A 113,595-nucleotide genomic window follows, 5' to 3' on the forward strand; every position below is an offset into this window, starting at 1 on the left:
GCTGATTGCGCTGTTCGTGGGCATCGACCAGGCGCTGACGGACACCGAGTCCTTCCAGGCCATCAAATACCTGCTGACGATCGCCTCCGGCCTCGGTGCGGGCCTCGTCTGGAGCGGCGTCTGGGCCTTGATCAACCGGCTGTTCGCCGGCCATGCCCGGCTGGGGCGGCACCTGTTCATTCTCGGTGCAGGCCTGATCGCCATCGGCGCATGGAAGACCATGTCGTCCGTGCTGGCCTTTGCCTGGTCGGCCGAGGCGTTTACCCGCTATGGCCGGCATGCCATCATCCTGATCGCCTGCGGCATGGTGTACTTCCACCTGCGCACGATCCGGCCGCACTATTCGCCGCGCCGGCTGGTGACGGCCTGCGCGCTGCTGCTGGGCGCCGGCTCCGGGCTGGTCCTGATGAGCAACCTGCAGAACAACGGCCATCCGGCCGACGAGCCGTACATGTCGGTGCTGCTGCCGCCGGAGATCCGCCAGAGCCCCGAACACAGCGTGGACGACTTCTTCGGCGACGCCGCGCGGCTGCGCGGCGCGGCCGACCGCGATCGCCGCGAGGCGATTCCCGAGGACGGCGACGACGACGAAACGGACGGTGGTGACGGCAGCTGACCTGTACAATGGCCGGATGAAGATGGATTTACCGGACATACTCGCGGCACTGCGCGAAGCCACCACCAGCCGTCATGCGGAGCTTGACGAGGGCATGCCGCTTGCCCAGGAGGGGCCCACGCTGGACCATTATCGTGCCCACCTCACCCTGTTGCGCCACTGGCTGGCGCCCATCGAGGCCTGGCAGGCGCGCTTCACCGACGGCCCGCAAAACCCTGCCACCCTGCCCCCTTTCCCGCATCTCCCGCTGCTCGACGCGGATCTGGGCGATCCGGCACTCCCTGGCACTTCCATTGCCCTGCCCCCGGCGCCGGCCTGGTTTGCCGATGGCGGCGCAGCCTACCGCTGGGGTGTCTCCTACGTCCTCGAAGGGTCGCGCCTGGGCGGGACGGTCCTGTATCGCCGTCTGGCCGACCGGCTCGCGCCGCACCCGCTGCGCTACCTGCACGGCGGTGGCGTGCCGCCCGGCCCGCGCTGGCAGCAATTCCTGCGCGTGCTGCGCGAGCACGTGCACACGCCCGCTGCGATCAGCGCCGCGTGCACCGGCGCCTGCGACGCATTCGACAGCCTGATCGCGCTGCGACGCGAGTACGCGGCCGCGCCTGCCGCAAGGGTGGCGCCATGATGCCCCCGGCACCGAACGGCGCGATCGGCCTGGACAACTGCGCCAACGAACCGATCCACATCCCCGGCCTGATCCAGCCGCACGGCGCCCTGCTCGCGTTCAATCGGCAGGGCGCGCTGCGTGCGTGGAGCGACAACGCCGGCGCCATGCTGGGCTTTAAGCCCGTGCTGGACATGCCGGTCGACGCCCTGCCGCTGGCCCCTGACGTGCTCCAGCAGCTGCGCGAGTGCATCGACAGCAGTGCCAGCGAGGGCTGCACGCCCACTGCCATCGAAACGACGGTAGGTACCCAGACCTTCGACTGCATCGTCCACAGCGACGCCCAGCGCGTGCTGGCCGAATTCGAGCTGCGCGACGTGGGCAGCGAGCGTGTTGCCGCGTTCGCGCTGAAGGCGCACGCGGCCATCGAGCGCCTGCGCCGGCAGAAGGCGATCGTCCCTCTGCTGCAGCTGGCGGTGGAACAGGTGCGCGCCATCACGGGGTTCGACCGCGTGATGGCCTACCGCTTCCGCCATGACGACAGCGGCGACGTCGTCGGCGAAGCGCGTGCGGAAACGCTCAAGCCGCTGCTCGGCATGCGCTACCCCGCCGGCGACATCCCGGCCCAGGCACGCCGCCTGTACACGATCAACACACTGCGCCTGATCGCCGATATCGGCTACAGCCCGGTGCCGGTCACGGTGGCGCCCGGCGACGCGCCGCTGGACATGAGCCACGCCGTGCTGCGCAGCGTGTCGCCGATCCACGTCGAGTACCTGCGCAATATGGGCGTGGCGGCATCGATGAGCGTCTCGATCGTCGTCAACGGCCGTTTATGGGGACTGCTGGCGTGCCACCACAACACGCCGCTGCGCGTGCCGTATGCCGTGCGCATGGCGTGCGACGTGCTGGCGCAGGTGCTGGCGGCCACCGTGCAAAGCATCGATGCGCGCGAGCGCGCCACGATGGTGGAACAGGCCGCGGACGTGCGCACGCACCTGATCGAAACGCTGCTGCACGAAGACGATGTGCTGTCGGCACTGAATCGACACGCCGCAGGTCTGGCGGTGACGCTGGACGCGCACGCGCTGGTGTTTGCGCAACAGGGCAAGCTGTGCACGCATGGCGACATCGGACATGACCTGGCAGCTGCCATCGTCGCCTCCCTGCCGGCCGACGGCGAGGAAGTCCTGCTTCGCTGCTGCCGGGCGGAATGGCCCGCCGCCACCGGTGCCGCCATCGGCCCATGGGTCGGCGTGCTGGGACTGCATTTCGATCCCGCCACGTCCGGCTGGCTGCTTGCGCTGCGGCGGGAGCAGATCGAAACGATCCGCTGGGCCGGCAAGCCGGAAAAGATGACGGTCACGGGGCCGCTGGGCCACCGCCTGACGCCGCGCGGCTCGTTCGACGAGTGGGTCGACACGGTGCACGACAAGGCCGAACCATGGGACGCCAACCGCATGCTGGTGGCCGAACAGCTGCTGGCCGAGATGCACCGGGCCAGCATGGCGCGGCACGCCGAGACCGAACGCGCGCGCATGCAGCTGCTGGCGATGCTGGGCCACGACCTGCGCGATCCGCTGCAGTCGATCACGATGGCGGCAACGGTCCTGCAGCATGGCGCCCAACCGCAGCAGCTGGGCCAGCGCATCGAACGTTCCAGCGGCCGCATGCATCGCCTCATCAGCCAGGTGCTGGACATGAGCCGCCTCGACAGCGGCCTCGGACTGTCGCTGCGCAAGGAAGACACCGACATCAGCCGGCTGGTCGAGGATCTCGTGGACGAAACCCGGATGGCACATCCGGGCACGACGTTCGAGACGACGATCGCACCGGGCGTGCACGCGCAGGTCGATGCGGACCGGCTGGCGCAGGTCGTCAGCAACCTGCTGAGCAATGCGCGCCACCATGCCCACGGCGGCCACGCCATCGGCGTGGCCCTGGCACAGGACGACGGTATCGTGCGCATCGAAGTTCGCAACGAAGGCGCTCCGATCCCGCCCGAGCTGGAAGCGCAGCTGTTCAACCCCTTCAAGCGGATGGCGCTCCAGAACCAGGCCAACCGGACCGGCATGGGCCTGGGCCTGTACATCGCCGACAGCGTCATGCGCGGCCACGACGGCAGCATCGTCTACCGCTACGAGGCGCCGTACGTCGTGTTTACCGCCAGCTTCCCGGTTGGCGGCAGCATCGGGTGACGACGCCGGGCAGCGTCACCATCCGCACGCTGCAGGCCGACGACGCCGCCGCGCTGCTTGCCTTTGAAATCGCCAACCGTGCGTGGTTCGAACAGCATATCGAACCGCGCGACCGCGCCGGCCGCCGTATCGAGCTCCGTCATCTGCTGGTGCTGCCGCCGCGCGGCATAACGTAACGGGTAACGGCCTGCCTGCGCAGGTGGCACCCGCATCAAAGCCGCATCAATACGGCGCACCCTTCAGCTCCACCGTATTGCCCTCGGGGTCCGCGATGTAGATCGACGGCCCCTCGCCCTCGGCACCATAACGCGACTCGGCCGGTCCGCTCGGCACGTCGAAGCGGTCCAGGTGCGCGCGAATCGCCGCCTCGTCGAACGGCTCGACCCGGAAGCAGAAATGATCGACGTTGCGCCCCTCTTTGCCGGGCGCCGCGCCGCCCAGGCGGCCCAGCTTTCCGTCGACGGGAACGAGGTCCACCATGGCGCTGCCGGCGCGCAGCTGCACCAGGCCGATCGCGTCCTGCCGGCGCTCCACGGTACAGCCCAGCACCTCCGTGTAGAAACGGACCATGCGCTCGAGCTCCACGACGCGCAGGACGATATGGTCGATTTCGCGGATACGGATCATGCTCTCCCTTTCAGCAATGTCCGGGATTGTCCCGGAGGACTCAGATTCGGCCGCGCCGGAACTCCGCCAGAAACTTGCGCGCCTGCGCGTCGCTCAGCACAACGACCGGGTCGCCGTGGTACACGTACAGGAACGGCGTCCCGCCGAGCCGGTCCGTCAGCTTGGCATGCACGAGAAAGCGGGTGCCGACGGGATGGTCCGCCACCATGACGCGCGGTCCCTGCACCCGCAGCCACACATGGTAGGCCTGGCCGGCCAAGGGGCGCAGCCGTACGACACCGCCGTCGTCGAACGACTCGATCGCCACTTCGCGGTAGGCCGACAGGTCGCGTGCCATCGTCAGGCGGCGCGCAGCACGAGCAACGCCACGGCTTCGGCGTTGATGCCCTCTTCGCGCCCCAGGTAGCCCATCTTTTCGTTGGTCTTGGCCTTGACGTTGACCTGGTTCGGCGTCACGCCCAGGTCGGCGGCGATGTTCTCGACCATCGTGGCGATGTGCGGCGCCATCTTCGGGCGCTGGGCGATGATCGTCGCGTCCACGTTGCCGATGTCGTAGCCCGTCTCGCGCACGCGCCGCACGGCTTCGCGTAGCAGCACGCGCGAATCGGCGCCGGCGAATTCGACGGCCGTGTCGGGGAAATGCCTGCCGATGTCGCCCAGCGCGGCCGCGCCCAGGATGGCGTCCGTCACGGCATGCAGCAGCGCGTCCGCATCGGAATGGCCCAGCAGACCCTTGTCGTGGGCAATCTCGACACCGCCCAGTATCAGTTTGCGGCCTTCGACGAGGCGGTGGCTGTCATAGCCTTGTCCGATGCGATATGGCAGGTGCGGGAAGGATGAGGTAGTCATTGTGAATCCTGTTTCAGGTACATTTCAGCGATGCCGATGTCGACCGGCAGCGTCACTTTCAGGTTGCGTGGATGGCCTTCGACCAGCCGTGGCGACAGCCCCAGCATCTCGACGGCGGAAGCATCGTCCGTGATCGCCTCCGGGTCCGGCGCCGATTCCAGCGCCCGCAGCAGCAGCTCGTACGGGAACATCTGCGGCGTCTGTGCCAGCCACAGCCCGTCGCGCGGCGTGGTTTCGACCTTGCCGGCACGCGTGCTCTTGACGGTATCGACGACGCGCAATGCCAGCAGGCCGCCGGCGGGGTCGAGGCCCGCCTCGGCGATCAGCTTGTCGATCAACCCCGGCGTCAGGCCGGGACGGGCGGCGTCGTGCACCAGCACACGGTCGCCAGCGGCGGCATCGATGGCGCGCAGGCCGTTGCGGATCGACTCCATGCGGGTGGCGCCGCCGCGGCGCAGCACCGTCACCCGCTGCCCGCAGTCGGCAACGACGTCGTCGATGTAGCCGTCGCTGGCGCTGACGACAACGTAGATGTGGTGGATCGCCTCGCTGTCGAGGAACGCCTGCAGCGTGTGGCGCAGCATGGGCCTGCCCGCCAGCGGCAGGTATTGTTTCGGGCCGGCGGCGGCCATGCGCGCGCCGACGCCCGCGGCGGGGATCAGCGCCAGGTAGCGCGGTGCTTCAGTCATCTCATTGCTCTTGTTCTTACCAGTATTCGTTGAATCTCGCCGCCGCAGACCTTGCCCAGGCGCGCATACTCGGCCGGCGAATCGATCTGCGCCTGCACCGCTTCCACCTTCGCCATCTCGGCCTTGATGTAGGGCAGCCAGCCGCTGTCGATCTCGAACGCCAGCGCGGAACGCGCCGTGCCGGCGGGCGCGTACAAGGGTTTACCCTCGAAGCGCTTCGCCAGCGCGGCGCCGACCGTGCGCTCGACCTTCGGCAGGTGGGCCATGTACGCTTCCATATGCCGCATCTCGTGCGCCAGGATCTCCTTGTAGCCGCACGTTCCCACGGGGAACTCGCTGCCCACGTAGATTTTCACGGGCACGTACGTCAGCTGCACGGAGATCTGCGGCGCCACGCACTCGTAACCGCTGGCCGGGTCCTGCAGCATGGGGCCGGCCAGGCCGATCTGCACGCGCGATTCCGTGCGCGTCAGTCCCAGCACGAACTGGTTGCGCGTGGCGACGCCCTTCATCGCCGTCAGCATCTTGTATGACAGCGTGGTATTGATCGTGTAGCCGTTCTGCTTGGCCGACAGCACGGAAACCGTCTTGCTGATCGAATCCTCGCAGCGGATCTGGAACGGCGTACGCGCCGGAGCGGCAGCAGCGGCAGCGCCGCACGCTGCCAATGCCAACGCCAGCGCGAGCCGCCGCCCGTTCATGTCAGTCCAGCTTCCAGTCGTTCGAGCGCAGCTTGTCGAGCCAGAACGTGCCGATAATCGTCTTGACGTCCGTGATCTTGCCGGTGCGGACCCATTCCAGCATCTCGTCCAGCGTGGCCGTGAAGCATTCGACGAATTCGCCGGCATCGAGCTGCGCTTCGCCCGCCGTGAGACCCCTGGCGAGGTACAGTTCCAGATGCTCGTCCGAATAAGCGATGGCGTTGTGGATCGTCGTCAGGAAGTGCCACTCGCGCGCCGTGTAGCCCGTTTCCTCCACCAGCTCGCGCTTGGCGCATGCCAGGTAGTCCTCGCCCGGATCGATTTTACCGGCCGGGAATTCGATGAAGACCTGGTCGTTCGGGTAGCGGAACTGGCGTTCCAGCAGGATGCGTCCGTCGTCCAGCACGGGCAGGATCGCCACGGCGCCGGAATGGCGGATGTATTCGCGGTGGGTGATGCTGCCGTCGGGCAGCGTGACACGGTCCTTGTGGACCTTCAGGAAGCCGCCATCGTAGGCCAGGCTGCCGTCCACTTTCGTTTCCTTCAGATGCGCATCGCTCATGCACGCTCCAGTCAAAAAACGCCAGTGTAGCAGTGTGGCGAAATTGTTGTCCCCCAAATAAAAAACCCGGCAGGGCCGGGTTTCCTTTTGAAAGCTCAGTGCCGCTTGCGCAGATAGCGCACGACGAAGCCGGGGAAGCCAAGGACGAGGAACAGGCAGGCGGAGATGGCGTAGAACTCCCACGTTTGCGGGAAGACGGTGCCGATGCGCCCTTCGAGAGCGCGGCCGATGAACCCGACGATAAAGAACAGCACCACGAGTTCACCGAGACGCACCAGGAAAGGCTTGTGCCCTGCCCCTTGAAGGGGACCAGGGCAAACACCTTGTCATTGAAGAACGGCAGGTTGGCGCCGACGAATGCCAGCAGGATCACCAACCATGCCGCCGCGCCGACATCCATCAATCAGGACGCCAGCGTCTTGCTCATTGCGTGCAGGCACGCGTCCAGCAGCGGGCCCGGCACGACACCCAGCACCAGGACCAGCAGCGCGTTCAGTCCGAGGACGATGTTCTTGTCCGTGGCGACCTTGATCGGCGCCGTGTCGACCGGCTCGTCGAACCACATCGTCTTGACGACGCGCAGGTAGTAGAACGCGGCCACCAGCGACGCCATGACGGCGAAGATCGTGAGCCACAGCTGGCCCGTGTGCAGCACGGTCTGCAGCACCGCCAGCTTGGCGGCGAAGCCCATCATCGGCGGCACGCCGGCCAGCGAGAACATCAGCAGGGTCATGACGAGCGCGAACCATGGCGAACGCTTCGACAGGCCGCGGAAGTCGGACAGTTCCTCCGCTTCGTGACCGGAACGGGCCAGCACCATGATCAGGCCGAACGTACCCAGCGTGGTCAGCACGTACGTGATCGAGTAGTACATCGCGGCGCTGTACGCCGGCGCGGCATTGGCCGTGTCCGGAAGGATCTTGCCGTCCGCCTGCTCGACGCCCGTGACGCCGGCCATCATGGCCAGCGCGACGAAGCCGATCTGCGCGATCGTCGAATAGGCCAGCATCCGCTTCAGGTTCGTCTGCGCGATGGCCGTCAGGTTACCGATGGCCAGCGACAGCACGGCCAGGACCATCATCATCTGCTGCCAGTCGAATGCCATGGGCAGCAGGCCTTCCACCAGCAGGCGGATGCAGATCGCGAACGTGGCCAGTTTCGGCGCGGCGCCCAGCAGCAGCGTGACGCCGGTTGGCGAGCCCTGGTAGACGTCCGGTACCCACATATGGAACGGCACGGCGCCCAGCTTGAAGCCCAGGCCGGCGACAAGGAACACGAGGCCGAACACCAGGATGGTCGGGGTGACCGTACCGCTGGAGACTTTCTGCGCCAGGGTCGACAGGTCCAGCGTGCCGGTCGCGCCATACAGCATCGACATGCCATACAGCAGGAAGCCGGACGCCAGCGCGCCCAGCACGAAGTACTTCATCGCCGCTTCGGTGGAGATCGGGTGATCGCGACGCAGCGCCACCAGGGCGTACGTTGCCAGCGACATCAGCTCCAGGCCCAGGTAGATGGACAGGAAGTTGTTCGCCGAGATCATGACCATCTGGCCCAGCATCGAGAACAGGGCCAGCACGTAGAACTCGCCGCCCAGCGAGCCGCCCAGCATGCCGCGGTCATGGGTGTACTGGCGCGAGTAGACGAACGTCACACCCACGGTCAGGTAGGTGAACAGCTTGAGCAGGTTGCCCATCGGGTCGGACACGACCATGTTGTAGAACGAGTACGTCGTCGTGCCGGCATTGAAGTCGACAAACGTGAAGTACGCGCAGCCCACCAGTGCGAACAGCGACAGCGCATACGTGATGCCCCGCTTCGCCTCCGACAGGAACATGTCGATCAGCAGGATCGCCGAGGTGGCGACCACCAGGAAGATCTCTGCGTAGATCGGGATCAGGTTTGAGTTATTCATGAAACTTCGGTCCTATCTCAATCAGTGTGCAATCAGTGGTGCGACTGCCAGCTTGCTCTGCGCCGCATGCTTGAGCAGGTCGGCCACGGAGGTCTGCATCGTGTCGGTGAACGGCGCCGGATACAGGCCCATGGCCAGCACCGCGATCGCCAGGACACCCAGCATGAAGAACTCGCGGCCGTTGATGTCCGTCAGTTCGGCCACGTGGTGGTTGGCCACCTTGCCGAAGATGACGCGCTTGGCCATCCACAGCGAGTAGGCGGCGCCAAGGATCAGTGCCGTCGCGGCCAGGATGCCCGTCACGAAGTTGAACTGCACGGCGCCCAGGATGACCATGAATTCGCCCACGAAGCCGGAGGTGGCCGGCAGGCCGCAGTTGGCCATCGAGAACAGGATGAAGAACGCTGCGAAGCGCGGCATCTTGTTCACTACTCCGCCGTAGTCGGCGATCTGGCGCGAGTGGGCGCGGTCATACAGCACGCCGATGCACAGGAACATGGCGCCCGACACGAAGCCGTGCGAGATCATCTGCATGATGGCACCCTGCGTGCCCATGTCGTTGAACATGAAGAAGCCCAGCGTGACGAAGCCCATGTGGGCGATCGACGAGTACGCGACCAGTTTCTTCATGTCCTTCTGGACCATGGCGACCAGGCCGACGTAAATCACGGCGATCAAGGACAGCACGATGACGACAGGCGCCAGGTAGTGCGACGCGTCCGGCACGATCGGGATCGAAAAACGCAGGAAACCGTAGGCGCCCAGCTTCAGCATGATCGCGGCCAGCACGGCGGAACCGCCCGTTGGCGCTTCCACGTGGACGTCCGGCAGCCACGTGTGGACCGGGAACATCGGCACCTTGACGGCGAACGCCATGAAGAATGCGACGAAGATGGCGATCTGCTCCGGCATCGACAACGCCAGCTGATGCCATGCCAGGATGTCCCAGCTGCCCGACTTGTTGTACAGGTAGATCACCGCCACCAGGGTCAGCAGCGAGCCGAAGAAGGTGTACAGGAAGAACTTGAACGCCGCGTAGACGCGGTTGGCACCGCCCCAGACGCCGATGATGATGTACATCGGGATCAGCGTCGCTTCGAAGAAGAAGTAGAACAGCAGGCCGTCCATCGCCGTGAACACGCCGATCATCAGGCCGGACAGGATCAGGAACGCGCCCATGTACTGGGCCACGCGGTCCTGGATCACTTCCCAGGCGGAGATCACGACGATGATCGTGATGAACGCGGTCAGCGGCACGAACCACAGCGACAGGCCGTCGATGGCCAGCGAGTAGAAGATGTTGAAGCGCTCGATCCACGCCGCTTTTTCAACGAACTGCATGCCATGGGCTGCGTTGTCGAACTGCGTAAACAGCGGGATCGTCGGCAGCAGCGACACGATGGAACCGATCAGGGCAAGCACGCGCACCAGGCCGGCGCGCGAGTCCCGGCCGATGGCCAGGATGACGAGGCCGAACAGTACCGGCAACCAGATCGACAGGCTAAGGTAAGGAATTTGTGACTGCATCTTTTATCTCTTTTGCGTGTCGGTGTTAAGCGTGCCAGAACGGCAGGAAATACACCAGGAAGCCCAGGATGCCGATGATCATGACGAACGCGTAGTGGTAGATGTAGCCGGTCTGGCCCAGGCGCGCCAGCTGCGCAATCCAGCCCACCACTTTCGCACTGCCGTTGACCAGCAGACCGTCGATGATCGCACGGTCGCCGACTCGCCACAGCCCTTCGCCCAGCACGCGCGCGCCCTTGGCGAACACGGCCTGGTTGAACGCATCCATGTAGTACTTGTTGTCCAGCAGCGTGTGCAGGAACTTGAACTTGCTGTAGAACCATGCCGGTACGCGCGGATTGATCATGTAGCAGTAGTACGCCGCCACGACACCGGCCAGGGCCAGCCAGAACGGTGCCGTCATCAGGCCGTGGATCGCCATGGCCAGCGGGCCGTGGAATTCCTCGTTCAGCTCGTGCATCGCCGGGTGGTTCTGGCCGACGAAGATGACGTTGTCGAAGAACGAACCGTGCAGCATCGGGCCGATGGCCAGGAAGCCGATGATCACCGAAGGAATCGCCAGCATCACCAGCGGGAACCAGACGACGAACGGCGACTCGTGCGGTTTCTCGCCCGGTGCCAGGCCGTGGTGGCCGTGGTCATCGTCTTCCTCTTCGTGATGCGCATCCGAATCGTGCAGCGCATGCGGGTCGCCATGGGCAGCCTTGGCGACGGCATGGTCGTCGTGATGATCGTGACCGTGCGCGTGGGCCTGGCCGAAGCGCTCCTTGCCGTGGAAGACGAGGAAGTACATGCGGAACGAGTAGAACGCCGTGACGAACACGCCGGCCAGCACCGCGAAGTTGGCGAAGCCGGCACCCGGGATATGGGTGGCGTGCACCGCCTCGATGATCGAGTCCTTCGAGTAGAAGCCGGAGAACAGCGGCGTGCCGATCAGGGCCAGGGAGCCCAGCAGCGACGTGATCCACGTGATCGGCATGTACTTGCGCAGGCCACCCATGTTGCGGATGTCCTGGTCGTGGTGCATGCCGATGATGACGGAGCCGGCGCCGAGGAACAGCAGCGCCTTGAAGAACGCGTGCGTCATCAGGTGGAACACGGCGACCGAGTAGGCCGACGCGCCCAGCGCGACGGTCATGTAGCCCAGCTGCGACAGCGTGGAGTACGCGACGACGCGCTTGATGTCGTTCTGGATGATGCCCAGGAAGCCCATGAACAGCGCGGTGATCGAGCCGATGACCAGCACGAACGACAGCGCCACGTCCGACAGCTCGAACAGCGGCGACATGCGCGACACCATGAAGATGCCGGCGGTAACCATCGTCGCCGCGTGGATCAGTGCGGAGATCGGGGTCGGGCCTTCCATCGAGTCAGGCAGCCAGACGTGCAGGGGGAACTGGGCCGACTTGCCCATTGCGCCGATGAACAGGCAGATGCAGGCCACGGTGATGACCATCCAGTCGGTGCCCGGCAAGGTCGCCGTCGTCAGCAGTTCCTTCTTCTGGAACACGGCCTGGTAGTCCATCGAGCCCGTGTAGGCCAGGATCAGGCCAATACCGAGGATGAAACCGAAGTCGCCCACGCGGTTGACGAGGAACGCCTTCATGTTGGCGAAGATCGCCGTCGGACGCTTGTACCAGAAGCCGATCAGCAGATACGAGACGAGGCCCACCGCTTCCCAGCCGAAGAACAGCTGCAGGAAGTTATTGGACATCACCAGCATCAGCATCGAGAAGGTGAACAGCGAAATATACGAGAAGAAGCGGTTGTAACCTTCGTCTTCAGCCATATATCCGATGGTGTAGATGTGCACCATCAGCGACACGAACGTGACGACGCACATCATCATCGCCGTCAGCGAGTCGATCTGGAAGCCGACCACGAGGTCGACGCCGGCGACCGTCATCCAGCGGTAGACCGTGCCGTTGAAGGTTGCCCCGTCCATCACCTGCAACAGGGTCTGGAAGGAGAGCAGGAAGGCGATCAGTACGCCCAGGATGGTCGCGACCGTCGATACCTTGCGGCCGGCCACGTTACCGAAGAACTTCGTGCCCAGCAGGCCCGCGATGGCGGAACCCGCCAGCGGCGCCAGCGGAACGGCAAGAAGAAGGTTAGGGTTAAGCCCCGTCATGATGAACCTTGTCTGTTTATTATTCGAGGGTTAATAACTAGCCTTTGAGGCTGTCCAGGTCTTCGACGTTGATGGTGTCCAGGTTACGGAACATCACCACCAGGATCGCCAGGCCGATTGCCGATTCGGCAGCCGCGACGGTCAGGATGAAGAAGACGAAGATCTGCCCGGCCGCATCGCCCAGATAATGGGAAAACGCGATGAAGTTCATGTTCACTGCCAGCAGCATCAGTTCGATGGCCATCAGCAGCACGATGACGTTCTTGCGGTTCAGGAAAATCCCCACGATCGAGATCGCGAACAGGATCGCGCCCAGGACCAGGTAGTGTGCCAGCGACAGGGTCATGGTGCCTCCTTGGTAGCTTCAGTCGCCGCGACGTGCTTGACGGCGTCCATCTTGACGATCTTCAGGCGGTCGTTGCGCTTGACGCGCACGGCCTCGCCCGGATCGAAGAACTTGATGTCCTTGCGCTTGCGCAGCGTCAGCGCGACCGCGGCAACGATGGCCAGCAGCAGGATGACGGCGGCGATTTCAAACGCATAGATGTACTGGGTGTAAATCAGTTTGCCCAGTTCCTTCGTGTTGCCGATGGTGCCTGCCGCGGCCGGAGCCTGCGGACCGGCCACGCCGTAGACGCGCCACAGCACGGAAGCCATCTCCAGCACGATGATGCCGCCTACAACGGAAGCGACGGGCAGGTAATTCCAGAACCCTTCGCGCAGGCGCGTGTTGTCGATGTCGATCATCATGACGACGAACAGGAACAGCACCATCACGGCACCCACGTACACCAGCACGAGGACGATCGCCAGGAACTCGGCTTTGAGCAGCATCCAGATGCCGCCCGCCTGGAAGAACGCCAGCACCAGGAACAGTGCCGCCGTGACGGGGTTGCGCGCCGTGATGACGCGCGCCGCGGCCACGACCATGATGGTCGCGAACACGTAGAACAATACGGTTATGAAGTCCATAAACTAATCCTGATCAGTATTGGTGGCGATCAGCGGTACGCCGCGTCCGCCGCACGGGCGGCGGCAATGTCCGCTTCGTAGCGGTCGCCGACGGCCAGCAGCATCTCTTTGGTGTAGTACAGATCGCCGCGCTTCTCGCCGTGGTATTCCAGCACGTGGGTTTCCACGATCGAGTCGACGGGGCAGGATTCCTCGCAGAAGCCGCAGAAGATGCACTTGGTCAGGTCGATGTCGTAACGCGTCGTGCGGCGGGTGCCGTCGTCGCGCTGCTCCGATTCGATCGTGATGGCCATTGCCGGGCACACCGCTTCGCACAGCTTGCAGGCGATGCAGCGTTCTTCACCGTTCGGGTAGCGGCGCAGCGCGTGCAGGCCGCGGAAGCGCGGCGACATCGGCGTCTTCTCTTCCGGGTACTGCACGGTGATCTTGCGGGAGAACATGTACTTCCCCGTCAGCGCCATGCCCTTGATCAGTTCGGACAGCAGCAGGCTGCCGAAAAAGTCTTTTACTCGTTCCATTTTGCGCTTCCCTTACTTCCAAATATTCCAGGACGTCTGCATCCAGCAGGCCACCAGCACCAGCCAGAACAGGGTCAGCGGAATGAATACCTTCCAGCCCAGACGCATGATCTGGTCGTAACGGTAACGCGGGAAGGTACCACGCACCCAGATGAACACCGAGACCAGCAGGAACGTCTTCAGGAACAACCAGAAGAAGCCGCCGAATCCGCCCCAGAATTCCAGGAACTTGAACGGGGCCTGCCAGCCGCCCAGGAACATGATCGAAGCCAGCGCGCCGATCAGGATGAGGTTGGCGTATTCGGCCAGCATGAACATCGCGTACGACATGCCCGAATATTCGACCATGTGGCCGGCCACGATTTCCGACTCGCCCTCGACCACGTCGAACGGGTGACGGTTGCTTTCGGCCAGGCCGCAGGTCAGGTAGACCACGAACAGCGGCAGCAGCGGCAGCCAGTTCCAGGACAGGAACGTCAGGCCCATGTCGGCGAACTGGCCGCGGCCCTGGCCGTTGACGATGTCGATGAAGTTCAGCGAACCGGACACCATCAGCACGACGACCAGCGCGAAGCCCATCGGGATTTCGTACGAGATCATCTGGGCCGACGCACGCATCGCGCCCATGAACGAGTACTTCGAGTTGGACGACCAGCCGGCGATGATGATGCCGTAGACTTCCATCGACGTGATCGCCAGCAGCAGCAGCAGGCCCGCGTTGACGTTGGCCAGCACGGCTTCCGGACCGAACGGCACGACCGACCAGGCCGCCAGCGCCGGCATGATCGTCATGATCGGGCCGATCACGAACAGGCCGCGCACGGCCTTGGTCGGGATGACGATTTCCTTGAACAGCAGTTTCAGGGCATCGGCGATCGGCTGCAGCAGACCCATCGGACCCACGCGGTTCGGGCCGATACGGATCTGGATCCAGCCGATCAGCTTGCGTTCCCACAGCGTGGCGTAGGCAACCATGCCCATCAGCGGCAGCAGCACGCACAGCAGCTTGATCATCGTCCAGGCGAATGGCCAGACGGGACCCAGCAGCTCGGCGCCGCTGGTGTTGATGGTGTTGACGAATTCCAGCGCCATTATTTGGCCTCCCCTGCTTTAGCGACCGAGATGGGGCCGAACATGTCGCCCAACGTGGCCGTCGACACGTGCGCCGCCGGCACGCGCACGACGTTGGCCGGCAGCGACGGATCGATGCGGGCGGCCAGGATCGCCGAACCGGCGCCTTGCAGCACCTGCACCATGTCGTCGTTCTTTACGCCGATCTGTTCGGCCAGGGCCTTCGAGATGTGCGCTTTGGGCGGTGCCGCATCGGGCGTGGCCTGCAGCGGCGCCGAACGGCGCGCCAGCGCGTCCGAGAAGTAGATCGGCACGTCGGCGATGCGCTCGAGCTTGTCGCCGGCGCCGAACGAGGCAGCGGTCAAGGCCGCTTTCGTCGTGTTGGACAGCTTGTCCGACACGTCGGCCACGCCCTTGCCCAGCACTTCGTCGCGGATCGATTCCGAGGTTTCGTAGTCGAAGCCCGGCAGGCCGAGGATGTTGCCCAGCACGCGCAGCACCTTCCAGGCCGGACGCGCGTCGCCCAGCGGCTTGACGGTACCGTTGAAGCTCTGCACGCGGCCTTCGCAGTTGACGAAGGTGCCGGACGTTTCGGCGAACGGTGCGATCGGCAGCAGCACGTCGGCGTAATCCGCGCCGTGCTTGAAGGCGGACATGACAACCACCATCTCGGCGCCGTTCAGCGCGGCCACGGCCTGGGCCGGGTTGACGGCGTCCAGTTCCGGTTCCGCATTCAGCAGCACGTAGGCTTTCTTTGGCACGGAGAACGCCGGGGCAGCCTTGGCAGCGGTAGCGCCGACCAGGTAGCCGCCAACCGTGTTGGCCGCTTCCGTCAGCACGCCCAGCTTGGCGCCGGTCGCGTTGGCGATCCACTGCGCGGCGGCGTGGATCTGCGACGCTTGCGGGTGATGCACGGCGGCGTTGCCCAGGAAGACGGCTTTCTGTTCGCCAGCGATCAGCGAGGCGGCAACGGCCTTGGCGGCGTCGTTCGCTTCAATGGCTTCGAAGCCGGCAGGTGCGCCCTCGCCTTTCGCTTGCGCGACGGCGGAAACAATACCGGACAGCGCTGCCAGCCAGTCGGACGGCGCGGCGACGATGTTCGTGCCGACCTTGATCAGGCTGTCGTCACCGGAAGCGCCGATCAGGGAAATCCTTGCACCGTTCTTGGCGGCGGCGCGCAGGCGCGTGGCCAGCAGCGGGTGATCCTTGCGCAGGAACGAGCCGATGACCAGCGCGCCCTGCAGGTTCGACACGTCGGCAATCGGCATGCCCAGCCATGGCGTGACTTCGCCGTCCAGCGCGAAGTCGCTCTGGCGCAGGCGGAAGTCGACGTTCTCGAAGCCGACACCGGACGCCAGCTTTTTGAGCAGCGCCAGTTCCTCGACGGTCGAGTGCGCGGTCGCGTAAGCGGCGATCGCGTCGGCACCGTGTTCGTGCTTGATGTTCTTCAGGCCGTGCGCCACGTACTCCAGCGCCGTCTGCCAATCGACTTCCTTCCACTGGCCGCCTTGCTTGAGCATCGGCTGCGTCAGGCGCTCGGTGGAGTCCAGCGCTTCGTACGAGAAGCGGTCCTTGTCGGAAATCCAGCACTCGTTGATCGCTTCGTTTTCCAGCGGCAGCACGCGCTTGACCTTGCCCTGCTTGACCTGAACGATCAGGTTGGCACCGAGGCCGTCGTGCGGCGACACCGATTTGCGGCGCGACAGTTCCCACGTGCGGGCGCTGTAGCGGAACGGCTTCGACGTCAGCGCGCCCACCGGGCACAGGTCGATCATATTGCCCGACATCTCCGAGCTGACCGCTTCGCCGACAAACGTCGTGATTTCCGAGTGCTCGCCACGACCCAGCATGCCCAGTTCCATGACGCCGGCCACTTCCTGGCCAAAGCGTACGCAACGGGTGCACTGGATGCAGCGGCTCATCTCCTTCATGTTGATGAGGGGACCGGCATCCTTCGGCACGACCACGCGCTTGTCTTCTTCGTAGCGCGAGTTGTTGCTGCCGTAGCCGACCGCCAGATCCTGCAGCTGGCATTCGCCGCCCTGATCGCAGATCGGGCAGTCCAGCGGGTGGTTAATCAAGAGGAACTCCATGACGCTTTTCTGCGCCTGGACGGCCTTCTCGCTGTGCGAGCGCACGATCATGCCGGCGGAGACCGGCGTGGCGCAGGCTGGCAACGGCTTTGGCGCCTTTTCCACTTCGACCAGGCACATCCGGCAGTTCGCCGCGATCGACAATTTCTTGTGATAGCAGAAGTGCGGGATGTACGTGCCCAGTTTGTTGGCAGCGTCCATCACCATGGAACCCGGTGGGACTTCTACCTTCTTGCCGTCAATTTCGATTTCAACCATGATGATCACTTAGAAAGCCGAGACAGGCACCAGGCAGTGCTTGTGCTCGACGTGATATTCGAATTCTTCGCGGAATTGCTTGATGAACGCCCGCACCGGCATCGCCGCCGCATCGCCCAGCGCGCAGATCGTGCGGCCCTGGATGTTGTCGGCAATCGAGTTCAGCATGTCCAGGTCGCTCTGGCGGCCCTGGCCGTTCTCGATGCGGTGGATCATGCGGTACATCCAGCCCGTGCCTTCACGGCATGGCGTGCACTGGCCACACGATTCTTCGAAGTAGAAGTAGGACAGGCGTTCCAGCGCCTTGACCATGCAGCGCGTCTCGTCCATGACGATGACGGCGCCCGAACCCAGCATCGAACCCGCTTTCGCGATCGAATCGTAGTCCAGGTCGGTTTGCATCATGATCTCGCCGCGGATCACCGGTGCGGACGAACCGCCGGGAATGACCGCCTTGATCTTTTTGCCGCCACGCATGCCGCCGGCCAGTTCCATCAGCTTGGCAAACGGCGTACCCAGCGGCACCTCGTAATTGCCCGGACGCTCGACGTCGCCGGAGATCGAGAAGATCTTCGTGCCGCCGTTGTTCGGCTTGCCCAGCGCCAGGTAGTTCTCGGCGCCCAGGTTCAGGATGAACGGCACGGCCGCGAACGTTTCCGTGTTGTTGATCGTCGTCGGCTTGCCGTACAGGCCGAACGAGGCCGGGAATGGCGGCTTGAAGCGCGGCTGGCCTTTTTTACCTTCCAGCGATTCCAGCAGTGCCGTTTCCTCGCCGCAGATGTACGCGCCATAACCGTGGTGCGCGTGCAGCTGGAAGCTGAAATCGGAACCGAGGATGCGGTCACCGAGGTAGCCGGCGGCGCGCGCCTGCTCCAGCGCTTCCTCGAAGCGCAGGTAGTCCTCGAAGATCTCGCCGTGGATGTAGTTGTAGCCCACGGTGATCCCCATCGCATAAGCGCCGATGGCCATGCCTTCGATCAGTGCATGGGGGTTGTAGCGGATGATGTCGCGGTCCTTGAACGTGCCCGGCTCGCCTTCGTCCGTGTTGCAGACGAGGTATTTCTGGCCCGGGAACTGGCGTGGCATGAAGCTCCACTTCAGGCCCGTGGGGAAACCGGCGCCGCCGCGGCCGCGCAGGCCCGACGTCTTCAGGTCGGCGATGATGGTTTCCGGCGCGATCTTGCCTTCCAGGATGCGGCGCAGCGCGGAATAACCGCCGCGCTTGACGTACTCTTCCAGGTGCCAGTTGTCGCCGGTCAGATCCTTCAGGATCAGCGGGTTGATGTGACGGTCGTGCAGCGAGGTCATTTCTTCAGTTCCTCCACGAGGGCGTCGATCTTTTCCATGCTCATGAACGAGCACATGCGGTGGTTATTCACCAGCATCACGGGTGCGTCGCCGCAGGCGCCCATGCACTCGCCCTCTTGCAGCGTGAATGCGCCGTCCGCGGTGGTGCCGCGGTAGTCGATGCCCAGCTTCTGCTTCAGGTGCTCGCCGGCCTTGACGCCGCCCGACAGGGCGCACGGCAGGTTGGTGCACACGGTGATCTTGTGCTTGCCGACCGGCTTCAGGTTGTACATGTTGTAGAAGGTCGCGACTTCCTGCACAGCAATGGCCGGCATGCCGATGTAGTCGGCGATTTCCTTCATCGTTTCTGGCGACAGCCAGCCCAGTTCTACCTGGGCGTGAGCCAGCGAGGCCATGACGGCCGACTGGCGCTGGTCGGCCGGGTACTTGGCCAACTCGCGGTCGATTTTTTTATAGCACTGCTCGGATAACATAATTCTTTCCGCCCTCTTAACGGTCGATACTGCCGAACACAATGTCTTGCGTCCCGATGATGGTGACCGCGTCGGCGATCATGTGGCCGCGCGCCATTTCATCCAGGCTCTGCAGGTGAGCATAGTCCGGGGCACGAATCTTCATCCGGTACGGTTTGTTGGCACCGTCCGACACCAGGTAGATGCCGAACTCGCCTTTCGGGTGTTCGACGGCGGCATACGCCTCGCCTGGTGGCACGTGGAAGCCCTCCTGGAACAGCTTGAAGTGGTGAATCAGCGATTCCATGTTCGACTTCATGTCGACGCGCGACGGCGGGGCGATCTTGCGGTTGTCCGTGATGACCGGGCCCGGGTTGTTGCGCAGCCACTCGACGCACTGCTTGATGATGCGGTTCGACTGGCGCAGTTCTTCCACGCGCACCAGGTAGCGGTCGTAGCAGTCGCCGTTGGTACCGATCGGAATATCGAAGTCCATCAGGTCGTACACTTCGTACGGCTGCTTCTTGCGCAGGTCCCACTGTATGCCCGAACCGCGCAGCATGGCGCCCGTGAAGCCCATCGCCAGCGCGTCTTCCGGCGACACGACGCCGATGCCGACCGTACGCTGTTTCCAGATGCGGTTGTCCGTCAGCAGCGTTTCGTATTCGTCGACGTACGTCGGGAAACGGGCCGTGAACGCTTCGATGAAGTCCAGCAGCGAACCCTGGCGGTGTTCGTTCAGCTTGTCGATTTCCTTCTTGCCGCGGATCGACGATGGGCGGTGCTGCGGCATCGCGTCCGGCAGGTCGCGGTAGACGCCGCCCGGGCGGTAGTAGGCCGCGTGCATGCGCGCGCCCGACACGGCTTCGTAGCAGTCGAACAGGTCTTCGCGGTCACGGAAGCAGTACAGGAACGGACCCATCGCACCGACGTCGAGCGCGTGCGCGCCCAGCCACATCAGGTGGTTCAGGATACGGGTGATCTCGTCGAACATCACGCGGATGTACTGCGCGCGCAGCGGCACTTCCAGGCCCAGCAGGCGCTCGATGGCCAGCACGTAGCCGTGCTCGTTGCACATCATCGACACGTAGTCGAGACGATCCATGTACGGCACGGACTGCAGGTAGGTCTTCTGCTCGGCCAGCTTCTCGGTGGCGCGGTGCAGCAGGCCGATGTGCGGGTCGGCGCGCTGGATGACTTCGCCGTCCAGCTCCAGCACCAGGCGCAGCACGCCGTGCGCTGCCGGGTGCTGCGGACCAAAGTTCAGGGTGTAATTCTTAATATCAGCCATTATTTCATCCCGTATTTTTCTTCACGGATCACGCGCGGCACGTTTTCGCGCGGCTCGATCGTCACCGGCTGGTACATCACGCGCTTCTGCTCCGCGTCGTAACGCATTTCCGTGTAGCCGGACACGGGGAAGTCCTTGCGGAACGGATGGCCGATGAAGCCGTAGTCGGTCAGGATGCGACGCAGGTCGCTGTGACCTTCGAACAGGATGCCGTACAGGTCGAACGCTTCGCGCTCGTACCAGTTGGCCGAACGCCAGATATCGGTCACGGTCGGGATCAGCGGCAGTTCGTCGTCCGGGCAGAACACGCGCACGCGCACGCGCCAGTTGTTCTTCACGGACAGCAAATGCGAAACGGCCGCATAGCGCGGCCCTTCCCACGTGCCTTCCCCGTAGGTCGAGTAATCGACGCCGCACAGGTCGAGCAGCTGCTCGAAGCCCAGCGCGGGATTGTCGCGCAACGTCTGCATGACGTCGTGATAGTCGCCAGCCTTGACGACGAGAGTGATTTCACCCAGCGCGGCCGTGACGGCAACGCGTTCCCCCAGGGCGCTGGCCAGCGCGCCCTGCAATGCTTCCAGATGTGTAGTCATATTTTTGCGCGCCCCGTTTAACGTGCGATCGTATTGGTGCGCCTGATCTTGTTTTGCAGCTGCAGGATGCCGTACAACAGAGCCTCGGCGGTCGGAGGACAGCCCGGCACGTAGATATCGACGGCACGATGCGATCGCAACCGCGCACCACCGAATACGAGTAGTGATAGTAACCGCCGCCGTTGGCGCAGGTGCCCATGGAGATGACCCAGCGCGGCTCGGACATCTGGTCATAGACCTTGCGCAGTGCCGGCGCCATCTTGTTGCACAGCGTGCCGGCCACGATCATCACGTCGGACTGACGTGGCGACGGGCGGAACACGACGCCGAAGCGGTCCATGTCGTAACGGGCCGCGCCCACGTGCATCATTTCGACCGCACAGCAGGCCAGACCGAACGTCATCGGGAACATCGACCCGGTACGCGCCCAGTTGATCAGCTTGTCGGCCGAGGTGGTGATGAAACCTTCGTTTAATACGCCTTCAATAGCCATGGCTTATTCCCAATCAAGGGCACCTTTCTTCCAGATATACCAAAAACCGACAACGAATTCGGCGATGAAGATCATCATCGTAACGAAGCCCTGCCAGCCCAGTTCGCGCATGGAGACGCCCCACGGGAAGAAGAATGCAGTTTCCAGGTCGAACAAAATAAACAGGATTGCGACGAGGTAGTAACGCACGTCGAATTTCATGCGGGCGTCTTCGAAGGCTTCGAAGCCGCACTCGTAGGGGGACAGTTTCGCCGCGTCGGGCTTGTGCGGACCAAGCAGACGGCCAAGCACCTGGGGAACTACGCCGACACCGATGCCGACAAGGAGGAACAGAAGTACGGGGAAGTAATTTTCGAGGTTCACGGTAGGATCACAGCTGTTGTTGAACGATCGGTCAGGAGAGTGCTGCACCGGCAGGCACAGCCAACGCTCGACCCCAATCAAACGCTGAGACCAGGATCAAACGACACATCCTCGTAAAAAAAACCAGCTTAGGCATGAGGGCAACTCAGGCGCCTTGTGCTGGCTTCTCAAATTCATTGGTGCCGACGACGAGACTCGAACTCGTACAGCTTGCGCCACTACCCCTCAAGATAGCGTGTCTACCAATTTCACCACGTCGGCATTAAGGCCGCTATTCTACTCTTCTTTACGCACTTTGTTAATGAAGTTTGTGCCAAATCAAAGCGAAAAAGCGGAATAAATCGAAGAACTCTTAGTTTTACTTCGGAACAGTGTTCGATGGCGCGCTGTTGGACGGCGCAGGCGCAGGCGCAGGCGTCGTCACGGCAGGTGCCGGCGCGGCCGGAGCCTGGGCGGCAGGCGCCGCTGGCGCCGTCGTTGCAGGTGCGACCGGTGCGTTCGCGGCAGGGATCGCGGCCGAGCCGGTCACGGGTGCCGTGATGTTCGACAGCACGCTCGTGCCGCCGGACGTGCGCTGCGTTGCCAGTGCGGACAGGCCCAGCGTGGCGGCGAAGAAGATCGCCGCGGCCACGGCCGTCGACTTCGACATGAAGTTCGACGAGCCCGTCGCACCGAACAGGGAGCCGGACGCGCCGGAGCCGAAGGCGGCGCCCATGTCGGCACCCTTGCCGTGTTGCAGCAGCACGAGGGCAATGATTGCCAGCGCGGAGACGACCTGTACTACGACGACCAGATTGAACAAGGTGTTCATGCTATTCCAATTCTCAATATTGCTAGTTAAAAGTACCGCTTGGTAAAAAATCTCAGCCGGCCGCGTGCACGATCGCGAGGAAATCCGCCACCTTCAGTGCCGCGCCACCGATCAAACCGCCATCGATGTCGCACTGCGCCAGCAAATCCTTCGCATTCTCCGGCTTCATGCTGCCGCCGTAAAGGATCTGCATGTTCGCCGCCGCCTGCGGATTGCGCTCGGCCACCTGCTTGCGCAGCATGGCATGCACTTCCTGCGCCATGGCCGGCGTGGCCGTCTTGCCTGTGCCGATGGCCCAGACAGGTTCGTACGCCAGCAGGATCTTCTCGACAGCGGACGCTTCCAGCACATCGAGCACGGCCTGCAGTTGCGCGCATACGACAATATTGGTGCGCCCCGCTTCGCGCTGCGCCAGCGTTTCGCCAACGCAGACGACCGGCGTCAGGCCGGCGTTCAGCGCCGCCAGCACTTTTTGCGCGACGACTTCGTTGTTTTCCTGATGGTACGCGCGACGCTCGGAATGGCCGCACAGCACATAGCGGCAGCCGAATTCGTGCAGCATCGATGCCGCCACTTCACCCGTGTAGGCGCCGGCGGCATAGGCGGAAACATCCTGCGCACCCCATGCGACAGGCGTGCCTGTCAGCTCGGACTGGCATTGTGCCAGATAAGGCGCTGGCGCGCAGACGCCGCAATCGGTATTCCGGGCGGCGAAGCCTGCCACGATCCCGCGTAATAATACCGAATTCGCGGCAAGGCTGCCGTTCATTTTCCAGTTGCCGATGACCAGTTTGCGTCGCATAGGGGAGTGATTATTCCGGGCGGGTTGATAAACAATAAACCCGCAATTGTAGCGTGGTCATCAAAGGCGGGTCAAACCTGCACACCACCCAAGCCCGACGCAACGGGCACAGACACCTTTCCGCGGGTCTCGCGACCTGCGGAAAGGTGTCTCATATTGGCGATCTCCTCGACGTTAACCCCGCTCCGCGCCAGCCTTGAACCGAACTCACGGCTTGATCACCTGCAGCATGATCTTGCCGACGTGCGTGGAAGACTCCATCAGCGCGTGCGCGTCGGCCGCCTGCTCCAGCGGGAAGCTTTCGTAGATGACGGGCTTGATGCGCCCGTCCTCGAACAGCGGCCAGACTTTCTCGCGCAGCTGCCGCGCAATCGCGCCCTTGAACGCAACCGAGCGCGGTCGCAGTGTGGAGCCGGTGATGGTCAGCCGGCGCCGCAGCACCTGTCCCATGTCCAGCGTGCCCCTGGAGCCGCCCAGCAGTGCGATGATGGCGATACGGCCGTCGTCGGCCAGGCAGTTGATCTCGCGTTCCAGGTAGTCGCCGCCGACCATGTCCAGGATGACGTCGACACCGTTGTCGCCCGTCAGCTGCTTGACGACGGCGGCGAAGTCCTCGTGGCGATAGTTAATGCCGCGCTCGGCGCCCAGCTGCTCGCAGGCACGCGCCTTGTCTTCGCTGCCGGCGGTCGCAAACACGCGATTGCCCAATGCACTGGCCAGCTGGATGGCGGTCACGCCGATGCCGGACGTGCCGCCCTGCACCAGCAGCGATTCGCCGGCGCCCAGCCGGGCCCGGTCGAACACATTGCTCCAGACCGTAAAGTAGTTTTCCGGCAGCGAAGCGGCCTCCAGCGGCGACAGCCCGTGCGGCACCGGCAGGCACTGCTCCACGGGCGCCGTCACCACCTCGGCATAGCCGCCGCCCTGCACCAGCGCGCAGACCATGTCGCCGACCTTGAAGCCGGAGTTGGCCACGTCGCCGTCGATGATTTCGCCCGCTACTTCGAGCCCCGGCAGGTCCGACGCCCCCGGCGGCGGCGCATAGTTACCCTGGCGCTGGAACACGTCCGGCCGGTTGATGCCGGCCGCGTGCACCCGGATGCGCACCTCCCCGGCCTTTGCTTCCGGCATGGGCCGCTGGCACAGCTGCAAAACCTCGGGTCCGCCCGGCTTGGTGATCTCGATCGCGCGCATGGTTGTCCTTTCGTCAAAGGACTGATTCTAGCGCAGGGCGGTGGTTGCGGCAGGAGCGCACGCCAGCCGCGCGACCTCTTCGCCCGTCATTGTCGGGGCATTCCGCCGTTGCTGTCGTCGCCCTACCCTTTCGAGAAGACTCTGGTACTGGCGACCAGCGTAGCGCCGCAACTAGTCTTGTGTCCTTCATAGGCGACCGAAATACCATCAATAACGTGGTGCGGGTCGCCTTCGGCAACCGTGCAATTGTCATGGCCCTTCACCGGGCAACTGCACACATCGCCAACCCGGGCGACGGCGATACCGTCGACCGTAAAATGGGTCGCAGTCACCTTGACCACCTTGCCGCCGTGAGACGTACGGTCGCCAAGCCGGATGACGTTGGCCATGATCAGTTCTCCCGCTCGGGCGACTTCGTTGCCGCTGCGTTTGTCGCCGCCGCCTTGTCGTCATAGGCTACCAGCTTCCACACCGTCGCCGCGCTGAACGCGGGACGTTCGCCCCGGATTTTCTGCCACCAACTCTGCGGACCCGCCATGACCAACGGCGGCAACGTCTGGCCGGCCTTGAACTTCTCGCGACGGCCGCCCTGCGGCAGCCCCGTTTCGGTCGGTTCCCACCAGCCATCCTGCGGACACCGCTTGCCCGTCGCGGCAACCGCACCCAGAGGTTCGCGTGGCGTGGGGCTTCCGGCTGCGGTCGTGCCCGGCGCAGTGGTCGGGCGAACGCGGATGCTGCTGGTGATTCTGTCCCATACCGCGACCGCTTCGTCGTCGGTCAGGCTGGGTTTCACGGCGCCGGCGGCGTTGTCGGCGACGCCGGTTTGCATCTTGATATCGGCATAGGGTTTGTAGACATCCTTGAGTACTCCCTTCACATCCATGACGAAATCGTGAATGCCGTGTACGCCTGGCTGGTCCGGCGAACGCGACAAGGCTTCCCATCCATTCGACCACTCGTGGATCTGACGCGGACCTCTACGAAAATATTTTGTCTTCAACAAAGGATGATTTGAGCTCTCCGCCGTATGCTCTTTCTCCAGCTTCTCAAGCTGCCACTCGAGGGTGTCGCTCTCGGCGTTGTATGGATTCGGTGGCGCAATGTAGATCGACAGATGGGTGTCTGGAAATTCTTTCAGGCGGAAGCCGATGCGAACATGTTCGATCGGGGGTTCTGCATCGGCGACAGCCTTATCTCGTAGGAACGAATACTCGAGGCAGTTGCCTGGCTCCATAGGTATCTCATGCTCCTCTCTCGAGCGCAGGCGCTGAGTGATGCTCTTTATTTCCGCAACAGTCTCCGCCAGATCGTCCCGAAGCGGCCGAGCCGAGACTACTAAGCCGTCCTCTCCCCAACGATAGTAGCCTTTGATCTGCAATCCGTTAAGTGCATCAAATGATTCCAGGCCGGTGATGATCCTTCCCGGAGGCTGTATGGAGTCTTCCTCCGTGATGAACATAGAAATATTATCGTGATACAAGGCTTCAGTAGCCTTTAGTTCCTTAGAAAATTCCATCGCTTCCACCATCACTGCATTCGCCCCTCCTTGGTAAAAATCAATACCAAGCACCATGGAGGCGTGCCCCCAGGCAACGATAGCGGATTCGGGAACGTCAACCATAAAACGGCCAAAACAAACCGTTTTGGTTTTTTCAAAGGCGGTCTGCAGACGGGGCGTGAGGGCGGTCATATTTGGGGCTCCATACTGTGGCGAGCGGTAGTTGCAGGCGGTAAGGCTCACGCATGAAATGGCGAGAAAACCAAAGCTAACTGATCGAATCAAATTCATGTTTATCTTCCTTTACACACACCCACTTCGCCTGCTGGGCAATGCGAACGATACAATATAGCGTTGAAGCAATCACGTGCCTGTCCTTGCAACTGGACTGATGCTCATAGCCGGTTTGACGGAATACTCCCTTGAACTTGCCGCTTAGCAGCTGATAATCAGCCGATTTGGCGGGTACGGTCTGATCGCCAGGCGCGTCTGGCGGCAGCAACGTGGCATAGATCGACGCCGGCCGCCCAAAATTGAAGCGCTTCGAAAAAGGCGTATTGGGCTTATCCTTTTCCCACCTCGCCACTTCGAGTTTGCCCTGCTTGGTGTCGTGCACGATGGGCCAGTCCCGCCAGCCGGTCGTATCGGCGCAGTATTCGCTGATTTCCCAGACCACTTCGCCGAAGCTCTGCCGTCCGGCATCCGCGCCATAATGCGCGTAACTGGTGGCGTGGAAAGTGCTGGATATCTTTCGGTGAAATCCTCGAGCAAGATCCAGATAGTCGAATGTTCTTTTCAGCGTTCCGCCGCCTTCCCTCGGATCTAGCCCGCCCGGATTAATCCACTCCGGCCGCAGCAGCGAGTACCATTTGCCTTGTGTCTTATAAATTTCACTGTACGGATCGCCCTGCTTCGGCCACGAGTCGAGTTCCACCCCCATGTGCTGCACCCGCAGCCAGCCGTTTCCGTAAGCTTCACTGGGCAACAGTTCCAGCCCGCCGCGCGAATTCGCCAGTACCGCCGTCACCTCGTCACCGTGATTGCCCGCCACCTTCGCACCAATACTTCCCTGTGGGCTACTCACAAGGCCAGGATCTTCGAACCCGGCCCTGATCCGCTTATAGGCAGCCGGTGCACCGATTGCCGGCATCACGCCATGCACCATCCCGGCGACGCTATCCTGCAACTTGCCAATTCCTGGGTGCACCAGGGCGCGCCCGACCAGTCCGCCCATCGAATGCGTCACGACGATAACCTGGTTGCACTCATAACCGCTTTTGGTGAGTTGCTTGATTACGCGGTTGATCCGCTCTGCTATCGCCCGGGCGCTGTCGCCGTTCGATTGCAACCAGTTATAGCCAAATGCGTAGACGGGAAACCAGCAGCCAGTGGCGACCTCTTTCAGCTCCTTTTCGGTAAGGGGGGCTTGCGGCAGCTCCGGCACCGGTCGCCAGGCAGTGGTATCGGCATCAACCACATCGCGCCATTCGCGCCGCAGCTGGCCATCAGCGAAGGTATTGTTGAGGCGCGATTCCATGCGCTGCAACAGCTCGCCGTAACTCTTGAAATATACTTCGCCCCAACCGCGGGATCTTGCCTTCTGCGTCGCCGTACGCCTCTCTTTCATCGTAGGGGGATCATCGACCAGAAAGGGGGAAGGGAAATCGCTGTCGAGCTTGACGTTATCGTGCCGCACGTCCCCACTGATGTCGGGCGGGCCTTTAGGATTGTAAATATCCACAGTGGTGCACAGTGGGTCGAGCGCCAGCTGGCGATCTCGCGGTTTTTCGTTCGACGCACCGTAGGCATCCGTGGCACCGAGATTATCCGGCCGCCACGCAATGTTGTTTTTCCTCTTCAGCAGCGCCTGGCGTTCCGCACTCATCCGCAGATTCGACCCCATAATCCCGGGCACGAAAATTATCGGCAAGACGCGCTTCGGCAGAAATCTCGCGCATTGGGGCTTCTTATCCTGTTCCGGCGTTGCAAAGCCTTCGGCCCTGCAAACCGCATCGCCGCTTTGCTCAGCCGGCAGCGCATGTTCTGCTTTGGTCATGTATCGCTCTCCTTGTCGTCTCGATGCCTGCGCTCAGTCATCCAGGGCTTCGACGGTGTAGCGGCCGAACGGAATTGTGCTTTGAAACCGCTCCGTCAGACCGCTGCTGTCGGTACGTCCTTCGATCGTCCGGCCGTCTTCCGTCGTAATGCGATAGCGCTGGTTTTTCATCGGTTCGTCGGTACCGACCCATCGCAACACCGTTTGCTGATCGTGGTTTGCCGTGCTGGCGGGCAGCTTTACGTCCGGCAGCTCGCTGCTGCCGGGGCCCAGGTGAGCGAATTTAGAGGACTTGATCGTGTGGTCTCCACTGCTTTGCTGCGTGATGGCGCCGCCGCCCAGATCGACCTGGACGCCTTGCGCAACGAAGCGCAACTTCGGCGCCTGCAGCACGATTTCGTCGATGGCTGTCAACACGAGACGTTTCGCCGAGGTCACTTCGATGTCACCGCCATGCGTCTGCAGTTCCAGCTTGCCGCTGGCCGCGATGAGCTTGATGCCGAGCCTGTGGGCAAACAGGCTGATGCTGTCGGACACCCGCGCCAGCAGCTTCTTGCCGACCGACAGCTGCGTGTTGCCCATGCTGACCAGATCAACCTGGGCTTGCGCACCGATCGCCACGTTGGCCTGGCTGCTCATCGCCAGACCTGCCGGCGCTGAAACCGCAACGACGGGCTTGCCGCCCTCGCCCGGTCCTTCGCGTTCAGTGTTGCTGCCGGCCTCCCATTGCTTCAGGTAACCCAGCAACTGTGCGAGACCCGTGCCGTCGGTATCGTCGGCATGATGGGTTTGCGACAACTCCGCCAATTGCTGCTGGACGCCGCGCAACGCTTCCACCAGGCCTGTCAACTCAGCCCTGTCCAGCTGTTTGCCGCCGGCCCCAGGGCGCCCCGCGGCGCTGATCAGGACGCCATGCGCGCCGCGTACCGCAACGGCCTGGTCGCTGCGCAGTTCGGCGCCCTCGCCACGCGCGTCACCCCTGCCTTCGCTGCGGGGATGCGTCAGCCAGCCCAGGTTCAGCTGGCTGTGACCGTGATCCGATGAGAGCTGGGCATTGATCTGGCCAGGGGTATCGTCCAGCCGTAGTTGATTGCAGCGGACACCCTGCACTTCCTTGCTCTTGATCCCCGCCAGGAACCGGTTCGCAGGCAGCGCGCCGGTGTGGCTGAACGCAGGCGGCGGCGCGGTACCGCCATAAACCCGCGCGACAATGATCGGCCGGTCGGGATCGCCGCCCAGGAAGTCGACAATGACCTCGTCACCGACTCGCGGCAGCGCTATCGCCCCCCAACGATCGCCGGCCCAGCTGCTGGCTACGCGTACCCAGCCCGAGTCGCGGTCCGTATCGCTGGCGCCGGCATCTCCGGCGTGGCGGTGATCCTGTACCCTGGTGCCGGGAATTCGCACTTTGACTTCGCCATTCTCATTACAGTAGACCTCCTCGCCCGGCGGACCGACAACGATCGCGGTCTGTAATCGAGGTTGCGGCAGGTCCTTGCGCGCATCGAAAGCCGGAACGATCGGTATTCCCCTGCGGACGCAGGAAAACCAATTGGTATAGCGCATGTCGCGCTCCCGGCTGGCCTGCCGCAGGCCGTTATCGGCGGCTTCGCTGTGCCATCTGCTCAATGCAAACAGACGTTGGACGCGCTCGCTGAGCGCCTTGGGCAGATTGTTCTGCGCATCGATCTCGAGCTGGGTGATAACGAATTGGCGCTCCGCCTCCGGATGGGTATCGATCTCGGAATGGCCGGCCAGACCGATCCACTGGCCCACACGCAAAGCGCGAACGCTGCTTTCACCGTAAAAGCATTTCGACTCGAACTCGTGTCGCTGCATGCGCAGGTCGCCGAGCTTGCGGTAATGGTCGCCGTCGTCACCGGGGTGGGGCTCGTCGATCAGGTAGTCCTCCAGGCCGAGCGCGAACTGATTGCCGAGCTCACCCTGATCGATACACGATGGCGTTGCACTGGTGCGGAAACGCGCCGATGCGTGATCCCAGCTCGACCGCGTGACATTGCCGGGTTTGAGGGTACGCACCGGGTTCCAGGCTGTGACCGTGTCGTGCTCTTCCGTAGCGGCGTCCCGGTGATAGCGGATCGTGCCAGCGACGTTCTCTGCAAGGCTGCAGGCATCGTCGAACAGTACCAGCCGATGCACCGGCATGCTCGCGTCGGGCGAGTCGCTGGGCTGCCCAGGCTCGACGAACCACGCAATGCCGCGGCGCTTCCACAGCCTGCGCAGGAAATCGGCATCGGACTCGTTGTGCTGCATCGTGAATTCCCGCGCCGGATAGCTGCCGGTCACATGCGCCCAATCGACCTCGAAGGCCCCTGCCAGCACAGCGTTGGTATCCCGCCATTCGTCGACCATAACTTTCGTGATCTCGAGTTCGTCGCAGTTGCGGAAAACGCGGGTATTGGTGCGATGCTCCATCATCGCCAGAGCGTCGCGCACCACCAGCTGATAGGTCGCCAGACCGCCATCGCTCTGCCCGGCCGCAGCCTGCGCGACGATGCCGCAGACGGCGCGAAGCTCGCCCCGATCGGTCACGAACTGCAGCTCAACCGGCGCTGCGATGAACTGTTTTAACGGCAGATCCGCACGAGGTGACACACACAACAGCCGATATTCCAGCCCCCCGCACAAGGTTTCGGTTCCGCTCACATGCTGAACCAGCAGAACATCTTCCAAAGCCGCATTCGATTGAGACGTTTTCAGGCGGATAGGCCGATGGGCCCCGGAGAGTTCTACGATCGTCGCTGCCAGTTCCGTCAGATCCATTGGGACTCCTTGGCGGGATCCGTCGATTGGACGGAACCGAATATATCGGCGCACAGATAATTTCCGTACGGCAATTAACGCAAGGCCTATTATGCAGATCGACAGGATGGGGATGTTGACACTCATCAGCCAGGGCCAACGGGATGAGATACCGATTGAGATACGGGACGAGAGGCGGGGCGATCTACACGAAGAGATACGCGGGCGCCAGTAAGGGCGCCCGGCAGAGGTGATGGCGACCGGCGCGCGGAACGCTCAGCCGCAGGAAGCGGAACTCAAATGGCCGGGAAATGGCTTGCGAGTGCCCGGCCCAGGCATGCCGACTACCCTCCCCCGTCCGCGAACTGCGCGGCAACGGCTTCCCGGGCTTCCACGCGGCCGACAACGCCTGTCCCTCCTCGATCTGCTCCTCCGTCATCTGCTTGATGACGGAGGCGCGCTGTTCGGCGGCGTTGGCGTTGCCGCTGGCGGCGGCCAGGTTCCACAGCATGTAGGCCAGCACGTTATCCTGCGGCACGCCGCCGATGTGATAGCGGTACATCAGGCCCAGCACCTGCTGCGCCTGGGCGTGGCCCTGCTCGGCCGCCTTGCGGAACCAGCTGACGGCCTGCTGGTGGTCCTGGATGACGGCGTTGCCCGTGTAGTACATGGCGCCGACGACGTATTGCGCGTCCGCCTTGCCCTGCACCGCCGCCTTGCGGTGCCAGGCCAGCGCCTGCTTGTAGTCCTGCTGCACGCCGCGGCCCATGTAGTACATCAGGCCCAGCAGATGCTGGGCGTCGGCGCTGCCGGCGCGTGCCAGCGGCAGGATTTCCTTGTAGGCCACCGCGTAGTTCCTGTTGTTGTACGCGGTAGCGCCTTCGACGAAACCGGCAAGTGCGTTCCCATGCAGGGCCAGCGCGATGCCGATCGCCACGATCAGTTGTCCGAGTTTTTTCATTTGCAAGGTTTTTTACATTCGTTTTTGTTCTGCTTGTCTCTGAGGTCCGCCGCGCGTAACCGTCACTTCCAGCTGACGCGGCCCAGCCCATCGACGCTGACGTTGCGGTTGAGCGGCTTGCCGTAGACGATGACGGAGCCCAGTCCCGACAGGTTCAGGTCGAGGTTGGTGCGCGCGTTGACGGTGGCATTGCCGAGGCCGGAAAGGTCGATGCTGACGGAGCCGGCCTCGAACTGCTGCGCATTGAGCCCGCCCAGTCCGCCCAGCGACGCACGCAACAGGCGGCTGCGCCCGCCCATCGTCACGTAACCGGCGCCGCGCAGGTCCAGCTCGACGCTGTCGCTGTCCCTGACCCACAGCTGCATGCTGCCCACACCGCCCAGGCTGGCACGCAGGCGTCGGTACTCCGAGGTCAGCTTCATGCTGCCGGCGCCGTCCAGCGTGATGTCCAGCTCGTCGCCCTTGAAGCCCGACACTTCGCTCGACCCCAGCCCCTCCGACACCAGCTCGCGCAGTTGTGGCAGCACCAGCTCGGCCCGCAGCGACGGCCGGTTCAGCCGGACGCCCTGGATGGCGGTGTCCAGCACCAGCGTGTCGCCGGACTGCTCCGCCGTCACCTTGTCGAGATAGCGCCGATCGCCGCTGATTCTCAAAGTGGCCACAGCCCCCTGGCGTACGCGCAGGTCGACGATACCGTCCAGCCGGACGCGGACGATGCGGTTGTCCACGGCCCGGTCTTCTCCCGCTTCCTGCGCCGCCACGAGTCCCGTGCACGAGCACAGTACCCACAACATCAGCGTCTGGATCAGCGGCAGGGGGCGAATTGGTGTGGTCATGTGTTCTCCTTGTATGGCGGGGCTGGCCGGCGGGTGGCGCACGGCCGGCGGGCAACATTATCGATTGCGCCATCTTATCGGCCTCGCCGTCCCGTCGTACGGCAATTGCGACGAACTGCGGAAATACGTGACCGGACGCCGCAAAGGCGGTGCAGGACGCGGCATGGCAGCCGCTGTCGCGCAACTTTGCCGGCGACGCGAAAACCGCGCCTGATGCGCCTCCACAGGGCAATCCATTGCCCGGAAAGCGCTAGCCATCCCGTGTTTAGTAAAAGTGATTAAACTGCGGCCCGTTTTTTCGAAGCGCTTGATCTTGTGTTTTTTGAAATGCAATACTCGAACGGCTGAAAAAGAGGCCCGGCAGTGGCCTACATTCCAACGAGGAGACGAGATGCATCCCACCAAGAGAAGCTTGATGAGCCTGGCCGTGGCCAGCGCCTGCAGCCTGTTTGCGCTGTCCGCTTTTGCCCAGGCCGGCGGCGCTGCGGCCGACCCCAATGCCACTCCCCCGCCGAAGCCCCGACCGGCGCACCGCGCAGTACACCTATATCGAGCGGCGACCAGATCCCCGAGGTCAAGGTCACGGCCACCCGGTATTCGACGTCGCTGCTGAAGACGCCGCTGGCCGTTTCCGCCTTCAGCCAGGAGCAGTTGAGCCGCAAGGGCGCGACCAGCCTGAAGGACCTGACGGGCGAGATTCCCAACGTCGTCATCCAGAGTACGGGCCTCGACTCGGCCGTGCAGATCACGATCCGCGGCATCACGTCAACCAACTTCACGGAGACGGGCGACCCGGCCGTCGGCTTCCACGTGGACGGCATGTACTCGCCGCGGCCGCAGGGCGCACAGGCATTGATGTTCGACGTGGACCAGGTCGAGGTGCTGCGCGGCCCGCAAGGCACCTTGTTCGGCCGCAACTCCACGGGCGGCTCCGTCAACGTCATCTCGGCCAAGCCCGACTTCTCGGGCAATTACGGCAAGGCCGAAGTCGACATCGGCAACTACCGCAAGAAACAGGTGACGCTGGTGCAGAACGTCAAGGTGAACGACCGGCTGGCCCTGCGCGGCACGTTCATGAAAGTCGAACGCGACGGCTACGCCAACCAGATGCGCGACCTGTCGGAAGCGAACGCGCCGCAACTGGGCTGGGTCCCGGACGGCATCCCGGACGTGGACCAGCGCTTCAATAAACCGATCGGCAAGGACAAGTACTACACCAACCAGGACCAGTGGGCCGCGCGCCTGTCGGCACTGTACAAGGTGAACAACGACGTGACGCTGAAAGCGGCCTACGAACACTTCCAGGACGACGGTGCCGGCGGCGCGCCGTTCCGCGACTGCGAGGCTTCCGCCGGCACGCGCTACCAGTGCGCACCGGGCACGGGCAAGTGGGACCTGCTGGTCAACGTGCCGGGCCAGGTGGACATGCAGATCCGCACGCTGCGTACCGGCCTGTCGTGGACCATCAACCCGACGACGACCTTCGACTACACGTTCCAGGTCGCGGACCAGAAGCGCTCCGAGATCACCGACGACGACATGGGCATGCAGCATGCGGCGCCGTTCCAGATCAATGGCGCGTATCCCAACACGCCTGAAGGCAACTGGGGCACGTGGCCGCTGACGGATTCGTTCCACCGCACGCTGTCGTCGCGCTACCTGTCGACGGTGCACGAGGCGCAGCTGAAGCAGACACTGGGCAATGTGCAGTATGTCGCGGGCCTGTTCTGGATGCACGAGCGTAACCGCATCGACTACGAACAGACCCACACGATCCAGAAGCCCTACGGCGACGTAGGCTCGGTGCTGTACCACCAGCCCAACCGCCAGGTCGATGCGAAAGCCGTGTTCGCGCAGGCCGACTGGAAGTTCATGCCGTCGTGGACCGGCACGTTGGGTGCGCGCTACAGCATCGACAGCAAGGAGGACAAGGGCGGCGAAGTGTATGGCGCCAACTGGAAGGGCGACCCGGCCTACTACAATGGCCTGTACAGCCAGGGCACGCCGGGTACGCCGGGCTTTCGCGTCCACAACGGCACCGACCTGACGGACGCAATGGGCGGCAGCGTCGCGGCCTACCACCTGTACGGCGCACCGACGTCGAACGACCACAAGGAAACGTGGCGCAAGGTGACGTGGCGCGTGGGCCTGCAGAAGCAGATGACGCCGAACCAGATGGCCTATGCCTCCGTCTCGACGGGCTACAAGGCCGGCGGCTTCGCCGACAAGACGGACAGCTGCAACTACCATATGTGCGCCGACGGCAAGCCGGGTGTCGTCACGTTCCTGCCGTACGGTCCGGAACAGGTGACGAACTTCGAACTGGGCTACAAGGGCAAGTTCCTGGACAACCGGCTGTCGCTGTCGGCCACGGCGTTCTGGATGAAGTACAAGGACATGCAGCTGACGGGCACCTACTTCATCAACCAGATCATCCCGGATAACGGCCTGCCCTGCCCGACCGACCAGCCCAAGTGCGACGTGTACGAAGCCTGGCGCACGATCAACGTGGGCAAGGTGGACATCCCGGGCCTGGAACTGGAATGGGACTACCGGCCATGGCGCGGCGCCCGCTTCGGCGGCGGCATCGCCTACATCAACACGGACGTGCACGACTTCCGCGAATTCTCGGATGACTATCAGTGCGACGTGCGCACGGAACTGGGCCTGCCACCCTGCCCGCCGATCTACAACGGGCCGGAAAAGGAACTGCAGGGCCGCCGCCTGTACAACATCGACGGAAACCACCTGCCGAACACGCCGAAGTTCCAGGTCAACCTGAACTTCTCGCAGGAGTTCTCGCTGCCGGGCGGGTTCCGCATCACGCCGTACGTGAAGGTGAACTGGCGCGACAAGGCCTACTTCGACCTGCGCAACTCGGACTTCGGCACCGTCGGCCGCTTCCAGAAAGCCTACGCGATGACGGATGCGTCGGTGCGCCTCGATGCGCCGAGCGACAAGTGGCACGCGGAGCTGTACGTGCGCAATGTGGCGGACAAGCACGCCGCGCAGAACCGGGAGTCCGTGTTCGGCGGCTTCATGAAGGCTTACTACGTCGAGCCGCGCATGTTCGGTATTCGCGTGGGTGGCGAGTATTGATGGTCTTGCGCGGTTGGGGACTGGCACCTGAACGTGCCAGTCCCCGCTGCCTCAAGCCTTACCACCCCATCACCTCCCGCAACTGCGGCACCAGGTCGTCGGCCATGCGCGCATGCTGCTCCCGCGTCGGATGCGCATCGGCCGCGTCGCCAGGATAGTGCCGCGAGACGACGCGCGAGACCCATGCATCGGCCACCCGCCGGACCGTCTCGTCGAGGTACGCGCGCAGTGCCGCCTTCTTCTCGCCATCCAGGATCGCCCCTTCCGTTAGCACGATGCGCGCCTGCGGATGATCGCGCCGCAACGTCCGCACCAGCCTCACGTACTCGCTGACGTAAGCCTCGCGCTCCGGTAACCCCTGATTGAAATCGTTGGTGCCGATGGCGCTGACGATCAGGTCCGGCGCATAGCGCCGTTGATCCCAGCCTTCCGGCCGGCCCGGATCGGCAATGGCCAGCTCGTATAGCCGTCCCAGATTGAACTCGTCCGTCCTGCCGTCCCAGCTGCGCACGAGGCCGCGGCCGCCGTGGCAGACAAGCTGCACCTGCCCGCCCAGCGCAGCACCGGCCAGCATGCCGTACGAGACGCGCGGATTCCACCAGACGGGCTGCTTCGGCCCGGGCGGCGTACGTTCCAGCGCTTCGCCGCAGGTGACGGAGTCGCCCAGGAACAGCAGCCGGCGCGCCGGCAGCGCGGGTGGCGTGACGAAGCCGCCGTCGGTGGCAAAGCGCGTCAGCGTGACCGTGCCGTGCCACGTCTCGGAGCGATGAAGTACCTGCGCCGTGTGCACACCGGGCGGCAAGACATCGGCCAGCACATACCGCCGTGCCACCGGGTCCAGGTGCAACGTCCGCACGGCGCCATCGACAACGACGTCCAGGTAGCTCCTGACGCCCGTGCTGGCGGCATCCATCGCAAGCGACGTGCCCTCGAAGCGCACGAAGAAGCTGACGCCGGGATAGGCGAAACGTACGGCGCCTGCGTCCGCGTCGACGGTGCGCCCCATCCGTACGATCCTCGCGTCGCCCGCGGACATTGATTCGGCCCCGTGAACGAGGCCGGAGAAACAAAAAAACGCGGCCAGGGCCGCGTTCATCGGATGCCTTATCGCTCGCATCGTTTTCATCCTCACTGTTTGATCAGGCGGTCGATGTCGGGCCGCATGGCGTCGCCCCAGATCCTGTAGCCTTCCTCCGTGAGATGCAGGTAGTCGGGCATGATCCGCGGCGAGATCGTGCCGTCCGCCTGGATGAATTTGCGGCCATAGTCGCGGAAGAACACATGCTTGCCGTCGTCCAGCTTTGCCACGTCGCGATTGACCTTGACGACGTTCAGGCGGCGGGGGTGGTCGGGATTGGGTTCCACTGGCAGCACGGCATTGAGCAGGATCTTCGCATCCGGATAAATCTGGCGCAGCGACGACACCACCGAGGCGATGCCGCGATAGACCTGGTCCGGCCCTTCGCCGCACAGGCCGAAGTTGTTGGTACCGATCAGCAGCACGACGACTTTCGGGCGCAGCCTGTCCATGCCGCCGTTCTGCAGGCGCCACAGCACATTGCCCGTGTGGTCGCCCCCGATGCCGAAATTCGCGGCTTTATAGTTGCCGAAGTGGCTGTCCCACTCGCTCCTGGGCCATCCTTCCGTGATCGAGTCGCCCAGGAACAGCACGTCGACATCGCCCTTGGCCGCCAGCGCGGTCTTGTCCTTGTTGATCCCGTTCCATCGCTCGATCGACATCCACGGGAACTCCACGCTGCGCGGTTCCACGTTGGTGGCGCACTGGCGCACCTGGCCCGGCACCTGATCCTGCGCACCCGCCGCAGCGGCGGCGCACAGCAACGCCAGCGCCGTCATCGTCTTCATCCGCATCCCTGTCTCCTTTGTTTTCATTGATGGGATAATTCTACTTCGATGCCACGCGGCGCGCGGTTCCAGCCGCGCCCCTGCGGGCCGGGTCTGACCCGGCCCGCCACGATTCGTGCGGTTCTCCGGCCGCCGGCACTGCGACAGCCGCGATCCAGACCCTCACCCGCATCAGGCGCCTTCCTGCGGCGTCAGGCGCAGCATCGTCACGCCATGCGCCGGCAGTTTCAGGGCCAACGGCTTCTTCGTGTCGCCCGTCCTCTGCTGCCACAGGTCGGACCAGCGGAATGCCGTCTTCTTCAGGTCCGCCGAACGCTTGCTGAGGTCATCGCTGAGCGGCTGCTTGTTCCAGTCATAGGCGCGTTCCAGCGTACGCTCGCCCCGGTTCAGGAACAGCACGGCCCAGTCGTTGCCTGCCAGGGGCTTGATCCACACTTCCAGCGGCCCGTCCGTCAGCATGCGCAGCGCCTGCACGCCCAGCTTGTCCTGGTTCACTGCGATGACGTCCTTGTTCGTCAGGATCTTGCGCACGGACTCGGGCATGCTGCGCAGGTCGTTGCCCGAGATGAGCGGCGACGCCATCATCGACCACAGCGAGAAGTGCGACCGCTCTTCGTCCGGCGTGAGGCCATTACCCACTTCCAGCATATCGAGGTCGTTCCAGTGGCCCGGCCCCGCGTACTTGCGCAGCGCCAGCGACTTGTCGACGATCTTCATCACGCCGAACGTGGACCACGATCCCAGCGACACTTCACAATCCCAGCAGGCGTAGATGTCGCCCGTGGTCCGCCAGGAATGGCCGACGTTGGGTGCCCAGTCCCAGGGCTTGTTGTCGCCCCATTCGCAGATCGACAGCAGGATGGGCCGGCCGGCCGCGCGCAACGCGTCGCGCATCGTCGTGTAGGCGCCTTCCGCGTTCAGCCCCTTCGTATCGCACCAGTCGTACTTGACGTAGTCCACGCCCCAGGCGGCGTACGTGCGCGCGTCCTGGTATTCGTGACCGCGGCTGCCGGGACGCCCGCCGCAGGTGGTGGCGCCTGCGTCCGAATACAGACCAAGTTTCAATCCGCGCGCGTGGACGTAGTCCGCCAGGGCCTTGATTCCGGACGGGAAGCGCGCAGGGTCGGCCTGGATGGTGCCGTCCTTGTCGCGCTGGCCGTGCCAGCAGTCGTCGATATTGACGTACCGGTAGCCGGCGTCCTTCATGCCCAGCCTGACCATCGCATCGGCCGTTTCGCGGATCAGTTCTTCGTTGATCTCGCAGCCGAACTTGTTCCAGCTGTTCCAGCCCATCTGGGGCGTGTCGGCCAGGCCTTCGAATTTCTGCGCGTGTGCCGGGCTGACAAGGACGGCCATCATGGCTGCGGCAATGAGTGACTTCTTCATTTGCGCTCCAACCCTTTCAGTCTGGCGGCCGTTTCGCGGATCAGCGCGATCGTGCTGGCATCCGTGTCGAACACGGAGTACAGACCCTGTTCCTCCTGCGGCGGATCGCCCATCAGGTCGTTGCCCTCCTTCCACCAGTAGTCGGGATTGGCGGCGCGGCCGGCGCCGCCCCAGGCCCAGAAGTTGAAGCCGGCAATCGGGTCGCCCTTGGCGGCGCGCGTCGTGATGACGTTGAACACTTCACCGTAGAAGCGGTCGCGCACCGTCGTTCCCGCCTTGATGTCGAACGAAGCGCCGTCGCGGTCCATGCCGAATTCCTCCAGCACGATAGGCTTGCCCAGCTTTTTCGCATAGTCGATGTGCACGTTCAGATAGTGGCTGCTCTTTTCCATCGCGCCTTCCCACGTGGCCGCGACGTTCTTCGAATCGATCCAGCCCCAGTTCTTCGGCCACAGGTGGTACGTCAGGTAGTCGATGTGCTTTGTCTGGTGCGCCTTGACGAACAGGTCGGCGTCCTGGGCGGAGCCGGCCAGGCCTTCGCTGCCACTGCTGACGAGATGGTTTTTATCCAGGCTGTGGATGTAGGCGGCCGTGTCGGCGATCCATTTGACGTACACCGCCTTTTCCTCGGCAGTGGCCTTGCCGTTGCCCGGACGCGGCTCGTTGGCAAGCTGCCACGACATCACGGTCGGATCGTCCGCATAGCGCTTGCCAGTGACCGTGTTGACCCGTTCGACGATCGTGCGGATCACGTTGCGGTACTCCTGCTGGGCCTTGTCGTTGCGGTAGAACCGCGCCGTCTTCGCCATGTAGTCGTCGTAGTCCTTCGTGATGTTCGGATCCAGCGCCTTGGTGCCCTCGAACCAGTTCAGGTACTGCGTCATGCCACCCGACCATTGCCAGAAATTGTTCAGGTAGATCACCACCGTCATGTCGCGTTTTGCCAGCTCGGCCACGAGGAAGTCCAGGCCGGCCAGCAGGTTTTCATCGTACCGTCCTGGCGCGGCCGTCGTGGCGGGGCGTACTGCGCTCGGCATGTCCGTCTTCTCCGAGACGGCCAGCACGCGCACGTTGTTGATGCCGGCCGCCTTCATCGTGTCCAGTTCCTTCAGCAGGCGTGCGCGGTTGCCGACATTGCTGGCTGCACCGAGGTAGGCGCCATACCAGAAATTGGCGCCGGCGATGTAGTAGCGCTGGCCACCCTTGGCGAAGTGGGTCTTGTCGACCTTTACAAAATTGTTGGTGGCGGCTGCCGCGTCCATCGGCACGGCGTGCAGCATCATCAGGCTTGCGACCAGCTTGATCATGGTTTTCATTGTTGTCTCCTTGTTGGTTGTCGTTTGCTTACCCGCCAGGTCAGCGCCTGCGCGGGCGGATGGTGCCGCCTTCTAAGCCGCGCTGACGTTATCGGCGTACATCGCGGCATAGCGGATGCCGAAGTACAGGATGAACAGATAGCAGGCTGCCGGCACGAGGAACGACAGCTGCAGGCCGACGGTATCGGCCATGAAGCCCTGCGCGAAAGGCACGATGGCGCCGCCGACGATGGCCATGCACAGCACGCCGGAACCCTGCCCCGTCTGCGCGCCCAGCTTGTGCAGCGCCATGCTGAAGATCGTGGGGAACATGATGGAATTGAACAGGCCCACTGCGATCAGGGCCCACATGGCGACCTGGCCTTGCCCCAGCACGGCGATCAGCACCAGCACGATAGTGGCGGCGGCGTTGAACGCCAGTGCCTTGCCGGGGCTGACCCGGCGCATCACGACAAAGCCGACGAAGCGGCCGACCATCGCACCGCCCCAATAGTAGCTGACGTATTTCGCCGCGTCGCCATGCGACAGGCCGGCGATGCGCGCTTCGCCCAGGAAGTTGATCAGGAAGCTGCCGATGGAGACTTCCGCGCCGACGTACAGAAAGATGCCAATGGCGCCCAGCAGCAGATGGCGGTGCTTCAACACCGACGGCTTGCCCTCGCCTGCCAGCTCGGGCAGACCGTCGTCGTGCGTGATCGTGGGCAGGCGCACAACGGCGAACAGCACGGCCAGCGCCAGCAGCGCACCGGCAAGCGCCAGGTATGGGCCCTGCACGGCGGCGGCTTCCTGTGCCCGGTGGGCCAGCAACTCGGTGCCGGCCAGTTTCGCCGCATCGACGATGGCCGGGCCCTGCGTGAGGATCAGCATGCCACCCAGCGCCGGCGCGATGGTCGTGCCGAGGGAATTGAACGCCTGCGTCAGCGTCAGGCGGCTCGACGCCTGGGCCGGCGGCCCGAGGACGGTCACGAACGGATTGGCGGCGACCTGCAGCACCGTGATGCCCGCGGCCAGGACGAAAAACGCGAACAGGAACAGCCCGTAGCCGCTCATCGCCGCGGGATAGAACAGTGCACAGCCCACGGCGGCGACCACCAGGCCTGTGACGGCGCCGCGCTTGTAGCCGATGCGGCGGATCAGCATGCCCGCCGGCAGCGACACGATGAAATAGGCGCCGAAGAAACAGAACTGCACGAGCATGGCCTGCACGTAGTTCAGGGTGTAGATGGCCTTCAGGTGAGGGATCAGAACGTCGTTCATCGACGTCAGCAGGCCCCACATGAAGAACAGGATCGTGATGACGGTCAAAGGGAAAGCATGCGACTGCTGTGCGCTGGCGATCGGCGCATACGGGGCGTGCGCCGCCGGGCTGGATTGGTCCATCGTGTCTCCTGAGATGTCCGCGGCTGCGGATTTTGTTGTGCGGCGATTTTGCATGCGCCCCGCCCGGCCGGTCAAACGCTGCCGCTTTTTTGGGCGCAAGTTTAGCGGCGTTCACTAAACACGCTCAGCATGCGCCTCGCGTCGCGGGGCGCATGCTGCCGCCGGGCGGGCCGCCGGTGTTTAGTAAATCCGACTAAACTTTTCCGCAAACGGCCTTCCACGTTTGACCGCGGCCGCGCGGCTATGCAAGACTGTTGGCATAAGATCGGCGCATGCAGTAAAAAATACGCACCGTGCAATCACGACGGAGACGGAGGATATCCATGTTCAAGCTTTACGCGGGGAGGATTTCATGACGGCCCCTGGCGGCGTCACGATCCGCGATATCGCCCGTGCCGCCGGCGTTTCGGCCGGTACCATTTCGCGCGCGCTGAAGAATGAACCGGGCCTGACGGAATCGACGCGCCAGATGGTGCTCAGCACCGCGCGCGAACTGGGCTACGATTTCTGCAAATTGCGGCCGAAACGGCTGCGCCGCCTCACCTTCCTGCTGCATCGCCAGCACAACACGGCGTCGAGCAGCCCTTTTTACTCGCCCGTGCTGCACGGCGCCGAGGAAGCCTGCCGCAAGCAAGGCATCGTGCTGTCGTTCATGGCCGTGGGCCCCGCCGACGGGCTGGCGGACCAGCTGCGCATCCATGCGCCGGACGCCATCGTCTGCGCCGGCTTTTTCGAGCCCGAGCTGCTGACGGCGCTGCGCGGCACGGGCAAGCCCATCGTGCTGATCGACATGAAACTTCGCGGCTACAGCTCCGTCAATCCGGACAATATGATGGGCGGCTACCTGGCAACGAAGCACCTGATCGACCGGGGCCGCGAACGCGTGGGCTTCATCTCCGGTTCACTGAGCCATTACAGCATCCGCGAGCGGGCGCGCGGCTATCGCCAGGCCCTGTACGAGGCCGGCATTCTGGCCGACCCGCGGCTGGAAGCCGGCCTGCCCGATGGCGTGGACCTGGAAACGGGCGCATGGGAAGCGACAGACACCTTGCTGGCCCTGCCGAAACCGCCGGACGCGCTGTTCTGCTACAACGACAGTGCGGCGCTGGTGGCGATGCGCTGCTGCCTGGCGAAAGGGCTGAAGGTGCCGCACGATATTTCGATCGTCGGCTTCGACGACATTTCAACGGCCGTGCTGGGCCACCGGCCGCTGACAACGCTGCGCATCAACAAGAAGGAGCTGGGCGCGATGGGTGTCGCGATGCTGCTGGACGGCCGCATCAACGAAGTGGAGGAAAGAATTTCACCCGTGGAGCTGGTCATCCGCGCCAGCACCGTATGCCAGGACGCGCCGCGACGACGAAGCACGCTTTGATATCGGAGTCCGATGCCCCGGAGGACTCCTGCAAGGCGGAGGAACAACCATGCCTGAAAGGCGGAAGCGATCAGGCAGGCAGCGGATGACGAAGGCAGCAGATCAGAAAGCAGCAGATCAAGAGAGCAGCAGATCAGACGCTGCAAATCGAGAAAGCAGTAGAACGGAAGGCAGTAGACCAACGCAGGAGCCCGTGACAGCGGGCGCCACTCACTCAAGAACGGACGATTCATGTTACCAGATTTTCATGCACGCGAAACGCTGCTGAGGCATATCCGCCACACCCGCCAGTTCTACGATCCGCGCTCGGTGGATCCGACCGGCGGCTTCCATCACTTCTATAAAGACGACGGCACCGTCTACGATGCGCACACGCGCCACCTCGTCAGCAGCACGCGCTTCATCTTCAACTACGCGATGGCTTACCGCCAGTTCGGCGAGGAAGCGGACCGCGGGCGGCTGCGCCACGGCCTGGCCTTCCTGCGCGACGTGCACCGCAATGCCGCCACGGGCGGCTACGCATGGGAACTGCAGTGGCAGGACGGGCGCAAGACCGTTACCGACAGAACCAATCACTGCTACGGCCTGGCCTTCGTGCTGCTGGCATATTCGCATGCGCTGATGGCCGGCGAAACGAGTGCGCGCGAATACGTGACCGAAACGTTCGACCTGATGGAGCAGCGGTTCTGGGAGCCGCAACATGGCCTGTATGCCGACGAGGCGAGCGCCGACTGGGTCGTATCGGCCTACCGCGGCCAAAACGCCAACATGCATGCGTGCGAAGCGCTGATCGCCGCATACGAGGCCACGGGCGAAACGCGCTACCTGCACCGCGCCGAGACATTGGCGCACAATATCGCCGTGCGCCAGGCCGGCCTGGCCGACGACCTGGTGTGGGAGCACTACCGCGCCGACTGGTCGGTGGACCCGGACTACAACCGCCACGACAGCACCAATATCTTCCGTCCCTGGGGCTACCAGCCAGGCCACCTGACGGAATGGGCCAAGCTCCTGCTGCTGCTCGAACGCCATGCGGCGTCCCTGGCGGGGCCGTCCGGCTGGCTGCTGCCGCGCGCCGTGCAGTTCTTCGACGCGGCGCTCGACAAGGCATGGGACAAGGAACACGGCGGCATCCACTACGGCTTCGGCCCGGACGGCACCATCTGCGACGCCCACAAGTATTTCTGGGTGCAGGCGGAAAGCCTCGCGGCCGCGGCGCTGCTGGGCGCGCGCACGGGCGAGGCGCGTTTCTGGCACTGGTACGACCGGCTGTGGGCCTACAGCTGGGAGCATTTCGTCGACCATACCCATGGCGCCTGGTACCGCATCCTGGGCGCCGACAACCGCAAGCTGACCGACGAGAAGAGCCCCGCCGGCAAGGTGGACTACCACACGATGGGCGCCTGCTACGAAGTGCTCAAGGTTCTGAAGGACTGACATGGCCCACTTCCCGGAATTCGTGTCGGCCGGCGAGGCGCTGACGGACCTGATCGTGACGGACCCGCAGCAGCAGCACTGGCTCAGCGTGACAGGCGGCTCGACGTGGAACGTGGCGCGCACGATGGCGGCGCTCGGCCTGCCCAGCGCGTTCGCCGGCGCCATCAGCCGCGACGTGTTCGGCGATGCGCTGTGGCGCGCCACCGAAGCGGCGGGCCTGGACACGCGCTTCACGCAACGTCTCGACAAGGCGCCGCTCCTCGCGGTCGTGCACCGGCTCGACCCGCCCACCTACTTCTTCATCGGCGACGACAGCGCCGACCTGCACTTCGACGCCGCCCTGCTGCCCGACGGCTGGCGCACGCACTGCCGCTGGCTGCACTTCGGCGGCATCAGCCTGGCGCGCGAACCGCTGGCCTCGAAGCTGGTTGCGCTGGCGCGCGAAGCGAAAGCGGCCGGCATCGGCATCAGCTTCGATCCGAACTACCGCCGGCTGATGGACGAGCGCTACGATCCCACCTTGCGGGCGATGACGGCGCTGGCCGATGTCGTCAAGGTGTCAGAAGAGGACCTCGTCGGCCTGTTCCGGCATGACGACACGGTCGCGTCGTTCGCGCAGCTGCGCGAGTTCAATCCGGCGGCACGCTTCCTGTACACGAAGGGTGCCGAAGGAGCGTCGCTGCATATCGGCGCCGGGAGCTGGCAGGTTGCCGCGCCCGCCGTGCAGGTGCAGGACACCGTCGGCGCGGGCGATGCCAGCATCGCGGCCTTCGTCCACAGCCTGTTGCGCGAGGCTGGCCGTACGCCCTTGCAGCATTTGCAGTGTGCCGTGGCGGCAGGGGCTGCGGCTTGCCTGGGCGCCGGGGCCACGCCGCCTTCGCTGGCGCAGATTGCGGAGTTGATGGCAGCGATGGACTGAGGTCCGCTGCAACGTCGGGGCGATGCCTTATGATGGCGGCACGATCATCCCGCTGGAGTGCACGCATGAAATTCGCCCTGACCTTCTCCGCCCTGCTGCTGTCCGGCGCCGCCCACGCGGCACCCGTCGATGCGGCCCGCCTGTACCAGACCCATTGCGCCCAATGCCACGGCGCCAACCTCGAAGGCGCCGCTGGACCCAGTCTGGTGGACCGGCAGTGGCTGTACGGCGCGCCCACCCGCGCCAACCTGGCGAAGGTGATCGCCAACGGCGTGCCGGCCAAGGGCATGCCCGCGTGGTCGCAGACGCTGTCGACAGCGCAGATCGCGCAGCTCGCTGCGTACATCGAACCGGGTGCGAAGCGTGTCGCTGCTGCCGCGTCGGCGACGCCCGTTGCGGTGTCGAAGCAGGACGGCGACCTGGCCCACCTGACACTGCCGAAAGGCTTTTCCATCGCCGTCTATGCCGAAGGTGTCGAGTCGGCACGCTCGATGGCGGTGTCCGGCACCGGCATCGTCTACGTCGGCTCGCGCAAGGCCGGCAAGGTCTACGCCGTCGTCGACGGCAATGCCGACGGCGTAGCCGATAAAGTGGTCACCGTCGCATCAAGCCTGAACAACCCGATCGGCGTGACCCTGCTGAACGGCGCGCTGTACGTGGCCGAGATCGGGCGCGTCATCCGCTTCGACGATATCGACCGTACCTACGCGGCCAAGCCGGCGTACAAGGTCGTCAAGGCCGACCTGCCGGACGACAAATGGCACGGCGAGAAGGTCATCAAGGCAGGGCCGGACGGCAAGCTGTACATCCCCGTCGGTTCGCCCTGCAATACGTGTAATCGGGAGGACGAGGCCTACTCGAAGATCTGGCGCATGAACCCCGACGGTTCCGGCTGGGAGATGTACGCGGGCGGCATCCGCAACACGGTGGGTTTCGCGTTCCACCCGGTGACGAAGCAGCTGTGGTTTACCGACAACGGCCCGGACGAAATGGGCGACAACACGCCCTCATGCGAACTGAATGTGGCGCCGGAAAAAGGCATGCACTTCGGCTTCCCGTACTGCCACGGCGGCGTGTTCCCCGACCCGCAATTCGGCAAGGCGAACAGCTGCGCGACCTACACGCCACCCGTGGCGAAACTGGGTCCGCACGTGGCGCCGCTGGGCCTCGCGTTCTATACCGGCACGCAGTTCCCGCCACAGTACCGCAACGCCGTCTTCATCGCCGAACACGGGTCGTGGAACCGCACCCAGAAGATCGGCTACAAGGTCAGCCTCGTCACCCTGTACGGCAACCAGGAAGTCTCCACGACGACGTTTATCGACGGCTTCCTGCAGGGCGACGACGTGTCCGGGCGGCCCGTCGACATCGCGGTGCTGGCGGACGGCTCGATGCTCATTTCCGACGACTATGCGGGCCGGATCTACCGCGTCAGCTATGACGGAAAGTCTGCTGCAAAATAATCAAGCCTCTGCTTAGTAACCCAATCTCCCGCACGGCGCACTATTTCCGGTGTGCCCGCGGGGCGCGACTTCCGGTAAGAGATTCTCCGCATTTTTGTTGCTGCGCATCAATTGTCCTGCTATTCTCACGCCTGAGCTAACGGACATCGCGGCGGCCCCATCCCCTCGCCCGCCCACCGCCTGCCTCGCCGTGCGCGACGGGTCCCGTCCGCCTGCCATCCGCGCCCGACCCCTGCGCACAGTCCGATGCGTGCGCATCGCCCCTAACACGCGCCAGGGCCCCCGAGGCTCTGCGTCTCACGGAAAGCTCCCCCATGCTGCACCGTTTAAGTATTCGTACCCGCCTGATCGCCACGATGGCCATCCTTGGCCTCATCATCGTCTTCATCGGCCTCCTCGGCATCTACGGCATGCGTTCCGTGAACGCGTCGCTGGAGGACGTCTACAGCGACCAGCTGCAATCGTCGATCGCGATTGCCGAAGCGAAGAATCACCTGAGCCGCGCACGGCTGGCGCAGGACCGCGGCGTATTCCACCCCGAATCCCCCGATCTGGAAAAGCTGCTGGAAAGGGTGAACAGCTTTATCGTCAAATCGGATAACGCATGGCAGCGCTATATGGCGCTGGAGCAGGGTCCCGAAGAACAGACGCTGGCGGACGTAGTGGCGCAAACCCGCAAGGCAATGATCGAGCAGGGCCTGAACGCAATGTCCACGGCGCTGCGCAGCGGCGACAAGGCACGCATCGACCAGCTGGCAATGACGGACATGCAAAAGCTGTTCTCGGCCTTCAGTGACGCCTCCGACAAGCTCGATCAATACCAGGTCGATGCGTCACGCGAGGAATTTGAAGCCAGCCAGAAGCTGTACGGTACCGTGCTGACGCTGTCGATCGGCGCCGTGCTTGGCGGCCTGGTGCTGATGGTCGTGACCAGCGTTGTGCTGATGCGCGCCATCATGGCGCCGCTGCGCGAGGCGCTCGGCCATTTCGATGCGATGTCGTCTGGCGACCTGTCGCGCACCGTGGACACCAGCCGTCACGACGAAATGGGTACGCTGCTGAAAGGCCTGGACGCCATGCAGCGCCAGCTGGCCGTTACCGTGACCGCCGTACGCGAAGGCAGCGGCTCGATCGCCGTGGCCAGCGCGGAAATTGCCGATGGCAACCTGGATCTGTCGCGCCGCACCGAACAGCAGGCGGCCAGCCTGGAGGAAACCGCGTCGTCGCTGGAAGAGCTGACCGCCACCGTGCGCCAGAACGCGGACAACGCCCGCCAGGCCAACCAGATGGTGGGCTCGGCATCGACGGTCGCGCAACAGGGCGGCCAGCTGGTCGCGCAGGTAGTCAATACGATGGGAACGATCACGGAATCGTCGCACAAGATCGTCGACATCATCGCCGTCATCGACGGCATCGCGTTCCAGACCAATATCCTGGCGCTGAATGCGGCGGTCGAAGCGGCCCGCGCGGGCGAGCAGGGTCGCGGCTTTGCCGTCGTGGCATCGGAAGTGCGCAACCTGGCGCAGCGCTCGGCCGCGGCGGCGAAGGAAATCAAGGCGCTGATCGACAGCTCCGTTGCCAATGTCAACACCGGTTCCGCGCTGGTGGATCAGGCAGGCTGCACGATGACGCAGATCGTCACCAGCGTGGCGCAGGTGGCGGACATCATGACGGAGATCATGTCGGCCAGCACGGAACAAAGCGCCGGCATCGACCTGATTCACAACGCTGTCGTACAGATGGACCAGGTCACGCAGCAGAATGCCGCGCTGGTCGAGGAAGCGGCGGCCGCCGCGGGCGCGCTGCAGGAGCAGGCTGCGACGCTGGAAGAGACGGTCAGCGTGTTCCGCCTGCAGCAGGCAACCGCGCCGGCGGCTGCGCTGCGCCGGCCGGCGCCGGCATCTTCGGGACGCCTGGCGCTCGCCTGACGTCCGCGCAACAGCGCTTACGCTGCCGTTTGCTTGCGGCGGCGCCGCACGATGGCGCCCACCGCGCAAAGACCCGCGCCGAACATCGCATAGGTGGCCGGTTCAGGTACGGCTGAAACGCTGACAGCTATCGAGGTCTGCGTATTGGGCGTCCAGCGGAAGCCGTCGTAGCGGGTGATGCCTTCGCCCCACGTGTACTGGAAATAGCTGTAGGCTGCCTCACCGCTGGAGACGTAGCTGCCGGACGACGCCTCGAAATAGGTGCTGTGCTCCCAGGCCTCGAACGTCAGCGCGTTATCGCCGTTGTAGGAAAATTGATCCAGGCACCAGCTCGTCCCCATACCGTCCCGCCCGCAACGGCCATAGGTATCGATCAGATAATGGTCGATGGAGATGTAGTCGAACGAGAAGGTCAGGATTTCATCGGCGTTGATTTGACCGTCTGTATTAGTGTCGTAGCCCACTGCCCGGAGCTGGCCGGTGCGCGCCGGATCGAATTCGCCCGTGTTGTAGTCGGCAAGTCCCGTGTAGGTGGCAGTGATCGTATAGTACAGGGGCGCGGCCTGGGCCTGGGCCAGGACGCACAGCCCAAACGATCCGGCTAAAGCGAGTTTCTTAAGCATCTGTTTTCCCCCTTGGTTTATAGAGTTGATATTATTATGAAAGCTAATCAAGGACGCTCCCGCCCAGGATAACCGACATAATTAAATATATTAATTATTTAATATCTTGCCGTAAAGGGGATTTCGCGCGGACGCATGCCATTGCACCAGCCGCTGACAATGTGTGCCGTTCCCGCATCGCCGTCTAAACCTTTGCCACCTGCCCCACTTCCGCACCCGTCCCACACGAAAAGCAGAACCGCGTGAATGCATTGCGGCGCGTCGTGCATGCCACGCAGCGCTTGAACAAACCGATGCCGCAGTGCGGACAGAAATCGATCGCCGGATCCTTCAGATCGAGCGGGCGTTCGCAACCGGGACAAACGCCCTTGCCCATGCGGGTCAGCGCCGCATCGTAGTCGAGACTCAGGCTCTCGCGCCGCTCGGTATCGGGCAACGCTTCCACCGCTTTCTGGCGTTCGAGGTAGCGCTGCAGCGACACGATGGCCTGCCGCCCCACCAGCACCGTGATGAGGATGCCGACGACGTAACGCACATACCCGCCGTAACTGGGCAGATACGGCACCAGCTCGACAAAGAACGCGAACAGCGCGAAGAAGATGAAGCCCCAGACGAACGGCCACCACGTGCCGCGGCGCTTGTGCTTCCACATCCACGCGGCGACCAGCAGCAGCGGCAGTGTCAGCGCCAGGCGGTAGCCGAACACGCGCAGTTCGCGCCGTCGCTCGGCATCGTCATAGCGCTGCGTCGCGGCCTGCTCCAGCGTCTGCCATTGCACCTGCGCGCGGTGGTGCGCCTGTCTTGCGTCGAGGTGGCGTTGTTCCTGCACCTCGACCGCGCCAAGCGCCGTGCGTTCCGCGGCCTGCAGCTCGTCCAGCTGGCGCGTACGCTCGATCAGTTCCCGGTCCTGGTCCGGCCGCGCCGTGGCGTGCCGGGTAGCCCGCCAGTTGTTGAACGACTCGCGCGCCGATGCCGTGTTGGCCTTCGCCATCTTGTGCCGCTGCTCGGCCTGCGCCAGCACCTCGCCGGCGTCGTTCATCGTCCTGAGCGCGGCCGCCAGCGCTTCGCGCGCCGGCGGACCTTCGCGCGGGTCGATGAAATGCTCCACGCTCAAGGGTTCTTCGACCAGGTTCAGGTTATCGACCACCTTACCGCCCAGGCCAATAAGAAAGAAGGCAAACGCCAGCGCCACCAGCCACAGGCCGCGCTGGAACCATTTTTCCGAAAGCCGCAGTGCCTTGCTCATATTTACTCCGAGTTAATAGAAGTCCGGAGAATAGCATTGTTGCGCCGGCAATTTATCCATAGCGGTCGATACCTGGCGGAGAACGCAGGGCTGTCTGTGGCGACCGGGCATAAAAAAGCCGCCAAGGCTTACACCCTGGCGGCCAACAGTCCCGGGATCGCGGTCCCGGTCTGTTCTTTCGGCAGATTTACGCTGCCGGTGCGGCTTCGTCCGCTGCCTTCATCGACAGCTTCAGGCGGCCGCGGTCGTCCGTTTCCAGGACCTTGACGCGCACTTGCTGGCCTTCTTTCAGGTAGTCGGCAACGGCGTTGACGCGCTCGTTGGCGATCTGCGAGATGTGCAGCAGGCCGTCCTTGCCCGGCATGACCTGGACGATGGCGCCGAAGTCGAGCAGTTTCAGCACGGTGCCGTCGTAGGTCTTGCCCACTTCGACCGATGCCGTCAGCTCCTCGATGCGGCGCTTGGCTTCCTGGCCGGCGGCGGCATCGACGGAAGCGATGGTGACCACGCCTTCGTCGCTGATGTCGATCTGCGTGCCCGTTTCCTCGGTCAGCGCGCGGATGACGGCGCCGCCCTTGCCGATCACGTCACGGATTTTTTCCGGATTGATCTTGATCGTGATCAGGCGCGGTGCGAAGTCGGACAGCTCCGTCTTCACGTGCGGCATCGCCTTCTGCATTTCGCCCAGGATGTGCTGGCGGCCTTCTTTTGCCTGGGCCAGTGCGACCTGCATGATCTCTTTCGTGATGCCCTGGATCTTGATGTCCATCTGCAGCGCCGTGATGCCGTTGGCGGTGCCGGCGACCTTGAAGTCCATGTCGCCCAGGTGATCTTCATCGCCCAGGATGTCGGACAGCACGGCGAACTTGCCGCCTTCCTTGATCAGGCCCATGGCGATGCCGGCGACGTGCGCCTTCATCGGCACGCCCGCGTCCATCAATGCCAGGCAGCCGCCGCAGACGGAAGCCATCGACGACGAACCGTTCGACTCGGTGATCTCGGACACCAGGCGCACCGAGTAGCTGAACTCTTCCGGCGATGGCAGTGCGGCGACCAGCGCGCGCTTGGCCAGACGGCCGTGGCCCACTTCGCGGCGCTTTGGCGTGCCGACACGGCCCGTTTCGCCGGTGGCGAACGGAGGCATGTTGTAGTGCAGCATGAAGTCGTCGGTGTACTCGCCCATCAGCGCGTCGATCTTCTGCGAATCGCGGGCGGTGCCCAGCGTCGCGACGACCAGCGCCTGCGTCTCGCCGCGGGTGAACAGCGCCGAACCGTGGGTACGCGGCAGCACGGAAGTGCGGATCGCGATCGGACGCACGGTGCGCGTGTCGCGGCCGTCGATACGCGGCTCGCCGTTCAGGATCTGCGAACGGACAACCTTGGCTTCCATGTCGAACAGGATATTGCCCACTTCGACGGAGTCCGGAGCCTCGGTGCCTTCGGCGGCGGCCTGCGCGGCCAGGTCGGCGATCACTTCGGACTGCATCGAACGCAGCGCCTGCTGGCGTGCCTGCTTGTTCTTGGTCTGGTACGCTTCGTTGATCTTCGCTTCGGCGAACTGCGCGACCTTGGCGATCAGCGCTTCGTTCTTGGCCGGCGGGGTCCATTCGATTTCAGGCTTGCCGCCTTCTTCGACCAGCGCGTGGATGGCGTCGATCACGGCGCGCATCTGCTCGTGGCCGTAGACGACACCGCCCAGCATGACTTCCTCGGACAGCTGCTTGGCTTCCGATTCGACCATCAGCACGGCCGTTTCGGTACCGGCTACGACGAGGTCCATCTCGGACGTCTTCAGCTGCGTGGTGGTCGGGTTCAGGATGTACTGGCCGTTGGCGTAACCCACGCGGGCGGCGCCGATCGGGCCGTTGAACGGCACACCGGCCACGCACAGGGCGGCGGAGGCACCGATCATGGAAGCGATGTCCGGATCGATTTCAGGATTGACCGACAGAACGTGAATGATGACCTGCACCTCGTTCATGTAACCTTCCGGGAACAGCGGGCGGATCGGACGGTCGATCAGGCGGGAAGTCAGCGTTTCCTTCTCGGAAGGACGGCCTTCGCGCTTGAAGAAGCCGCCAGGGATCTTGCCGGCTGCGTACGTCTTCTCGATATAGTCGACGGTCAGCGGGAAGAAATCCTGGCCTGGCTTGGCGTCCTTGCGTGCCACGACAGTTGCCAGTACGACGGTGTCGTCCATCGACACCAGTACCGCGCCGGATGCCTGGCGAGCGATCTCGCCGGTTTCCAGGGTCACGGTGTGTTGGCCGTACTGGAAGGTTTTCGTAACTTTGTTAAACATGGGTAATCCCTTTCTATTTGCCGACAGATTTTCAGGGGCTGTCGTTCACCTCACCACAGGCCGGCCGCCATGCGGCGCCCTGCCTTCTTGCTCCACTGACTTCCACGCCATCAGGATTCCTGATAGCAATAAAACACGATCCAGAATGACAAAATGCCCGCGTCAGCGAACTGGCGCAGGCATCTGGCTTTAACCGGGAATTGCAAAAATTACTTACGCAGACCCAGCTTGGCGATCAGATCGCGATAGCGGTTTGCGTCTTTGCCCTTCAGGTAGGACAGCAGGCTCTTACGACGGTTGACCATCATGATCAGGCCGCGGCGGGAGTGGTGATCCTTGCTGTGGGCTTTGAAGTGGCCGTTCAGTTCGTTGATACGTGCGGTCAGCAGGGCGACTTGCACTTCCGGCGAACCCGTATCGTTCTGGGCACGTGCATTGTCCGCGATGATGGCGGCTTTGTTGATGTTTTCTACAGTCATGATAAACCTTTCACATGCGATGCACGGAGTGACGAACACCCCTGCGCATCGTGAACTACGATGAATAATACGAAATGCTACGCTCCGGCCAAACGGCCAGACCCGGGAGTATAACTGAATTCGCGCGCCATGTACGGCCCAAGCCCTGCAATAATTCGTCTTTTACAGGAGTCACGATGCATAAACTGATCGTTCTGCTAATTTCCGGCACCCTGCTGACGGCCTGCGCCGCTTTCGGACCGCCGCCTGCGCCGGGCGAGCCGATGGCGTCCGTGCAGGCAAAACTGGGCCAGCCCACCGCCCGCTTCCAGGTCGGCACCGACACCGTGGACGAGTACGGCGCCGGCTACTTCGGCCAGTTCACCTACATGGCCCGCTACGGCCCGGACGGCCGCCTGGTCAGCTATGAGCAGGTGCTGACGGACGCGAAATTCGCCACCATCAAGCTGGGCGTCGACAACAAGCAGACGATCCTGCAGACGTTCGGCCACCCCGCAGAAACGATGGGCCTGCCGCGGCGCAACCTGGAAGTCTGGAGCTACCGCTACAAGCAGTCGGGCGTGTGGGATGCGATGATGCACATCCATTTTTCGCCCGATGGCGTGGTGCGCGAGATGATGGCCGGGCCGGACATGCTGCGCGAAAAGCGCGACTGAGGCAAAACCGGTGACAGGCTCCATTTTTAGCGCCGCGCCACGGAAGTCAAAACCGGTGGCAGGCACCAAGTTTGCGGAACGGCACTGCAAAATTGGAGCCAGTCACTCCTGCTAACCCTGTCCCGTTTGCCCCACCTGCGGGTTGACGCGTTCCTTCGAGTGCAGCTTGTTCAGGCCGGCCAGATAAGCCTTGGCGGAAGCGACGACGATGTCCGGGTCGGCGCCCACGCCGTTGACGATGCGCCCCGCCAGCGACAGCCGCATCGTCACTTCGCCCTGCGACTGCGTGCCGGTGCTGATGGCGTTGATGGAGAACAGCACCAGCTCCGCGCCGGTTTGCGCCTGGCTTTCGATGGCGTTGACGATGGCGTCCACCGGCCCGTCGCCCGTGCCTTCGCAGGCGTGTTCCTGGCCGCCGACCGAAAACACCACGCGCGCATGCGGCAGCTCGCCTGTCTCGCTGCGCTGCGCCAGCGAGACGAAGCGGTAATGCTCGCCCTCCTCGCGCTCCTCGGCGGAGACGAGCGCCATGATGTCCTCGTCGAAGATCTCGGCCTTGCGGTCGGCCAGCTCCTTGAAGCGGGCGAACGCCGCGTTGACGTCGGCCTCGGAATCGAGCTCGATGCCCAGCTCCTGCAGCCGTGCCTTGAACGCGTTGCGGCCGGACAGCTTGCCCAGCACGATCTTGTTGGCCGTCCAGCCCACATCCTCGGCGCGCATGATCTCGTACGTTTCGCGCGCCTTCAGGATGCCGTCCTGGTGGATGCCGGAGGCATGCGCGAACGCGTTGGCACCGACGACCGCCTTGTTGGGCTGCACCGGGAAGCCCGTGATCTGCGACACCATTTTTGACGCCGGCACGATCTGCGTCGTGTCGATGCCGCATTCAAGATTGAAGTAGGCGCCGCGCGTTCGCAGCGCCATCACGACTTCCTCCAGCGCCGTGTTGCCGGCCCTTTCGCCCAGGCCGTTGATCGTGCACTCGATCTGGCGCGCGCCGCCGATCGTCACGCCGGCCAGGGAGTTGGCCACGGCCAGTCCCAGATCGTTATGGCAGTGCACCGACCAGATGGCCTTGTCCGAATTCGGAATGCGCTCGCGCAGCCGGCGGATCGTCGCGCCGAACAGCTCGGGCACGGCGTAGCCGACGGTGTCGGGGAAGTTGATCGTTGTCGCGCCCTCGTCGATGACCGCCTCCAGCACGCGGCACAGGAAGTCTTCCTCCGACCGGCTGCCGTCCTCCGGGGAGAACTCGATGTCGTCCGTGTGCTGGCGCGCGAACCGTACGGCCAGGCGCGCCTGCTCCAGCACCTGCGCCGGCTCCATGCGCAGCTTCATCTGCATGTGCAGCGGCGACGTGGCGATGAAAGTGTGGATGCGCTTGCGCGCGGCGGGTTCGAGCGCTTCGGCGGCGCGGGCGATGTCGCGGTCGTTGGCGCGCGACAGCGAGCAGACCGTCGATTCGCGCACCGTCGACGCGATCGCGCGGATGGCCTCGAAGTCGCCAGGCGAGGCCGCCGCGAAGCCGGCCTCGATGACATCGACACGCAGCTTTTCGAGCTGCCTGGCGATGCGGATCTTTTCTTCCTTCGTCATCGACGCCCCCGGCGACTGCTCGCCGTCGCGCAGGGTGGTGTCGAAGATGATCAGGCGTTCGCTTTGGCGGGGGATATCCATGAATCGCTCCTTGGTTGCCCGCCGCGGCGGATGAGTCAGAACGGAATCAGCGGCGTTCGCTCTCGTCCACGGGTTCGTCGTCCACCTGGACGATGGACACCGGCTTGCCTTTTGCAAGCCGCACGAACAGCACGAGATAGCCGGACAGGCCGTACAGCACGAAGATCGGGAACAGCACTTTCGGCGGGTCGATCGAGACCAGCGCGAAGAACAGCGCGATCAGGAACACGGCGATAAACGGTACCGATTTCCTGAAGTTGACGTCCTTGAAGCTGTAGAACGGCACGTTCGTCACCATCGACAGGCCGGCAAACAGGGCGATGGCCCACGACACCCACGACAGGTAGATGCCGTTCACCTCCAGGTCGACCATCATCAGCACGAAACCGGCGATCAGCGCGGCGGCCGAAGGGCTGGGCAGGCCCTGGAAGTAGCGCTTGTCGACCACTTCGATATTGGTATTGAAGCGTGCCAGGCGCAGCGCGGCGCCGGCGCAGTAGACGAAGGCGGCGATCCAGCCCAGTTTTCCGAGGCCGCGCAGCGACCACTCGTAGATGACGAGCGCCGGGGCGGCGCCGAACGACACCATGTCCGACAGGCTGTCGTACTGCGCGCCGAATTCGCTCTGGGTATTGGTGAGACGGGCCACGCGGCCATCCAGGCCGTCCAGCAGCATGGCGATAAAAATCGCCCACGCCGCGTGTTCGAAGCGCTGGTTCATCGCCATCACGATGGCATAGAAGCCGCAGAACAGCGCCCCCGTCGTGAAGGCGTTCGGCAGCAGGTAGATGCCGCGCGAGCGGGGCCGGTTGTCGCCGGCCTTGCGGGCGAATCTGCTGAACGGCGTGCGGCGCGGCGCTTTCGCGACCGTGTCGATCTTGGGCCTGCGACGAGGGAATTTAGCCATACGGTTCCGTGGTTTCTGCGACGTTATTGTTCTGTTCGGGCCGGCGCTGAGCCGGCCGATGCGCCCCTATTATAGAGGAGCGTGCAACAGATCGTCGCCTGTCACGGGTCCGGCCGGATTACTTGAACCGCACCTTGCCCACGAGGCGCATGTCCAGGGTCGTTTCGCCCGGCTCGAAGCTCGGTTCGGCCACCTCGGCGCTGTCCTTCATCGACATCGCGCGCATCATGGCCGGTGCCGGTGCGTTTTCACGACCACCGCCGGCGTAGTTGCCCGAGCCTTCGAAGTCCACCGTGTCGAGCACCGCGTCCGTCACGGGACGGCCCATCGCGGCGGCGACCGACGCGATGCGCTCGTTGAGCGCCTTGTACGTGGCGGCGATGCGCTGGTCGTCCAGCTTGCGCAGCGTGGCCGGGGTCAGGCCGAAGTTGATCGAGTTGAGCGTCAGGACCTTCTGCGCCGCCGCCACCGTTTTCGGCAGGCCGGTCAGGTTGGTCGTCTTTACCTCGACATACTGGCCCACGCGCCACGCCGTCGGCAGGCGCGGCTTGCCGGGCGCCAGCGGCTGCACGGGACGGTCTTCCGGATAGACGGGATAGGTGTAGTAGCCCATCGTCTTCAGGCTGGCCTGCGGGTCCTGCGCCTTCAGGATGTCGAGGCCCTGCTTCATCTTCGTGTTGACGCGCGACGCCGCGGCGGCCTTGTCCTTGTCCTGCTCTTCGATCGCCAGCGTGGCGATGGCCAGATCGTTGGCCGCCCTGACTTCGCCGCTGGCCGGAATAATGACGGTGGTGCCTGTCGTCGGGACGGATTGGGCATAAGCGTGTGCGCTGCCCAGCACGAGCGCTGCGGCAATGGCGGTTTTCAGTACGGTCATCTGGTTCTCCTTGTGGCGGTATGGGTAGGATGTGCGCACTGTAACCGAAATTGCGACAGCCGCCCGACGCAGATGGTGAGTGTTTGTAACAGCCGTGTCATGATGATGACATCTCGCCGCTGCATGATGGCGCCCTTCAATCCGACAACCGAAGACCGATGCGATCCACGACTACCCTTGCCTGCACCGCCCTCCTCTCGCTCAGTGCCACTGCCATTGCCACCGCCACCGCCGCGCCGGCACCCGTCCCCGCCGCGCCGAAGCTGGTCGTCGTCATGGCCGTCGATGGCTTGCCGCAGGAACAGCTGCTGCGCTACCGCGGCCAGTTCGGCGACGGCGGTTTCAAACGCCTGCTGACGCAGGGCGCCATGTTCGGCGACGCCCACCAGGCCCACGGCACGACCGTCACGGCCGTCGGCCACAGCGCCATCCTGACGGGCGCCTACCCGTACCAGCACGGCATCGTCGGCAACAACTGGATCGATCGCGCGACAGGCAAGTCCGTTTACTGCACCGAGGACACGCGCTACCAGTACATCGGCGAGAGCACCAGGCCGGACGACGGCACGTCGCCGGCCCGGCTGCGGGTCGATACGCTGGGCGACCAGCTGCGCTACGCGACCGGCAACAAGTCCAGGGTGCTGGCCGTGTCCGGCAAGGACCGCGGCGCCATCCTGCTGGCCGGGAAGACGGGAACGGCGTACATGTACATGGAAGGCAGCGGCAATTTCGCCAGCAGCACGTACTACATGCAGCAGCACCCGGCCTGGGTGCAGCGCTTCCAGGCGTCGAAGCCGCAGGACCGCTACTACGGCAAGACATGGCGGCCGATGCTGGCCGATGCCGACTACAGCATGGACGCCGGCGACACGCCGTTCGCGATCTCGTACTACAGCGAAAGCGGTGCGCCCGACGCGTCGTACTACAAGCGCCTGAAGGAAGGCCCGTTCGTCGACGAGCTGACGCTGGACTTCGCCCGCGCCGCCATCGAAGCGGAGGGCCTGGGCGCCAACCCGGCCGGCGTGCCGGACCTGCTGGGCATGAGCCTGTCGGCGCACGACTACGTCAACCATGCGCACGGCCCGGAAAGCCGCATGTCGCACGACCACCTGCAACGCCTGGACCGCATGCTGGCAGGCTTCTTTACTTATCTGGACAAGAAGGTCGGCAGCGACAATTACCTCGTCGTGCTGACGGCCGATCACGGCTTCGCCAACAGCGCGGAGTTCTCGCAGCAGCAGCGCATCGATGCGGGCCGTGTCGACGGCAAGAAGCTGCTGAACGGGCTGCAGACCCACCTGGACGCCAGCTTCGGCGGCGGCAAGGTGGCCTTGACGGCGTCATGGCCGAACCTGTACCTGGAACAGGCCGCCCTCGACAAGGCCGGCATCAAACGTGCCGACGTCGAAACGGCCGCCAGCCGCTGGCTGCTGGCGCAGACCGGCATCGCCGACGTCTACACCCGCACGCGCTTCGAGGAAAGCGGCGCCACGGGCACGCGCATCGACCTGCTGCTGCGCCGCGCCTGGCACCGCAGCGAATCAGGCGACCTGGTGGTCGTACCGCGGGCGTACTGGGCGTTCGGCTCGGGCAGCAGCGGCGCCACGCACGGCACGCCGTATGCCTACGACACCAGCGTGCCGCTGCTCATGATGGGCAAGCGCTGGATTGCGCCGGGCAGCTATGCGAAGTACACGGAGGTCGTCGATATCGCCCCGACCCTGGCGGCCGTCCTGGGCGTGCGGCCGCCGGCGGGCGCCGAGGGGCGCGTGCTGGTCGAGGCATTGCAGCGAACCGCACAACGCTGACACGCCGCGCGATGCAGAGGGAGACGTCCGTCGTTCGGCAACGACGTCCCCTCCAGCGCCTTGAATAACCGAGCAATATCATAAGGTCTGGCCCGCAGGCGCACGCCGGTCCAACTGTCCCGTTGCCAGCACGATGCGCACTTTCCGGATCGTTGACGACGATCGTCGAATCGGCGCCCGGCACCAGCCGCCACGGGTGCTTGTGGACGGCGCACAAACCGGACAGTAAGCCTTCAGCCCGCCGCCGGCAAGCCGTTGGTCCGGCAGGCCTCGCCGACCAGCAGATCGAGCAGGCGCTCGGGGTCGTGTTGCAGCGCCTCGACCTGCGCGATCGCCCAGCCGCAGCCGGCCAGCTCGAAATGCCGGCGCCACCAGGGCCATGCCAGCAGCCCGGCCAGCGTCAAGGCGTTGCTGCCACCCCGTTCCGCATGGCCGCCGCCGATCGATTCGCCGACCCGGAACGGTTTGCTGCCGAAGCGGGCCAGGCTGACTTCATAAACGTGATGGCGCCGGTCCTGCTCCGTCGGTGCGACATTCTGGTAGCACAGCCGCAGCACCTGGTGCTCGAGCGGGGCCCGGTCGACAGGTGCCGACCGGCGATACAGCGCCGGGGCGGTCACGGTACCGCCCGCGGGCCACTCGATCGCCTCCGGCGAGAACGTGAAGCGCTTGGCGTGCTGCGGATAGGCCAGCTGTTCCCACCCGGTGTCGCGGCGCAGCTGCGACATGTCCAGCAGTCGAAATTCTCCACCCTCGAACTGCAGGATCATATGCCTGCCTTCGGTCGGCACGGCACGTTGCAAACGGATGTCCGTCATGACTCCTCTTCCAATAAAAAACGGCCCCGCAGGGCCGTTGAGCGAAACAGGCGGAACGCTTAGTTCTTCGACTTGTCCACCATCTTGTTCTTGGCGATCCACGGCATCATGGCGCGCAGCTTGGCGCCCACTTCCTCGATCTGGTGCTCCGAGGTCAGGCGGCGGCGCGAGATCAGCGTTGGCGCGCCGGCCTTGTTCTCCAGGATGAACGACTTGGCGTATTCGCCCGTCTGGATGTCCTTCAGGCACTGGCGCATCGCTTCCTTCGTGGCCGACGTCACGACCTTCGGACCCGTCACGTACTCGCCGTATTCGGCGTTGTTCGAGATCGAGTAGTTCATGTTGGCGATGCCGCCTTCGTAGATCAGGTCGACGATCAGCTTGAGCTCGTGCAGGCATTCGAAGTATGCCATCTCCGGCGCGTAGCCCGCCTCGACCAGCGTCTCGAAGCCGGCCTTGATCAGTTCCACGGTGCCGCCGCACAGCACGGCCTGTTCGCCGAACAGGTCGGTTTCCGTCTCTTCGCGGAAGTTCGTTTCGATGATGCCGGCCTTGCCGCCGCCGTTGGCCGAAGCGTACGACAGCGCGATGTCGCGGGCGATGCCCGATTTATCCTGGTGCACGGCGATCAGGTGCGGCACGCCGCCACCCTGCTTGTACGTGTTGCGCACGGTGTGGCCCGGCGCTTTTGGCGCGACCATGATGACATCCAGGTCTTCGCGCGGCACCACCTGCCCATAATGCACGTTGAAGCCGTGGGCGAAGGCCAGCACGGCGCCCTGCTTGGCGTTCGGGGCGACGTTCTCGTTGTAGACTTGGGCGATGTTCTCGTCCGGCAGCAGGATCATGATGACGTCGGCCGCTTTCACCGCGTCGTTCACTTCCGCGACCTTCAGGCCGGCCTGCTCAACCTTGCTCCACGAAGCGCCGCCCTTGCGCAGGCCGACGGTGACGTTGACGCCCGACTCCGACAGGTTCTGCGCGTGCGCGTGGCCCTGCGAGCCGTAGCCGATGATGGCGACGTTCTTGCCTTTGATGAGGGAGATGTCGGCGTCTTTGTCGTAGAAAACTTTCATGATCATTCCTAAGTATTTTGTATAAATCGTATAAATAATTGATGCGGCAGGCTCAGATCTTCAGGATCCGTTCGCCGCGGCCGATGCCCGAGCCGCCGGTGCGGACCGTTTCCAGGATCGAGGCCCGGTCGATCGCGTCGATGAAGGCGTCCAGTTTCGATTTCGCGCCCGTCAGTTCGATCGTGTACGTTTTTTCCGTCACGTCGATGATGCGGCCGCGGAAGATGTCGGCGGTGCGCTTCATTTCCTCGCGCTCCTTGCCGACCGCGCGCACCTTGATGAGCATGAGCTCGCGTTCGATGTGCTGGCCTTCGGTCAGGTCGACCACCTTCACCACTTCGATCAGGCGGTTCAGGTGCTTGGTGATCTGCTCGATGATGTCGTCCGAGCCGCTGGTGACGATCGTCATGCGCGACAGGGTCGAATCCTCGGTCGGCGCCACCGTCAGCGTTTCGATGTTGTAGCCGCGCGCGGAGAACAGGCCCACGACGCGGGACAGCGCGCCCGCCTCGTTTTCCAGCAATACGGAGATGATGTGTCGCATATCAGAGGTCCTCCGCGCCGAGCAGCATTTCGGACAGGCCTTTACCCGCCTGCACCATCGGCCAGACGTTCTCGCTCTGGTCGGTGATGAAGTTCATGAACACGAGACGGTCCTTCATCGCGAAAGCTTCCTTGAGCGCGCCATCCACGTCGCCCGGCTTCTCGATACGCATGCCGACGTGGCCATAGGCCTCGGCCAGCTTCTCGAAGTCCGGCAGCGAATCCATGTACGATTCGGAATAGCGCGAACCGTAATCGAGCTGCTGCCACTGGCGCACCATGCCCAGGAAGCGGTTGTTCAGCAGGATGATCTTCGGCGTCAGGTGATACTGCTTGCACGTGGCCAGCTCCTGGATGCACATCTGGATCGAGCCTTCGCCCGTGATGCAGGCCACCGTCGCATCGGGGTTCGCCATCTGCACGCCCATCGCGTACGGCAGGCCCACGCCCATCGTGCCCAGGCCGCCGGAATTGATCCAGCGGCGCGGCTTGTCGAAGCGGTAGTACTGCGCGGCCCACATCTGGTGCTGGCCGACGTCGGACGTGATGAATGCATCGCCGTCCGTGATCTTGTACACCTTCTCGACAACCGACTGCGGCTTGATGACAAGATCGGAGTCCGTGTATTTCAGGCACTCGCGGCCGCGCCATTCGCTGATCTGGCCCCACCATTTGGACAGCTGCGCCGCGTTGGGGCGGTGCTCCGCCGCGTCCAGCTGGGCGAGGAATTCCACCAGCACGTCCTTGACGTTGCCGACGATAGGGATGTCGACCTTGACGCGTTTCGAGATCGACGAAGGGTCGATGTCGACGTGGATGATCTTGCGCGGGCTGGAGGCAAAGTGCTTCGGATTGCCGATGACGCGGTCGTCGAAGCGGGCGCCGATGGCGATCAGCACGTCGCAGTTCTGCATCGCCATGTTGGCTTCGTAGGTGCCGTGCATGCCGGGCATGCCTACGTACTGGTCGCTCGACGCCTTCGAGCCGCCCAGCCCCATCAGCGTGTTCGTGACGGGGAAGCCGAGCCGCTCGACCAGCTTGTTCAGCTCATTGGACGCATTGGCGAGAATCACGCCGCCACCCGTATAGATCATCGGGCGCTCGGCCGACAGCAGCAGCTGCACGGCCTTGCGGATCTGGCCCGAATGGCCCTTGTCGACGGGGCGGTAGGAACGCATCTCGATCTCTTTCGGATACGAGAACACGTGCTTGTGCATCGAGATGTCCTTCGGGATATCGACCAGCACGGGACCGGGACGGCCGGTGCGGGCGATGAAGAAGGCTTTCTTGACGGTTTCCGCCAGGTCCTTCACGTCCTTGACGAGGAAGTTGTGCTTGACGACGGGGCGGGTGATGCCGACGGTGTCGCACTCCTGGAAGGCATCCTGGCCAATGGCGTGGCTGGGAACCTGGCCGGAGATGACGACCATCGGGATGGAATCCATATAGGCGGTCGACAGGCCCGTCACGGCATTGGTGACGCCGGGACCGGAGGTGACGATGGCGACGCCCACTTTCTGCGAGCTGCGCGAATACGCATCGGCGGCGTGGACGGCGGCCTGCTCGTGACGGACGAGGATGTGCTGGAATTTGTCCTGCTTGAAGATCGCGTCGTAGATATAGAGGACGGCTCCGCCCGGATAGCCGAAGACGTGCTCGACGCCCTCTTCAGCCAGGCAACGCACGAGGATCTCGGCGCCTGTGATTGCTGCTTCGGTGTTCATGAAACATTCCTTTCAAGGTCCATAGGAGATTGAACGGATGCTCGAGCCTGACGAAACCAGCCCCACAGTGCAGTACCCCCAAGCGTCCCTTCTTTCTGCGGTCACGCCGTCTGTTCCCCCAACCGTAGTGGGGTGCGGGACGGTCGCTGTAACGCAACTCGTTTGGCTTGAGTTTCTGCAACGGTTGACTGACCTCTCGCGCTTGTGGCACGGGTCTGAGCAAACTGCTGACAAAGAGAAAGCGGGTCGGTCGCCATGGCGTTGTGTGCCGATGGCAAAGACCAGGGAGCTTTGTGGTGTGCAAAGCGTTCCATACGGTACTGCGTCGCACCATTTTGGTCAAGAACAATCGCCTTTTTCACAGTTTTGTCCATTTCGCTGCCGCGTCCTGGTGCATAGGCGTGGCCAAATCTGTCAAAAACCTGCGGAAAACCGGCTTTTTTGCTAGGATGCGCTGGTTTAAGGACCTCAACGGCGCGCAACACCACCTCAATGGCAACAGACAAAGAACTCTCCGACTTTCTCGAAAGCGTCGAGCGGCGTGCCTTCAAGCAGGCGGTGTATGCGGTGCGCAGGGACGAAGTGGCGCTCGACATCGTACAGGACGCGATGATCAAGCTGGCCGAGAAGTATGGCGACAAGCCCGCAGCGGAGCTGCCCATGCTGTTCCAGCGCATCTTGCAGAACACGATCCTTGACTTCTTCCGGCGCGAGAAAGTGCGCAATACCTGGGTCAGCCTGTTTTCCGGGCTGGGTAATTCCCGGGAAGAAAATGAAGATTTTGATATACTGGAATCCTACGAGGCCGAACACGGCACCCAGGCAGCCGAATCCAGCGCCGACCAGGTCGAGCGCATGCAGGTACTCCAGGTGATCGACGATGAAGTACAAAAGCTGCCGGCGCGTCAACGCGAAGCATTCCTTATGCGTTACTGGCAGGATATGGATGTGGCAGAGACGGCGGCGGCGATGGGATGTTCCGAAGGGAGCGTAAAAACACATTGCTCACGGGCGACTCATACCCTCGCAGCATCGCTCAAAGCCAAGGGAATCAAACTATGAACACCGAAGACATCAATTTCGCTTACCGCGTACGTCACGCCCTGAACGAACGGCTGGAAGACCTGCCCGCCTCGACCACGGACCGCCTGGCCGCTGCCCGCCAGGCCGCGCTGGCGCGCAAGAAAGCTCACGTGGAAGTGCGCGTCACGCGCACCGCGACCGCCACGGCCGGCGGTGGCGGCGGCATGTTTGCGGACCCGATCGCCTGGCTCGGCCGTTTCAGCGTCGTACTGCCCCTGCTGCTGGTAGTCGGCGGCATGGTCGGCGTGTATCAGTACGAGCATCAGCAGTCGATCGAAGAGCTGGCCGAGCTGGATGCGGCCGTGCTGTCGGACGAACTGCCCCTGTCGGCTTACCTGGACCACGGCTTCAACGCCTATCTTGAAACGCGCGAGCAATAAGGATGGCGCGTAGGATGGCGCGGATCCCCGGTCGTACCTGGAAGCTGGCCGGCGCCGCGGCGCTGGCGCTTGTCGTCGGTGTCGGCGCCTATGTCGCACTGCGCGGATCCGGCACGCCCCAGCCCGGCAGCGCCGCATCGGCGGCCTCCATCCCCCTGCTGGCACCGACCGCCGCGGAAATGCGCTGGCAGGACCTGACACCGGCACAGCAGCGCGCCCTCGAACCGTTGAAAAAAGGCTGGGATGACCTCGGCCCCGTGCGCAAGCAGAAATGGCTCGAGATCGCGGGCCGCTTCCACTCGATGAAACCGGCGGAACAGCAGCGCGTGCACGACCGCATGCGCGCTTGGGTCGACCTGACGCCGGAAGAACGCAAGGCCGTGCGCGAGAACTACGCGCGGGCGCAGAAGATCATGGGCGGCAAGAAGGCAGCGCAGTGGGAACAGTACCTGCTGCTGCCGGAAGAGGAAAAACGCAAGCTGGCCGACGCCGCCGCCGCCAAGAAGCCGCAGGCCGCCAAGCCGCCGACTCCAAAACAGAACCTCGTCAGGACGCCGCAACCGATCAAGCAGCATCCGTCCGTGCTGCCGACGGTGCCGCCGCCACCGGTCGTTGCCGTACCGCCGACGCCGGCGGCGCAGCCTCCGGTCACCCCGACCGCACCCGCTCCCGCATCGCCTGCGGTGCCCGAGATCGTCTATCCGCTGGAAGGTGCCGTCACGCCGGCCGCCATGGTGCCGCCGGCGCCGCCCCCTCCCGCCACCACCAATGCCGGCAAATAATCCGGCAGTGGCGGGTGTTCCCAGCGTACGCCGTCGCCTGATGTCGATGGTGTACGAACTCCTGCTGGGCTTTGCCGTGCTGTTCCTGCCGTTTCTCGTGTTCGAGATGGTCGTCAAGGCCAGCCATGCCGAAGTCGTCGAGCACATGCGCCAGGCGCTGGCGTTCCTCGTGCTGGGGGCCTACTTCATCCATCAATGGACCCGCAAGGGCCAGACCTTGGCCATGCAGACATGGCGCATCCGCGTTGCCATGGCGGACGGCGCTACCGTCACGCCACGCGCCGCGACCGTACGCTACCTGCTGTGCTGGCTGTGGGTGCTGCCGGCCGCCATCGTCAGCTGGGCGTTCGGGCTGCACCAATGGCATGCGCTGATCGCACTGCTCGTCGGTATCGTGCTGTGGTCCCTCACCGCCTTCCTCGACCGCGACCGGCAGTTCCTGCATGACAGGATTGCCGGGACGCGGCTGGTGGCGCTGGCGAAGCCTGCCAGGAACGTCAAGGCCAGCGCCGCGTGATGTTGCCGGGTTTCATTGCAGCGGTCGCTGTACCGCCGTCTCTTTCGCACTGACCGCTTTCCCATCCGTCGTCGTTGGCACCATCACCGCCAGCGGCGTCCCGCTCGCCTTGTCCAGCAGCGCCGAGCGCGGCTCATCGTCTTCGAACAGGTGCCGCTCTCCCCACTGCCGCAGTGCGACGATGACTGTGAACAGATCGCCCCCCTTTTTCGTCAGTACATATTCCTGGTAGACGCTGCCGTCGGTAGCGGGCTGCAATGACAGGATCCCATGTTCGACCAGCGTGCGCAGCCGGTCCGCCAGGATATTGCGTGCCATGCCAAGCCGGCGCTGGAAGTCGCTGAAGCGCGCCGCGCCGTCGAAAGCGTCGCGCACGATCAGCATTGACCAGCGGTCGCCGACGACGTCGAGCGTGCGGGCGACGGGACAGGTTTCGGCATTTGACTCTTTCTTGCGCGGCATGATGATTCTCCTTGTGGTTGCATTTTAAAACCAATATGCGTAAGCTTCCAGTGGTTTTGTTTTGCAACCACACGGAGACCCTATGACCCACCTCGCCGCTCCGCCGACAGTCCAGGCCTCGATGCCGTCGGGACTGGTCGCGCTGTTCGCCGCCAGCAGCGGCGTCAGCGTCGCCAACGTGTATTACGCGCAGCCATTGCTGGACCTGATGGCGGCGGACTTCGGCATTCCCGTCGGCGCGGCTGGCGCCATCGTTACCGCGACGCAGGTCGGCAGCGCCCTCGCCCTGCTGCTGCTCGTGCCGCTGGGCGACCGCATGCCGCGACGACGCCTGATGCTGATGCAGCTGGGTGTCCTGTGCGTCGCATTGCTGTGCGCAGCCAGCGCGCGGTCGGCGGCGTTTCTCGTCGGTGCGATGCTGGTGGTGGGCATGCTGGGCACCGCCATGACGCAAGGGCTGATCGCGTATGCCGCCACCGCGGCGGCGGCGGGCGAGCGCGGACGAGTCGTCGGCGCGACGCAAGGCGGCGTCGTCACCGGCCTGCTGCTGGCGCGCGTGCTGGCCGGCGGCATCGCCGACCTGGCCGGCTGGCGGGCGATGTACCTGGTGTCGGCAGCGGCCATGCTGGGCATCGGTGTGCTGCTGTGGTGGCGGCTGCCGCCGCAGCCGGCGCCTGTCCGCCCCCTGCCCTACGGCCTGCTGATCCGGTCGATGCTGGCACTGTTGCGCGACGAGCGCGTCTTGCAAATACGAGGCGGCATCGCCTTCCTGATGTTTGCCGCCTTCGGCATATTCTGGAGCGCGCTGGTGCTGCCGCTGTCCGCGCCGCCGTACGGCATGTCGCATACGGCCATCGGCGCTTTCGGCCTTGCCGGCGTGGTCGGCGTACTGGCCGCCAGCCGGGCCGGCCGGCTGGCGGACCGCGGACTGGGACAGCGCACCAGCGGCGCCGCACTGGCGCTGCTCGTGCTGGCCTGGGTGCCGCTCGGGCTGGCGCTGACACCGTCGCTGGCGCTGGGCATGCCGGCGCGGGTGGCTTTGCTGGCGCTCGGCATTGTCGCCCTGGACCTGGCCGTGCAGGCGCTGCAGGTGCTCAACCAGAGCATGATCTTTGCCGTGCGGCCGGAAGCGCACAGCCGCGTGGTCGGCTGTTACATGATGTTTTATGCGGCGGGGAGCGGGCTCGGCGCCGTGGCCGGCACCGCCATGTATGCGGTTGGGGGCTGGGCTGGCGTTTGCCTGCTGGGTGCCGGGGTCGGTCTGGCCGCGCTGGCGTTCTGGCGGATGACCCGCCATTGGACGGCGTGACAGCCTTGCAGCCGGCGCCGGCGCCACCACATGACAGGGATGTGGAACGATGACGACAGCCCCAGCGAACCGTTATGCCCCCTGTGCGGCCGCCCGCTCGGCACGGCCAATATCGACCGTCACCACCTGGTGCCGCGCACGTTCAAGGGCCGTGCCCAGTTCCCCATCCATAAAATCTGCCACCGCAAGATCCACTCCGTGTTCACGGAGCGCGAGCTGTTCAAGACGTATCACACGTGGGAAGCGCTGCAGGCGCATGACGAGATCCGCACGTTCATCGACTGGGTCGCGCGCAAGCCGCCGGAGTTTTATACGTCCACCGCAACGTCGAATGCGAAGAAGCGGCGGTGAGGGTACTCAACCCCAGAGGCATCAAAACCGCTCGAAGCCCTGCAGATAACGCCACTCGCCAACCGCCAGCCCGCCCATCGACATCCGGCCGATGCGCAGGCGCTTCAGCGCGACGGGCGTCAGGCCGACAGCCTTGCACATCTTCTCGATCTGGCTGGGCTTCGGCCCCTTCATGGCGAAGCGCAGCCGCTGCTCGTTCTGCCAGCTGACCTTCGTGGCGCCCCCGTTCAGTTGCGCCAGCCCATCCTCGACGATGCGGCCGCGCACGTCCACGATGATTTCCTGTTCCATGCGCGCGCCCTCTTCCACCAGCTTGCGGGCGATGCGGTAGTCCTGCGTGAAGACGAACAGGCCGCTGGCATCATTATCGAGTGGCAACGCCGGCGTCAGGTTGTGCAGATGGCGCTTGAGGAAGCGCTCCTTCCGCGCCTGCGCGTTGCGCGCTTCCGGCGTCAGGCACGCCAGCGGATCGGCACCGGCAGGCTTGTTCAGCATGATCGTCACCGGCTCGATTTCCAGCAAGGTCGCATCCGGTGCCAGCGTCACCGCCTGCTCCGCCGCCACGCGTGCGCCGGCCTCTTCGACGACGGCGCCATCGACGAGCACGAAGCCGCCCTCGATATACAGCTCCGCCTCGCGGCGGGAACAGGGCAGCATGTCCGCCACCCGTTTCGAGAGGCGGATCGTGTTTTCGTCGGTCATATTATTGTTGGAAATAGGTGGAGAACACGTCGGCCACGGTGCGCAGTTGCGCGCGCGTGACGTCGAGGTGGGTAACAAGGCGCAGGCGCGGCGCCATCGACACGCGGATATCGGCCGCAGCGAGCGCCTGGGCCAAACCGGCGCAGTGCGCGGCCGGCACGTCGACATAGAAGATGTTCGTTTGCGGCGAGCTGACAGCCAGGCCGTCGATCTTCGCCAGCTCGGCCGCGAGGAAGGCAGCATTGGCGTGATCCTCAGCCAGGCGCTCGACGTTGTGCTGCAAGGCGTACAACCCGGCCGCAGCGACGATGCCGGCCTGGCGCATGCCGCCGCCCAGCATCTTGCGCCAGCGCTTGCCCTCTTCGATGAAGGCGCGCGAGCCGCACAGCACGGAGCCGACCGGCGCGCCCAGCCCTTTCGAGAGGCAGACCGAGACACTGTCGAAGCCGGCGACGGCGTCACACAGGCTGACGCCCTGCGCCACGGCCGCGTTGCAGGCGCGCGCGCCGTCCAGGTGCGTCGCCAGCCCGCGCTCGTGCGCCAGCGCGGTCGCCGCCTTCACGTATTCGCGCGGCAGCACACGGCCGCCGATCGTGTTTTCCAGCGCCAGCAGCCTGGTGCGGGCGAAGTGGAAATCGTGCGGCTTGATCTGCGCGGCGATGTCGGCCAATGCCAGCGAGCCGTCCGGCTGGTTCGCAATCGGCTGCGGCTGGATGCTGCCCAGGACCGCCGCGCCGCCGCCTTCGTAGCGGAACGTGTGCGCTTCCTGGCCGACGAGGTATTCATCGCCGCGGCCGCAATGGGCCAGCAGCGCGATCAGGTTGGTCTGCGTGCCGGACGGCGCGAACAGCGCCGCCTCATAGCCGAACAGCTCCGCCGCGTGCTCCTGCAGGCGGTTGACGGTGGGGTCGTCGCCATACACGTCGTCGCCGACAGGGGCGGACGCCATCGCGTCGCGCATCGCGGCCGATGGCTGCGTTACCGTATCGCTGCGCAGGTCGATCGTCATGGCGCGCTTTCCGCAGCCTGCGCCTGCTCGGCATAGAAGCGGTTGCCCAGCTCCTCCAGCCCGACCGTCTGCAGCACTTCCTGCAGCCGCTCGGTGGGACGGCGGCGCGGCAGGTTCTTGTACGTCGCGACGATCAGCTCGTTCTTCATCGAGTGCTCCCAGCCCACCAGTTCCGTCACGTTGACCTGGTAGCCGTGCGCTTCGAGCTGCAGGCAGCGCAGCACGTTGGTCACCTGGCTGCCGAATTCGCGCGTGTGGATCGGGTGGCGCCAGATTTCCGTCAGCGCGCTCCTGCCCAGGTCCTTGCCCTTGTTCTTGCGCAGCACGGACGCCACTTCGGCCTGGCAGCAAGGCACCAGCACCATGTGTTTCGCATGCTTCTTCAGCGCGAAGTCGATGGCGTCGTCGGTGGCCGTGTTACAGGCATGCAGTGCCGTGACGATATCGACTTGTTCCGGCAGTTCGGCGGACGTCGTCGATTCGGCTACGGACAGCGGCAGGAACGACATGCCGGGGAAGTCGAACTTCGCGGCCAGCTCGCGCGAGCGCTGCACCAGCTCGTCGCGCGTCTCGATGCCGTAGATATGGGAATCGTCGTGCAGGCTCTTGAAGAACAGGTCGTAGAGGATGAAGCCCAGGTACGACTTGCCGGCGCCATGGTCGACCAGCGACACGGAACCCTTCTCACTGCGTACGTCCTGCAGCAGCGGCTCGATGAACTGGTACAGGTGATACACCTGCTTGAGCTTGCGGCGGCTGTCCTGATTGAGCTTGCCGTCGCGCGTGAGGATGTGCAGCTCCTGCAGCAGCGCGACAGACTGGCCCGGACGGATCTCGGGGATGTCGGACACGGTCGTCGGCAGCGACGCCGCCTTGGCATCGGCTTTATTGCGCTTCATCGATCCACGCCTGCTGGATGCCTTCCAGGATCTTTTCGCCGCCGCGCTTGTGGTCGTCGTCGAATCCTTCCAGCGTCACGACCCAGTGGTGCAGGTCCGTGAAGCGGATCGACGCAGGGTCGATGTCCGGATATTTGTCGTACAGTGCTTCGGCGATTGCGGTGATGTCGGTCCACTTCATGGCACGTCCTTCAGTGGCTGCCTTCGCTGGCGTGGTTGATCGTGTATTTCGGGATCTCGACGACGAGATCTTCATCGGCCACGATCGCCTGGCACGACAGGCGCGACTGCGCTTCCAGGCCCCATGCCTTGTCCAGCAGGTCTTCCTCCGTATCGGTCGCCTCGTTCAGCGACGCGAACCCTTCGCGCACGATCACGTGGCAGGTGGTGCAGGCGCACGATTTTTCGCAGGCGTGTTCGATATGGATGTCGTTTTCCAACAGGACGTCGCAGACGGACTTGCCTGCCTCCGTTTCGATGACGGCACCTTCGGGGCACAGCTTGGCGTGGGGCAGGATGACGATTTGTGGCACTTGTTACCTCGGTTATCTTGTTTTGTTGTGGGCGGCTCAGGCCACCTGGTCCAGCGTGCGGCCGGCCAGCGCGCTGCGCACACTGCGGTCCATGCGGCGCGACGCGAATTCCTCGGTGCCGTGCGCCAGCGCTTCCACCGCTGCCTTGACGGCCAGATGGTCGACGGTGCCGGCCTGCGATTGCGCCAGGATCTCGCGGGTATGGATCATCAACAGGTCCACGGCCGTGCGTTCCTCGTTCGACAGCAGCGCCGCATCCTCGTCCAGCGCGGCCTGCGTGGCCAGCAGGATGCGTTCAGCTTCCACCTGTTCTTCGCGCAGTGCGCGCGCCTTCATGTCCACTTCGGCGGACGTGTACGAATCCTGCAGCATGCGCGCCACGTCGTCGTCGGCCAGGCCATACGACGGCTTGACGGTGATCGACGCTTCCACGTTCGAGCGCAGCTCGCGCGCCGAAACGGACAGCAGGCCATCGGCATCGACCTGGTACGTGATGCGGATGCGCGCCGCGCCGGCCGCCATCGGCGGAATGCCGCGCAGCTCGAAGCGCGCCAGCGAACGGCAGTCCGTCACCAGTTCGCGCTCGCCCTGCAGCACGTGCACGGCCAGCGCCGTCTGGCCGTCCTTGAACGTCGTGAACTCCTGCGCGCGGGCGCATGGAATCGTCGAATTACGCGGGATGATCTTCTCGACCAGGCCGCCCATCGTCTCGATGCCCAGCGACAGCGGGATCACGTCCAGCAGCAGCCAGTCGTCGCCCGGCGCGCGGTTGCCGGCCAGCAGATTGGCCTGGATGGCCGCGCCCAGCGCCACGACCTTGTCCGGGTCGATGTTCGCGTGCGGGATCGTGTGGAAGTAGTCGCCCATGGCGCGCTGCACGTGTGGCATGCGCGTGGCCCCGCCGACCATGACGACGCCGTCGATATCGTCCGGGTCGATGTTCGCGTCGCGCAGTGCCTTTTTGACGGCGTTCATCGTCTTGGCGACGAGGTGCTTCGTGATCTCGGCAAACTTCTCGGCCGTGACTTTAAGGTGCACTTCATCGCCCGACGACAGGATCGCGTCGACTGTCACTTCGGCCTTCGTGGACAGCAGTTCCTTCGCCTCGCGGGCTTTTACCATCAGCACGGCCGTGTCCTCGTCGTTCAGCGGCGCCAGCTTTTCCTGCTCGTGGATCCAGCAGAACAGGCGGTGGTCGAAATCGTCGCCGCCCAATGCGGAGTCGCCGCCGGTGGACAGCACTTCGAACACGCCCTTGGACAGTTTCAGGATCGAGATGTCGAACGTGCCGCCACCCAGATCATAGACGGCGAACAGGCCTTCGGAGCCGTTATCGAGGCCATAGGCGATGGCGGCGGCCGTCGGCTCGGACAGCAGGCGCAGCACGTTCAGGCCGGCCAGCTGGGCTGCGTCCTTCGTGGCCTGGCGCTGCGCGTCGTCGAAATAGGCAGGGACCGTGATGACGGCGCCGACCAGGTCGTCGCCCAGTGCATCTTCCGCGCGCTGGCGCAGTGTGGCCAGGATCTGGGCGGAGGTCTCGACGGGGCTCTTCACGCCGGCGACGGTGCGGATCTGCACCATGCCGGGACCGTCGACGAAATCATATGGCAGGTTTTCCGCGTAGGCGATGTCCTTCAGGCCACGGCCCATGAAGCGCTTGACGGAGACGATCGTGTTTTTCGGGTCGGTGGTCTGCTCGGCCTGCGCCTTGCAGCCGATATGCGCGTGCCCGTTGGGCAGGTAGCGCACGACGGACGGCAGCAGCGCGCGGCCCTCCTCGTCGTTCAGCACTTCGGGAATGCTGCTGCGCACGGTGGCGACCAGCGAGTTCGTCGTGCCAAGGTCGATGCCCACGGCCAGCCGATGCTGGTGCGGCGCCGTCGACATGCCCGGTTCGGAAATTTGCAGAAGAGCCATGTGAAACCTGTTGTTGTTTTAGGCTGCGATCGGGCGCTTATGCTTCGATCGCATCGAAGGCGAAGCGGACTTCTTCGCCGAATTTTTCGAGGAACATCAGGGCGCGCACACCCTGTGCAGCGGCCTGGTAGTCGGCGCCGTCGAGGTGGAGTTCGATCGCCGCCAGCTGCTCCTTGCGCGCGGCGCGCAGCTGCGCGTCCAGTTTGTCGAGCAGTTCGACATCCTTGCCGGCGCGAGCCTCGGCCAGCTCCTCGCGCCATTCCATCTGCTGCATCAGGAACGCCATCGGCATGGCCGTATTCGACTCCGTCTGCAGGTCCACGCCGTGCAGCTCGCACAGGTACCGGGCGCGCTTCTGCGGATTCTTCAGCGTCTGATAGGCCTCGTTGGCACGGGTGGCCCACTGCATCGCCACGCGCTTTTCAGCGTCGGTGGCGCCCACGAAACGGTCGGGGTGCACCTGCGACTGGACATCGCGGTAAGCGCTGTCCAGCGCGTTGCTGTCGATGGCGTAGCGCTGCGGCAGGTGGAAAAGCTCGAAGTGATTTTGCACAGTAGCGTGAGAGTCAGATGCGGAAGCTTTCGCCGCAGCCGCAGGCGTCTTTTTCGTTCGGATTGTTGAACTTGAAGCCTTCGTTCAGGCCCTCGCGGGCGAAGTCCAGCTCCGTACCGTCGATATACGGCATGCTTTTCGGATCGACAAAGACCTTCACGCCATGCGACTCGAACACGTGGTCGTCATTCGATACTTCGTCCACGTATTCCAGTTTGTATGCGAGACCCGAGCAGCCCGTCGTGCGCACGCCGAAGCGCAGGCCGACGCCCTTGCCGCGTCGTTCGATATAACGGTTGATGTGCTTCGCTGCTTTTTCGGTCAACGTGATTGCCATATCTTTGCTCCTTGCTGCTGCGTTGTTGCAGAGTTGCTGACTTCTTATGCCGAGTGCTTGGTCTTGTAGTCCAGCACGGCCGCCTTGATGGCGTCTTCGGCCAGGATCGAGCAGTGGATCTTCACCGGCGGCAGCGCCAGTTCTTCCGCGATCTGGGTGTTCTTGATCGACAGCGCCTGGTCCAGCGTCTTGCCCTTGACCCATTCCGTCACGAGCGAGCTCGATGCGATGGCCGAACCGCAGCCATACGTCTTGAATTTCGCGTCTTCGATGACGCCATCGGCGCCCACCTTGATCTGCAGCTTCATCACGTCGCCGCAGGCAGGCGCGCCCACCATGCCCGTGCCAACGCTGTCGTCGCCCTTTTCAAAGGCGCCCACGTTGCGGGGATTTTCGTAGTGGTCGAGAACTTTTTCCGAGTAAGCCATTTGGTGCTCCTGATTCTGTAATTGTTTCGCCAGCGCTTAGTGCGCCGCCCATTGGATCGAGTTGATATCGATCCCTTCCTTGAACATATCCCACAGCGGCGACAGTTCGCGCAGCTTGCCGACCTTTGACTTCATCAGTTCGACGGCGAAGTCGATGTCCTGTTCCGTCGTGAAGCGGCCGATCGTGAAGCGGATCGAGCTGTGCGCCAGTTCGTCGGAGCGGCCCAGTGCGCGCAGCACGTACGACGGCTCCAGGCTGGCCGACGTGCAGGCGGAACCGGACGACACGGCCAGGTCTTTCACGGCCATGATCAGCGACTCGCCTTCGACGTAGTTGAAACTCACGTTCAGGTTGTGCGGCACACGGTTGTCCATGTCGCCGTTGATGTAGACCTCTTCGATTTCCTGCAGGCCGGAGGCCAGGCGGTCGCGCAGCGCCTTGATGCGCGCGGTCTCCTCGTCCATCTCGACCTTCGCCAGGCGGAACGCCTCGCCCATGCCGACAATCTGGTGCACCGGCAAGGTGCCCGAACGCAGGCCGCGCTCGTGACCGCCGCCATGCATCTGCGCTTCGATGCGCACGCGCGGCTTGCGGCAGACGTACAGCGCGCCGACGCCTTTCGGGCCGTAGGTCTTGTGCGCCGTAAACGTCATCAGGTCGATCTTCAGGTCCTGCAGGTCGATGGCGACCTTGCCCGTGGCTTGCGCCGCGTCGCAATGGAAGATGATGCCCTTGGAGCGGCAGAACGCGGCGATTTCCTTGACGGGCTGGATCACGCCGATCTCGTTATTGACCAGCATGACGGAGACGAGGATCGTGTCCGGACGCACGGCCGCGGCCAGCTGTTCAACGGAGATCAGGCCATTGTCTTGCGGGTCCAGGTACGTGGCTTCGAAGCCCTGGCGCTCCAGTTCGCGCACGGTGTCCAGCACGGCCTTGTGCTCCGTTTTCACGGTGACGATGTGCTTGCCCTTCGTCTTGTAGAACTGGGCCGCGCCCTTGATCGCCAGGTTGTTGCTCTCGGTCGCGCCGGAGGTCCAGATGATTTCGCGCGGGTCGGCGTTGACGAGCGCCGCCACGTGGCCGCGCGCCTCTTCGACCGCCGCTTCGGCCGTCCAGCCGTACATATGGCTGCGCGAGGCGGGGTTGCCGAACTGCTCGCGCAGGTAAGGAATCATCTTGTCGGCCACACGCGGATCGATCGGCGTGGTGGCCGAGTAGTCCATGTAGATCGGGAAGTGCGGCGCGGTATGAAACTCGACCGGGGCTACCTTGGCGACGTTCTTTTCAGGGGCGTTCATCTTGTTACTCCAAAGGGTTTAACCGAGTGCGGCGTGGTTGCGGTGCATGACCACGACATTCTGTTCGGCGTTTTTCTGTCTCTGCTGGTCGACCAGGTCCTGCAGCGAGACCGAGTCCAGGTAATCGACCATCTTTTCGTTCAGCGTGGCCCACAGCTCATGGGTCATGCAGCGCGCGCCCGTGGCGTGGTCGGCGCCATGGCAGTTTTCCTTGCCGCCGCACTGGGTTGCATCGAGCGGTTCGTCGACGGCGATGATGATGTCGGCCACCGTCACCTTGTCGGCGCGGCGGGCCAGGCTGTAGCCGCCGCCGGGACCGCGGATCGACTCCACGATCTCGTGCCGGCGCAGCTTGCCGAACAGCTGCTCCAGGTAGGACAGCGAAATCGCCTGGCGCTGGCTGATGCCAGAGAGCGTGACGGGACCCTTGCCCTGGCGCATGGCCAGGTCGATCATCGCAGTCACGGCAAAACGGCCTTTGGTAGTCAGACGCATCACAACCTCGGTTGAGCTCAGCTCACTGTTGAATTCCGGTAAAAACTTGTGCTCGCAACTAAGTGAAAACCTTATTAGTTGAACGATTTAGTCAAGTATAACAGAGTCCGTTCGGGCGTGCCGGAGGCGGCATTTTTTTGGGTGCGGTGCAGCAGAATGGAGGTGCGGAGCGAGCGGCGGGGTGAGACAGCCGGATATTATAACTCAGCGCTGCCCTAGCAGGTCATGCGCGTCCAGGATGGCAAAGGCAATTTCCGGGTGATTGTCCAGGCAGCGGCGGATCGCGGCGGGGATGGCCTGGCGGGTCTTGCGGCACAGACCCGGCGCCGGGCCGAGTTCGATGGCGAAGCCGCGCACCGTGCGCACTTCGTTTGGCCCCGGCGCAATTGACAAGCGCACCCCCAGCTGCTCTTCCAGGCGCTGGCCTACCCGCATCAGCTCGACGTAGCTGCCGATGGCTTCGATCCGCGCAATCAGCCGCTTTTCTTCTTCCTTCGTCAACAGCAGGATGCGCCGGTCGGCCCGCTCGTCGTCCAGCAGCCGCTCGAGCTGGCAGTCGCATGCCCCGGGCGGGCACACTTTACGGTTCAGCGGCAGCGGCGGAGACGACGGCGTCAGCATGGGCGTTCACGTGCGGTTCGGTGGTCGGGCGGTCCACTGCAAGTATCCGATTCCTGCCGAAACGTGTCAAACGAACACCGACTTGACCCGTGACCCGCTCACGCTACCAGGTTGGGCAATAACCGTTGCAAGGTTGCCACATCAATTGCATTTCCAGAAACCAATCGTGATACACTTTCCGCCGAGCAAAACCACCGCCGCTTTCGTTCCCTCCTCCTGCCCTGCACCCGATGCCAGTTCCGCCATCTCTTCCCCGCCTGCTTCGCCAGGGCACCCGCGCCATTGCGCTGGCGGTGTTGGTGTGGCTTGCGGGGCCGGGCGCTGTGGCGGGCGCGACGACGGCCGGGGCCGATCGTCACGTCCTGGTTCTCTATTCCTGGGGCGCCGATTCCGTCTCCGTATGGCAGCGCCTGATGCACAAGGGCCTGTACGACGAACTGGGCAAGAACAACTGGGCGGTCGGTCCCGGCGTGTTCGAGGAACGCTTCGACGCCAACCGCATCAGCCCCGAGGCCACGCAGCACAGCATGGCCCCCTACCTGCGCGCCAAATATGGCGGCGTGCGGCTGGACGCCGTCATCGCCGAGAACCAGGTCGCCAGCCGCTTCCTGGACAGTCATCCGGACCTGTTCCCCGGCGTGCCCCGCTATTACGTCAATCACGGCCGGCACGAATGGCAGCCCGACAACGGCACCGCCCTCGAAGTCCGGCCCGACTTCGCCCGGTCCATCGGCATCATCGCCCAGGTGGCGCCGAGGATACGCAAGGTCGTGGTCATCGCCGACGGCTCGCCGCGCCTGCAGCAATGGCTGGGGGAGGTGCGCCGCGCCGCGGCCCGTTACGAGCATCGCATCGACTTCGAGTACCACGACCGCGACACGTTCGCCCAGCTCGAACACCTGGTGGGCGGCCTCGATCGCAACAGCGCAGTGTTCCTGCTGCCTGCCGGCCAGGATGCCACAGGCGCACGCATCACACCGCCCGCCCTGGCGCGCCGCCTGGCCGCCGCCAGCAGCGCCCCGATCTTCACCAGCCTGCAATCGCTGGTGCAGCCCGGCGTGGTGGGCGGATATGTCGTCAGCGCCGAACGCATCGGCCGCGTCATCGCCCGCATCATGCTGGGCCAGCCGACCGACACGGCCGACGTGCAAGGCTACTATTTCGACTATCCCACCGTGCGCCGCTTCGGCCTCGGCGCCATCCCGCCGGACGCGGTGCTGCTGAACCGGCCGGACAATGTGTGGGACCTGTACCGCTGGCAGATCATCGCCGGGGTGACCCTGATCGGCGTGCAGGGCGCGCTGATCGCCGCCCTGTTCGTCGCCCTGCGCGACCGGCGCCACACGCTGGCGGACCTGCACAATGAACGCAACAACCTTGAAGACCGGGTGCTGCAACGCACGCTGGAGCTGCTGATGGCGAACACGAAGCTGGAACAGCTGGCGACAACGGACCCGCTGACGGGCATCGCCAACCGCCGCAAGATGACGGACACCATCGCGGCCGAACTGGAACGCGCCAGCCGCTTCGGCCATCCGCTGTCGGTGCTGATGGTCGACGTGGATTACTTCAAGCGCGTCAACGACACCCATGGCCACGAGGTCGGCGACCGCACCATCGTCGCGGTGGCCAACGTCCTGATGTCGTCGCTGCGCGCCATCGATACGGCGGCCCGCTTCGGCGGCGAGGAATTCGTCGTGCTGATGCCGGAAACCGACGAGGCGGTGGCCGCGGTCGCCGCCGAGCGGCTGCGCGAGGCGGCAGGCGCCTTGCGCCTGACAGCCGGCGACGGCACCCTCGTCGCCATCACGGTCACCATCGGCATCAGCTCGGCGCGCCCGGACGACAGCCCGTCCACCTTGCTGGTGCGGGCGGACAAGGCGCTGTATCGCGGCAAGAAGGAAGGCCGCAACCGCGTGGTGCGCTTCGAGGACGTCGCCACGCCACGCTTGCCGGCGTAGTGACTCGCGCGGTTATTGCCGCCGTTATTCCCGGCAGTTATTCCCGCCGTTATTCGGCATCCGGCTGCGCCGACGGATGCGCCGCCTGGAATGCAGGGATCTCCGCGCACGCGGCATGAATCCGGGCGATCGTCGGGTACGGCGCCAGGTCGACATGGAAGCGCTGCGCATTGAACACCTGCGGCACCAGGCAGCAGTCGGCGATCGTCGGCGTGTCGCCGTGGCAGAAGCGGCCCGTCCCGCCATGCTGCAGGTGCGCCTCCAGCATGGCCATCCCTTCGCCCAGCCAGTGGCGATACCAGTCCAGCTTGACCTCCTCCGTCAGCCCCATCGCGCCCGTCAGGTGCTGCAGCACGCGCAGGTTCGTCAGCGGATGGGTGTCGGCGGCCACCGTCAGCGCCAGCGCCCGGACGCGCGCGCGGCCGGCCGCATCCTGCGGCAGCAGCGGCATCGACGGGTGTGCCTCCTCCAGGTACTCGATGATGGCCAGCGACTGCGTCAGCGTGACGCCGCCGTCCGTCAGCGCCGGCACCAGACCGCTGGGATTGACGGCGCGGTAGGTTTGCTGGCGCTGCTCGCCGCCGCCGCGCAGCAGGTGCACGGGCACGGCGTCGTACGCCAGCCCCTTCAGGTTCAGCGCGATGCGGACGCGATATGCGGCCGAGCTGCGGAAGTAGGTATAGAGCTTCACCGGGCTTTTTCCTCATAGTGGCGCACGGTCTGGTCGATCGCGCCGAAGATGCTGCGGCCCGCGTCGTCGTGCATCTCGATGCGCACCGTGTCGCCGAACTTCAGGAACGGCGTCTTCGGCGCGCCGCCTTCGATGGTCTCGTACATGCGCACTTCGGCCAGGCAGCAGTAGCCCACGCCGCCGTTTTCCACCGACGAACCGTGCAGGCTGCCCTGCTTGTTCGACACGGTGCCCGAACCGACGATGGTGCCGGCGGCCAGCTCGCGCGTGCGGGCGGCATGCGCGACCAGCTGGGCAAAGCTGAACGTCATGTCCTCGCCCGCGTTGGGGCGGCCGAACGGCTTGCCGTTCAGGTCCACGCGCAGCGGCAGGCGCACCTTGTTGTCCTGCCAGTGCGCGCCCAGTTCGTCGGGCGTCACGGCCACGGGAGAAAACGCGCTGGCCGGCTTGGACTGGAAGAAGCCGAAGCCCTTGGCCAGTTCGTTCGGGATCAGGTTGCGCAGGGAGACGTCGTTGACGAGCATGACGAGGCGGATCGCGCCTGCCGCAGTTTCCGGCGTCGCGCCCATCGGCACGTCGCCCGTGATGACGGCCACTTCGGCCTCCAGGTCGATGCCCCATTCTTCCGACAGCGCGTAGATGGCGTCGCGCGGGCCGACGAAACTGTCCGAACCGCCCTGGTACATCAGCGGATCGGTGTAGAACGATGCGGGCACCTCGGCATTGCGCGCCTTGCGCACCAGCTCGACGTGGTTGATGTAGGCCGAGCCGTCCGCCCACTGGTAGGCACGCGGCAGCGGCGAGTGGCAGGCTGCTTCGTCGAATGGCTGTGCGTCGGTACCTGCGCCGGCGTTGAGCGCCTCGTAGGCGCGTTGCAGTTGCGGCGCCGCGGCCTCCCAGTCGTCCAGCGCTGCCTGCAGCGTGGGTGCGATCCCAGGGACGGGCAGGCAATGGCGCAGGTCGCAGCTGACGACGACCAGCTGGCCGTCGCGCTTGCCGTTCTTGATGGTGGCGAGCTTCATGTAATTCCTTTTGGCGATGGCGGCACGGTGCCGCGGTTGCCGTCATTAGAACTCCGATTCGGCTATCATACAAACGATATTTTTCAGCCAATTTATCAGCGAATCAAATGACTCCCACCCTGCGCCAGATGCGCGCCCTGGTCGCCATCGCCCGCACCGGCAGCTTCACGCAGGCGGCCGCGCTGCTGCACCTGACGCAGTCGGCCCTGTCCGGGCAGATCAAGGAACTGGAAGCGCTGCTGGGCGTAAAGGTGGTCGAGCGCAATACACGCCGCGTCGAGCTGTCCGACGTGGGCCGCGAGCTGGTGCCGCTGTTCGACAAGATGCTGCAGGATCTGGACGGCGCGCTGGCCGACATCGCCAGCCGCAAGGCGCTGCGCAAGGGCGTGGTGCGCGTCGCGGCGCCGCAGATGATGGCCTGCACGCTGCTGCCACACGTAATCGCTGCCTACCGGCTCGAGCAGCCCGACATCCAGGTGCTGCTGGTGGACTGCCCCGTCGACAACGTGGCGCAGCGCGTCTTCAGTGGCGAAGTCGATATCGGCGTCGGTCCCGAGCGCGACGCATTACCGGACATCGGCACGCAGCTGCTGTTCGAGCTGCCGTTCGTGGCCGTCTGCCCGAAGGGGCATCCGCTGGCGCGGCAGGCCACCGTCAGCTGGGCCGACCTGGGCCGCCATCCGTTCATTGCGCTGCAGGGCCAGTTCACGGAGCGACTGCTGCGCGACATGAAGGTCCGCCACGCCGATGCCGGCGGCCTGCAGCCGTACAGCGAAGTGACGTTCATGACGACGGCGCTGGCGCTCGTGGCGGCAGGGCTCGGCGTGACCGCCTGCCTGCCGTACGCCGCACCCATGGTCAATCTGCACGGCCTGGAGATGCGGCCCCTGACCCACCCGGAGCTGACGCGCAAGTTCTACATCCACACCCGGACAACGCGCACACCATCGCCGGCGGCAGCCAGTTTTACCGGGTTCCTCCTGGATTTCGTCCAGACCCTATAATCGGACGTCGCCACTCTCCCCTACTACCATGTCGCACAACACCATCGAGATCAACCGCGCGATGGACAAATTCGACGGCCACCACAGCGTCTGGCTGTTCGGCTACGGTTCGCTGATCTGGAAGGCCGACTTCCCGTACCTGCAACGCAAACCCGCCAGCATTGCCGGCTGGACGCGCCGCTTCTGGCAAGGCTCGCACGACCATCGGGGCACGCCGGAGGCACCGGGCCGCGTCGCCACCATCGTCCCTTGCGAAGGCGCGATCTGCCACGGCATGGCGTACCTCGTCACGCCGGAAGAATTCGCCCACCTCGATCATCGGGAAAAGAACGGCTACCTGCGGATCGCCATCGACATTCACTTCGACGACGGCGGCGTCGAGGAAGGCCTGGTCTACGTCGCGCGGCAGGACAATGCGGCGTTCCTGGGCGAAGCATCGGAGCTGGAGATCGCGCGGCACATCGCCTCCGCGCGCGGGCCGAGCGGGCCGAATGCCGAGTATTTATTGCATCTGGCGCGAGCGTTGCGGGAGATGGGGCATGAGGATGCGCATGTGTTTGCGATTGAGGCGCATCTGACTATCGGCACATGAAAGCCAGGGACAGCGTCAAAAAAGATCCATCTGCCCCGCAGCCTGTGCCGCCCGCGCCCGCGCTCCCAGCGGCGGCACGACAATCGGCCGTCGGAACGACGCGCAATCGAGCGTCCTGAATCGCATGCCCGGCCCGCCCAACCCGAGCCGGTCGCGCGCCTTTTCGACCCGCTGCCGGATCAGGTCCGCCCAGATGCCCTCGCCGTGCATGCGCGTGCCGAACGAGGCGTCGTAGTCCTTCCCGCCGCGCATTTCGCGCACGCGGTTCATCACGCGCTGGGCACGGTCTGGGAAATGGGCTTCGAGCCATTGCTGGAACAGCGGGCTCACTTCCCACGGCAGCCGCAGCACGACGTAGTTGGCCATGATTGCGCCCGCGTCGCGCGCCGCTTCCATGACTTTTTCGATTTCCGGCTCCGTCACGAACGGGATGATCGGCGCAATCGACACGCCGACCGGAATGCCCGCCTCCGTCAGCGTGCGGATCGCGCGCAGGCGCCGGGCCGGTGCCGCGGCGCGCGGCTCCAGGGTGCGGGCGATTTTCGGGTCCAGCGTCGTGATCGTGATCGACGCGGCGGCGAGATGCCTTTCCGCCATCGGCGCCAGGATGTCGATATCGCGCTCGATCAGCGACGACTTCGTGATCAGCCCCACCGGGTGGTCGCATTCCTTCAGCACTTCCAGCACGCGGCGCGTCAGCCGGTACTCGCGCTCGCACGGCTGGTAGGCATCCGTGTTCACGCCCAGCGCGATGGGTTCGACCGTGTAGCCGGGCTTCGACAATTCACTGCGCAGCAGTTCCGGCGCGTTCACCTTTGCATACAACTTGCTCTCGAAGTCGAGCCCCGGCGACAGGCCCAGATAGCTGTGCGAGGGCCGCGCGAAGCAGTAGATGCAGCCATGCTCGCAGCCGCGGTACGGATTGAGCGAGACGGCGAACGGGATATCCGGCGACTGGTTGCGCGTCAGGATGGACTTTGCCGTTTCTTCCGTCACGTGCGTGCGCCACACTTTCGGACACTCTTCCTCATGCTCCCAGCCGTCGTCGAACGACTCGCGGCCATTGACTTCGTAGCGCCCCTGCACGTTCGAGACGGCGCCCCGCCCCTTCTGCGCATACAGGGGCCGCGGGGGCAGCATCACCTGACCTTCAAATTGCTCATCTCGCATGGCGCTCACCGATAACTGTATGCATATACAGTATTGTAGGCCGATTGGGAAGGCGCTGCAACGCGCACACGTCTTTTGTCGCTAACTTGTCATGTCGCCAACTGCGCCGCTGCTGGTATCATTCGCCATTCCGCAGGTCGCCGCCGGTCTCGGCGCGCGCGATCCAACCAAATATCAAGAGCAAAATGAGTACATCAAACAATCTGCCATCGTTCTGGGCCCGGATTCCCCTCGCCTTCGGCGCCTTCTTCAAGACCCTGGGCGATGCCGAATTCGCCGCGCGCATCCAGGCCGGTCCCACCGTCTCGCCGCCGGCCGCTCCCGTGCCGCCACCCGCACCCGCTCCCGTCCCTGCCGCCGCGCCATTGCGCGAAGCCACGCCGGACGCCGCGCTCCAGCTGCTCGCACTGTTGCAGCGCGAAGCGCGCCTGATCGATTTCACGCAGGAGAGCCTGGCCGGTTACGCCGATGCCGACATCGGCGCGGCCGCCCGCGTCGTGCACGAAGGCTGCGCCAAGGTGCTGCGCGAGCACTTCACGATCGAACCGGTGCGCGCGGAGGCCGAAGGCAGCCGCGTGACCCTGGAAGAAGGCTTCGATGCCGCCGCCGTGCGCCTGACGGGCAACGTCGTCGGCAAGCCGCCGTTCAAGGGTGCGCTGAGCCACCGCGGCTGGCGCGCGACCAATGTGCGCCTGCCGAAACTGGCGGAAGCGCATGACGCAAGCATCGTCGCGCCGGCCGAGGTGGAACTGTGAGCGATCCAAAATACGCCATCGGCATCGACCTCGGCACGACGCACAGCGCGCTGTCTTACGTCAACCTGTCCGGCAGCGACGGCGAGAAGACGCAGCAGAGCGTCCTTGCCGTGCCCCAGCTGACGGGCCCGGGCACGGTGGAAGACCTGCCGCTGCTGCCGTCGTTCCTGTACCTGCCGCACCCTGACGAAATGGCCGCTGCCGAACTGGCACTGCCGTGGAACGCGGACGGCGCCGGCCCGGTCGCCGGCGAGATGGCGCGCTCGCGTGGCGCCACCACGCCGATCCGCCTCGTCTCAAGCGCCAAGAGCTGGTTGTGCCATCCCGGTGTCGACCGCCGCGCCGCCATCCTGCCGAACGACGCGCCGGAGGAAGTCACACGCGTCTCGCCGCTGGAAGCGTCCACGCGCTATCTGCAGCACCTGCGCCAGGCCTGGGACACGGCCCATCCGGAAGCGCCGTTCACGCAGCAGGCCGTGACGGTGACGATCCCGGCGTCGTTCGATCCGGGCGCGCGCGAACTGACGGCCGAAGCTGCCCGCAACGCCGGCTACGACGCCGTCACGCTGCTGGAAGAACCGCAGGCAGCGCTGTACAGCTGGATCCAGGGCAGCGAAGGCCGCTGGCGCAAGGAAGTCAAGCCGGGCGACATCATCCTCGTCGTCGACGTGGGCGGCGGCACCAGCGACTTCTCGCTGATCGCCATCACGGAACGGGACGGCAAGCTGGAGCCGCACCGCGTGGCCGTGGGCGACCATATCCTGCTGGGCGGCGACAACATGGACCTGGCGCTGGCCCACCTGGTCGCGCGCAAGCTGGCCGAAGGCGGCACGAAGCTCGACCCGTGGCAGCTGCGCGCGCTGACGTATGGCTGCCGCGCCGCCAAGGAAAACCTGCTGGCCGACGCCAGCGCGGAAAGCTGGCCGATCGTCGTGCCGAGCCGCGGCTCGAAGCTGATCGGCGGCTCGATCCGCACGGAGCTGACCCGCGCCGAAGTGACGACGTTCATCACCGACGGCTTCTTCCCGAAAGTGGAAGCGTCCAGCCGTCCCGCAGTGCGTGCCCGCGCCGGCCTGACGCAACTGGGCCTGCCGTACGCGCAGGACGCGGCCATCACCCGCCACCTGGCCGCATTCCTCGGCCGCCAGGTGGGCGCGACGGCGGACGTGCCGGGCTTCGCGGACCGGCAGAACGCCGACCACACGTTCCTGCATCCAAGCGCGGTGCTGTTCAACGGCGGCGTGTTCAAGTCGGCATTGCTGGCCACGCGCGTCATGGACACGATCAACGACTGGCTCTACATGGAAGGCGCGGAGCCGGCGCGCATGCTGGGCGGCGCGGACCTGGACCTGGCCGTGGCGCGCGGCGCCGCGTACTACAGCTACGTGCGGCGCGGCGAAGGCGTGCGCATTCGCGGCGGCACGGCGCGTTCGTACTACGTGGCCGTCGAATCGGCGATGCCGGCGATTCCCGGCATGGAGCCGCCGATCCAGGCGCTGTGCGTGGCGCCGTTCGGCATGGAAGAAGGCAGCGAACTGGAACTGCCGGGCCAGGAGTTTGGCCTGGTGCTCGGCGAGCCGGTGCACTTCCGCTTCTTCGGCTCGTCCACCCGGCGCCAGGATGCGATTGGCGAAGTGCTGGACTTCTGGGGCCCGGAAGAACTCATCGAGATGAACGAGATCCAGGCCACGCTGTCGCCGGAAGGCCGTCAGGCCGGCGACGTGGTGCAGGTGCGCCTGCATGCGCGCGCCACCGAAGCCGGCACCCTAGAGCTGCTGGCCGTGGCCAGTGACGGCCAGCGCTGGAAGGTGGAGTTCGACGTCCGCTCCGAAGGCCAGTAAGCCGCAATGAGCCAGTACCTGGTCAGCATCGACCTGGGCACCACCAACACGGTGCTGGCGTATGCCGCACCCGGTGCCCGTGACGTGCAGCTGTTCGGCATCGAACAGCTGACGGCGCCCGGCGAAGTGGGCGCCGCCACCCTGCTGCCGTCCACCCGCTATCACCCGGCCGCTGGCGAGATCGCGGCGGGTGACCTGCAACTGCCCTGGCGGGAAGCCGACGTCGCCGGTGTGAACAACGCCATCGTCGGCCGTCTGGCACGCCGCCTCGGCGCGCAGGTGCCGGGCCGCATCGTGGCCAGCGCGAAAAGCTGGCTGTCGCATCCCGGCGTGGACCGCCTCGCCCCCATCCTGCCGTGGGGCGCGGACGACGGCGTGGCGAAAGTCTCGCCCGTCGCCGCCAGCGCCAGCTACCTGGCACACCTGCGCGGCGCCTGGGACAACCGCTTCCCCGCGCATCCGCTGGCGCGCCAGCAGATCGTCCTGACCATTCCCGCATCGTTCGACGAAGGCGCTCGCGCGCTGACGCTGGAGGCGGCGCGTCTGGCCGGGCTGCCGCAGGTGCGCCTGCTGGAAGAACCGCAGGCAGCGTTGTACGACTGGCTGTTCCGCCACCGCGACACATTGGCGGCTGACCTGGCCGACACGCGCCTGGTGCTGGTCGCGGACGTGGGCGGCGGCACCACCGACTTCTCGCTCGTGCGCGTCGAGCTGCAGCACGGCGAGCCGGTGCTGACGCGCATCGGCGTCGGCAATCACCTGATCCTCGGCGGCGACAATATGGACCTGGCGCTGGCGCACCTGGCGGAATCGCGCCTGGCGCAGCCGGACGCACCCGCGACGCGACTGACGCCGGGCCGCCTGGCGCAGCTGACGGAGCGCTGCCGCACGGCGAAGGAACAGCTGCTGGCGCACGACGCACCGAGTCAAGCCACCGTCACGTTACTCGGCAGCGGCTCCAAGCTGATAGGCGGCAGCCGCTCGGCCACGCTGTTGAAGGAAGACGTCGAACGCATCGTCGTCGATGGCTTCTTCCCGCTCAATCCGGAGCAGGAAGCGGCGCGCCGGGGCCGCGGCGCCATCGTCGAATTCGGCCTGCCGTATGCAAGCGACGCGGCCGTCACGCGCCATCTCGTGTCGTTCCTGCGCCAGCATGCGGCCGCCGCACGCGCCGCACTGGGCACGCCGGATGACGGTACGTTGCCCGTCCCGGACACGCTGCTGCTGAACGGCGGCGTGTTCCGCGCCGATGCGCTGGCGCGCCGGCTGGAAGACACGCTGTCGGGCTGGCGCAATGCGCCGATCCGCATCCTGCACAACGAAAACCCGGACGTGGCAGTGGCGCGCGGCGGCGTGGCCTACTCGCTGGCACGGCACGGCTTCGCGCCCGCCATCGAGGGCGGCTCGCCGCGCAGCTATTACCTGCTGCTCGATGGCGACAAGGCGCCGGGCGTGCCGCGCCGGGCCGTCTGCATCCTGCCGCGCGGCACGCAGCCGGGCCGTGAGGTACGTCTGGCGGACCGCACGTTCGCGCTGCGCATGGGCCGCCCCGTCAGGTTCCACCTGGTGTCGACGGTGGCCGACGCGGGCGAACGTGCCGGCGACGTGGCCGATCTCGATCCGGCCGACTTCATCGCGCTGCCGCCGATTGCGATGGTGCTGCAGCATGGCGGCAGCACCGCGCGCAAGGAAGTGCCGGTGCAGCTGGCCGTGGCGCTTTCCGAGGTGGGCACGCTGGAAGTGCATTGCGTGGGCCGCGACGACGGCCAGCGCTGGCTGCTGGAATTCCAGCTGCGCGGCCAGGAAGAGGATGGCGCCGAGGTGCAGGAAGAGCCGCCGCCGCCCCGCTTTGCCGATGCGGTGGAACGGATCGAGCGCATTTTCGGCGGCCGCGCGCTGCAGGTGGACGTCAAGGAAGTGCGGCGCCTGCGCGGCGAGCTGGAACACCTGCTGGGCAGCCGCGAACGCTGGGCCACGCCCGTGCTGCGCCGCCTGTTCGACGCGCTGCTGGAACGCGCCAAGGGCCGGCGCCGCTCGCCCGAACACGAGCGGGTCTGGCTCAACCTGGCCGGCTACTGCCTGCGGCCCGGCTTCGGCCATGGACTCGATGACTGGCGCATCGAGCAGCTGTGGGCCATGTTCGAAACGGGCGTGCAGTACCAGAAGGACAGCCAGGTGCGCGCGGAGTGGTGGACGTTGTGGCGCCGCGTGGCCGGCGGCCTCGACGCGACTGCCCAACTGCGCCTGCTGGACGACTTCGCGTTCAACCTGCAGGCCGATGCGGCCGAGCGGGGACGCCGCCCCGTCACGCTGGTGGACGGCAGCGAGGAAGACATGCTGCGCCTGGGCGCCGCGCTGGAACGCATCCCGTCGGCCTACAAGGCGGAAATCGGCAACTGGATGCTGGGGCAGATCGTGGCGCTGCCCACGTCCGGCCCGAAATACGATGCCAGGGCCGCCGCCGGCTTTACGCGCTACCTGTGGGCGCTGGGACGCGTCGGCGCACGTCAGCCGTTCCACGGCAGCGCGCACGAAGTGGCGCCTGCCGCCACGGTGGAAGAGTGGCTGAACGCGATCCTCCAGCTGGACTGGAAGAAGATCGAACCGGCCGGCTTCGCGGCGGCGCACCTGGCGCGCAGGACGGGCGACCGTTCGCGCGACATCGGCGAAGCGCTGCGCGCCGAGATCCTGCGGCGCATGACGGCCGTGGGCGCCCCGGCCACGTGGTCGGCCATGGTCAAGGATGTCGTGGAGCTGGACCAGGCCAGCGAGCAGCGCATGTTCGGCGAGGCGCTGCCGCCGGGATTGAAGCTGATTGGCTGAAGATTATGCTGGCTGCATCAGCGCCTGCTGCTGGCCGATGAAGCCGTCGAACGCCGCCAGCAGCGGCGCATAGCGCGCTTCAATCCCTTCAATCTGCGCCAGTGCGTGCACGGTCGCCTCGAACGTGGACAACTGCCCCGGCGCATGGGCCTTGCGGATGTGGTACTGCGACGCCGGCACATCGCGCAACGCCAGCCGCGGCAGCGCCTGCAACAGCGGGTTCAGATACAGCATCTTGCGGCTCTTGCGCCAGGTCGCGTCCAGCACGACCAGCAGCAGATCCTCAGCCTGGTCGGCCCACGCCGGGTCGAACGGTGGCGCGGGTGCGATGCCGAGCGACGCGTCGCCCGGGGTGTCGGGATACAGCAGCACCGGACGGCGCGGTCCGTCGAGCAGCGCGCGCAGCGCTTCTTCATCGAATTGCTCGCCCACCGCCAGGGTGCTGCCCGGCAGGCTCAGATGCAGCAGTCTTGCCGTATTCTTTGCGTTGGTCGTTTCCATCGGATGCTGCAGCAGCAGGACCGACAATGTGCTTTGCACGGGCGCGATCCAGCGGCAGATGCAGGTGGACAGCGGCCGCTGGCAGATGCCGCAGGTAGCGCGTTTCAGGTTCATGCGCGCATTGTAGCCGCGCGGCGCCGTCAAGCCGGCAAGCGCGGGGCCGCGTGACTCCGGTCGTCCCGCCGCCGCGCCGGCCTGTCGCCATCCGTCCCGACGCGGAACACGGCCACGGCATCGGCCAGCCGTGACGACTGCTCCTGCATCGCCTCGGCCGCCGCCGCGGCTTCCTCGACCAGCGCGGCGTTCTGCTGCGTCACCTGGTCCATCTGCGTGATGGCCTGGTTGACCTGTTCAATGCCGCTCTGCTGCTGGGCGCTGGCGTCCGCGATGCCGTCCATGATATCCGTCACCTGCCGGATCGCCTGGACGATGTCCTGCATCGTCTCCCCGGCCCGGCCGACCAGCGCGCCGCCGGCCTGCACCTGTTGCGCCGAGTCGCCGATCAGCGCGGCGATTTCCTTCGCGGCCGTGGCGGAGCGCTGCGCCAGCGCGCGAACCTCCGAGGCGACGACGGCAAAGCCCCGCCCCTGTTCGCCGGCCCGCGCTGCCTCGACGGCGGCATTCAGCGCCAGGATATTGGTCTGGAAGGCGATGCTGTCGATGACGCCGACGATATCGACGATGCGCCCGGACGAGGCGCTGATGGCATCCATCGTGCGCACCACGTCGCTTACGACCGCGCCGCCCTGCGTCGCCGTCTCGGCGGCGGTGCGCGCCAGTTCGCGTGCCTGGCGTGCGTTGTCCGCGTTCAGGCGCACGGTCGAAGTCAGTTCGTCCATCGACGACGCCGTCTGCTGCAGCGAACTGGCCTGCTGCTCCGTGCGCGACGACAGATCCATGTTCCCCGCCGCGATTTGCGTCGACGCCGTCGTGATGGTTTCGGTCCCGTTGCGCACCTGACCGACGATCGTCACCAGGCTGCCGTTCATTTTCTTCAATGCCGCCATCAGCTGGCCCATCTCGTCGCGTCCCGACGTGTCGACGACGCTGGTCAGATCGCCCGACGACACCCGTTCGGCCACGTCGACCGCCTGGCGCAGCGGCTCCGTGATGGTGCGGGTGATGCGCCACGCCAGCAGCACGCCTGCGGCCAGCGCCAGCACGCCGAAGGTGATGAGCAGGTTGCGTCCGCTTTCATAGGTGCGCCGGATGGCGGCAGCCGTGTCGTCCAGCGCCCCCTGCTCGGTGCGCAACAACGCGGCCAGCGCGTCGAGGTAGGCAATGCGGTCTTTTTCCAGGCCGCCCGTGTAGAGCTGGCGCGCGGCCACCGGGTCGGTGGCCTTGGCCGTCAGGACTGTCCTGCGCGTTGCCACATACGCCTTGCGGGCCGCCAGCACCGCGGCGTGGCCGGCGCGGCTGTCCGGGTCGTGCAGCGCATTGCCGAGGAAATCCTGGATTTCCGTCGCGCGTGCGGACGCCTGCGCCATGGTGCTTTCGATGGCCTTCTGCTCGGCCGGATCGACGGCCAGGAACGCGGCGCTGGCGCGCGCCGCGTTGACTTCGATGATCTTGGTCCACTCCGCCATCAGCCGCTCGTTACGGGTGCGTTCGCCGACCAGCTCCGTCGTCATCCGGCTGGCCTGCTGCATGCGCAGCACGCCGGCCAATGTCATGATCGCCAGCAGCGCCAGCACCACGCCGAAGCCCACGCCGAGCCTCGTCCCGATTCGAAGATTGCGCATCAGTCGCTCCTTCCGCAAAAGCGTCAGGGCCAGTCTGACGGTATTGCAGAGAGAATGCAAGCGCGCGCGGGATACGCGTATCAGCCCTGCGGTGCCGACGGGGCGGTGCCCAGCAGCTCGTCCAGCAGCGCCAGTTGAGCGCGGTCATGCACGACGCTGCGCAGCCATTCGTGCAGCGGCATGGCACCCCACGCTGCCGCCTTGTCGGCCAGGTAGGCGACAGGGCTGTGCGGTTCGGCACGGCGGAAATACTCGGCCACGCGGCGCAACTGGTCGATGGCCTGCTGGCGCGAAGCGATCGTGCCGTCATGGCGCTCGACCGCGCGCGCCGGCCCGGCATTGCCGTCGCCCTGCGCCGGTGTTTCGATGGCGTCGGCGACAGGCGCCAGCAGGCCGATGAAGTCGATGGCATGCTGCAGCGCCTCGCGCGCTGGCGCGAAGCCGGGGCCGTCCGCGCCGAGCCGCCTGTCGACGGCCCGTTCAAGCGTCTGCAGCGATGCCAGGCAGTATTGCGCATCGGCCAGCAGCGTCGCGTTGAACGCCGCCGGGTTCCGGCGCCGGCGCGCGTCCAGTTCGTCGATGTCCGGGCCGTCCGGCTCGACCTGCTTGCCCCACGGGTTGTTGTTGTCCGCTTCGAGCCCCGCGTGCGCCGCGCGCAGGCGGGCCGCGTCGAAGTCGGCCAGCGAGACGGTGCCGTCCTCCGTGACGGGAATCTCCTTGACCAACTGCGGGGAGCGCGACAACAGCCAGAACAGGTTACCGATGCGCAGTTCGTGGTCGCCCTCTTCCGGCGCCGGATACAGGCTGTCCCAGAAGCGTTCGCACAGGCCGGCCAGCAGCGCGTAACCGTCGCCCAGGCCGCGGAAGTGGCGCGTCTTGGCATGCGCCTCGGCCAGCCACACCGCCAGGCGCAGGTCCTTGCTGCGCGAGCGGATCAGCTGTTCGCAGTGCGTTGCCACGAATGGCCAGTCCGCCGACTTCAGCGCCGTCTTCCATTCGCCCTGCTCCAGCGCCGGGTCGTCCTCGCGGCGGGCGTGGGCGATGTGATCCAGGTCGCTGGAAAAACTGAGATCCTCGCCGCTGACCTGGGTAACGCTGATGGGCACGAGCAGCTGGTCGATATCGAGCATGATGTCTCCTTCGGTTGACGTTGATGCCAGGGGCGGTTCAGTGGGCACAGCGCGCGCGGTGAACGAAACCGGACGCATGCAGTCGGCCGGTTGTGCCGTGCGGTCAAGCCTGCCCGCGCGTGTCGCACCGGATCGAATAGTGCAGCGTGGATGGCTGCAGCACGGCGTCGAAATTGATCGGCTCCAGGACGCCGGGCGCCTGCAGCACACCCGTGATGACGAAGCCGATGCGGTTCACGCTGCCGGCCCGCTGTTCCACGCAGGCCTGCACGTTCGACAGCCGCGGCTCGTGGCGTTCGATGGTGGCGCGCAGGTCGTCGCAGATGCGCTTGCGATCGTCGATGCTGGACAGGCAGCTGCCGGCGATGTCGGCCAGGCCGTAATTGATGACCGAGGCGGCACAGGCGGGCCAGCCGTCCAGCGCGTCGGCCGGCAGCGCCACGCGGGTGTTCAGCAGGTCTTCCAGGTCGCGCGCCACGGCGTCCTTCAGTTGTTCCAGCGTCAGCCGGCCGCGAAAACCGCGGTCGCCGAGCAGGCGGTCGAACAGACCGGGGGTCAGACCTCTCATTCCTGCCTCCCTGAAAAAAAATGCCGCGGCAAGTGCGCGGCATGCGTCGGTGACGCGCGTCAGACGATCCGGTTGGCGGCCAGGTCCCAGCCACCGGAGGTATTGCCGCCCGCGCCGCCCGTGATTTTCTGCTGCGTGTAGCGCCAGCGGATCCTGGAAAACTTGAGTGCGACCGATTCGGTCAGGATGTCGCCCTCGTCCACGGACGGCGATACCGCGCCGATCAGCACATTCTCGATTTCGATCTCGTAATACTTGACGCGCTCGCCCATCGCGTCGGCACGCATGAACTCCAGCTTGGCCTTCGGGATCGTACGGCCCGCCGCGCAGGTCTGCAGCAGGATGGGCGAGGACAGGTCGGCCAGCTTCATGATGACGATGTCCTGATGCTCGCAGCGCTCGGCCGTGTGGCCGCCGCCGGTGGACGACGTCGCGGACTTCGGCTGCTCCACGCCCCACGCGACGGATTTGCACTCGATCCATTCCTTGTGCCGGTCGTCCGCGGACTCTCCCTTGATGCCATCAATATACAAATAGACGTCGATTGCCATTGCATGCTCCTCTTCTGGTGGGTGATGGGTGACGGATTCAGACGGCGGTAGTTTTCGGCAGCTCGGCGACGAGCCGCAGCGATACCGTCAGCTCGTCGAGCTGGAAATGCGGACGCAGGAACGACACGGCGCGATAGACGCCGGGGCGGCCCGGCACGTCGTGCACCTGCACGGACGCCTCGCGCAGCGGGAACTGCGCCTTCTGCTGCTGGCTGGCGTTATCGTCCAGCAGCACGTAGCGCATCAGCCAGCGGTTCAGGAAGTCCTCGACGCTGGCAGCGGCCGTGAAGCTGCCGATCTTGTCGCGCATCATGGCCTTCATGTAGTGGGCGATGCGCGAGACGGCGAAGATGTACTGCAGCTGCGACGACAGCACGGCGTTGGCGTTGGCCGCTTCCGAGCTGTAACGACGCGCCTTCTGTGCCGACTGCGCGCCGAAGAAGGCGGCGTAGGCCGTGTTCTTGCAGTGCACCAGCGAGATGAAGCCCAGGTCCGACAGCTCCTTCTCGCGCCGGTCCGTGATCGCCACCTCGGTGGGGCACTTCAGCGCGATCTCGCCCTCGTCCGTCTTGAACGTATGGGTCGGCAGGTCGTCCACCAGGCCGCCGCCCTCGACGCCGCGGATGGCGGCGCACCAGCCGAATTCCTCGAACGCCTTGGTGAGCTTGGCGCCGAACGCGTAGGTCGCGTTACACCACAGGTATTTCTGGTGGTCGCTGCCGTCCACTTCCTCGACGAAGTTGAAGCCATCCACCGTCGTGCCATCGACCGGATTGAAGGGCAGCCGGCCCAGGAAGCGCGGCAGGGTCAGGCCCACGTAACGGGCGTCTTCCGATTCGCGGAACGCCTTCCACTTGGCGTATTCCACGGTATCGAACACCTTGGCCAGGTCGCGCGGCTTGCCCAGGTCGCCGAAGCCTTCCAGCCCGAACAGCTCCGGCGCGGCAGCCGTGACGAATGGCGCGTGCGCGGCGGCAGCCACGTGCGACATCTGTTCGATGAAGTACATGTCCTCGGGCTGGCGTGAAATCTCGAAGTCGCCCAGCAGCGCGGCAAACGGCGCGCCGCCGAACGTGCCGAATTCTTCCTCGTAGACCTTCTTGAACATCGTGCTCTGGTCGAATTCGAGCGCGCTCTGGAAGTCGCGCACCAGTTCGCGCTTGGTGGCGTTGAGCATGCGCACCTTCAGCCCCGGGCCCGTGGCCGTGTTGCGCACCAGGTAGTGCAGGCCGGCCCAGCTCTGCTCCAGCTTCTGGAATTCGGGCGCATGCATGATGGCCGACAGCTGGCTTGATATCAGCCGGTCCAGTTCCGCCACGCGGTTGTCCAGTGTGGCCGACAGGCTGTGCGAGATGACGACCTGGCCGTCCATCACCTGCTGTACCAGTTCGCCGATGATGTCCTTGGCGCGCGCATGTTCGACGGTGGACTTGGCAACCTTGCTGCGTTCGACGATTTCGTCGAGCAGGCCGTCGTCCGCGTACGCCGGCGCCGTGACTTGCATTTGTGCCGACATGTCATTCCTCCCCGTCCGGCGGTTCGATTTTCGCCAGCTGCTCGGTGCTGGCCAGCAGGTCGGTCAGGATGTCATCCAGTTTGTCGTTCCCTGCCAGCTTGTTGCGCAGGTCGGCCAGCTTGGCCCGTGCGTCGAGCAGGCGTGCCAGCGGCGCTACCTGGCGCACGATGGCTTCGGGACGGAAATCGGCCATGGAGCGGAAATGCAGTTCGACAGCCAGATCGCCGTCGCCCGTCAGGCAGTTGGGCGCCTGGAAGCGGGCCACCGGCTCCACGCCGGCCAGCACCTCGTCGAAGTTGCCGTTGTCGACATTGACGAACTTGCGTTCCTTCAGGCGCTTGTGCTCCTTGTCGGCGTTGCCGCCGTAGTCGCCCACGACGCCCAGCACGAACGGCAGCTCCTTGTTTTCCATCGCGTCGCCGATTTCCACGTCATACGTCATCTGCACCCGGGGTGGCCTCACCTTGTTGAGGCGCTTCTGCACACTGTCGCCGTTTGCCATATTCGCTCCTTATTTGAGGGCGCCGAACGGATCGGCGCTGTTCGACTGCGACGTCACCGCGGCCGCCGGTTTGTGGCCCGGAGAGCCGCTGTTGACCATGGCGGGGCGCGGCCTGACGACCGGCCGGATCGGTTTCTGCACGGCCGGCACCAGCACGTCCTCGCCCAGGCTCGTGCGCAGCAGCCCGGCCAGGTGCTGGGCTTCCGTGCGCAGCGGGCCGCCCAGGTGGTTTTGCCTGCTCAGGTCGGCCAGCGCCTTGGTGGACAGGCGCAGGCCGCTGACGGCAACGATGCTGTTGCCCTGGCGGTCGTTCGGATCGCGCTGCAGCCCTTCGAGCGCGTTGTTGATCGCCTCGCCGTACGCGCTCCGGTCGAATTTGAGCTGGGCGATCTGGATCCATGGCGATTTCTCGGCCGGGAATTTGGTTCCGGCGCTGCGCAGTATCGAGCAGGCGCGGTCGACGTCGCCGGCGGCAACGCTGCGTTCGGCCTCGGCGATGGCGCTGCTCAAGGTCGCGCCGCCCGCGGCCGTGGCGCTGGTAGTGGAATCGGTGGCGCAGCCGCACAGCAGCAATGCGCTGGCGATCAGGGTCAGTGCGGGCAGTACGGGTCGTAAGGTGTTTCTCATAGTCATCTCCTGGCAAGCGGTGGAGGCCATTATTGGAGAGTTACCTGTGGAAAGAATTGCGCTGACGCAAAATATTGGGTGCCTGGGCATTGCCCCTGATGCCCGCTTGCGCCCTCGCAATGGGGACGAATGATGCATTGGGTTAAATGAACCTCCAATGTTCTTGTCCGCTGGAATCAAAAGGAGTCACCATGCGACGCTTCACAACCTGCCTTGTCTTGGCTGCCACCGTGGCCACGGTGTCCGGCTGCGCCGCCACACTCGGCGCCTTCGGGCTGTCCTCGCCGCGCCACGTGTCGGAGGCCGACCGGCCGCCGCGCGTGATCGACCTGCGGCTGCATGCGGCCGATGGGCTGAACGGCGGCAACGGCGGCCCGCCGCTGGCCCTTGTCGCACGCGTCTACACGCTGCGCCGGGCCGAGACATTCGAACGCATGCCGTATCACGCGTTTACCAATGCGCATACCGAGAAGGAGATGCTGGGGTCGGATCTGCTGGACGTGCGCGAAGTGCTGCTGATTCCGGGCCAACGCCATGAGGTGCGCGAGAAGGTCACCCGCGAGGCCGGCTTCATCGGCGTCGTGGCGCTGTTCCGCGCACCGGACGGCCAGCGCTGGCGCGCCGCATTCCCGACCGCCGACGCGGAAAGAGCCGGCATCACGGTCGGCCTGCACGGCTGCGCGATGACGGTCGGCGACGGCACGCCCGCCCGCCAGCGCCAGCTGGCGCGGCCCCTGTCCGAAGCGCAGTGCGGCTGAAGCCTAAAAATCACGAGGAGAACGTCATGGCGATTCCATCCAAGGTGCTGTGGGCCGAAGGATTGTTCCTGCGCCCGCAGCACTTCCAGCAGCAGGACAGCTACCACGAGGCGCGCGTGGCGCAGATGGCGCGCGCCCTCCACCCATACCTGTGGGGCGTGCAGCGTGTCGAGTGGGACAACGCGGCGCTGCGCAACGACACGCTGCGCGTCGACGCCCTGTGCGCGATCTTCCGCGATGGCGAAATCGTCGACGCGCCGGACAGCGACCTGCTGCCGCCGGCAGTCGACCTGTCCGCGCTGCCTGCCGCCGTGCAGGAGATCACGTATTACGCGGCGCTGCCGGCACTGGCGCGCGACAGCAGCAATTACCTGGCGGTCGACGACGACGGCAGCGTGGCGCATCGCACCGCTGCCCGCTTCACCCAGGCCGACCGCGCCACGCCGGACCTGTTCACGCAGGCCGTGTCGGCGGAGGTATCGTACCTGCGCAAGGCGCCGCGGCTGCTGTCCGACCTCGATCCGCGCGGCAGCTTCGACTGTCTGGCACTGGTGCGGCTGCGCCGCCTCGTCACCGGCGGCTTTGAGCCCGACCCCGCGTTCGTCGCACCCAGCGTCTCGCTGGCTGGCGCGCCGCCGTTGCGCAATCGCCTGGAGCGGCTGCTGGAAGCGCTGCAGGCCAAGGTCAATGCATTGCAGGGCCATATGCGCGAACCGAGCCGCAACGTCATCGAGTTCCGCTCCGGCGACGTGTCGGCGTTCTGGCTGCTGCACACCGTCAGCACGGCTGCCGCAAGCCTGATGCACTATCTGCACCATCCCGGCCTGCATCCGGAGCGCCTGTTCGAAGCCTTGCTGGGCCTCGCCGGCGCTTTGACGACGTACTCGAAGAACTACCATCTGGCCAACCTGCCCGCCTACCGCCACGAGGCGCCGGGCGAGTGCTTCGGCCAGCTCGATGCGATCGTGCGCGACCTGCTCGATACCGTGATTTCGTCGCGCTGCTTCTCTATCGCGCTGACGGAGGACAAACCGTCCTACCACCTGGGCAAGCTCGATTCGGGCAAGATCGGCGCCGGCACGACCTTGTACCTGGCCATCGGCGCGGCGATGCCGACGCACGAACTGGTGGACATCGTACCCGTGCGGGTCAAGGCGGGCGCGCCGGACGACGTCGAGAAATGCGTCCTCACCGCACTGCCGGGCGTGAAGATCGCCCATGCGCCGCAGGTGCCGGCCGCCATTCCCGTGCGTCCCGAGACGTGTTACTTCGTGCTGGAGAACCGCGGCGTGCTGTATGAGCAGATGCTGAAGGCGCAGTCGGTCTGCATCTACGTCCCGGCCGGCATGCGCGACCTGCGCGTCGAACTGATCGCGGTGACGGCATGAGCGCCCGCATCGAACGGCGCGGCGCGCCGTCCCTGTCCGCCAGGAACCCCGTGACGCAGGACGGCGTTCGCATGCACTCGCTGCTGGACCTGCTGCACGAGGGCTTTCATATGCTGTTCCTGCTCAAATCCGGATCCGCGCCGCCGGGCGAGCAGGAATTCGAACAGCTGATCGTGGACTACCTGCGCGATTTCGAACGCGAGGCGCACAAGCTGCGCGCCGACGTGGAGGACATCGAGGCGGCGAAGTATGCGTACTGCGCGGCGCTGGACGAAATCGTCCTCGCCTCGCAGTTCCCGCTGCGCGAAACGTGGGAACGGCGGCCGCTGCAGTTGCGGCTGTTCGGCGACCAGCTGGCGGGCGAGCACTTCTTCGACCGCCTGGAAGCGCTGCGCACGACGGGTGCTGCGCGGCTGCAGTCGCTGCAGGTGTTTCATATGTGCCTGCTGCTGGGATTCCACGGCAGGTATGCCTTGGACGGCGCCGACAAGCTGGCCTGCATGGCGGCGCGGCTGGGCGACGAGATCGCCCACATGAAAGGCAAGCGCACCGGCTTCGCGCCGCGCGCGGGACGGCCGGACCAGGTCGTGCACAAGCTGCGCAGCAACGTGCCGCTGTGGGGCCTGTCGGCGCTGTTTGGCTTGCTGGGAGTGAGTGTCTATACCGGCCTGCGCACGTCGCTGCAGCACGGCACGCAGGATGCAATGGCCGGCTATGCGGACCTGATCAAGCTGGCGCCACGTCCGGCCAGCCTGACCATCACGCTGCCGTGATCATTCGGCGACGCGGAATTCGATACGCCGGTTCCGCGCCCGCCCGTCCGCCGTGGCGTTGTCCGCCACGGGACGGTCGGGCCCCTGCCCCGACACATTGATCATCGCCGGATCGATCGCCTTGCCGGAGAGGTAGGTGCGCACGGCCTCGGCGCGCGCCAGGCTCAGATTCAGATTGCTTTCGCGCAGGCCGGTGTTGTCCGTATGCCCGATTACCTCCACCTTCTTGCCCTTCACCTTCAGCAGTGCGGCCGCCATCTCGTCCAGGATGGACAGGCCGGACGGACGGATGACCGCCTGGCCGCTTTCGAATTCGATGATGCGCTTGCCCAGCGTCGTGTCCAGCAGGTTCTGTTCGGCCGCGCTGACGCGCAGGCCGTTGCGCACGACGTAGGTGGGATTCAGGCTGGCCGCGATGTCGCCGGCGATCTGCTGGCGCTGTGCCTCGTTGGCGACCTCGCCGCGCACGGAGACATTGTTGCCGTCGACTTTGAGCTGCCCCTTGCTGATCAGTTTCAGGTTCGGCCCGATCAGCTTCTGCACGTAGGCGTTCCAGTTCGGCGGCAGCACCACGTTGCCGATCGCGATCTGGTCGACCACGCGCTCGGGACCATATAGCTCGCGCACGCGCGCCAGCATGGCGGCCTTGCTGGCCTCGTCCGGCACCGTGCCGCTGACGAGGATCTGGTTCGGCATGGGCGTGACGGGCGCGGGCGTCTGTGCGGAGGCGGCGGTGCACAACAAGGTCAGGACACAGCAGGTATAACGCATGAAAGGCTCCTTCACGAAAAGGTTGCGTGGAACAGGTCCGCCGCCGCGCGCAGCGACAGGCTGTCGTGCGCCAGGCCGGCCGCCAGCCGCTGCACGGCATGGTCGTCCCGGATCACGTCGGCAACCCAGTCCGTATCGTCGAAGACGATCAGCTGTTCGGTCGCATATTCCGGGTCGATGATGGCGCGCAGCGTGGCCGGCGTGGCGCCGGCAAAACCAACGATGAACACGGGCTGCGCGCGCAACTGGGTCATGAACAGCGCCAGCTCGATGCCCTGCTGGCGCAGGAACGGTGCGATGAGCGCCAGCCAGAACGCCGCCACGGCGGGCCGCAGCGCCTCGTCGCGCGGCAGCGGCAGGGCCAGGCTGCGCTCCAGCTGACGGTTGCCCGTCCACCGGAACGGCTGCAGCAGCAGGCCGATGGCCAGCACGATGCCGCGCGCGTCGTAGCGGGTGCCCGCGCCGGCCAGCAACGCGTCCAGCGCCGCCACGTCGTGGGCGGCGGCAAAGGCCGCCAGCGCGCCGTCATGTCCCGCCCGCACCATGTCGGCATCGACGCTTGCCGCGGTCACTGCCTGAAGCGGGCCGGCCGGGTCCGCGGCGGCATGGACCCCGGCCGCGAGTTGACCCTGCTGGCACCAAGCGCCGGCCAGCGCCAGCGGACTGGCGGGAAGGAATTCGTCCGGCTGCGCCACCTCCAGCGTGCTCATGACGATGAACGGAAAACGCCGGCCGGACAGGTCGCGGCTGGCCAGCAGGTGGCCTGCAACGACGTGCCGGCAATGAGGCCCGACAAACGCGAAATGCAGCGGCGCCAACGCGTCGTAATGCAGCTTCCAGCGCGTGTTGGTGGCCAGCTCCGCCAGGGTCGCGTCGAGCCAGGCGTCCAGCAGGCCGCCCAGCGCGTGCTGCTCGCCGGAGCGGACAAAGTCGGGGCGTGCCGCCAGTTTGCCGAAATAGCCGATACGGGCGCTCATTGGACCCCTCCGTTGACGATCGCGGCCGGCGCGGCGACGGCCGCCACGGTGTTCAGCGCAGGCGGCGCGGCGGGTGGTACAGGCACGGCAGGCGACGCTGGCGCAGGGGCCTCGCTGCGCGTACCGACGATGGTCTCCGGCAGCCGCATGCCGTTGAAGCCCTGTCCTGGCGCACCTGCGCCGCCGATGGGCGCCGGGCTGCTCGTGATGCGCAGGTTGAACGCGACGGAGATGCCGTCCGCCGTCCAGCGCAGCTCGTGCATGCCGCCGTCCTTGCGCGTCCTGGCGGCCGCGTCGATCATCCGCTTCAGGCCGAACTGGCCCGGTTCGTTGAACAGCTCCACGCTGCGCCCGTCGAACGCCACGGCGCTGATGCGCGCGCCCGGCACGCCGGTGGTGCCCGGATGGACCATGCTGGCCCACTGCGGCGGCGTATTCCGGTAGCGCAGCTGCTGGCCGTCGATCTCCACCGTGTATTCGACCGTGCCGGGCGCCGGAATCGGCAGGATCTGGAAGATCGTCTGCGCCGGACCCGCCGCGGGCACCGAGCCACCGGCACCGGCCGCCGCGATCCAGCCGGGGAAGCGCTGTACGGCCACCGGCTGCAGGGTGATGCCCATATCGGCCCACGTGCGCGGCGCGAGCACGTCGCCACGCCGCACCACCAGCGGTCCCATCGCCGTGGTGACGAACTTCGCCACCAGCCCGTCCGGGCCGAAGAACTGGGCGATCTCGCCCTGGCTGGCCTCGATGCGCGCCGATGGGGCGAACGGATACTTGCTGGCCAGCGAGCGGTTGAACGGCTCGTACACCTGGGCCAGCCAGGTTTTGTTGATTTCCGTTTCCGTCGGTCCCACGATCACGGCAAACGTCTGCATCAGCGGGCGTACCAGCAGCGGGCGCACGGCCTGGCGCTGGGCGTCGCTGACGCCGTTGAACATCTGCTCGTCCACGAAACGCAGCGCCTCGGCCAGCTCGGAGCCGCTGCCCTCGAGCGTCTGCTGCATGAACTGCCGCGCGCCGGGACCCGGGTCGCCCTGGTTCTTCAGGCTGTTCAGGCGCGTGCGCAGCCGCGACAGCGCATCGAGGTAGGAGCGCAGCAGCGACGCATCCTTGTCGTGCGTGCCCACAATCCGGCTCACCGATGCGAACTCGCGGCCGATCGGGCCGATCGCCTTGTCATGCTTGCCGGCGTCCAGGTTGATGTGCACGTTGACGTTGGAGCCGACCGGAGCCGGCGTGCGCCGCAGAACGTTCGTCCTGATCCAGTTGACGAGGCCCTTCTGCGCCTCGTGCATGCGCGCGTTCATCTCCGCCGGGTTGTCCCACGACGTCTGTTCGTGGATGGCGCGCAGGATCTTTGCCACCGGCGACGTCTGCGGATCGCCCAGCCGGTTCATGGCGACGACGGCGCCGTTAAAGCCGTTCATGTCGGCCACGGCGACGCCCTGCACGAACTTCTGCCATTCGCGCGTGTACTCGGCCTTGTACATGTCCACCAGGTTTTTCTGGATCTGTTCCGGGCTGCCTTCCAGCGTCAGGTCGTCGCGGCTGGCTGTTTTGAGTACCCAGTCCGTGCTTTGCAGTTCCTTGGCCGACGCTTCGCGGATCGCGCCCTCGACGTATGTTTCCCACGCCTCGCGGGTAAAGGTGCCGGAGATCGCATGGCTGCCCTGGATGAAGGCGGCATCGCCCTCGCCGACGATGCGGCCCACCGTCATGGCCGGAAAGCGGGTGGCGGCGCGCGCCTTGATCTCGGCATAGACGCGGTCGCGCGCCGGCATGCCGCGCACCACACGGCGCAGGTTTTCACGCGCGGTATCCACCAGTGCCAGCTTCGGCTCGATGCGCGGCCACGACGGGTCGCGCATCCGCGCCAGGTAGAACGTCATCAGCCGCTCGGCGCTGCGGATCAGGGCCTCGCGCGGCATCGTGCCGCGGTTCGTCTCCAGCCAGCCGCGCCAGAATCGCGTCAGCTGGTCGTTCAGGTGGCCCGGCTCCGCCTGCGCGGGGTCCGTCAGCATCAGGTAAGTCTTCAGCGCGTTGTACGCATCCTCCACGTTGGTCGGCGACGCGTCCGCATAGGCCCGTGCCGTGGCCGCGGCAGGCGTTGCCGGCACGGCCGTGGCGGCAACGGCAGGCGTCACCAGCTGGTCGGCATTGGCGTTCATCTCGTACAGCAGCGCCTCCAGGTTGACGGCAACGGGCTTGACCATCACTTCGCGCACCCCGGCAAAGTATTCCTCGCGCAGCTTCCGTTCCAGCAGGCTGCCCTGGTACAGCCCCATGCCGAGCGCCCACGGGCGGTCCCGGCGGTATGTTTCCAGCTGCTCGATGCGGTCCTGCAGCACCTCCAGCGCCTCCAGCCGCGATTGCAGGTCCAGGCGGCGGTCCTGCAGGCGCACGACCTTGTCGAAGTCCCCCTGCACGGTGGCGACCAGCTGGCGGTTGCCCAGGTAGGACCAGCTCCAGCCGCCCAGCGCCACGCCCAGCGTCACGGCAGCGGCGACAAAGGCGCCGTATTTCAGCCGCGTCTTGTTGCGGCTGGCGTATTGCGATACCAGGTGGCGGTCCTCAAAGATCACCTTGCGGAACAGGTCGAGCAGGAAGTAGCCGGTCTGGCGCGTCTCTTCCTGCGCCGCGGCAGCCGGCTGGAACGCCAGGTGGAAGCGCTGGCCCACGCGCCGCGCCTGGGCGCATTCGGGCGCGCCTTCCTGCAGCGCGCTGGTGAAGTAGAAGCCGCGAAACAGGGGCTTGAACTGAAACGGGTTGTCTTCGAACAGCGTGGCCAGGAAGGCGCGCAGCGGTACCCGCAGCGACGAGAACTCCAGCGGGAACGTGAACACGCCGGACGACAGCGGGCCGCGCCCGCGCTGCGTCATGTTGGCGATGCTGGTTTCCTGCAGCCCTTCGTGCAGCTCGTCGAACGCGTCGTCAAAGAACGTCAGGACGTCCTGCGTGCCAGCGTGGCGCTTGTACGGCATCGTTGCGCCCCAGGCGCGTTCGCGCTCCCCGCGTTCGGTCTGCGCAAAAAACTCCGTGAACCCCGCCACCAGATCGGCCTTGGTGAACACGACATACACGGGCGCGAACACTTCCAGCCGCTCGATCAGGTCCTGCACGCGCTTGCGCAGGCTGCGCGCCAGGCGCATGCAGCCATCGCCATCGCTGGCGCGCAGTTCGGCGATGCTGACGGCGACGATGATGCCGTTCACGGGCGCGCGGCCGCGGTATTTCTTCAGCAGGTCGAGGAAACCGGACCACTCGGCGCGGTGCTCGTCGTCGACGGCATAGCGCCCGGCGGTATCGAGGACGATGCCTTCGGTGGTGAAGAACCAGTCGCAGTTGCGTGTGCCGCCCACACCCTGGATCGCCTTGCTGTCGCCGATGGGGAACTGCAGGCCGGAGTTGGTGATGGCGCTGCTCTTGCCGGCCGCCGGGTTCCCGATGATCATGTACCACGGCAGTTCGTACAATGCGCGGCTGCCGGCGCGGATGCCCAGCTTCGAGCTGCGGAGGGTGCCGATGGCGCGCAGCAGGCCGTCGCGCAGCACGTCCACATCGGCGCGGGTGGCCGCTTCCGCGCCGGACGGCAGCGTGCTCGCGCCGATGGCCTCTTCCAGCCGGGCCGCCTGCCGCGCCGCCAGCCAGCGCCGCAGCCACCAGACCCCGGGCACTGCCAGCAGGACAACCCCGGTGGCGCCGATGGCCCAGACCAGCGCCAGCTCCAGCACTTCGGCGCCGAGGTAGAAGAACGCGGCCATCGCCACCAGCGCGATGATCGTGAGGTTGCGGGTGTCCGTTAAAAACAGCCAGATTCGTCGCATCATGGGGGCTCTCGGTTGACAGAGGGGCGGGATCGATTGATGGTGCCATCTGTGTCCCTACGATTTATTGATTCGCCGCAACGTTGGCGCAAAGCAAGTCCCTGCGCATCCTTATCGCCTCCTGCCGCGCAGCTCCGTGTGGCCGAAATCCATCATCTTCCAGCGTCCGCCCCACGTCAGGCCGGCCGCCTCGGCCACCTCGCCGTACAGCTGGTAGCCGCGCATCGCCCACGTATCGCGCTCGGAAATCACCAGCTTGCCGTCGCGCAGGAACGCGCAGTCGCCGGCCAGCCCGAACTGGTGATAGCTCTGGAAAGCGCGCGCATTCGTCACGTGGCCGCCGGCGTCGGCCAGCTCGTTCTGCCGTTCCGGGCTGCGGTAGCCTTCCAGCAGCACCATCTCGTAGCCGTGCTGGTCGCGCATGATGCGAAACACCGTCAGCAGGCGCTGCGAGAACTCCGCATCGAGCAGGTCCCAGTTACGGTTGGCGCCGGCCAGTTTCGGCCGCACCATCGTCACTTCCATCGTGGTGAAGACGGCCGGCGGCAACGGGCGCGGCGCCGCCAGCCGCTCGCCGCGCAGCAATTCCGCGACCTGCTGGTTGACTTCATGCGTGCCACCGTCGCCCCCTGGCAGCACCAGGCGTCCGGACAGCAGCAGCGCAAGGAACGGCGGCAGCAATACGAACGCGGCACCCAGCACGGACAGCAGCGGATGGCGGCGCACCAGCGCCCCGCTGCGCGCCGCGTACGCACGCAGGCCGCGCGCCGCCGCGACGGCGCCGTCCGTCCCACCCCGCTGTGCGCCGTTGAGCCGGCGGCCGAAATGCGCGCCCCACCGCTGGAGCGTATCGCCCAGCGCATCGCGCCCGGCCGGGAACAACGCCAGCCAGCCGCCCAGGCACGTCGCAACAAACAACATCAGCATCGAAAACACAAACATGGTGAGCTCCGTCAAAGTGTTCCGTCGCGTCGCACGCCACACTGACGAACGGCAACATTGCCCTATCGTAATATGCAAAGTGGCTGCCGCAGGCCGCCTGCATCAAGCTTTCGGAGGTGTGTGATGGGTGGGACGAGAACCAGCAACAAGTCGAGCAGCGGCATGGGACACGGCGGTGCCGTGGTGGGCGGCTATGGCATTCTGGCCAGCCTGGACAGGGAAACCGCGGGCACGCCTTGCCGCGCCCCGGGCCTGCCCGAGCGCGCCGGAACCCGCGGCGCCATCGCCGCCGGCCTGGGCGTGGCCGCGCTGCTGGCGTGGTGGTGCTTCAGCGGCCCATCGCCCGTGGTGGATTACCAGCCGAAGCCCATGTGGACCGTTGCCGTCAGCGGGCCGGCGCCAACGCCCGTGGCGGCGATCGAGTCACCGGCTGCTGCAGGCACGGTGACACCCGCGGCGATCGTCAACGAAGTGTCGCCGCTGGTGACCGCGCTGAACCAGCCGTCGCCCCCGGCCATCGCGGTCCGGCGCGAGGTACACCTGGCGCACGCGGCGCCAAAACCCCTTCGGCGCGGAACCGTGCACGTGCCGGCGCGAGCGCCGCAACAGCTTCCCGCGCCAGCCGATCATGATGTATCGCTGTTGACGGCGCTGGTGGCGTACACGCAAGGGGTCGCCACGCCGGCGCAGGATGTCGTCGAGCTGCGCCTGGCCGACAGCACGGAGGCGCTGCTGCAGCGTTGCGGCCGCGTCGGGGGCGAGGAAGGCCGGCTGTGCCGGGCGCGCATCTGTTCCGGGCGCGTGGCGGACAGCGTGTGCCAGACGGACCAGTGACGACTTGACGCTCAGCTGCTACGTCGCCACGAAGTTACCGTGAAAACAGAGCGGCGCAGCATACGGCAGCCGTGCACGCGCTACCGGGCCGTCCGACAGACGCGCGCCATCGAACGCCGCCAGCACCGTTTCGCGCCTGCGCACATCGTATGCCGCGCCGACCAGCCACTGGCCTTTTCCCGCTGCCTTTGGCACTGGTACGTGCTCCTCGACGACCCAAGCCTGCCCATAATCGTAGCGGTCCACCCGCCCGCTGTCGACATCGACGCGCGCGACACCCGTATTGCCGATCCCCTCGGCGTCCCCGCGCGTCGTCACGAAAACGTGACGGTAACGGCTGCCGACGTCGAGAGGGAGGACGCGCGGGAACTCGGTGCCCGCCAGCAGGGTTTCACTGTGCGCCGTGCCCTTTGCCACGTCGATCCTGATGAGTACCGTGTGGGTGTCCGCAGCCTGCCGGGTCTCGCCGCGCATGATGTCGCCCAGGGCCTGCAGAGGGCTGTCGTCGGCGGCGATGCACGCGTCGAGGCGGATGGTGTCGCCTTCGTCCCAGCCATTCCCCAGATGGAAGAGCATCCCGGCCGGCATCTCCACGATCCGGCGCAGCGTGAAATCGGCCCGGTCGATCACCAGCACGCGCAGCGGCCGGTTGCCGTTCCACGTGTGCGCGCCCAGATACGTGGTGTGCGGTCCGCTGCGCATGTCGAATGGCGGCACCAGGAACACCATGTAGCGGGCCGTGACGACGAAGTCGTGCACCATCGGCAGGTGCGGCACGTCGAGCATGCCGAACTTCCCCAGGCTGCCATCGGCGTCGATGCGCCACAGCAGCAGCTTGCCCGCGCCCGGCACGACACCGAAATTCCACATCACGCCATCGGACGTGATGCGCGGATGCGCCGAGAACGGCATGGCGGCCAGGTCGTCGCGCCAGGTCCGCACGCCGCGCGTGCCAAGATCGGCGGAATCGAGTTCCGTGGCGGAGCCGCCCTCCCACAGCGCGTACAGCCGGCCCGCGTGGCGCACCACGTTCGTGTTGGCGGTATTGACTGTGTCGTTATTGCCCACCGGGCGACGGCTGATGTCCGTATCGAACGCCGGGTACAGGAACCGCCCGGCGGCCGACTCCTCGACGTACTTGCGGGTGCGGACAAAGCGTGCCTCGTGCCGCACGCTGCCCGCATCGAGATGCCACGCGTGGACCATGCCGTCGCCGTCGAACCAATGGCGATAGCGCTCTCCGGCTAGTTCGAAACGCGCCGGGCCGTTGCGGTAGAACGTGCCGCGCAGCTCCGCCGGCCAGCGCCCGTCGATGGCAGCCACGCCGCCCAGTCTCTCGGCCGTGCAGCCGCCGATTGCCGCCAGCCGCGGCCGGGCCGGCAGGCTGGCCCGGTAGCCGTCCGTCGTCGCATCCGCACGCGCCCAGGCCGGCAATGCCGCCAGCACCCCGCCGGCGGCCAGGCCGCGCAGAAAGTCTCGCCGTTCCATGATCGCCGCCTCAGCGCAAGGTGATCGTGGTCGAGCCGCCGCCTTCCGGCAGGTGCACGAGCGAGGCCCGATAGCTTGGCGGCCCGTAGCTTCCCGCCGCGTCGTTGCTGAAACCGTAGGGCTCGATGGGCATCCCTGCCGGATTCACATCGAGCTTGCCGTTGCCATTGTCATCCTTGAACGCGCTGAGCGCATACTCCCCGGCCGGCAGGCCGGCGATCACGACCCGCACCTTGTCCGGCCGCGCTGCGGCGGCGGACGTGCGCATGGGCTTTTTCAGGAAATCCCCGGCGCGGTCGTACACGCCGACGAGCACCGTCCCCTTCCCGTCTTTCAGGCCCTGCACGTCGACGGTCAGGTCCGACGCGCGGGCCATGGCGGCGCTGGCAAACGTTGCAACGATGGCGAATCGAACATACTGTTTCACGGCGTTTCTCCTTGAGTTCATGCGCGGATTGCGATGGCAGGATATTGCCGCGCCAAACGGCCCATGGCTCGCGCCATGCGACGAAACCGGTGCCGGAGGGCGCGAACCGCGACGCACGGTGCGCGAGCCATGCGGCACCCTGGCGGGCGATCACCCCTGCGGCGCCGCCCAGACGAGGTTCCACAGGTGGCCGTCGAGATCCTCGAAACCCTGGTCGTACATGAACCCGTGGTCCTCGGGTGGATGGGGGATGCGGGCGCCCGCGGCGGTGGCCCGGGCGATCAGGCTGTCCACCTCCTCCCGGCTTTCGCAGCTGAGGCAGACGATGACCTCATTGGCCTCGCGTGCCTGCACGAGCGGCTTGTCGACGAGCGAGCGGAAGAACGGTTCGGTCATCAGCATCGCGTGGATGCCGCCGTCCACGATGTTCATGAACAGCGCGTTCTCGCAGCTCCATTGCGGATTGAAAGTAAAGCCCAGCGCGGAAAAGAAGGCGCGCGATTTTTCCAGGTCCCTGACGGGAAGATTGATAATGATGTGCTTTTGCATGGCGTCCCCATAGCGAAAGGTTGAACAACACGGGTGGTTCCTCCTTACGACGGGCGGCGGTGGGCCGGTTCGACAAGCGGGCAAGAAAATCCGTCCACGCCGCCTGCCGCGCAGACACCACCGGGCGCTACCGGGTACTACCGGCGTAGGCCGCGCAGAAGTCCGCGATAATCTCCACCAGCATGTCCGGCCGTTCCTGGTGTGGCGAGTGGCCGCAACCGTCCAGCATACGCACCTCGGCCTTGGGCACACCGGCGGCGATCGCGTCGAGCTGCGCCACCGTTCCATACTGGTCGGCACTGCCCTGCAGCGCCAGCACCGGGCAGTCGATCGACGGCAGCAGGTAGCGGATGTCCCAGTGCGCAAACGACGGCCGCAGCCACGTGTCCGCCCAGGCACCGAAGATCTGCGCCGTCTTCGCGCCGTGATAGCGTTCCAGGCCGCGCAGCTTGCCCTCGTCGAACGCGGCCTGTGCGGCGCGGATGCCTTCCACGGACAGCGTTTCGACAATCACGTGGGCCGCCAGCGTGACGACGCCACGCAGCCCGTGCGGCTGCCCCGCCGCGTGGATCAGCGCGATGCTGCCGCCGTCGGAATGTCCGACCAGGATATAGTCGCGCCCCTCGATCGACGCCAGCACCGCAGGCAGCTCGCGAAGCGCGTACTCGTGCAGGTAGTGGATGGTGCGCGTGGCGCGCAGCGGCGACGAGTGGCCGTACCCCAACCTGTCATGCATCAGGCCCGGGTGGCCCGTGGCGGCGCAGATACGGTGCGGAAAATCGCGCCAGTGCGCCACGCTGCCCAGTCCTTCGTGCAGGAATACCAGCACCGGCAGGCGTTCGTCGCCATCGATCGTCTCGATATACAGTTCGTCGCCGTTCACCGTGATGGCCCCCATGCGTCTGCCTCCAATGTTCGTGCGCGCACAGCGCGAGAACTGTCATTGTGGCACGCTTGTGGTCCTTTTTGACAATGGAGCAAACCCATGGCACAGAAGACACTGGAAGGCAAGAAGATCGCGGTACTGATGACGGACGGCGTCGAGCAGGTGGAATACACCGGCCCCCGCGAATTCCTGGAAGGGCATGGCGCGCAGGTGATTCTCGTCTCGCCCAAAGGCGAAGGGGAACAGGTGCAGGGCCTGAATCACATGGACCAGGCGGACAAATTCACGGTGGAGCGCGACGTGGTTGACGCCCGTCCCGCCGACTTCGACGCGCTGGTGCTGCCGGGCGGCGTCGCCAACCCCGACTCGCTGCGGCTGTCGACGGAATCGATCACGTTCATCCGCGAGTTCGCCCGCGAAAACAAGCCGATCGCCGCGATCTGCCACGGTCCCTGGACGCTGATCGATGCCGGCATCGCGAAGGGAAAGCGCGTGACCAGCTGGCCAAGCCTGAAGACGGACCTTACCAACGCCGGCGCGCAATGGAGCGACGAGACGGTCGTGGTGGACGGGAAGCTGATCACCAGCCGCAACCCTGGCGATATCCCGGCGTTCAATGACGCTATCCTGAAGGCGCTGACGGCCGCCTAAGCAGTTCAAGAAGCGCCACGGCTGCCCGTGGCGCCTCCGGGTTCACTGCCCGACGCAGATGATCTTCGTCTCGTATTCCTTCGCGGCCGCCTTCTTCTTCGCGGCCCAGTCGATCACTTCCTGCGCCTGCGCGACGGTCATGATTGTCGCCTTGTCCTTGTTCTTGATGAACGAGACGCCTTCGAACACCCTTCCCTGCTGCGCATGACCTTGGCGAAGACGGGCGGCTTCTTTTCGCCGTCGCTGATTTTGTTCTGTTGTACGAGGTAGCGCTGGTCGCCCGTGTCCATGTTTTCTTCTCCGGATAAAAAGCAAAAAGCCCAGCCGGTGAAGGCTGGGCTTTCGCTTGCAAAATTCTGGCTCCCCGACCTGGACTCGAACCAGGGACCTGCGGATTAACAGTCCGTCGCTCTACCGACTGAGCTATCAGGGAAAAGAGGCCGTATTATATACAGCCTTTACAAAACTGTCCAGCGGCGGCGCATCAAAGAGCGCCGACGACTGCGGTTGATAAATACCGGGGTCAGACCCATCGGGTCTGACCCCGGCCCTCCTCGGCCGCAGACGCGGCTACCGTATCAGAACGCGCCCTTGACCTGCACACCCCACTGGCGCGGCTCGTTGATGAAGCCCGTCAGGTTGTTGAAGTCGATGGCGCCCGTCACGCGCTGCTGGTTGGTGATGTTGCGGCCGAACGCCGCCACTTCATACTTGCCGCCCGCCCAGTTGTAGCCCACGCGCAGGCCGCCTTCCGTCAGCGCCTTGCCCTCGAACTCGGCCGCTTCGTACAGGAAGAAGTTGACCTTGCTGCGGTACGACCAGTCGGTCAGCACGAACAGGTTGCCTTCCGCCAGCGGCCAGTTGTAGCGCGCGGACAGGTTGACGATCCACTTCGGCGCCTGCGGCAGCGGATTGCCGTCGATGACGACGCGGCCGGCGGCGTTGATCGGGTTCGTGATCGTGCACTGCGCGCACTTGTTCACGGACAGCGAAGGATCGCGGATCTCGGTGAAGTTGTAGCTCGTGCTGGCGGCGATCTTGAAGTCCGGCGTGACGAAGCCTTCGATCTCGGCCTCGATGCCGCGGCCCTTGGTCTTGGCTGCGTTGATCAGGGCCGTGACGTTCGAATTGCCGCCGACGACCGTCAGCTGCTGGTTCTTGACGTCGTAGTCGTACACGGACAGCGAAGCGCGTGCGCGGCGGTTCAGCAGGTCGGCCTTGACACCGGCTTCGTACGACGTGATCGTTTCCGCATCGGCGACGGTGATCGGCACGGAGGCCGACGGTGCCGCGATGCTCGGTGCGCGGAAGCCGGTGGCGACGCGGGCATACAGCGACACGTCCGGCGTCAGCGTGTAAGTACCGGACAGGTCCCAGTTCGCCTTGTGCTTGCTGGTGCTGACGGATGCTGGTCCGATCAGCGTGACGTTGGTCGCTTCCAGCGTCGCGAAGTCCTTCTTGTCGTTCGTGTAGCGCAGGCCGCCGCGCAGCGTGAAGGCGTCGGTGACGGCGTAGTTGACGGAGCCGAACGCCGCCCACGCCTTGTTCTGCTGGTTGCTGACGACGCGGCTGGTGCGTGCGCCGGCCGGGTTGTAGTTGTCGCTGCCGCCCGTTGCGTCTTCGTCGAAGTAATAGACGCCGGCCTGCCAGCTCATGGGGCCCGCCTTCTTCGACTCGACACGGAACTCCTGCGAATACTGCTTCAGGTCCGGCAGCACGGAAGCCGTCTCCACCTGGAACGGGATAAAGCCCGGGCCGGACGCCGGCGTGCCGCCGTCGATGTCGCCGCGGCTGTTGTAGCTGGAAATCGTCTCGTAACCCGTGATCGAGTACAGCTTGACGGCGCCCAGGTCCCACGACAGGCGCACGTTGCCGCCGCGCGTCGTCAGGTTCTGGTAGTTCTGGCCATTGGTGAACACGTTCTCGGCGTCGAAGCCGTCGACCAGCGAGTTGGTGCCCTTCTTGATGATATTGGCGCGGAACACGCGCGAGCTGCCCGCGGCGGTGCGCTGGTGCACGTTGAACAGCGCGTTGAACGTGCCGTTCGGCTGGTACAGCACCTGCACCCGTTCGGCGTGCTCGTTGTAGCCTTCCAGCGAATCCGGCTCGTGCGTGTAGGCGTTCGAGACGTAGTCGTCGCGGTGCTGGCGCAAGGTGGAGACGCGCAGCGCCCATTCGTTCGACAGCGGAATGTTGGCGGCGCCTTCCACGTTGACCGTGCCGTGCGAAGCCTGCGAGAAGTTGTAGTAGCCTTCGATGCCTTTCAGGCTGGGCTTGGCCGACTCGAACTTGACGACACCGGCCGGCGTGTTACGGCCGAACAGCGTGCCTTGCGGCCCGCGCAGCACTTCCACGTTGGCCAGGTCGAACATCGGGAAACCCTTCATGATCGGGTTTTCCTGGACGACGTCGTCGTAGATCAGCGAGACGGGTTGCGAGGCGAAGATCGAGAAGTCGGCATTGCCGTAGCCGCGGATATAGAAGCGCGGGAACACGCGGCCCGTGGACGATTCGATGTTCAGGCTGGGGACTTTACCGGACAGCACGCGGATGTCCTGGCCGCCGGACAGAATCACGTCCAGTTTTTCGTTCTGCAAGGTGGAGACGGAGACCGGCACCTCCTTGATGTTTTCCGCGCGGCGCTGGGCCGTGACGGTGACGGTTTCCAGCTGGCCGCTGGCCGGTTGCGCTGCCTGGGTGGCTTCCTGTGCCACCGCCGCCGTCATCGGCAGCATCGGGACCATCGCGGTAAGAGCGATCAGACGCTTGTGCATCCTGGAGAGTTTCATCTATTGCCTTCCTGGGTTATAAGAAAAGGGTATACAACGTCGTCTCCGCTCTTGTGCCGGATGCGGTCCCGCCGCGCGCAGCTTGTGGCCGCGCCGTATCGCCCATGTCTCGTGGTGCGCACGTTCCGATATTCTTGCCTTGCTGGTAAAGCTGTCTTTCCGTCACGCGTCCAGATATGAAAAAGCCGCGTAAAAACGCGGC

108 protein-coding genes, 2 tRNA genes and 2 pseudogenes (1 of these 112 only partly in view) are annotated in these 113,595 nt (G+C 65.1%); 29 read left to right on the forward strand and 83 right to left on the reverse strand.

Annotated features, from left to right (window positions below; all coding sequences use genetic code 11):
- The 4 genes in view from E1742_RS07530 to E1742_RS07545 are tightly spaced (at most 22 nt apart) and all read left to right on the forward strand, a layout consistent with a single transcriptional unit that may run on beyond the window.
- Positions 1-616 carry the 3' portion of an FHA domain-containing protein gene (locus E1742_RS07530; RefSeq protein ID WP_229466619.1) on the forward strand. It extends 389 nt beyond the left edge of the window, so the window shows 616 of its 1,005 coding nt (coding positions 390-1,005); the start codon falls outside the window, past its left edge; the stop codon is at positions 614-616.
- Between the two features lie 22 nt (positions 617-638).
- A complete protein-coding gene (locus tag E1742_RS07535) occupies positions 639-1,241 on the forward strand; it encodes a biliverdin-producing heme oxygenase (RefSeq protein ID WP_307721913.1) in 603 nt (200 codons plus the stop codon).
- Complete coding sequence (locus tag E1742_RS07540; protein ID WP_134384308.1) at positions 1,238-3,418, forward strand: ATP-binding protein; 2,181 nt, start codon at positions 1,238-1,240, stop codon at positions 3,416-3,418. The genes E1742_RS07535 and E1742_RS07540 overlap by 4 nt, the downstream gene beginning before the upstream one ends.
- Positions 3,415-3,594: a hypothetical protein gene (locus E1742_RS07545; RefSeq protein ID WP_134384309.1), complete on the forward strand. Its 180-nt coding sequence runs from the start codon at positions 3,415-3,417 to the stop codon at positions 3,592-3,594. The genes E1742_RS07540 and E1742_RS07545 overlap by 4 nt, the downstream gene beginning before the upstream one ends.
- 46 nt (positions 3,595-3,640) lie before the next feature.
- Here the strand turns inward: E1742_RS07545 and E1742_RS07550 are convergent, their stop codons facing one another.
- The 31 genes and pseudogenes from E1742_RS07550 to E1742_RS07700 all read right to left on the reverse strand — a co-directional run bounded on the left by E1742_RS07550 (position 3,641) and on the right by E1742_RS07700 (position 32,752).
- On the reverse strand, positions 3,641-4,045 hold the full coding sequence (locus E1742_RS07550) for a VOC family protein (protein WP_134384310.1): 405 nt from the start codon (positions 4,043-4,045) through the stop codon (positions 3,641-3,643).
- A gap of 40 nt (positions 4,046-4,085) precedes the next feature.
- A complete protein-coding gene (locus E1742_RS07555; RefSeq protein ID WP_134384311.1) occupies positions 4,086-4,382 on the reverse strand; it encodes a hypothetical protein in 297 nt (98 codons plus the stop codon).
- A gap of 2 nt (positions 4,383-4,384) precedes the next feature.
- Positions 4,385-4,894 (reverse strand): 2-C-methyl-D-erythritol 2,4-cyclodiphosphate synthase, encoded by a 510-nt coding sequence (gene ispF / locus E1742_RS07560; RefSeq protein WP_134384312.1) that lies wholly within the window; start codon positions 4,892-4,894, stop codon positions 4,385-4,387.
- On the reverse strand, positions 4,891-5,583 hold the full coding sequence (gene ispD, locus E1742_RS07565) for a 2-C-methyl-D-erythritol 4-phosphate cytidylyltransferase (protein ID WP_134384313.1): 693 nt from the start codon (positions 5,581-5,583) through the stop codon (positions 4,891-4,893). The genes ispF and ispD overlap by 4 nt, the downstream gene beginning before the upstream one ends.
- The gene (locus tag E1742_RS07570) at positions 5,580-6,284 is read right to left on the reverse strand and encodes a hypothetical protein (protein ID WP_134384314.1); all 705 of its coding nucleotides are present in this window, start codon (positions 6,282-6,284) and stop codon (positions 5,580-5,582) included. The genes ispD and E1742_RS07570 overlap by 4 nt, the downstream gene beginning before the upstream one ends.
- Before the next feature lies 1 nt (position 6,285).
- Positions 6,286-6,846, reverse strand: a complete 561-nt coding sequence (locus E1742_RS07575) for an NUDIX domain-containing protein (RefSeq protein WP_134384315.1) — start codon at positions 6,844-6,846, stop codon at positions 6,286-6,288.
- Between the two features lie 95 nt (positions 6,847-6,941).
- Positions 6,942-7,246: pseudogene (locus E1742_RS07580) on the reverse strand (DUF2818 family protein).
- Between the two features lie 3 nt (positions 7,247-7,249).
- The gene (nuoN, locus tag E1742_RS07585) at positions 7,250-8,761 is read right to left on the reverse strand and encodes an NADH-quinone oxidoreductase subunit NuoN (protein ID WP_134384316.1); all 1,512 of its coding nucleotides are present in this window, start codon (positions 8,759-8,761) and stop codon (positions 7,250-7,252) included.
- Positions 8,762-8,782: 21 nt separating this feature from the next.
- On the reverse strand, positions 8,783-10,288 hold the full coding sequence (locus E1742_RS07590) for an NADH-quinone oxidoreductase subunit M (RefSeq protein ID WP_134384317.1): 1,506 nt from the start codon (positions 10,286-10,288) through the stop codon (positions 8,783-8,785).
- A gap of 25 nt (positions 10,289-10,313) precedes the next feature.
- Positions 10,314-12,419 (reverse strand): NADH-quinone oxidoreductase subunit L, encoded by a 2,106-nt coding sequence (gene nuoL, locus E1742_RS07595; RefSeq protein WP_134384318.1) that lies wholly within the window; start codon positions 12,417-12,419, stop codon positions 10,314-10,316.
- A 37-nt stretch (positions 12,420-12,456) separates the two neighbouring features.
- On the reverse strand, positions 12,457-12,765 hold the full coding sequence (gene nuoK / locus E1742_RS07600; RefSeq protein ID WP_028104269.1) for an NADH-quinone oxidoreductase subunit NuoK: 309 nt from the start codon (positions 12,763-12,765) through the stop codon (positions 12,457-12,459).
- Positions 12,762-13,391, reverse strand: coding sequence for an NADH-quinone oxidoreductase subunit J (locus tag E1742_RS07605; protein WP_134384319.1), 630 nt, complete (start codon positions 13,389-13,391; stop codon positions 12,762-12,764). Before E1742_RS07605 ends, nuoK begins: the two co-directional genes overlap by 4 nt.
- A 29-nt stretch (positions 13,392-13,420) precedes the next feature.
- Positions 13,421-13,909, reverse strand: a complete 489-nt coding sequence (gene nuoI / locus E1742_RS07610; RefSeq protein WP_134384320.1) for an NADH-quinone oxidoreductase subunit NuoI — start codon at positions 13,907-13,909, stop codon at positions 13,421-13,423.
- A gap of 12 nt (positions 13,910-13,921) precedes the next feature.
- Positions 13,922-15,001: an NADH-quinone oxidoreductase subunit NuoH gene (gene nuoH / locus E1742_RS07615; protein ID WP_134384321.1), complete on the reverse strand. Its 1,080-nt coding sequence runs from the start codon at positions 14,999-15,001 to the stop codon at positions 13,922-13,924.
- A complete protein-coding gene (nuoG, locus tag E1742_RS07620) occupies positions 15,001-17,331 on the reverse strand; it encodes an NADH-quinone oxidoreductase subunit NuoG (protein WP_134384322.1) in 2,331 nt (776 codons plus the stop codon). The genes nuoH and nuoG overlap by 1 nt, the downstream gene beginning before the upstream one ends.
- A 9-nt stretch (positions 17,332-17,340) precedes the next feature.
- Positions 17,341-18,639: an NADH-quinone oxidoreductase subunit NuoF gene (gene nuoF / locus E1742_RS07625; protein WP_134384323.1), complete on the reverse strand. Its 1,299-nt coding sequence runs from the start codon at positions 18,637-18,639 to the stop codon at positions 17,341-17,343.
- Positions 18,636-19,112: an NADH-quinone oxidoreductase subunit NuoE gene (nuoE, locus tag E1742_RS07630; RefSeq protein WP_134384324.1), complete on the reverse strand. Its 477-nt coding sequence runs from the start codon at positions 19,110-19,112 to the stop codon at positions 18,636-18,638. The genes nuoF and nuoE overlap by 4 nt, the downstream gene beginning before the upstream one ends.
- 16 nt (positions 19,113-19,128) lie before the next feature.
- Entirely contained in the window at positions 19,129-20,382 is a 1,254-nt protein-coding gene (locus E1742_RS07635; RefSeq protein ID WP_134384325.1) for an NADH-quinone oxidoreductase subunit D, read from the reverse strand.
- Positions 20,382-20,975: an NADH-quinone oxidoreductase subunit C gene (locus E1742_RS07640; RefSeq protein ID WP_134384326.1), complete on the reverse strand. Its 594-nt coding sequence runs from the start codon at positions 20,973-20,975 to the stop codon at positions 20,382-20,384. Before E1742_RS07640 ends, E1742_RS07635 begins: the two co-directional genes overlap by 1 nt.
- A 17-nt stretch (positions 20,976-20,992) precedes the next feature.
- Positions 20,993-21,468 (reverse strand): annotated as a pseudogene (locus E1742_RS07645) (NuoB/complex I 20 kDa subunit family protein).
- A gap of 3 nt (positions 21,469-21,471) precedes the next feature.
- On the reverse strand, positions 21,472-21,831 hold the full coding sequence (locus E1742_RS07650; protein WP_134384327.1) for an NADH-quinone oxidoreductase subunit A: 360 nt from the start codon (positions 21,829-21,831) through the stop codon (positions 21,472-21,474).
- A 177-nt stretch (positions 21,832-22,008) separates the two neighbouring features.
- Positions 22,009-22,092, reverse strand: a tRNA-OTHER gene (locus E1742_RS07655).
- Positions 22,093-22,189: 97 nt separating this feature from the next.
- Complete coding sequence (gene secG / locus E1742_RS07660) at positions 22,190-22,642, reverse strand: preprotein translocase subunit SecG (protein WP_134384328.1); 453 nt, start codon at positions 22,640-22,642, stop codon at positions 22,190-22,192.
- A 52-nt stretch (positions 22,643-22,694) separates the two neighbouring features.
- The gene (gene tpiA, locus E1742_RS07665; protein WP_134384329.1) at positions 22,695-23,444 is read right to left on the reverse strand and encodes a triose-phosphate isomerase; all 750 of its coding nucleotides are present in this window, start codon (positions 23,442-23,444) and stop codon (positions 22,695-22,697) included.
- Positions 23,445-23,651: 207 nt separating this feature from the next.
- Complete coding sequence (locus tag E1742_RS07670; RefSeq protein WP_134384330.1) at positions 23,652-24,638, reverse strand: NAD(P)H-quinone oxidoreductase; 987 nt, start codon at positions 24,636-24,638, stop codon at positions 23,652-23,654.
- A 122-nt stretch (positions 24,639-24,760) separates the two neighbouring features.
- Positions 24,761-25,027, reverse strand: a complete 267-nt coding sequence (locus E1742_RS07675; RefSeq protein WP_134384331.1) for a PAAR domain-containing protein — start codon at positions 25,025-25,027, stop codon at positions 24,761-24,763.
- 2 nt (positions 25,028-25,029) lie between these two features.
- Positions 25,030-26,427, reverse strand: coding sequence for a T6SS immunity protein Tli4 family protein (locus E1742_RS07680; RefSeq protein ID WP_134384332.1), 1,398 nt, complete (start codon positions 26,425-26,427; stop codon positions 25,030-25,032).
- Positions 26,405-28,192, reverse strand: coding sequence for an esterase/lipase family protein (locus tag E1742_RS07685; RefSeq protein WP_134384333.1), 1,788 nt, complete (start codon positions 28,190-28,192; stop codon positions 26,405-26,407). Before E1742_RS07685 ends, E1742_RS07680 begins: the two co-directional genes overlap by 23 nt.
- Before the next feature lie 33 nt (positions 28,193-28,225).
- Positions 28,226-30,976: a type VI secretion system Vgr family protein gene (locus E1742_RS07690; RefSeq protein ID WP_134384334.1), complete on the reverse strand. Its 2,751-nt coding sequence runs from the start codon at positions 30,974-30,976 to the stop codon at positions 28,226-28,228.
- Between the two features lie 184 nt (positions 30,977-31,160).
- Positions 31,161-31,916 carry a tetratricopeptide repeat protein gene (locus tag E1742_RS07695; protein WP_134384335.1) on the reverse strand — a complete coding sequence of 252 codons (756 nt, stop codon included), beginning with the start codon at positions 31,914-31,916 and terminating at the stop codon, positions 31,161-31,163.
- A 62-nt stretch (positions 31,917-31,978) separates the two neighbouring features.
- Positions 31,979-32,752 carry a GIN domain-containing protein gene (locus E1742_RS07700; protein WP_229466622.1) on the reverse strand — a complete coding sequence of 258 codons (774 nt, stop codon included), beginning with the start codon at positions 32,750-32,752 and terminating at the stop codon, positions 31,979-31,981.
- Between the two features lie 651 nt (positions 32,753-33,403).
- Here E1742_RS07700 and E1742_RS07705 point away from each other — a divergent pair.
- On the forward strand, positions 33,404-35,851 hold the full coding sequence (locus tag E1742_RS07705; protein ID WP_229466624.1) for a TonB-dependent receptor: 2,448 nt from the start codon (positions 33,404-33,406) through the stop codon (positions 35,849-35,851).
- 58 nt (positions 35,852-35,909) lie between these two features.
- Here E1742_RS07705 and axe2C read toward each other — a convergent pair whose 3' ends face one another.
- The 5 genes from axe2C to E1742_RS07730 all read right to left on the reverse strand — a co-directional run bounded on the left by axe2C (position 35,910) and on the right by E1742_RS07730 (position 41,799).
- Entirely contained in the window at positions 35,910-36,947 is a 1,038-nt protein-coding gene (gene axe2C / locus E1742_RS07710) for a bifunctional acetylxylan esterase/glucomannan deacetylase AxeC2 (RefSeq protein ID WP_134384337.1), read from the reverse strand.
- A 32-nt stretch (positions 36,948-36,979) separates the two neighbouring features.
- On the reverse strand, positions 36,980-37,723 hold the full coding sequence (locus E1742_RS07715) for a GDSL-type esterase/lipase family protein (protein WP_134384338.1): 744 nt from the start codon (positions 37,721-37,723) through the stop codon (positions 36,980-36,982).
- 165 nt (positions 37,724-37,888) lie between these two features.
- Positions 37,889-39,103, reverse strand: a complete 1,215-nt coding sequence (locus tag E1742_RS07720) for a glycoside hydrolase family 27 protein (protein WP_134384339.1) — start codon at positions 39,101-39,103, stop codon at positions 37,889-37,891.
- A complete protein-coding gene (locus E1742_RS07725) occupies positions 39,100-40,419 on the reverse strand; it encodes a glycoside hydrolase 5 family protein (protein ID WP_134384340.1) in 1,320 nt (439 codons plus the stop codon). Before E1742_RS07725 ends, E1742_RS07720 begins: the two co-directional genes overlap by 4 nt.
- Positions 40,420-40,491: 72 nt before the next feature.
- Positions 40,492-41,799, reverse strand: coding sequence for a sugar MFS transporter (locus E1742_RS07730; RefSeq protein ID WP_134384341.1), 1,308 nt, complete (start codon positions 41,797-41,799; stop codon positions 40,492-40,494).
- A gap of 352 nt (positions 41,800-42,151) precedes the next feature.
- Between E1742_RS07730 and E1742_RS07735 the strand changes: the two genes are divergently transcribed.
- The 5 genes from E1742_RS07735 (at position 42,152) to E1742_RS27145 (ending at position 48,921) form a co-directional block, all read left to right on the forward strand.
- Positions 42,152-43,174, forward strand: a complete 1,023-nt coding sequence (locus tag E1742_RS07735; protein ID WP_134384342.1) for a LacI family DNA-binding transcriptional regulator — start codon at positions 42,152-42,154, stop codon at positions 43,172-43,174.
- 231 nt (positions 43,175-43,405) lie between these two features.
- Entirely contained in the window at positions 43,406-44,611 is a 1,206-nt protein-coding gene (locus E1742_RS07740) for an AGE family epimerase/isomerase (RefSeq protein ID WP_134384343.1), read from the forward strand.
- A 1-nt stretch (position 44,612) separates the two neighbouring features.
- A complete protein-coding gene (locus tag E1742_RS07745; protein WP_134384344.1) occupies positions 44,613-45,530 on the forward strand; it encodes a carbohydrate kinase family protein in 918 nt (305 codons plus the stop codon).
- Between the two features lie 65 nt (positions 45,531-45,595).
- Positions 45,596-46,993: a PQQ-dependent sugar dehydrogenase gene (locus E1742_RS07750; RefSeq protein WP_134384345.1), complete on the forward strand. Its 1,398-nt coding sequence runs from the start codon at positions 45,596-45,598 to the stop codon at positions 46,991-46,993.
- 314 nt (positions 46,994-47,307) lie between these two features.
- Positions 47,308-48,921 (forward strand): methyl-accepting chemotaxis protein, encoded by a 1,614-nt coding sequence (locus E1742_RS27145; protein WP_134384346.1) that lies wholly within the window; start codon positions 47,308-47,310, stop codon positions 48,919-48,921.
- Between the two features lie 17 nt (positions 48,922-48,938).
- Here the strand turns inward: E1742_RS27145 and E1742_RS07760 are convergent, their stop codons facing one another.
- From E1742_RS07760 to rpsO, 4 genes are all read right to left on the reverse strand, one after another.
- Positions 48,939-49,544, reverse strand: coding sequence for a PEP-CTERM sorting domain-containing protein (locus E1742_RS07760; protein ID WP_134384347.1), 606 nt, complete (start codon positions 49,542-49,544; stop codon positions 48,939-48,941).
- 184 nt (positions 49,545-49,728) lie between these two features.
- Positions 49,729-50,790, reverse strand: coding sequence for a zinc ribbon domain-containing protein (locus tag E1742_RS07765; RefSeq protein ID WP_134384348.1), 1,062 nt, complete (start codon positions 50,788-50,790; stop codon positions 49,729-49,731).
- A 187-nt stretch (positions 50,791-50,977) separates the two neighbouring features.
- Positions 50,978-53,092 (reverse strand): polyribonucleotide nucleotidyltransferase, encoded by a 2,115-nt coding sequence (gene pnp, locus E1742_RS07770; RefSeq protein ID WP_134384349.1) that lies wholly within the window; start codon positions 53,090-53,092, stop codon positions 50,978-50,980.
- 209 nt (positions 53,093-53,301) lie between these two features.
- On the reverse strand, positions 53,302-53,571 hold the full coding sequence (gene rpsO / locus E1742_RS07775; RefSeq protein WP_134384350.1) for a 30S ribosomal protein S15: 270 nt from the start codon (positions 53,569-53,571) through the stop codon (positions 53,302-53,304).
- Between the two features lie 176 nt (positions 53,572-53,747).
- Between rpsO and E1742_RS07780 the strand changes: the two genes are divergently transcribed.
- Entirely contained in the window at positions 53,748-54,227 is a 480-nt protein-coding gene (locus E1742_RS07780) for a hypothetical protein (protein WP_134384351.1), read from the forward strand.
- Positions 54,228-54,338: 111 nt separating this feature from the next.
- Here E1742_RS07780 and E1742_RS07785 read toward each other — a convergent pair whose 3' ends face one another.
- The 3 genes from E1742_RS07785 to E1742_RS07795 form a co-directional block, all read right to left on the reverse strand.
- Positions 54,339-55,904 (reverse strand): 2-isopropylmalate synthase, encoded by a 1,566-nt coding sequence (locus tag E1742_RS07785; protein WP_134384352.1) that lies wholly within the window; start codon positions 55,902-55,904, stop codon positions 54,339-54,341.
- A gap of 46 nt (positions 55,905-55,950) precedes the next feature.
- The gene (pssA, locus tag E1742_RS07790; RefSeq protein ID WP_134384353.1) at positions 55,951-56,811 is read right to left on the reverse strand and encodes a CDP-diacylglycerol--serine O-phosphatidyltransferase; all 861 of its coding nucleotides are present in this window, start codon (positions 56,809-56,811) and stop codon (positions 55,951-55,953) included.
- Between the two features lie 118 nt (positions 56,812-56,929).
- On the reverse strand, positions 56,930-57,688 hold the full coding sequence (locus E1742_RS07795) for an SIMPL domain-containing protein (RefSeq protein WP_134384354.1): 759 nt from the start codon (positions 57,686-57,688) through the stop codon (positions 56,930-56,932).
- A gap of 158 nt (positions 57,689-57,846) precedes the next feature.
- On the opposite strand from E1742_RS07795, the gene E1742_RS07800 reads away from it, so the two are divergent.
- Complete coding sequence (locus E1742_RS07800; RefSeq protein ID WP_134384355.1) at positions 57,847-59,496, forward strand: alkaline phosphatase family protein; 1,650 nt, start codon at positions 57,847-57,849, stop codon at positions 59,494-59,496.
- Positions 59,497-59,729: 233 nt separating this feature from the next.
- Here E1742_RS07800 and E1742_RS26375 read toward each other — a convergent pair whose 3' ends face one another.
- The 5 genes from E1742_RS26375 to E1742_RS07825 form a co-directional block, all read right to left on the reverse strand.
- Entirely contained in the window at positions 59,730-60,314 is a 585-nt protein-coding gene (locus tag E1742_RS26375; RefSeq protein WP_206076737.1) for a hypothetical protein, read from the reverse strand.
- A 59-nt stretch (positions 60,315-60,373) separates the two neighbouring features.
- Positions 60,374-61,390 (reverse strand): ketol-acid reductoisomerase, encoded by a 1,017-nt coding sequence (ilvC, locus tag E1742_RS07810; protein ID WP_134384356.1) that lies wholly within the window; start codon positions 61,388-61,390, stop codon positions 60,374-60,376.
- 52 nt (positions 61,391-61,442) lie between these two features.
- Complete coding sequence (gene ilvN / locus E1742_RS07815; protein WP_107143135.1) at positions 61,443-61,934, reverse strand: acetolactate synthase small subunit; 492 nt, start codon at positions 61,932-61,934, stop codon at positions 61,443-61,445.
- Position 61,935: 1 nt separating this feature from the next.
- Positions 61,936-63,657: an acetolactate synthase 3 catalytic subunit gene (locus E1742_RS07820; protein ID WP_134384357.1), complete on the reverse strand. Its 1,722-nt coding sequence runs from the start codon at positions 63,655-63,657 to the stop codon at positions 61,936-61,938.
- A 101-nt stretch (positions 63,658-63,758) separates the two neighbouring features.
- On the reverse strand, positions 63,759-64,163 hold the full coding sequence (locus tag E1742_RS07825) for a hypothetical protein (RefSeq protein ID WP_134384358.1): 405 nt from the start codon (positions 64,161-64,163) through the stop codon (positions 63,759-63,761).
- Here E1742_RS07825 and E1742_RS07830 point away from each other — a divergent pair.
- The 4 genes from E1742_RS07830 to E1742_RS07845 are packed head-to-tail and all read left to right on the forward strand — an operon-like array spanning position 64,150 to position 66,419.
- Positions 64,150-64,719: an RNA polymerase sigma factor gene (locus tag E1742_RS07830; protein WP_134384359.1), complete on the forward strand. Its 570-nt coding sequence runs from the start codon at positions 64,150-64,152 to the stop codon at positions 64,717-64,719. The two genes, E1742_RS07825 and E1742_RS07830, sit on opposite strands and share 14 nt — an antisense overlap.
- Positions 64,716-65,120: a DUF3619 family protein gene (locus E1742_RS07835; protein ID WP_134384360.1), complete on the forward strand. Its 405-nt coding sequence runs from the start codon at positions 64,716-64,718 to the stop codon at positions 65,118-65,120. The genes E1742_RS07830 and E1742_RS07835 overlap by 4 nt, the downstream gene beginning before the upstream one ends.
- A gap of 14 nt (positions 65,121-65,134) precedes the next feature.
- A complete protein-coding gene (locus E1742_RS07840) occupies positions 65,135-65,902 on the forward strand; it encodes a DUF3106 domain-containing protein (RefSeq protein WP_229466628.1) in 768 nt (255 codons plus the stop codon).
- 7 nt (positions 65,903-65,909) lie between these two features.
- Positions 65,910-66,419: an RDD family protein gene (locus E1742_RS07845; RefSeq protein ID WP_229466630.1), complete on the forward strand. Its 510-nt coding sequence runs from the start codon at positions 65,910-65,912 to the stop codon at positions 66,417-66,419.
- Positions 66,420-66,431: 12 nt separating this feature from the next.
- On the opposite strand, the gene E1742_RS07850 is transcribed toward E1742_RS07845, so the two are convergent.
- Positions 66,432-66,881, reverse strand: a complete 450-nt coding sequence (locus E1742_RS07850) for a winged helix-turn-helix transcriptional regulator (RefSeq protein ID WP_134384362.1) — start codon at positions 66,879-66,881, stop codon at positions 66,432-66,434.
- An 82-nt stretch (positions 66,882-66,963) separates the two neighbouring features.
- On the opposite strand from E1742_RS07850, the gene E1742_RS07855 reads away from it, so the two are divergent.
- Both E1742_RS07855 and E1742_RS07860 read left to right on the forward strand, forming a co-directional pair.
- Positions 66,964-68,190, forward strand: coding sequence for an MFS transporter (locus E1742_RS07855; protein ID WP_134384363.1), 1,227 nt, complete (start codon positions 66,964-66,966; stop codon positions 68,188-68,190).
- 39 nt (positions 68,191-68,229) lie between these two features.
- Positions 68,230-68,541: an HNH endonuclease signature motif containing protein gene (locus tag E1742_RS07860; RefSeq protein ID WP_229466632.1), complete on the forward strand. Its 312-nt coding sequence runs from the start codon at positions 68,230-68,232 to the stop codon at positions 68,539-68,541.
- Positions 68,542-68,562: 21 nt separating this feature from the next.
- Here the strand turns inward: E1742_RS07860 and E1742_RS07865 are convergent, their stop codons facing one another.
- From E1742_RS07865 to E1742_RS07920, 12 genes are all read right to left on the reverse strand, one after another.
- Positions 68,563-69,243: an RNA pseudouridine synthase gene (locus tag E1742_RS07865; protein ID WP_134384364.1), complete on the reverse strand. Its 681-nt coding sequence runs from the start codon at positions 69,241-69,243 to the stop codon at positions 68,563-68,565.
- A 1-nt stretch (position 69,244) separates the two neighbouring features.
- On the reverse strand, positions 69,245-70,252 hold the full coding sequence (gene ltaE, locus E1742_RS07870; RefSeq protein ID WP_134384365.1) for a low-specificity L-threonine aldolase: 1,008 nt from the start codon (positions 70,250-70,252) through the stop codon (positions 69,245-69,247).
- A complete protein-coding gene (locus E1742_RS07875) occupies positions 70,249-71,151 on the reverse strand; it encodes a class I SAM-dependent methyltransferase (RefSeq protein ID WP_134384366.1) in 903 nt (300 codons plus the stop codon). Before E1742_RS07875 ends, ltaE begins: the two co-directional genes overlap by 4 nt.
- The gene (iscX, locus tag E1742_RS07880) at positions 71,138-71,332 is read right to left on the reverse strand and encodes a Fe-S cluster assembly protein IscX (RefSeq protein WP_134384367.1); all 195 of its coding nucleotides are present in this window, start codon (positions 71,330-71,332) and stop codon (positions 71,138-71,140) included. The genes E1742_RS07875 and iscX overlap by 14 nt, the downstream gene beginning before the upstream one ends.
- A gap of 10 nt (positions 71,333-71,342) precedes the next feature.
- The gene (fdx, locus tag E1742_RS07885; protein ID WP_134384368.1) at positions 71,343-71,684 is read right to left on the reverse strand and encodes an ISC system 2Fe-2S type ferredoxin; all 342 of its coding nucleotides are present in this window, start codon (positions 71,682-71,684) and stop codon (positions 71,343-71,345) included.
- A 36-nt stretch (positions 71,685-71,720) separates the two neighbouring features.
- Positions 71,721-73,601 (reverse strand): Fe-S protein assembly chaperone HscA, encoded by a 1,881-nt coding sequence (gene hscA / locus E1742_RS07890; RefSeq protein WP_134384369.1) that lies wholly within the window; start codon positions 73,599-73,601, stop codon positions 71,721-71,723.
- A gap of 37 nt (positions 73,602-73,638) precedes the next feature.
- Positions 73,639-74,154 carry a Fe-S protein assembly co-chaperone HscB gene (gene hscB / locus E1742_RS07895; protein WP_134384370.1) on the reverse strand — a complete coding sequence of 172 codons (516 nt, stop codon included), beginning with the start codon at positions 74,152-74,154 and terminating at the stop codon, positions 73,639-73,641.
- 13 nt (positions 74,155-74,167) lie between these two features.
- A complete protein-coding gene (gene iscA, locus E1742_RS07900) occupies positions 74,168-74,491 on the reverse strand; it encodes an iron-sulfur cluster assembly protein IscA (RefSeq protein ID WP_134384371.1) in 324 nt (107 codons plus the stop codon).
- Between the two features lie 44 nt (positions 74,492-74,535).
- Positions 74,536-74,919 carry a Fe-S cluster assembly scaffold IscU gene (gene iscU / locus E1742_RS07905; protein ID WP_134384372.1) on the reverse strand — a complete coding sequence of 128 codons (384 nt, stop codon included), beginning with the start codon at positions 74,917-74,919 and terminating at the stop codon, positions 74,536-74,538.
- Between the two features lie 36 nt (positions 74,920-74,955).
- Positions 74,956-76,221 carry an IscS subfamily cysteine desulfurase gene (locus E1742_RS07910; RefSeq protein WP_134384373.1) on the reverse strand — a complete coding sequence of 422 codons (1,266 nt, stop codon included), beginning with the start codon at positions 76,219-76,221 and terminating at the stop codon, positions 74,956-74,958.
- A gap of 18 nt (positions 76,222-76,239) precedes the next feature.
- A complete protein-coding gene (iscR, locus tag E1742_RS07915; RefSeq protein WP_107143152.1) occupies positions 76,240-76,716 on the reverse strand; it encodes a Fe-S cluster assembly transcriptional regulator IscR in 477 nt (158 codons plus the stop codon).
- Between the two features lie 204 nt (positions 76,717-76,920).
- The gene (locus tag E1742_RS07920) at positions 76,921-77,337 is read right to left on the reverse strand and encodes a hypothetical protein (RefSeq protein ID WP_134384374.1); all 417 of its coding nucleotides are present in this window, start codon (positions 77,335-77,337) and stop codon (positions 76,921-76,923) included.
- Between the two features lie 230 nt (positions 77,338-77,567).
- On the opposite strand from E1742_RS07920, the gene E1742_RS07925 reads away from it, so the two are divergent.
- A complete protein-coding gene (locus E1742_RS07925) occupies positions 77,568-79,298 on the forward strand; it encodes a GGDEF domain-containing protein (protein WP_134384375.1) in 1,731 nt (576 codons plus the stop codon).
- Positions 79,299-79,347: 49 nt separating this feature from the next.
- Here the strand turns inward: E1742_RS07925 and maiA are convergent, their stop codons facing one another.
- Positions 79,348-79,989, reverse strand: a complete 642-nt coding sequence (gene maiA / locus E1742_RS07930; protein WP_134384376.1) for a maleylacetoacetate isomerase — start codon at positions 79,987-79,989, stop codon at positions 79,348-79,350.
- A complete protein-coding gene (locus tag E1742_RS07935) occupies positions 79,986-81,011 on the reverse strand; it encodes a fumarylacetoacetate hydrolase family protein (RefSeq protein ID WP_134384377.1) in 1,026 nt (341 codons plus the stop codon). Before E1742_RS07935 ends, maiA begins: the two co-directional genes overlap by 4 nt.
- Positions 81,012-81,118: 107 nt before the next feature.
- On the opposite strand from E1742_RS07935, the gene E1742_RS07940 reads away from it, so the two are divergent.
- Both E1742_RS07940 and E1742_RS07945 read left to right on the forward strand, forming a co-directional pair.
- Positions 81,119-82,015, forward strand: a complete 897-nt coding sequence (locus E1742_RS07940; protein ID WP_134384378.1) for a LysR family transcriptional regulator — start codon at positions 81,119-81,121, stop codon at positions 82,013-82,015.
- Between the two features lie 28 nt (positions 82,016-82,043).
- Positions 82,044-82,607, forward strand: coding sequence for a gamma-glutamylcyclotransferase (locus tag E1742_RS07945; RefSeq protein ID WP_134384379.1), 564 nt, complete (start codon positions 82,044-82,046; stop codon positions 82,605-82,607).
- 15 nt (positions 82,608-82,622) lie between these two features.
- On the opposite strand, the gene E1742_RS07950 is transcribed toward E1742_RS07945, so the two are convergent.
- Positions 82,623-83,777 carry a PA0069 family radical SAM protein gene (locus tag E1742_RS07950; protein WP_229466634.1) on the reverse strand — a complete coding sequence of 385 codons (1,155 nt, stop codon included), beginning with the start codon at positions 83,775-83,777 and terminating at the stop codon, positions 82,623-82,625.
- A gap of 185 nt (positions 83,778-83,962) precedes the next feature.
- On the opposite strand from E1742_RS07950, the gene E1742_RS07955 reads away from it, so the two are divergent.
- From E1742_RS07955 to E1742_RS07965, 3 genes are read left to right on the forward strand one after another with little or no spacing between them, the layout of a single operon-like run.
- Positions 83,963-84,532 (forward strand): DUF2760 domain-containing protein, encoded by a 570-nt coding sequence (locus E1742_RS07955; RefSeq protein ID WP_134384380.1) that lies wholly within the window; start codon positions 83,963-83,965, stop codon positions 84,530-84,532.
- Positions 84,529-86,373, forward strand: coding sequence for an Hsp70 family protein (locus tag E1742_RS07960; RefSeq protein WP_134384381.1), 1,845 nt, complete (start codon positions 84,529-84,531; stop codon positions 86,371-86,373). Before E1742_RS07955 ends, E1742_RS07960 begins: the two co-directional genes overlap by 4 nt.
- 6 nt (positions 86,374-86,379) lie before the next feature.
- Positions 86,380-89,196, forward strand: coding sequence for an Hsp70 family protein (locus tag E1742_RS07965; RefSeq protein WP_134384382.1), 2,817 nt, complete (start codon positions 86,380-86,382; stop codon positions 89,194-89,196).
- A gap of 3 nt (positions 89,197-89,199) precedes the next feature.
- On the opposite strand, the gene E1742_RS07970 is transcribed toward E1742_RS07965, so the two are convergent.
- From E1742_RS07970 to E1742_RS08005, 8 genes are all read right to left on the reverse strand, one after another.
- Positions 89,200-89,811 carry a tRNA-uridine aminocarboxypropyltransferase gene (locus tag E1742_RS07970; protein WP_134384383.1) on the reverse strand — a complete coding sequence of 204 codons (612 nt, stop codon included), beginning with the start codon at positions 89,809-89,811 and terminating at the stop codon, positions 89,200-89,202.
- A gap of 26 nt (positions 89,812-89,837) precedes the next feature.
- Positions 89,838-91,439, reverse strand: coding sequence for a methyl-accepting chemotaxis protein (locus tag E1742_RS07975; protein ID WP_134384384.1), 1,602 nt, complete (start codon positions 91,437-91,439; stop codon positions 89,838-89,840).
- 80 nt (positions 91,440-91,519) lie between these two features.
- Positions 91,520-92,569: a type VI secretion system protein TssA gene (gene tssA / locus E1742_RS07980; protein WP_134384385.1), complete on the reverse strand. Its 1,050-nt coding sequence runs from the start codon at positions 92,567-92,569 to the stop codon at positions 91,520-91,522.
- A gap of 103 nt (positions 92,570-92,672) precedes the next feature.
- The gene (tssE, locus tag E1742_RS07985) at positions 92,673-93,137 is read right to left on the reverse strand and encodes a type VI secretion system baseplate subunit TssE (RefSeq protein WP_134384386.1); all 465 of its coding nucleotides are present in this window, start codon (positions 93,135-93,137) and stop codon (positions 92,673-92,675) included.
- Between the two features lie 59 nt (positions 93,138-93,196).
- Positions 93,197-93,688, reverse strand: coding sequence for an Hcp family type VI secretion system effector (locus E1742_RS07990; protein ID WP_134384387.1), 492 nt, complete (start codon positions 93,686-93,688; stop codon positions 93,197-93,199).
- Between the two features lie 37 nt (positions 93,689-93,725).
- Positions 93,726-95,204, reverse strand: a complete 1,479-nt coding sequence (gene tssC / locus E1742_RS07995) for a type VI secretion system contractile sheath large subunit (RefSeq protein ID WP_134384388.1) — start codon at positions 95,202-95,204, stop codon at positions 93,726-93,728.
- 1 nt (position 95,205) lies between these two features.
- Complete coding sequence (tssB, locus tag E1742_RS08000) at positions 95,206-95,706, reverse strand: type VI secretion system contractile sheath small subunit (RefSeq protein ID WP_134384389.1); 501 nt, start codon at positions 95,704-95,706, stop codon at positions 95,206-95,208.
- Positions 95,707-95,715: 9 nt separating this feature from the next.
- Complete coding sequence (locus tag E1742_RS08005; RefSeq protein ID WP_134384390.1) at positions 95,716-96,333, reverse strand: outer membrane protein assembly factor BamD; 618 nt, start codon at positions 96,331-96,333, stop codon at positions 95,716-95,718.
- A 191-nt stretch (positions 96,334-96,524) separates the two neighbouring features.
- Here E1742_RS08005 and tssJ point away from each other — a divergent pair, with 191 nt between their 5' ends.
- Genes tssJ through E1742_RS08020 form a run of 3 tightly spaced genes read left to right on the forward strand, consistent with a single transcriptional unit; the run spans position 96,525 to position 99,252 of the window.
- Positions 96,525-97,091 (forward strand): type VI secretion system lipoprotein TssJ, encoded by a 567-nt coding sequence (gene tssJ, locus E1742_RS08010; protein ID WP_134384391.1) that lies wholly within the window; start codon positions 96,525-96,527, stop codon positions 97,089-97,091.
- Positions 97,092-97,117: 26 nt separating this feature from the next.
- Entirely contained in the window at positions 97,118-98,479 is a 1,362-nt protein-coding gene (gene tssK, locus E1742_RS08015; RefSeq protein WP_134384392.1) for a type VI secretion system baseplate subunit TssK, read from the forward strand.
- On the forward strand, positions 98,476-99,252 hold the full coding sequence (locus E1742_RS08020; protein WP_134384393.1) for a DotU family type IV/VI secretion system protein: 777 nt from the start codon (positions 98,476-98,478) through the stop codon (positions 99,250-99,252). The genes tssK and E1742_RS08020 overlap by 4 nt, the downstream gene beginning before the upstream one ends.
- On the opposite strand, the gene E1742_RS08025 is transcribed toward E1742_RS08020, so the two are convergent.
- The 4 genes from E1742_RS08025 to E1742_RS08040 form a co-directional block, all read right to left on the reverse strand.
- Positions 99,253-100,023, reverse strand: a complete 771-nt coding sequence (locus E1742_RS08025) for an OmpA family protein (RefSeq protein WP_134384394.1) — start codon at positions 100,021-100,023, stop codon at positions 99,253-99,255.
- 11 nt (positions 100,024-100,034) lie between these two features.
- Positions 100,035-101,000: a type VI secretion system-associated protein TagF gene (tagF, locus tag E1742_RS08030; protein ID WP_134384395.1), complete on the reverse strand. Its 966-nt coding sequence runs from the start codon at positions 100,998-101,000 to the stop codon at positions 100,035-100,037.
- Positions 100,997-104,827, reverse strand: a complete 3,831-nt coding sequence (tssM, locus tag E1742_RS08035; protein ID WP_134388087.1) for a type VI secretion system membrane subunit TssM — start codon at positions 104,825-104,827, stop codon at positions 100,997-100,999. Before tssM ends, tagF begins: the two co-directional genes overlap by 4 nt.
- Before the next feature lie 111 nt (positions 104,828-104,938).
- The gene (locus E1742_RS08040; protein WP_134384396.1) at positions 104,939-105,769 is read right to left on the reverse strand and encodes a M15 family metallopeptidase; all 831 of its coding nucleotides are present in this window, start codon (positions 105,767-105,769) and stop codon (positions 104,939-104,941) included.
- Positions 105,770-105,892: 123 nt separating this feature from the next.
- Here E1742_RS08040 and E1742_RS08045 point away from each other — a divergent pair, with 123 nt between their 5' ends.
- Positions 105,893-106,603 carry a hypothetical protein gene (locus E1742_RS08045; protein WP_134384397.1) on the forward strand — a complete coding sequence of 237 codons (711 nt, stop codon included), beginning with the start codon at positions 105,893-105,895 and terminating at the stop codon, positions 106,601-106,603.
- An 18-nt stretch (positions 106,604-106,621) separates the two neighbouring features.
- On the opposite strand, the gene E1742_RS08050 is transcribed toward E1742_RS08045, so the two are convergent.
- The 4 genes from E1742_RS08050 to E1742_RS08065 all read right to left on the reverse strand — a co-directional run bounded on the left by E1742_RS08050 (position 106,622) and on the right by E1742_RS08065 (position 109,965).
- Positions 106,622-108,091: a carotenoid oxygenase family protein gene (locus tag E1742_RS08050; RefSeq protein WP_134384398.1), complete on the reverse strand. Its 1,470-nt coding sequence runs from the start codon at positions 108,089-108,091 to the stop codon at positions 106,622-106,624.
- A gap of 10 nt (positions 108,092-108,101) precedes the next feature.
- Positions 108,102-108,518 carry a DUF2141 domain-containing protein gene (locus E1742_RS08055; protein ID WP_166793444.1) on the reverse strand — a complete coding sequence of 139 codons (417 nt, stop codon included), beginning with the start codon at positions 108,516-108,518 and terminating at the stop codon, positions 108,102-108,104.
- A 150-nt stretch (positions 108,519-108,668) separates the two neighbouring features.
- A complete protein-coding gene (locus E1742_RS08060; RefSeq protein ID WP_134384400.1) occupies positions 108,669-109,067 on the reverse strand; it encodes a VOC family protein in 399 nt (132 codons plus the stop codon).
- Positions 109,068-109,194: 127 nt separating this feature from the next.
- Positions 109,195-109,965, reverse strand: a complete 771-nt coding sequence (locus E1742_RS08065; protein WP_134384401.1) for an alpha/beta fold hydrolase — start codon at positions 109,963-109,965, stop codon at positions 109,195-109,197.
- Between the two features lie 87 nt (positions 109,966-110,052).
- Here E1742_RS08065 and E1742_RS08070 point away from each other — a divergent pair, with 87 nt between their 5' ends.
- Positions 110,053-110,604 (forward strand): type 1 glutamine amidotransferase domain-containing protein, encoded by a 552-nt coding sequence (locus E1742_RS08070; protein ID WP_134384402.1) that lies wholly within the window; start codon positions 110,053-110,055, stop codon positions 110,602-110,604.
- A 42-nt stretch (positions 110,605-110,646) separates the two neighbouring features.
- On the opposite strand, the gene E1742_RS26665 is transcribed toward E1742_RS08070, so the two are convergent.
- The 3 genes from E1742_RS26665 to E1742_RS08085 all read right to left on the reverse strand — a co-directional run bounded on the left by E1742_RS26665 (position 110,647) and on the right by E1742_RS08085 (position 113,393).
- A complete protein-coding gene (locus tag E1742_RS26665; RefSeq protein WP_229466637.1) occupies positions 110,647-110,793 on the reverse strand; it encodes a hypothetical protein in 147 nt (48 codons plus the stop codon).
- Between the two features lie 168 nt (positions 110,794-110,961).
- Positions 110,962-111,037 (reverse strand) — tRNA-Asn (locus E1742_RS08080).
- A gap of 145 nt (positions 111,038-111,182) precedes the next feature.
- Positions 111,183-113,393 carry a TonB-dependent receptor gene (locus E1742_RS08085; protein WP_134384403.1) on the reverse strand — a complete coding sequence of 737 codons (2,211 nt, stop codon included), beginning with the start codon at positions 113,391-113,393 and terminating at the stop codon, positions 111,183-111,185.
- Positions 113,394-113,595: the final 202 nt, after the last annotated feature.

Source organism: Pseudoduganella plicata, assembly GCF_004421005.1.
Taxonomy (GTDB): Bacteria; Pseudomonadota; Gammaproteobacteria; order Burkholderiales; family Burkholderiaceae_D; genus Rugamonas; species Rugamonas plicata.

Coding starts and splice junctions, on each gene's coding strand:
- E1742_RS07535 (WP_307721913.1), top strand. CDS start 639: ATGGATTTACCGGACATACTCGCGGCACTGCGCGAAGCCACCACCAGC.
- E1742_RS07540 (WP_134384308.1), top strand. CDS start 1,238: ATGATGCCCCCGGCACCGAACGGCGCGATCGGCCTGGACAACTGCGCC.
- E1742_RS07550 (WP_134384310.1), bottom strand. CDS start 4,045: ATGATCCGTATCCGCGAAATCGACCATATCGTCCTGCGCGTCGTGGAG.
- E1742_RS07555 (WP_134384311.1), bottom strand. CDS start 4,382: ATGGCACGCGACCTGTCGGCCTACCGCGAAGTGGCGATCGAGTCGTTC.
- ispF (WP_134384312.1), bottom strand. CDS start 4,894: ATGACTACCTCATCCTTCCCGCACCTGCCATATCGCATCGGACAAGGC.
- ispD (WP_134384313.1), bottom strand. CDS start 5,583: ATGACTGAAGCACCGCGCTACCTGGCGCTGATCCCCGCCGCGGGCGTC.
- E1742_RS07570 (WP_134384314.1), bottom strand. CDS start 6,284: ATGAACGGGCGGCGGCTCGCGCTGGCGTTGGCATTGGCAGCGTGCGGC.
- E1742_RS07575 (WP_134384315.1), bottom strand. CDS start 6,846: ATGAGCGATGCGCATCTGAAGGAAACGAAAGTGGACGGCAGCCTGGCC.
- nuoN (WP_134384316.1), bottom strand. CDS start 8,761: ATGAATAACTCAAACCTGATCCCGATCTACGCAGAGATCTTCCTGGTG.
- E1742_RS07590 (WP_134384317.1), bottom strand. CDS start 10,288: ATGCAGTCACAAATTCCTTACCTTAGCCTGTCGATCTGGTTGCCGGTA.
- nuoL (WP_134384318.1), bottom strand. CDS start 12,419: ATGACGGGGCTTAACCCTAACCTTCTTCTTGCCGTTCCGCTGGCGCCG.
- nuoK (WP_028104269.1), bottom strand. CDS start 12,765: ATGACCCTGTCGCTGGCACACTACCTGGTCCTGGGCGCGATCCTGTTC.
- E1742_RS07605 (WP_134384319.1), bottom strand. CDS start 13,391: ATGGACTTCATAACCGTATTGTTCTACGTGTTCGCGACCATCATGGTC.
- nuoI (WP_134384320.1), bottom strand. CDS start 13,909: ATGGAACGAGTAAAAGACTTTTTCGGCAGCCTGCTGCTGTCCGAACTG.
- nuoH (WP_134384321.1), bottom strand. CDS start 15,001: ATGGCGCTGGAATTCGTCAACACCATCAACACCAGCGGCGCCGAGCTG.
- nuoG (WP_134384322.1), bottom strand. CDS start 17,331: ATGGTTGAAATCGAAATTGACGGCAAGAAGGTAGAAGTCCCACCGGGT.
- nuoF (WP_134384323.1), bottom strand. CDS start 18,639: ATGACCTCGCTGCACGACCGTCACATCAACCCGCTGATCCTGAAGGAT.
- nuoE (WP_134384324.1), bottom strand. CDS start 19,112: ATGTTATCCGAGCAGTGCTATAAAAAAATCGACCGCGAGTTGGCCAAG.
- E1742_RS07635 (WP_134384325.1), bottom strand. CDS start 20,382: ATGGCTGATATTAAGAATTACACCCTGAACTTTGGTCCGCAGCACCCG.
- E1742_RS07640 (WP_134384326.1), bottom strand. CDS start 20,975: ATGACTACACATCTGGAAGCATTGCAGGGCGCGCTGGCCAGCGCCCTG.
- secG (WP_134384328.1), bottom strand. CDS start 22,642: ATGAACACCTTGTTCAATCTGGTCGTCGTAGTACAGGTCGTCTCCGCG.
- tpiA (WP_134384329.1), bottom strand. CDS start 23,444: ATGCGACGCAAACTGGTCATCGGCAACTGGAAAATGAACGGCAGCCTT.
- E1742_RS07670 (WP_134384330.1), bottom strand. CDS start 24,638: ATGCGCGCGATCGAGATCACCAAGCCGGGCGGACCCGAGGTTTTGCAG.
- E1742_RS07675 (WP_134384331.1), bottom strand. CDS start 25,027: ATGGCCAACGTCATCCGGCTTGGCGACCGTACGTCTCACGGCGGCAAG.
- E1742_RS07680 (WP_134384332.1), bottom strand. CDS start 26,427: ATGAATTTGATTCGATCAGTTAGCTTTGGTTTTCTCGCCATTTCATGC.
- E1742_RS07685 (WP_134384333.1), bottom strand. CDS start 28,192: ATGACCAAAGCAGAACATGCGCTGCCGGCTGAGCAAAGCGGCGATGCG.
- E1742_RS07690 (WP_134384334.1), bottom strand. CDS start 30,976: ATGGATCTGACGGAACTGGCAGCGACGATCGTAGAACTCTCCGGGGCC.
- E1742_RS07695 (WP_134384335.1), bottom strand. CDS start 31,916: ATGAAAAAACTCGGACAACTGATCGTGGCGATCGGCATCGCGCTGGCC.
- E1742_RS07700 (WP_229466622.1), bottom strand. CDS start 32,752: ATGACCACACCAATTCGCCCCCTGCCGCTGATCCAGACGCTGATGTTG.
- axe2C (WP_134384337.1), bottom strand. CDS start 36,947: ATGAACGCGGCCCTGGCCGCGTTTTTTTGTTTCTCCGGCCTCGTTCAC.
- E1742_RS07715 (WP_134384338.1), bottom strand. CDS start 37,723: ATGCGGATGAAGACGATGACGGCGCTGGCGTTGCTGTGCGCCGCCGCT.
- E1742_RS07720 (WP_134384339.1), bottom strand. CDS start 39,103: ATGAAGAAGTCACTCATTGCCGCAGCCATGATGGCCGTCCTTGTCAGC.
- E1742_RS07725 (WP_134384340.1), bottom strand. CDS start 40,419: ATGAAAACCATGATCAAGCTGGTCGCAAGCCTGATGATGCTGCACGCC.
- E1742_RS07730 (WP_134384341.1), bottom strand. CDS start 41,799: ATGGACCAATCCAGCCCGGCGGCGCACGCCCCGTATGCGCCGATCGCC.
- E1742_RS07735 (WP_134384342.1), top strand. CDS start 42,152: ATGACGGCCCCTGGCGGCGTCACGATCCGCGATATCGCCCGTGCCGCC.
- E1742_RS07740 (WP_134384343.1), top strand. CDS start 43,406: ATGTTACCAGATTTTCATGCACGCGAAACGCTGCTGAGGCATATCCGC.
- E1742_RS07745 (WP_134384344.1), top strand. CDS start 44,613: ATGGCCCACTTCCCGGAATTCGTGTCGGCCGGCGAGGCGCTGACGGAC.
- E1742_RS07750 (WP_134384345.1), top strand. CDS start 45,596: ATGAAATTCGCCCTGACCTTCTCCGCCCTGCTGCTGTCCGGCGCCGCC.
- E1742_RS27145 (WP_134384346.1), top strand. CDS start 47,308: ATGCTGCACCGTTTAAGTATTCGTACCCGCCTGATCGCCACGATGGCC.
- E1742_RS07760 (WP_134384347.1), bottom strand. CDS start 49,544: ATGCTTAAGAAACTCGCTTTAGCCGGATCGTTTGGGCTGTGCGTCCTG.
- E1742_RS07765 (WP_134384348.1), bottom strand. CDS start 50,790: ATGAGCAAGGCACTGCGGCTTTCGGAAAAATGGTTCCAGCGCGGCCTG.
- pnp (WP_134384349.1), bottom strand. CDS start 53,092: ATGTTTAACAAAGTTACGAAAACCTTCCAGTACGGCCAACACACCGTG.
- rpsO (WP_134384350.1), bottom strand. CDS start 53,571: ATGACTGTAGAAAACATCAACAAAGCCGCCATCATCGCGGACAATGCA.
- E1742_RS07780 (WP_134384351.1), top strand. CDS start 53,748: ATGCATAAACTGATCGTTCTGCTAATTTCCGGCACCCTGCTGACGGCC.
- E1742_RS07785 (WP_134384352.1), bottom strand. CDS start 55,904: ATGGATATCCCCCGCCAAAGCGAACGCCTGATCATCTTCGACACCACC.
- pssA (WP_134384353.1), bottom strand. CDS start 56,811: ATGGCTAAATTCCCTCGTCGCAGGCCCAAGATCGACACGGTCGCGAAA.
- E1742_RS07795 (WP_134384354.1), bottom strand. CDS start 57,688: ATGACCGTACTGAAAACCGCCATTGCCGCAGCGCTCGTGCTGGGCAGC.
- E1742_RS07800 (WP_134384355.1), top strand. CDS start 57,847: ATGCGATCCACGACTACCCTTGCCTGCACCGCCCTCCTCTCGCTCAGT.
- E1742_RS26375 (WP_206076737.1), bottom strand. CDS start 60,314: ATGACGGACATCCGTTTGCAACGTGCCGTGCCGACCGAAGGCAGGCAT.
- ilvC (WP_134384356.1), bottom strand. CDS start 61,390: ATGAAAGTTTTCTACGACAAAGACGCCGACATCTCCCTCATCAAAGGC.
- ilvN (WP_107143135.1), bottom strand. CDS start 61,934: ATGCGACACATCATCTCCGTATTGCTGGAAAACGAGGCGGGCGCGCTG.
- E1742_RS07820 (WP_134384357.1), bottom strand. CDS start 63,657: ATGAACACCGAAGCAGCAATCACAGGCGCCGAGATCCTCGTGCGTTGC.
- E1742_RS07830 (WP_134384359.1), top strand. CDS start 64,150: ATGGCAACAGACAAAGAACTCTCCGACTTTCTCGAAAGCGTCGAGCGG.
- E1742_RS07835 (WP_134384360.1), top strand. CDS start 64,716: ATGAACACCGAAGACATCAATTTCGCTTACCGCGTACGTCACGCCCTG.
- E1742_RS07840 (WP_229466628.1), top strand. CDS start 65,135: ATGGCGCGGATCCCCGGTCGTACCTGGAAGCTGGCCGGCGCCGCGGCG.
- E1742_RS07850 (WP_134384362.1), bottom strand. CDS start 66,881: ATGCCGCGCAAGAAAGAGTCAAATGCCGAAACCTGTCCCGTCGCCCGC.
- E1742_RS07855 (WP_134384363.1), top strand. CDS start 66,964: ATGACCCACCTCGCCGCTCCGCCGACAGTCCAGGCCTCGATGCCGTCG.
- E1742_RS07860 (WP_229466632.1), top strand. CDS start 68,230: ATGTGGAACGATGACGACAGCCCCAGCGAACCGTTATGCCCCCTGTGC.
- E1742_RS07865 (WP_134384364.1), bottom strand. CDS start 69,243: ATGACCGACGAAAACACGATCCGCCTCTCGAAACGGGTGGCGGACATG.
- ltaE (WP_134384365.1), bottom strand. CDS start 70,252: ATGACGATCGACCTGCGCAGCGATACGGTAACGCAGCCATCGGCCGCG.
- E1742_RS07875 (WP_134384366.1), bottom strand. CDS start 71,151: ATGAAGCGCAATAAAGCCGATGCCAAGGCGGCGTCGCTGCCGACGACC.
- iscX (WP_134384367.1), bottom strand. CDS start 71,332: ATGAAGTGGACCGACATCACCGCAATCGCCGAAGCACTGTACGACAAA.
- hscA (WP_134384369.1), bottom strand. CDS start 73,601: ATGGCTCTTCTGCAAATTTCCGAACCGGGCATGTCGACGGCGCCGCAC.
- iscA (WP_134384371.1), bottom strand. CDS start 74,491: ATGGCAATCACGTTGACCGAAAAAGCAGCGAAGCACATCAACCGTTAT.
- iscU (WP_134384372.1), bottom strand. CDS start 74,919: ATGGCTTACTCGGAAAAAGTTCTCGACCACTACGAAAATCCCCGCAAC.
- E1742_RS07910 (WP_134384373.1), bottom strand. CDS start 76,221: ATGAACGCCCCTGAAAAGAACGTCGCCAAGGTAGCCCCGGTCGAGTTT.
- iscR (WP_107143152.1), bottom strand. CDS start 76,716: ATGCGTCTGACTACCAAAGGCCGTTTTGCCGTGACTGCGATGATCGAC.
- E1742_RS07920 (WP_134384374.1), bottom strand. CDS start 77,337: ATGCTGACGCCGTCGTCTCCGCCGCTGCCGCTGAACCGTAAAGTGTGC.
- E1742_RS07925 (WP_134384375.1), top strand. CDS start 77,568: ATGCCAGTTCCGCCATCTCTTCCCCGCCTGCTTCGCCAGGGCACCCGC.
- E1742_RS07935 (WP_134384377.1), bottom strand. CDS start 81,011: ATGAAGCTCGCCACCATCAAGAACGGCAAGCGCGACGGCCAGCTGGTC.
- E1742_RS07940 (WP_134384378.1), top strand. CDS start 81,119: ATGACTCCCACCCTGCGCCAGATGCGCGCCCTGGTCGCCATCGCCCGC.
- E1742_RS07945 (WP_134384379.1), top strand. CDS start 82,044: ATGTCGCACAACACCATCGAGATCAACCGCGCGATGGACAAATTCGAC.
- E1742_RS07950 (WP_229466634.1), bottom strand. CDS start 83,777: ATGCGAGATGAGCAATTTGAAGGTCAGGTGATGCTGCCCCCGCGGCCC.
- E1742_RS07955 (WP_134384380.1), top strand. CDS start 83,963: ATGAGTACATCAAACAATCTGCCATCGTTCTGGGCCCGGATTCCCCTC.
- E1742_RS07965 (WP_134384382.1), top strand. CDS start 86,380: ATGAGCCAGTACCTGGTCAGCATCGACCTGGGCACCACCAACACGGTG.
- E1742_RS07970 (WP_134384383.1), bottom strand. CDS start 89,811: ATGAACCTGAAACGCGCTACCTGCGGCATCTGCCAGCGGCCGCTGTCC.
- E1742_RS07975 (WP_134384384.1), bottom strand. CDS start 91,439: ATGCGCAATCTTCGAATCGGGACGAGGCTCGGCGTGGGCTTCGGCGTG.
- tssA (WP_134384385.1), bottom strand. CDS start 92,569: ATGCTCGATATCGACCAGCTGCTCGTGCCCATCAGCGTTACCCAGGTC.
- tssE (WP_134384386.1), bottom strand. CDS start 93,137: ATGAGAGGTCTGACCCCCGGTCTGTTCGACCGCCTGCTCGGCGACCGC.
- E1742_RS07990 (WP_134384387.1), bottom strand. CDS start 93,688: ATGGCAATCGACGTCTATTTGTATATTGATGGCATCAAGGGAGAGTCC.
- tssC (WP_134384388.1), bottom strand. CDS start 95,204: ATGTCGGCACAAATGCAAGTCACGGCGCCGGCGTACGCGGACGACGGC.
- tssB (WP_134384389.1), bottom strand. CDS start 95,706: ATGGCAAACGGCGACAGTGTGCAGAAGCGCCTCAACAAGGTGAGGCCA.
- E1742_RS08005 (WP_134384390.1), bottom strand. CDS start 96,333: ATGAGAAACACCTTACGACCCGTACTGCCCGCACTGACCCTGATCGCC.
- tssJ (WP_134384391.1), top strand. CDS start 96,525: ATGCGACGCTTCACAACCTGCCTTGTCTTGGCTGCCACCGTGGCCACG.
- tssK (WP_134384392.1), top strand. CDS start 97,118: ATGGCGATTCCATCCAAGGTGCTGTGGGCCGAAGGATTGTTCCTGCGC.
- E1742_RS08020 (WP_134384393.1), top strand. CDS start 98,476: ATGAGCGCCCGCATCGAACGGCGCGGCGCGCCGTCCCTGTCCGCCAGG.
- E1742_RS08025 (WP_134384394.1), bottom strand. CDS start 100,023: ATGCGTTATACCTGCTGTGTCCTGACCTTGTTGTGCACCGCCGCCTCC.
- tagF (WP_134384395.1), bottom strand. CDS start 101,000: ATGAGCGCCCGTATCGGCTATTTCGGCAAACTGGCGGCACGCCCCGAC.
- tssM (WP_134388087.1), bottom strand. CDS start 104,827: ATGCGACGAATCTGGCTGTTTTTAACGGACACCCGCAACCTCACGATC.
- E1742_RS08040 (WP_134384396.1), bottom strand. CDS start 105,769: ATGTTTGTGTTTTCGATGCTGATGTTGTTTGTTGCGACGTGCCTGGGC.
- E1742_RS08045 (WP_134384397.1), top strand. CDS start 105,893: ATGGGTGGGACGAGAACCAGCAACAAGTCGAGCAGCGGCATGGGACAC.
- E1742_RS08050 (WP_134384398.1), bottom strand. CDS start 108,091: ATGGAACGGCGAGACTTTCTGCGCGGCCTGGCCGCCGGCGGGGTGCTG.
- E1742_RS08060 (WP_134384400.1), bottom strand. CDS start 109,067: ATGCAAAAGCACATCATTATCAATCTTCCCGTCAGGGACCTGGAAAAA.
- E1742_RS08065 (WP_134384401.1), bottom strand. CDS start 109,965: ATGGGGGCCATCACGGTGAACGGCGACGAACTGTATATCGAGACGATC.
- E1742_RS08070 (WP_134384402.1), top strand. CDS start 110,053: ATGGCACAGAAGACACTGGAAGGCAAGAAGATCGCGGTACTGATGACG.
- E1742_RS08085 (WP_134384403.1), bottom strand. CDS start 113,393: ATGAAACTCTCCAGGATGCACAAGCGTCTGATCGCTCTTACCGCGATG.